Annotated in this window: 117 protein-coding genes, 2 tRNA genes, 1 pseudogene, 1 riboswitch and 1 other annotated feature (2 of these 122 running past the window's edge); of the genes and pseudogenes, 101 read left to right on the top strand and 19 right to left on the bottom strand. The window is 37.7% G+C overall.

Annotation, left to right across the window (positions count from 1 at the left end; all coding sequences use genetic code 11):
* The 4 genes from IGK91_RS09595 to IGK91_RS09580 all read left to right on the top strand — a co-directional run.
* On the top strand, window positions 1-761 hold the 3' portion of the coding sequence (locus tag IGK91_RS09595) for a PTS fructose transporter subunit IIC (protein WP_128479073.1). The gene continues 667 nt to the left of window position 1, outside the view; only the last 761 of its 1,428 coding nucleotides appear in the window; the start codon falls outside the window, past its left edge; the stop codon is at window positions 759-761.
* Window positions 761-1,624 (top strand): ketose-bisphosphate aldolase, encoded by an 864-nt coding sequence (locus IGK91_RS09590; RefSeq protein WP_010738048.1) that lies wholly within the window; start codon window positions 761-763, stop codon window positions 1,622-1,624. Before IGK91_RS09595 ends, IGK91_RS09590 begins: the two co-directional genes overlap by 1 nt.
* Window positions 1,625-1,894: 270 nt before the next feature.
* Window positions 1,895-2,665 carry a DeoR/GlpR family DNA-binding transcription regulator gene (locus IGK91_RS09585; protein WP_081123240.1) on the top strand — a complete coding sequence of 257 codons (771 nt, stop codon included), beginning with the start codon at window positions 1,895-1,897 and terminating at the stop codon, window positions 2,663-2,665.
* A gap of 206 nt (window positions 2,666-2,871) precedes the next feature.
* Entirely contained in the window at window positions 2,872-5,622 is a 2,751-nt protein-coding gene (locus tag IGK91_RS09580) for an endo-beta-N-acetylglucosaminidase (RefSeq protein ID WP_181934386.1), read from the top strand.
* Between the two features lie 177 nt (window positions 5,623-5,799).
* Here the strand turns inward: IGK91_RS09580 and IGK91_RS09575 are convergent, their stop codons facing one another.
* Both IGK91_RS09575 and IGK91_RS09570 read right to left on the bottom strand, forming a co-directional pair.
* Window positions 5,800-6,987 carry an MFS transporter gene (locus IGK91_RS09575; RefSeq protein WP_010738045.1) on the bottom strand — a complete coding sequence of 396 codons (1,188 nt, stop codon included), beginning with the start codon at window positions 6,985-6,987 and terminating at the stop codon, window positions 5,800-5,802.
* 18 nt (window positions 6,988-7,005) lie between these two features.
* Window positions 7,006-7,284, bottom strand: a complete 279-nt coding sequence (locus IGK91_RS09570; protein WP_010718697.1) for a hypothetical protein — start codon at window positions 7,282-7,284, stop codon at window positions 7,006-7,008.
* A gap of 194 nt (window positions 7,285-7,478) precedes the next feature.
* On the opposite strand from IGK91_RS09570, the gene IGK91_RS09565 reads away from it, so the two are divergent.
* Window positions 7,479-8,135, top strand: a complete 657-nt coding sequence (locus tag IGK91_RS09565) for a Crp/Fnr family transcriptional regulator (RefSeq protein ID WP_010738044.1) — start codon at window positions 7,479-7,481, stop codon at window positions 8,133-8,135.
* A 116-nt stretch (window positions 8,136-8,251) separates the two neighbouring features.
* On the opposite strand, the gene IGK91_RS09560 is transcribed toward IGK91_RS09565, so the two are convergent.
* Genes IGK91_RS09560 through IGK91_RS09550 form a run of 3 tightly spaced genes read right to left on the bottom strand, consistent with a single transcriptional unit; the run spans window position 8,252 to window position 11,527 of the window.
* Entirely contained in the window at window positions 8,252-9,049 is a 798-nt protein-coding gene (locus IGK91_RS09560; protein ID WP_010738043.1) for a TPM domain-containing protein, read from the bottom strand.
* Window positions 9,046-10,257, bottom strand: coding sequence for a hypothetical protein (locus IGK91_RS09555; protein WP_010718694.1), 1,212 nt, complete (start codon window positions 10,255-10,257; stop codon window positions 9,046-9,048). Before IGK91_RS09555 ends, IGK91_RS09560 begins: the two co-directional genes overlap by 4 nt.
* A gap of 22 nt (window positions 10,258-10,279) precedes the next feature.
* Window positions 10,280-11,527, bottom strand: coding sequence for an SPFH domain-containing protein (locus tag IGK91_RS09550; protein WP_010718693.1), 1,248 nt, complete (start codon window positions 11,525-11,527; stop codon window positions 10,280-10,282).
* Between the two features lie 297 nt (window positions 11,528-11,824).
* Here IGK91_RS09550 and dnaX point away from each other — a divergent pair, with 297 nt between their 5' ends.
* The 10 genes from dnaX to IGK91_RS09500 all read left to right on the top strand — a co-directional run bounded on the left by dnaX (window position 11,825) and on the right by IGK91_RS09500 (window position 19,423).
* Window positions 11,825-13,573, top strand: coding sequence for a DNA polymerase III subunit gamma/tau (gene dnaX / locus IGK91_RS09545; RefSeq protein WP_010738042.1), 1,749 nt, complete (start codon window positions 11,825-11,827; stop codon window positions 13,571-13,573).
* 24 nt (window positions 13,574-13,597) lie between these two features.
* Entirely contained in the window at window positions 13,598-13,909 is a 312-nt protein-coding gene (locus IGK91_RS09540) for a YbaB/EbfC family nucleoid-associated protein (RefSeq protein WP_010718691.1), read from the top strand.
* Window positions 13,910-13,932: 23 nt separating this feature from the next.
* The gene (gene recR / locus IGK91_RS09535; RefSeq protein WP_010718690.1) at window positions 13,933-14,529 is read left to right on the top strand and encodes a recombination mediator RecR; all 597 of its coding nucleotides are present in this window, start codon (window positions 13,933-13,935) and stop codon (window positions 14,527-14,529) included.
* Window positions 14,530-14,592: 63 nt separating this feature from the next.
* Window positions 14,593-15,237 (top strand): dTMP kinase, encoded by a 645-nt coding sequence (tmk, locus tag IGK91_RS09530; protein ID WP_081123239.1) that lies wholly within the window; start codon window positions 14,593-14,595, stop codon window positions 15,235-15,237.
* A gap of 14 nt (window positions 15,238-15,251) precedes the next feature.
* A complete protein-coding gene (locus tag IGK91_RS09525; RefSeq protein WP_010718688.1) occupies window positions 15,252-15,581 on the top strand; it encodes a cyclic-di-AMP receptor in 330 nt (109 codons plus the stop codon).
* Window positions 15,582-15,589: 8 nt separating this feature from the next.
* Window positions 15,590-16,531 (top strand): DNA polymerase III subunit delta', encoded by a 942-nt coding sequence (holB, locus tag IGK91_RS09520; RefSeq protein ID WP_010718687.1) that lies wholly within the window; start codon window positions 15,590-15,592, stop codon window positions 16,529-16,531.
* Window positions 16,532-16,566: 35 nt separating this feature from the next.
* The gene (locus tag IGK91_RS09515) at window positions 16,567-17,391 is read left to right on the top strand and encodes a PSP1 domain-containing protein (protein ID WP_010738041.1); all 825 of its coding nucleotides are present in this window, start codon (window positions 16,567-16,569) and stop codon (window positions 17,389-17,391) included.
* Complete coding sequence (locus IGK91_RS09510) at window positions 17,384-17,728, top strand: DNA replication initiation control protein YabA (protein WP_010718685.1); 345 nt, start codon at window positions 17,384-17,386, stop codon at window positions 17,726-17,728. Before IGK91_RS09515 ends, IGK91_RS09510 begins: the two co-directional genes overlap by 8 nt.
* Before the next feature lie 422 nt (window positions 17,729-18,150).
* Window positions 18,151-19,017, top strand: a complete 867-nt coding sequence (gene rsmI / locus IGK91_RS09505) for a 16S rRNA (cytidine(1402)-2'-O)-methyltransferase (protein ID WP_010718684.1) — start codon at window positions 18,151-18,153, stop codon at window positions 19,015-19,017.
* Between the two features lie 145 nt (window positions 19,018-19,162).
* Window positions 19,163-19,423, top strand: a complete 261-nt coding sequence (locus tag IGK91_RS09500; RefSeq protein ID WP_081123238.1) for a hypothetical protein — start codon at window positions 19,163-19,165, stop codon at window positions 19,421-19,423.
* A gap of 301 nt (window positions 19,424-19,724) precedes the next feature.
* Here IGK91_RS09500 and IGK91_RS09495 read toward each other — a convergent pair whose 3' ends face one another.
* Window positions 19,725-20,072: a thioredoxin family protein gene (locus IGK91_RS09495; RefSeq protein WP_181934385.1), complete on the bottom strand. Its 348-nt coding sequence runs from the start codon at window positions 20,070-20,072 to the stop codon at window positions 19,725-19,727.
* 221 nt (window positions 20,073-20,293) lie between these two features.
* On the opposite strand from IGK91_RS09495, the gene IGK91_RS09490 reads away from it, so the two are divergent.
* Entirely contained in the window at window positions 20,294-21,244 is a 951-nt protein-coding gene (locus IGK91_RS09490; RefSeq protein WP_010738040.1) for a permease, read from the top strand.
* 10 nt (window positions 21,245-21,254) lie between these two features.
* Window positions 21,255-22,118: a TIGR03943 family putative permease subunit gene (locus IGK91_RS09485; RefSeq protein ID WP_010718682.1), complete on the top strand. Its 864-nt coding sequence runs from the start codon at window positions 21,255-21,257 to the stop codon at window positions 22,116-22,118.
* 142 nt (window positions 22,119-22,260) lie between these two features.
* Here the strand turns inward: IGK91_RS09485 and IGK91_RS09480 are convergent, their stop codons facing one another.
* Both IGK91_RS09480 and IGK91_RS09475 read right to left on the bottom strand, forming a co-directional pair.
* The gene (locus IGK91_RS09480; RefSeq protein WP_010718681.1) at window positions 22,261-22,752 is read right to left on the bottom strand and encodes a threonine/serine exporter family protein; all 492 of its coding nucleotides are present in this window, start codon (window positions 22,750-22,752) and stop codon (window positions 22,261-22,263) included.
* A 15-nt stretch (window positions 22,753-22,767) separates the two neighbouring features.
* Window positions 22,768-23,520 (bottom strand): threonine/serine exporter family protein, encoded by a 753-nt coding sequence (locus IGK91_RS09475; protein ID WP_010738039.1) that lies wholly within the window; start codon window positions 23,518-23,520, stop codon window positions 22,768-22,770.
* A gap of 119 nt (window positions 23,521-23,639) precedes the next feature.
* On the opposite strand from IGK91_RS09475, the gene IGK91_RS09470 reads away from it, so the two are divergent.
* From IGK91_RS09470 to IGK91_RS09435, 8 genes are all read left to right on the top strand, one after another.
* A tRNA-Gly gene (locus tag IGK91_RS09470) sits at window positions 23,640-23,710 on the top strand.
* A gap of 285 nt (window positions 23,711-23,995) precedes the next feature.
* Entirely contained in the window at window positions 23,996-24,712 is a 717-nt protein-coding gene (locus tag IGK91_RS09465; protein WP_010718679.1) for a DNA/RNA non-specific endonuclease, read from the top strand.
* 268 nt (window positions 24,713-24,980) lie between these two features.
* On the top strand, window positions 24,981-25,247 hold the full coding sequence (locus tag IGK91_RS09460; protein WP_010718678.1) for an IreB family regulatory phosphoprotein: 267 nt from the start codon (window positions 24,981-24,983) through the stop codon (window positions 25,245-25,247).
* Window positions 25,244-25,675: a Holliday junction resolvase RuvX gene (ruvX, locus tag IGK91_RS09455; RefSeq protein WP_010718677.1), complete on the top strand. Its 432-nt coding sequence runs from the start codon at window positions 25,244-25,246 to the stop codon at window positions 25,673-25,675. The genes IGK91_RS09460 and ruvX overlap by 4 nt, the downstream gene beginning before the upstream one ends.
* A gap of 23 nt (window positions 25,676-25,698) precedes the next feature.
* On the top strand, window positions 25,699-26,010 hold the full coding sequence (locus tag IGK91_RS09450) for a DUF1292 domain-containing protein (protein ID WP_010718676.1): 312 nt from the start codon (window positions 25,699-25,701) through the stop codon (window positions 26,008-26,010).
* 394 nt (window positions 26,011-26,404) lie between these two features.
* Window positions 26,405-26,890, top strand: coding sequence for an RNA polymerase sigma factor (locus IGK91_RS09445; protein ID WP_225428968.1), 486 nt, complete (start codon window positions 26,405-26,407; stop codon window positions 26,888-26,890).
* Window positions 26,890-27,816: an anti sigma factor C-terminal domain-containing protein gene (locus tag IGK91_RS09440; RefSeq protein ID WP_010738037.1), complete on the top strand. Its 927-nt coding sequence runs from the start codon at window positions 26,890-26,892 to the stop codon at window positions 27,814-27,816. The genes IGK91_RS09445 and IGK91_RS09440 overlap by 1 nt, the downstream gene beginning before the upstream one ends.
* Window positions 27,817-28,546: 730 nt before the next feature.
* Window positions 28,547-28,723, top strand: coding sequence for an SEFIR domain-containing protein (locus IGK91_RS09435; protein ID WP_014834493.1), 177 nt, complete (start codon window positions 28,547-28,549; stop codon window positions 28,721-28,723).
* Window positions 28,724-28,795: 72 nt separating this feature from the next.
* Here the strand turns inward: IGK91_RS09435 and IGK91_RS09430 are convergent, their stop codons facing one another.
* Complete coding sequence (locus IGK91_RS09430; RefSeq protein ID WP_010738035.1) at window positions 28,796-29,629, bottom strand: GNAT family N-acetyltransferase; 834 nt, start codon at window positions 29,627-29,629, stop codon at window positions 28,796-28,798.
* A gap of 283 nt (window positions 29,630-29,912) precedes the next feature.
* On the opposite strand from IGK91_RS09430, the gene IGK91_RS09425 reads away from it, so the two are divergent.
* The 7 genes from IGK91_RS09425 (at window position 29,913) to IGK91_RS09395 (ending at window position 35,618) form a co-directional block, all read left to right on the top strand.
* The gene (locus IGK91_RS09425) at window positions 29,913-31,553 is read left to right on the top strand and encodes a malolactic enzyme (RefSeq protein ID WP_010718666.1); all 1,641 of its coding nucleotides are present in this window, start codon (window positions 29,913-29,915) and stop codon (window positions 31,551-31,553) included.
* A gap of 218 nt (window positions 31,554-31,771) precedes the next feature.
* Entirely contained in the window at window positions 31,772-33,094 is a 1,323-nt protein-coding gene (locus IGK91_RS09420) for a 2-hydroxycarboxylate transporter family protein (protein ID WP_010718665.1), read from the top strand.
* Between the two features lie 305 nt (window positions 33,095-33,399).
* Window positions 33,400-33,795, top strand: a complete 396-nt coding sequence (locus IGK91_RS09415; protein ID WP_010738034.1) for a DUF1310 family protein — start codon at window positions 33,400-33,402, stop codon at window positions 33,793-33,795.
* Window positions 33,796-33,821: 26 nt separating this feature from the next.
* Window positions 33,822-34,847, top strand: coding sequence for an Mbeg1-like protein (locus IGK91_RS09410; RefSeq protein WP_014834494.1), 1,026 nt, complete (start codon window positions 33,822-33,824; stop codon window positions 34,845-34,847).
* Window positions 34,848-35,012, top strand: a complete 165-nt coding sequence (locus tag IGK91_RS09405; protein WP_154650182.1) for a hypothetical protein — start codon at window positions 34,848-34,850, stop codon at window positions 35,010-35,012.
* A gap of 16 nt (window positions 35,013-35,028) precedes the next feature.
* On the top strand, window positions 35,029-35,346 hold the full coding sequence (locus IGK91_RS09400) for a hypothetical protein (protein WP_010738032.1): 318 nt from the start codon (window positions 35,029-35,031) through the stop codon (window positions 35,344-35,346).
* Between the two features lie 23 nt (window positions 35,347-35,369).
* Complete coding sequence (locus IGK91_RS09395) at window positions 35,370-35,618, top strand: hypothetical protein (RefSeq protein ID WP_010738031.1); 249 nt, start codon at window positions 35,370-35,372, stop codon at window positions 35,616-35,618.
* 184 nt (window positions 35,619-35,802) lie between these two features.
* Here IGK91_RS09395 and IGK91_RS09390 read toward each other — a convergent pair whose 3' ends face one another.
* On the bottom strand, window positions 35,803-37,197 hold the full coding sequence (locus IGK91_RS09390) for a PLP-dependent aminotransferase family protein (RefSeq protein WP_010738030.1): 1,395 nt from the start codon (window positions 37,195-37,197) through the stop codon (window positions 35,803-35,805).
* A gap of 91 nt (window positions 37,198-37,288) precedes the next feature.
* Here IGK91_RS09390 and IGK91_RS09385 point away from each other — a divergent pair, with 91 nt between their 5' ends.
* The 9 genes and pseudogenes from IGK91_RS09385 (at window position 37,289) to IGK91_RS09345 (ending at window position 48,766) form a co-directional block, all read left to right on the top strand.
* Window positions 37,289-38,254 carry an ornithine cyclodeaminase family protein gene (locus IGK91_RS09385; protein ID WP_081123235.1) on the top strand — a complete coding sequence of 322 codons (966 nt, stop codon included), beginning with the start codon at window positions 37,289-37,291 and terminating at the stop codon, window positions 38,252-38,254.
* A gap of 1 nt (window position 38,255) precedes the next feature.
* Window positions 38,256-39,047, top strand: a complete 792-nt coding sequence (locus IGK91_RS09380) for a PhzF family phenazine biosynthesis protein (RefSeq protein WP_010738028.1) — start codon at window positions 38,256-38,258, stop codon at window positions 39,045-39,047.
* Between the two features lie 308 nt (window positions 39,048-39,355).
* On the top strand, window positions 39,356-40,462 hold the full coding sequence (locus IGK91_RS09375; protein WP_010738027.1) for an alpha-hydroxy-acid oxidizing protein: 1,107 nt from the start codon (window positions 39,356-39,358) through the stop codon (window positions 40,460-40,462).
* 262 nt (window positions 40,463-40,724) lie between these two features.
* The gene (locus tag IGK91_RS09370; protein WP_081123234.1) at window positions 40,725-41,795 is read left to right on the top strand and encodes an ABC transporter permease; all 1,071 of its coding nucleotides are present in this window, start codon (window positions 40,725-40,727) and stop codon (window positions 41,793-41,795) included.
* A 12-nt stretch (window positions 41,796-41,807) separates the two neighbouring features.
* Window positions 41,808-42,479 carry an ABC transporter ATP-binding protein gene (locus IGK91_RS09365; protein ID WP_010718656.1) on the top strand — a complete coding sequence of 224 codons (672 nt, stop codon included), beginning with the start codon at window positions 41,808-41,810 and terminating at the stop codon, window positions 42,477-42,479.
* A gap of 21 nt (window positions 42,480-42,500) precedes the next feature.
* On the top strand, window positions 42,501-43,073 hold the full coding sequence (locus tag IGK91_RS09360) for a TetR/AcrR family transcriptional regulator (RefSeq protein WP_181934384.1): 573 nt from the start codon (window positions 42,501-42,503) through the stop codon (window positions 43,071-43,073).
* Between the two features lie 278 nt (window positions 43,074-43,351).
* Complete coding sequence (locus IGK91_RS09355) at window positions 43,352-43,726, top strand: hypothetical protein (protein WP_181934383.1); 375 nt, start codon at window positions 43,352-43,354, stop codon at window positions 43,724-43,726.
* A 45-nt stretch (window positions 43,727-43,771) separates the two neighbouring features.
* A complete protein-coding gene (locus IGK91_RS09350; protein WP_161440085.1) occupies window positions 43,772-45,997 on the top strand; it encodes a hypothetical protein in 2,226 nt (741 codons plus the stop codon).
* 456 nt (window positions 45,998-46,453) lie between these two features.
* Window positions 46,454-48,766 (top strand): annotated as a pseudogene (locus tag IGK91_RS09345) (glycosyl hydrolase family 18 protein).
* A 266-nt stretch (window positions 48,767-49,032) separates the two neighbouring features.
* Here IGK91_RS09345 and rnhC read toward each other — a convergent pair.
* A complete protein-coding gene (gene rnhC, locus IGK91_RS09340) occupies window positions 49,033-49,947 on the bottom strand; it encodes a ribonuclease HIII (RefSeq protein ID WP_010738021.1) in 915 nt (304 codons plus the stop codon).
* 221 nt (window positions 49,948-50,168) lie between these two features.
* Between rnhC and zapA the strand changes: the two genes are divergently transcribed.
* The 7 genes from zapA (at window position 50,169) to IGK91_RS09305 (ending at window position 58,531) form a co-directional block, all read left to right on the top strand.
* Window positions 50,169-50,606: a cell division protein ZapA gene (zapA, locus tag IGK91_RS09335; RefSeq protein WP_081123231.1), complete on the top strand. Its 438-nt coding sequence runs from the start codon at window positions 50,169-50,171 to the stop codon at window positions 50,604-50,606.
* A gap of 21 nt (window positions 50,607-50,627) precedes the next feature.
* Window positions 50,628-51,176, top strand: a complete 549-nt coding sequence (locus tag IGK91_RS09330; RefSeq protein WP_010718650.1) for a CvpA family protein — start codon at window positions 50,628-50,630, stop codon at window positions 51,174-51,176.
* Between the two features lie 129 nt (window positions 51,177-51,305).
* Window positions 51,306-53,666 carry an endonuclease MutS2 gene (locus IGK91_RS09325; RefSeq protein WP_081123230.1) on the top strand — a complete coding sequence of 787 codons (2,361 nt, stop codon included), beginning with the start codon at window positions 51,306-51,308 and terminating at the stop codon, window positions 53,664-53,666.
* An 85-nt stretch (window positions 53,667-53,751) separates the two neighbouring features.
* The gene (trxA, locus tag IGK91_RS09320) at window positions 53,752-54,066 is read left to right on the top strand and encodes a thioredoxin (RefSeq protein ID WP_010718648.1); all 315 of its coding nucleotides are present in this window, start codon (window positions 53,752-53,754) and stop codon (window positions 54,064-54,066) included.
* A 195-nt stretch (window positions 54,067-54,261) separates the two neighbouring features.
* Window positions 54,262-56,040: an excinuclease ABC subunit UvrC gene (gene uvrC, locus IGK91_RS09315; protein WP_010738020.1), complete on the top strand. Its 1,779-nt coding sequence runs from the start codon at window positions 54,262-54,264 to the stop codon at window positions 56,038-56,040.
* Window positions 56,041-56,376: 336 nt separating this feature from the next.
* Window positions 56,377-57,276, top strand: coding sequence for an ABC transporter ATP-binding protein (locus IGK91_RS09310; RefSeq protein WP_010718646.1), 900 nt, complete (start codon window positions 56,377-56,379; stop codon window positions 57,274-57,276).
* On the top strand, window positions 57,269-58,531 hold the full coding sequence (locus IGK91_RS09305) for an ABC transporter permease (RefSeq protein WP_010738019.1): 1,263 nt from the start codon (window positions 57,269-57,271) through the stop codon (window positions 58,529-58,531). The genes IGK91_RS09310 and IGK91_RS09305 overlap by 8 nt, the downstream gene beginning before the upstream one ends.
* 147 nt (window positions 58,532-58,678) lie before the next feature.
* Here the strand turns inward: IGK91_RS09305 and IGK91_RS09300 are convergent, their stop codons facing one another.
* Entirely contained in the window at window positions 58,679-59,398 is a 720-nt protein-coding gene (locus IGK91_RS09300) for a gamma-glutamyl-gamma-aminobutyrate hydrolase family protein (RefSeq protein WP_034867347.1), read from the bottom strand.
* A gap of 215 nt (window positions 59,399-59,613) precedes the next feature.
* Window positions 59,614-59,662, top strand: a sequence feature (sodium ion sensor (DUF1646 type); this cis-regulatory element may regulate processes involved in with the transportation of sodium ions).
* Window positions 59,663-59,769: 107 nt separating this feature from the next.
* Here IGK91_RS09300 and IGK91_RS09295 point away from each other — a divergent pair.
* The 10 genes from IGK91_RS09295 to IGK91_RS09250 all read left to right on the top strand — a co-directional run bounded on the left by IGK91_RS09295 (window position 59,770) and on the right by IGK91_RS09250 (window position 69,986).
* Complete coding sequence (locus IGK91_RS09295) at window positions 59,770-60,123, top strand: ATPase V (protein WP_205943385.1); 354 nt, start codon at window positions 59,770-59,772, stop codon at window positions 60,121-60,123.
* Window positions 60,110-62,104: a V-type ATP synthase subunit I gene (locus tag IGK91_RS09290; protein WP_034867349.1), complete on the top strand. Its 1,995-nt coding sequence runs from the start codon at window positions 60,110-60,112 to the stop codon at window positions 62,102-62,104. Before IGK91_RS09295 ends, IGK91_RS09290 begins: the two co-directional genes overlap by 14 nt.
* Before the next feature lie 23 nt (window positions 62,105-62,127).
* Window positions 62,128-62,598 carry a V-type ATP synthase subunit K gene (locus tag IGK91_RS09285; protein ID WP_010738015.1) on the top strand — a complete coding sequence of 157 codons (471 nt, stop codon included), beginning with the start codon at window positions 62,128-62,130 and terminating at the stop codon, window positions 62,596-62,598.
* Window positions 62,599-62,625: 27 nt separating this feature from the next.
* On the top strand, window positions 62,626-63,210 hold the full coding sequence (ntpE, locus tag IGK91_RS09280; RefSeq protein WP_010738014.1) for a V-type sodium ATPase subunit E: 585 nt from the start codon (window positions 62,626-62,628) through the stop codon (window positions 63,208-63,210).
* A gap of 14 nt (window positions 63,211-63,224) precedes the next feature.
* The gene (locus IGK91_RS09275; protein WP_010738013.1) at window positions 63,225-64,211 is read left to right on the top strand and encodes a V-type ATPase subunit; all 987 of its coding nucleotides are present in this window, start codon (window positions 63,225-63,227) and stop codon (window positions 64,209-64,211) included.
* Window positions 64,201-64,512: a V-type ATP synthase subunit F gene (locus tag IGK91_RS09270; RefSeq protein ID WP_010718638.1), complete on the top strand. Its 312-nt coding sequence runs from the start codon at window positions 64,201-64,203 to the stop codon at window positions 64,510-64,512. The genes IGK91_RS09275 and IGK91_RS09270 overlap by 11 nt, the downstream gene beginning before the upstream one ends.
* Window positions 64,513-64,532: 20 nt before the next feature.
* Window positions 64,533-66,314, top strand: coding sequence for a V-type ATP synthase subunit A (locus tag IGK91_RS09265; RefSeq protein ID WP_010718637.1), 1,782 nt, complete (start codon window positions 64,533-64,535; stop codon window positions 66,312-66,314).
* Complete coding sequence (locus IGK91_RS09260; RefSeq protein ID WP_010718636.1) at window positions 66,307-67,683, top strand: V-type ATP synthase subunit B; 1,377 nt, start codon at window positions 66,307-66,309, stop codon at window positions 67,681-67,683. The genes IGK91_RS09265 and IGK91_RS09260 overlap by 8 nt, the downstream gene beginning before the upstream one ends.
* A gap of 7 nt (window positions 67,684-67,690) precedes the next feature.
* A complete protein-coding gene (locus tag IGK91_RS09255; RefSeq protein WP_080292479.1) occupies window positions 67,691-68,323 on the top strand; it encodes a V-type ATP synthase subunit D in 633 nt (210 codons plus the stop codon).
* A gap of 316 nt (window positions 68,324-68,639) precedes the next feature.
* Window positions 68,640-69,986: a TrkH family potassium uptake protein gene (locus IGK91_RS09250; protein ID WP_010738011.1), complete on the top strand. Its 1,347-nt coding sequence runs from the start codon at window positions 68,640-68,642 to the stop codon at window positions 69,984-69,986.
* Window positions 69,987-70,072: 86 nt separating this feature from the next.
* On the opposite strand, the gene gloA is transcribed toward IGK91_RS09250, so the two are convergent.
* Window positions 70,073-70,444: a lactoylglutathione lyase gene (gene gloA, locus IGK91_RS09245; protein WP_010718633.1), complete on the bottom strand. Its 372-nt coding sequence runs from the start codon at window positions 70,442-70,444 to the stop codon at window positions 70,073-70,075.
* A 128-nt stretch (window positions 70,445-70,572) separates the two neighbouring features.
* On the opposite strand from gloA, the gene IGK91_RS09240 reads away from it, so the two are divergent.
* Window positions 70,573-71,010 (top strand): NUDIX hydrolase, encoded by a 438-nt coding sequence (locus IGK91_RS09240; RefSeq protein WP_034867355.1) that lies wholly within the window; start codon window positions 70,573-70,575, stop codon window positions 71,008-71,010.
* Between the two features lie 90 nt (window positions 71,011-71,100).
* Here the strand turns inward: IGK91_RS09240 and yidA are convergent, their stop codons facing one another.
* The 3 genes from yidA to IGK91_RS09225 are packed head-to-tail and all read right to left on the bottom strand — an operon-like array spanning window position 71,101 to window position 74,122.
* Window positions 71,101-71,913 (bottom strand): sugar-phosphatase, encoded by an 813-nt coding sequence (yidA, locus tag IGK91_RS09235; protein WP_010718630.1) that lies wholly within the window; start codon window positions 71,911-71,913, stop codon window positions 71,101-71,103.
* A 24-nt stretch (window positions 71,914-71,937) separates the two neighbouring features.
* Window positions 71,938-73,308 carry an HD domain-containing protein gene (locus tag IGK91_RS09230; protein ID WP_010738007.1) on the bottom strand — a complete coding sequence of 457 codons (1,371 nt, stop codon included), beginning with the start codon at window positions 73,306-73,308 and terminating at the stop codon, window positions 71,938-71,940.
* The gene (locus IGK91_RS09225) at window positions 73,292-74,122 is read right to left on the bottom strand and encodes a lipoate--protein ligase family protein (RefSeq protein ID WP_010738006.1); all 831 of its coding nucleotides are present in this window, start codon (window positions 74,120-74,122) and stop codon (window positions 73,292-73,294) included. The genes IGK91_RS09230 and IGK91_RS09225 overlap by 17 nt, the downstream gene beginning before the upstream one ends.
* A 370-nt stretch (window positions 74,123-74,492) precedes the next feature.
* On the opposite strand from IGK91_RS09225, the gene IGK91_RS09220 reads away from it, so the two are divergent.
* The 11 genes from IGK91_RS09220 to IGK91_RS09170 all read left to right on the top strand — a co-directional run bounded on the left by IGK91_RS09220 (window position 74,493) and on the right by IGK91_RS09170 (window position 84,211).
* Window positions 74,493-74,930 (top strand): DUF1934 domain-containing protein, encoded by a 438-nt coding sequence (locus IGK91_RS09220; protein ID WP_010718627.1) that lies wholly within the window; start codon window positions 74,493-74,495, stop codon window positions 74,928-74,930.
* A gap of 75 nt (window positions 74,931-75,005) precedes the next feature.
* On the top strand, window positions 75,006-75,617 hold the full coding sequence (rpoE, locus tag IGK91_RS09215) for a DNA-directed RNA polymerase subunit delta (RefSeq protein ID WP_010718626.1): 612 nt from the start codon (window positions 75,006-75,008) through the stop codon (window positions 75,615-75,617).
* 134 nt (window positions 75,618-75,751) lie between these two features.
* Window positions 75,752-76,264, top strand: a complete 513-nt coding sequence (locus tag IGK91_RS09210) for an RNA polymerase sigma factor (protein ID WP_010738005.1) — start codon at window positions 75,752-75,754, stop codon at window positions 76,262-76,264.
* 27 nt (window positions 76,265-76,291) lie between these two features.
* Window positions 76,292-77,185 carry an RsiV family protein gene (locus tag IGK91_RS09205; protein WP_010738004.1) on the top strand — a complete coding sequence of 298 codons (894 nt, stop codon included), beginning with the start codon at window positions 76,292-76,294 and terminating at the stop codon, window positions 77,183-77,185.
* A 585-nt stretch (window positions 77,186-77,770) separates the two neighbouring features.
* Window positions 77,771-78,496, top strand: coding sequence for a GntR family transcriptional regulator, LSA1692 subfamily (locus IGK91_RS09200; protein WP_010738003.1), 726 nt, complete (start codon window positions 77,771-77,773; stop codon window positions 78,494-78,496).
* Between the two features lie 19 nt (window positions 78,497-78,515).
* Entirely contained in the window at window positions 78,516-79,799 is a 1,284-nt protein-coding gene (locus tag IGK91_RS09195; RefSeq protein WP_164907393.1) for a Sapep family Mn(2+)-dependent dipeptidase, read from the top strand.
* A gap of 145 nt (window positions 79,800-79,944) precedes the next feature.
* Window positions 79,945-80,892, top strand: coding sequence for a N(4)-(beta-N-acetylglucosaminyl)-L-asparaginase (locus IGK91_RS09190; RefSeq protein WP_034699124.1), 948 nt, complete (start codon window positions 79,945-79,947; stop codon window positions 80,890-80,892).
* Between the two features lie 61 nt (window positions 80,893-80,953).
* Window positions 80,954-81,283 (top strand): PTS sugar transporter subunit IIB, encoded by a 330-nt coding sequence (locus IGK91_RS09185; protein WP_010718620.1) that lies wholly within the window; start codon window positions 80,954-80,956, stop codon window positions 81,281-81,283.
* A 52-nt stretch (window positions 81,284-81,335) separates the two neighbouring features.
* Window positions 81,336-82,691, top strand: a complete 1,356-nt coding sequence (celB, locus tag IGK91_RS09180) for a PTS cellobiose transporter subunit IIC (RefSeq protein ID WP_010738000.1) — start codon at window positions 81,336-81,338, stop codon at window positions 82,689-82,691.
* Between the two features lie 14 nt (window positions 82,692-82,705).
* Window positions 82,706-83,224 (top strand): GrdB-related putative oxidoreductase, encoded by a 519-nt coding sequence (locus tag IGK91_RS09175; protein ID WP_034867362.1) that lies wholly within the window; start codon window positions 82,706-82,708, stop codon window positions 83,222-83,224.
* Window positions 83,225-83,599: 375 nt separating this feature from the next.
* Complete coding sequence (locus IGK91_RS09170) at window positions 83,600-84,211, top strand: hypothetical protein (protein WP_081123229.1); 612 nt, start codon at window positions 83,600-83,602, stop codon at window positions 84,209-84,211.
* Between the two features lie 214 nt (window positions 84,212-84,425).
* On the opposite strand, the gene IGK91_RS09165 is transcribed toward IGK91_RS09170, so the two are convergent.
* Window positions 84,426-84,497 (bottom strand) — tRNA-Arg (locus IGK91_RS09165).
* 59 nt (window positions 84,498-84,556) lie between these two features.
* Between IGK91_RS09165 and rpoN the strand changes: the two genes are divergently transcribed.
* The 8 genes from rpoN to IGK91_RS09125 all read left to right on the top strand — a co-directional run bounded on the left by rpoN (window position 84,557) and on the right by IGK91_RS09125 (window position 94,396).
* Window positions 84,557-85,888 carry an RNA polymerase factor sigma-54 gene (gene rpoN / locus IGK91_RS09160; protein WP_010718616.1) on the top strand — a complete coding sequence of 444 codons (1,332 nt, stop codon included), beginning with the start codon at window positions 84,557-84,559 and terminating at the stop codon, window positions 85,886-85,888.
* Window positions 85,889-86,040: 152 nt separating this feature from the next.
* Complete coding sequence (locus IGK91_RS09155; RefSeq protein ID WP_172595671.1) at window positions 86,041-87,132, top strand: sugar-binding transcriptional regulator; 1,092 nt, start codon at window positions 86,041-86,043, stop codon at window positions 87,130-87,132.
* Window positions 87,133-87,172: 40 nt separating this feature from the next.
* Window positions 87,173-88,174 carry a type I glyceraldehyde-3-phosphate dehydrogenase gene (gap, locus tag IGK91_RS09150; RefSeq protein ID WP_010718614.1) on the top strand — a complete coding sequence of 334 codons (1,002 nt, stop codon included), beginning with the start codon at window positions 87,173-87,175 and terminating at the stop codon, window positions 88,172-88,174.
* Between the two features lie 110 nt (window positions 88,175-88,284).
* Complete coding sequence (locus tag IGK91_RS09145) at window positions 88,285-89,475, top strand: phosphoglycerate kinase (protein WP_010718613.1); 1,191 nt, start codon at window positions 88,285-88,287, stop codon at window positions 89,473-89,475.
* Between the two features lie 155 nt (window positions 89,476-89,630).
* Entirely contained in the window at window positions 89,631-90,386 is a 756-nt protein-coding gene (gene tpiA / locus IGK91_RS09140) for a triose-phosphate isomerase (protein WP_010718612.1), read from the top strand.
* Window positions 90,387-90,501: 115 nt separating this feature from the next.
* Window positions 90,502-91,800 carry a phosphopyruvate hydratase gene (gene eno / locus IGK91_RS09135; RefSeq protein ID WP_010718611.1) on the top strand — a complete coding sequence of 433 codons (1,299 nt, stop codon included), beginning with the start codon at window positions 90,502-90,504 and terminating at the stop codon, window positions 91,798-91,800.
* Between the two features lie 261 nt (window positions 91,801-92,061).
* Window positions 92,062-93,087, top strand: coding sequence for an alpha/beta hydrolase (locus tag IGK91_RS09130; RefSeq protein WP_181934380.1), 1,026 nt, complete (start codon window positions 92,062-92,064; stop codon window positions 93,085-93,087).
* Between the two features lie 172 nt (window positions 93,088-93,259).
* The gene (locus IGK91_RS09125; RefSeq protein ID WP_010737993.1) at window positions 93,260-94,396 is read left to right on the top strand and encodes an ArgE/DapE family deacylase; all 1,137 of its coding nucleotides are present in this window, start codon (window positions 93,260-93,262) and stop codon (window positions 94,394-94,396) included.
* Window positions 94,397-94,564: 168 nt separating this feature from the next.
* Here IGK91_RS09125 and IGK91_RS09120 read toward each other — a convergent pair whose 3' ends face one another.
* On the bottom strand, window positions 94,565-95,131 hold the full coding sequence (locus tag IGK91_RS09120) for an ECF transporter S component (RefSeq protein WP_010737992.1): 567 nt from the start codon (window positions 95,129-95,131) through the stop codon (window positions 94,565-94,567).
* Window positions 95,132-95,136: 5 nt separating this feature from the next.
* Window positions 95,137-96,111, bottom strand: a complete 975-nt coding sequence (locus IGK91_RS09115; protein WP_081129569.1) for a nucleoside hydrolase — start codon at window positions 96,109-96,111, stop codon at window positions 95,137-95,139.
* A gap of 23 nt (window positions 96,112-96,134) precedes the next feature.
* Window positions 96,135-96,179, bottom strand: a riboswitch (PreQ1 riboswitch).
* 222 nt (window positions 96,180-96,401) lie between these two features.
* Between IGK91_RS09115 and IGK91_RS09110 the strand changes: the two genes are divergently transcribed.
* From IGK91_RS09110 to IGK91_RS09000, 23 genes are all read left to right on the top strand, one after another.
* Window positions 96,402-97,388, top strand: coding sequence for an alpha/beta hydrolase (locus IGK91_RS09110; RefSeq protein ID WP_192924302.1), 987 nt, complete (start codon window positions 96,402-96,404; stop codon window positions 97,386-97,388).
* A gap of 71 nt (window positions 97,389-97,459) precedes the next feature.
* Window positions 97,460-97,735, top strand: coding sequence for a GNAT family N-acetyltransferase (locus IGK91_RS09105; protein WP_010718605.1), 276 nt, complete (start codon window positions 97,460-97,462; stop codon window positions 97,733-97,735).
* 279 nt (window positions 97,736-98,014) lie between these two features.
* Entirely contained in the window at window positions 98,015-98,251 is a 237-nt protein-coding gene (gene secG, locus IGK91_RS09100; protein ID WP_010718604.1) for a preprotein translocase subunit SecG, read from the top strand.
* A 219-nt stretch (window positions 98,252-98,470) separates the two neighbouring features.
* A complete protein-coding gene (locus tag IGK91_RS09095) occupies window positions 98,471-99,220 on the top strand; it encodes an alpha/beta hydrolase (protein WP_181934379.1) in 750 nt (249 codons plus the stop codon).
* 2 nt (window positions 99,221-99,222) lie between these two features.
* Entirely contained in the window at window positions 99,223-101,589 is a 2,367-nt protein-coding gene (gene rnr / locus IGK91_RS09090) for a ribonuclease R (RefSeq protein ID WP_034867370.1), read from the top strand.
* 39 nt (window positions 101,590-101,628) lie between these two features.
* Window positions 101,629-102,093 (top strand): SsrA-binding protein SmpB, encoded by a 465-nt coding sequence (gene smpB / locus IGK91_RS09085; protein ID WP_010718601.1) that lies wholly within the window; start codon window positions 101,629-101,631, stop codon window positions 102,091-102,093.
* A 300-nt stretch (window positions 102,094-102,393) separates the two neighbouring features.
* A complete protein-coding gene (gene atpB, locus IGK91_RS09080) occupies window positions 102,394-103,113 on the top strand; it encodes a F0F1 ATP synthase subunit A (protein ID WP_010718600.1) in 720 nt (239 codons plus the stop codon).
* 50 nt (window positions 103,114-103,163) lie between these two features.
* Window positions 103,164-103,379, top strand: a complete 216-nt coding sequence (gene atpE / locus IGK91_RS09075; protein ID WP_010718599.1) for an ATP synthase F0 subunit C — start codon at window positions 103,164-103,166, stop codon at window positions 103,377-103,379.
* Between the two features lie 209 nt (window positions 103,380-103,588).
* Window positions 103,589-104,113: a F0F1 ATP synthase subunit B gene (gene atpF, locus IGK91_RS09070; RefSeq protein ID WP_010718598.1), complete on the top strand. Its 525-nt coding sequence runs from the start codon at window positions 103,589-103,591 to the stop codon at window positions 104,111-104,113.
* Window positions 104,100-104,642: an ATP synthase F1 subunit delta gene (gene atpH, locus IGK91_RS09065; protein WP_010737988.1), complete on the top strand. Its 543-nt coding sequence runs from the start codon at window positions 104,100-104,102 to the stop codon at window positions 104,640-104,642. Before atpF ends, atpH begins: the two co-directional genes overlap by 14 nt.
* Window positions 104,643-104,664: 22 nt before the next feature.
* On the top strand, window positions 104,665-106,221 hold the full coding sequence (gene atpA, locus IGK91_RS09060) for a F0F1 ATP synthase subunit alpha (protein ID WP_010718596.1): 1,557 nt from the start codon (window positions 104,665-104,667) through the stop codon (window positions 106,219-106,221).
* A 13-nt stretch (window positions 106,222-106,234) separates the two neighbouring features.
* On the top strand, window positions 106,235-107,137 hold the full coding sequence (locus IGK91_RS09055; RefSeq protein WP_010737986.1) for a F0F1 ATP synthase subunit gamma: 903 nt from the start codon (window positions 106,235-106,237) through the stop codon (window positions 107,135-107,137).
* Window positions 107,138-107,159: 22 nt separating this feature from the next.
* Window positions 107,160-108,566, top strand: a complete 1,407-nt coding sequence (gene atpD, locus IGK91_RS09050) for a F0F1 ATP synthase subunit beta (protein WP_010718594.1) — start codon at window positions 107,160-107,162, stop codon at window positions 108,564-108,566.
* Between the two features lie 13 nt (window positions 108,567-108,579).
* Window positions 108,580-109,002 (top strand): F0F1 ATP synthase subunit epsilon, encoded by a 423-nt coding sequence (locus IGK91_RS09045; RefSeq protein WP_010737985.1) that lies wholly within the window; start codon window positions 108,580-108,582, stop codon window positions 109,000-109,002.
* A gap of 219 nt (window positions 109,003-109,221) precedes the next feature.
* The gene (locus IGK91_RS09040) at window positions 109,222-109,965 is read left to right on the top strand and encodes a hypothetical protein (RefSeq protein ID WP_081123225.1); all 744 of its coding nucleotides are present in this window, start codon (window positions 109,222-109,224) and stop codon (window positions 109,963-109,965) included.
* Window positions 109,956-110,732: a hypothetical protein gene (locus IGK91_RS09035; protein WP_225428961.1), complete on the top strand. Its 777-nt coding sequence runs from the start codon at window positions 109,956-109,958 to the stop codon at window positions 110,730-110,732. Before IGK91_RS09040 ends, IGK91_RS09035 begins: the two co-directional genes overlap by 10 nt.
* Window positions 110,733-110,876: 144 nt before the next feature.
* Window positions 110,877-111,614 (top strand): hypothetical protein, encoded by a 738-nt coding sequence (locus IGK91_RS09030; RefSeq protein ID WP_225428960.1) that lies wholly within the window; start codon window positions 110,877-110,879, stop codon window positions 111,612-111,614.
* Between the two features lie 449 nt (window positions 111,615-112,063).
* Window positions 112,064-112,297 carry a DUF1146 family protein gene (locus tag IGK91_RS09025; protein WP_010737981.1) on the top strand — a complete coding sequence of 78 codons (234 nt, stop codon included), beginning with the start codon at window positions 112,064-112,066 and terminating at the stop codon, window positions 112,295-112,297.
* 104 nt (window positions 112,298-112,401) lie between these two features.
* Window positions 112,402-113,703 (top strand): UDP-N-acetylglucosamine 1-carboxyvinyltransferase, encoded by a 1,302-nt coding sequence (gene murA, locus IGK91_RS09020; RefSeq protein ID WP_010718587.1) that lies wholly within the window; start codon window positions 112,402-112,404, stop codon window positions 113,701-113,703.
* A gap of 12 nt (window positions 113,704-113,715) precedes the next feature.
* Complete coding sequence (locus IGK91_RS09015) at window positions 113,716-113,892, top strand: DNA-directed RNA polymerase subunit beta (RefSeq protein ID WP_010718586.1); 177 nt, start codon at window positions 113,716-113,718, stop codon at window positions 113,890-113,892.
* Window positions 113,893-114,072: 180 nt separating this feature from the next.
* Window positions 114,073-114,342: a membrane protein insertion efficiency factor YidD gene (gene yidD, locus IGK91_RS09010; RefSeq protein ID WP_010718585.1), complete on the top strand. Its 270-nt coding sequence runs from the start codon at window positions 114,073-114,075 to the stop codon at window positions 114,340-114,342.
* Window positions 114,329-114,826, top strand: a complete 498-nt coding sequence (locus IGK91_RS09005; protein ID WP_010737979.1) for a GNAT family N-acetyltransferase — start codon at window positions 114,329-114,331, stop codon at window positions 114,824-114,826. Before yidD ends, IGK91_RS09005 begins: the two co-directional genes overlap by 14 nt.
* A gap of 80 nt (window positions 114,827-114,906) precedes the next feature.
* Window positions 114,907-115,343 carry the beginning of an ROK family protein gene (locus IGK91_RS09000; protein WP_025480524.1) on the top strand. It continues 451 nt past the right edge of the window, so only the first 437 of its 888 coding nucleotides appear in the window; it begins with the start codon at window positions 114,907-114,909; the stop codon falls past the right edge of the window.

The following is a 115,343-nucleotide window of genomic DNA, read 5'->3' as shown; positions in this document are numbered from 1 at the left end:
TAGCAGGGTATGTGACAGATTTTCTGGCAAATAAAATTCCTGTAAAAAAAGGTATCTTAGCGATGTATCAATTGATCGTCGTTCCGTTAATATCTATCTTGATCATTGGTTTAGCAATGGTTTTTGTAATCGAACAACCCATTTCGTGGTTATTAGAAGTATTAACCAATTGGTTGAATAGTTTAGGTAATACTTCCGGATTAATGTTTGGCTTGATCATCGGCGTGATGATGGCAGCTGATATGGGAGGGCCGATCAATAAATCGATCTCAACTTTTTCCATTGGTTTGATGTCGGCCGGAGTCAATGCACCGATCGCAGCATGTATGGCAGCTGGAATGACCCCACCGCTGGGGATCGCCTTAGCCACACTGTTGTTCAAGAAAAAATTTACGAAAGAAGAACGGACTTCTGGTCAATCCTGTTGGGTGCTTGGTGCTTCTTATATTACAGAAGGAGCGATTCCCTTCGCAGTTTCAGATCCGATTCGAGTCATTCCGAGCTTGATTCTTGGCTCTGCTACTGCAGCGGGTATCTCAATGGCTGCCGGTGTCACATCCATTGCTCCTCATGGTGGGATTTGGGTCATGCTGATACCTAACGTGATCAATCACCTACCCATGTATTTGCTAGCGATTGGTGCTGGGACAGTAGTTACGGCTCTTTCACTTGGATTATTAAAGAAATCAAGCGAAGAACAAGTCGGAAATGAAGAAAAAATAGTGAAGCAAGAAAAAATAATAAATGAGGTGGAAGTGTAATGTTATATACAATGAAAGAGCTATTGAAAGTAGCTAAAGACAATCAATTTGCGGTTCCTGCTTTTAATATTTGTAGTTATGATATGTTAAAGGCAATCATGGAAGAAGTAGAACGGTTAAATGCACCAGTGATTTTAGAGATCCATCCCGATGAGATTGCTTACTTGAATGATGAATTTGTTGCTGCTGTTCGAGCTTATGCGCATAAAAGTAAAGTACCTGTAGTGATCCATCTTGACCATGGCGGTAAAGTAAGTGATGTGTTACGGGCTATCCGCAATGGCTATACCTCGGTTATGATTGATGCCTCCTTGCAATCCTTTGACGATAATATAAAGATAACTAAAGAAGTGGTGGCTCTAGCTCACGAGGTAGATGTGTCAGTCGAAGCAGAAATTGGTACGATTGGGAATAATGGGTCAGCAGAAGGTGGGTCAGCTAATATTATTTACACAGATCCTGAACAAGCAAAACAGTTTGTTGCAGAAACGAATATTGATACATTAGCTATCGCTATTGGAACAGCACATGGCTTATATCCTAAAGATAAAACACCAAAATTGAATATCGAGTTATTGAAAGAATTGAATGAGACCATCGATTTGCCATTTGTTTTACATGGTGGTTCAGGAAATCCGGATAAAGAAGTAAGCGAAGCAGTTAAATATGGTGTAGCTAAGGTCAACCTTAGTTCGGATCTTAAAAGTGTCTTTTTCGATGCATTAAGAGAAATCTTAAATGAAAACCCGGAAATGTATGAACCGAATATGATCTACCCTTATGCGAATCAAAAAGTACAGGAAGTAGTGAAACATAAAATGACGATCTTAAACACGATCGATCAAGCCAAGTGTTATAAATAAGACGAATTTCTCACCGTTTATTCGTTTTAGAGATACTAGAAGAGACCGAGACAAGTTTTGACACAGTCTCCAATGAAATCGAAATCGAGTGGTCATGAAAAAATGCTCAGTATTTCTAGGAATAAGCCAATGAATCGCTAACTTTAGTTGTTTCGGCTGATGTCCTATAGCGAAGCATTTTCATTCTAACCACTCGATTCTGTTTTTGGATGTAGGTGGAGGCATCTTTGTTTATGGTAAAATAAAGCGAAAGAGAAAGGAGTGGGGAAGATGTTAAGTGACGTAGAAGAGCGACAACAAACGATTGTCAATCATTTGAAAATCAACCAATTTGCCAGGATTACTGAATTGATCGATTTAGTAAATTACAGTGAAGCGACAGTGAAACGAGATCTTGTTGTCTTAGAACAAAGTGGTCTGATCCGCAGAGTCCGTGGTGGGGCTATGTTAGTAGATAATCAGAAAATCGATGTACCATATATGATGAAAATCACCCATTTAGAGGAAGAAAGTGAAAAACGTTATATTGCGGATATTGCAGCTAATTTGATCAAAGATGATATGGTTTTATTTTTAGACTCTAGTACAACTAGTTTGCATTTAGTTCGAAATTTAGGTCGATTTGAGGGGCTGCAAATCATTACGAATGGGGTCATTACTGCTGCTATGTTAAGTGAATTTACTTCAGCAAAAGTATCGATCGTCGGTGGTAAAATCGTTCAAAAACGAGCAACGATCAACGGAGCAAAAGCGTATAATGATATTTTGACTTATGCTGCTGACCTTGCAATCATCAGCTGTCGAGGATTTGATTTTAATCAAGGCGTGACGGAAAAGCATGAAGGAGAAGCGTTAGTAAAAAGAGCGTTTCGTAAACAAGCCAATCATTTGATGGTGTTAGCTACACAAGATAAATTAGAACAACGCTTCATTCATCAAGCAATTGCTAGTCATGAAATCGATTATTTAGTGACCAGTCAGAAATTAACGAACGAACAATTGAAAAAAATCTATGAACACCACACAGAGTGTTTTTATTAATCAGAAAGACCAATAAAAGTGGATGTTCTCATAAAATTCATTCATTGATAACACCTATAATTTGTATCAAGAAAGCTATAGTTTGTTCATGTACACCCTTTTTAGTAAGCGCTATCATAAATTGTGGAAGATAATAATTGAGAAAGGAGTAACGAGTGAACAGTTGCAGCAAGCGATTAGATAAGAACAAATCATAGGAGGTAGCGATGAAGAAGTTAGAAGGTACTTTAGCTGGATTGTTGGTAACGGTGATGATGGGAATTGCTCTGAAAGAACCGGTCGTTTATGCACAAGTAGATGCCACAAATCCCGAGGTAAGGGTTTCGATGGATAATCAACCGGAGTCCTCTTACTGGTTCCCTGATGAATTGCTTAAATGGACGTTTGATCAGGATACAGATGCGAAATACAATGTTAGTGTTGAGCCTTTAGCCACACGAGTGGAGAAATCACACTTATTAAAATCGAATACTACCCAAAACGAAAAGATGAAGGTTGTCGCACTTTCGATCATGAATAATAGCACTAGTGGAAATGCACCAAGAGGGAGCAATCAGTTTGATGCAAATGTTTTTTCGAATTGGCAATATATTGATCAATTGGTTTATTGGGGAGGCTCAGCTGGCGAAGGTATCATTGTTCCGCCAAGCCCAGATGTTACCGATGCGGCGCATAAAAATGGTGTGCCTGTTTTAGGCACGATCTTTTTTCCACAAGGGGCCCATGGCGGAAAAATCGAATGGTTGAATACCTTTTTAGAAAAAGATGCTCAAGGTCATTTTCCAATCGTGGACAAGATGATCGAAGTCGCACAAAGATATGGGTTTGATGGATGGTTCATCAATCAAGAGACAGAAACCAATCTAACGAAAAAACACGCTGATTTAATGAAAGAACTGATTGTGGAATTTAAACAAAAATCAGCTGGAGCGTTAGAGGTTATGTGGTACGATTCCATGACGAATGACGGGAAAATGGATTGGCAGAATGCGTTAACTGATCAAAACCAAGATTATTTAGTGGATGCTAATTTGAATCCAGTAGCAGATAGCATGTTTTTGAATTTTTGGTGGAATACCTCTAGCTTAGCAGGCCAAGATCTATTGCGTAAATCAAAAGAAAAAGCAGAAAGTTTAGCCATTGATCCCTATGATTTATTTGCGGGAATCGATGTCCAAGAAAAAGGGTACGATACACCGGTCAGATGGGAGTTGTTTACGGATAAGAAGGGAATACCCTATACTTCACTAGGGCTTTACGTCCCAAGTTGGACCTATTCTTCTTCCAATGACCCAATGGACTACCAACAAAAAGAAGAAAAATTCTGGATCAATGAACAAGGGGATCCTACTAAAAGTACACTACCAACCGGCACAAGTTGGCCTGGAATCTCTACTTTTTCGGTTGAACAAACCGCTATTACGCAATGGCCTTTTATCACCAATTTCAATGTTGGAAATGGTTACAGCTATTTTAGCAATGGGCAACAAGTTTCAACAAATGAATGGAATAATCGAAGTCTCCAAGATATCATGCCGACTTACCGCTATATTATCGAAGAAGGAGCTGGCAATAAATTAGCTGGTAGCGTGGACTATACTACTGCTTTTAATGGTGGGAGTTCTTTGGCTTTTAAAGGTAAGATGGCAGAAAAAGTAACAAGTAAGATCAAACTGTATCAAACAAAAGTCAAAGTCGAAAAAAACATGTCATTTACGACGACAGCCAAAGCATCTGATCGAACCACGTTGAAACTAGTGTTAGGTTTTGCTGATGGTACATTTGAAACGTTTAATGGCAATAAAAAAATAGGGAATGACTGGACAACGGTTTCTTATCCTTTGAATAAAGCAACTGGAAAAGAAGTAACGTCGATTGCCTATGAGGTAGCCTCAGCAAAAGCAAATGAGAATTATGAGTTATTCTTAGGTCAAATTTCTGCGACACCTAAAAAGGTGCTGAGTCCAACAGCGGTCAATGATGTTACGTTCGATGATTTGTCATTTGACGAAGAAGCAATGTTTGCCGGGATCAGATTATCTTGGACTAGTCCACAAGCAGATCGCATCAAACACTATGAAATTTACCGCGTTCTAGACGATGGAACACGTGTCTTTATCGGAGCCACACCTGCTGAGAATTATTTTATCAATGGCTTAGAACGTCAAAATGCAACAGCTACAGCTATCGAAGTTGTGCCAGTTGATATCTATGGCAACAAGGGTGAACCTTCCAGACCAAACAGTTTTGACTGGCCACCTGTTCAGTTACCACGTGCTTCCTTTACTGTCTCAAAAACTTTGGTAGCGCCAGGAGAACCGATCACTTTTACGAACACCTCTTCACGAAATACCCAAAGTTTAAAGTGGACATTCAAAGGTGCTGATGTAGAGTCAAGTACGGAAGAACAGCCTCGTGTCACTTATTCAAAAGAAGGAAGCTACGATGTAGAATTGACAGCGATCAATGAAGCAGGAGAAACGACAACTGAAATGAAAGGGATCGTTACGGTTACCAAGAATGCCCAAGCTGGTCTGAGTTTATTATCTAAAGGTGCCAAAGCAGAAGCCTCTTCATATGTGAATGAATCAGAGGCACCAAAGTTTGCTGTCGATGGTGATCTTGGAACAAAATGGTGTGCTGTAGGGAGTGCGCCACATACCATCACGGTTGATTTAGGAACAGCTAAATTGATCAGTGAAGTGCGCATGGCCCACGCTTCTGCAGGAGGAGAAAGTGTAGGCATGAATACCAAAGCTTATACTATAGAAGTGAGTGCAGACGGAGAAAATTTCCAAGAAGTTTCGCGAACAACTAATAATACGCAAGGTTCAACGCTAAATACCTTTGCAGCAACGACTGCCCGATTTGTGAGAGTCATCATCGATCAACCAACTCAAGGCGCAGATACAGCTGTCCGTCTTTATGAACTAGAAGTTTATGGGTTAGCAGAATAAAAGTTGAGTGATTGTTTCTGAACAAAAAGGAGTTTTGACAGAAGTATCTAATCATGAAAATAAGCCGAAGAATCCAAAAATAGTTTCTTCTATCTTTGGATTCTTCGGCCAATGTTTTGCTAGAGGTGAATACTTCAACACCTTTTATTCGTTTCTTGAATCAGTTTCAGTTCATCACTAATTCCATTCAAGTTTTGCTGAGTGGCTCTTTTTTTTATTATAAACGATATAGAGAACTGTACAGATCAAAGGAATGATACCAGAAACAATGTATAATCCTCTAAATGACGTATAAGATTTCAATATTCCCATCAAGTAGGGGCCAACACCTAGACCTAGATCTAATCCGATGAAGTAAGTTGAAAGAGCGATACTGATACGGTGTTCTTTGACGATTTTCAAACAAACTGCTTGTCCGTTTGACATGAAAGTCCCGTAACCTAAACCAACGAGTGCGCCTGAAATAAGTAAGGTGATGCTGTTCGTTGTCGCACTTAGTAGAAACAAGCCAGCAGTCAAGAACAAATAGCTAGGATACATGACATACTGTTCGCCTTTAGCATCAAAAATACGTCCCGTCAATGGGCGAGTGAAGGTGATAACTAACGCATAGACCACAAAGAAAAAGGAGCCTGCAGCGACTAAATGAATGACTTTCGTATAAGAAGACAAGAAGGACAAAACACTTGAATAAGAAAGACCCATTAAAAAGGCGATTCCTGTAATGAACAATGCTTTTTTCTCAATGAATCCATGGATACTCCAAGATTGTAGTGATTTTCTTTGAGTATCAGATAAATCAATGTTTTTGACTGGGAACATCAGACAGGCAATCGTTACAAGAAAAACTAAAACGATAGAAAACCAAATAATAAAATGAAAATCAGTCAGATTAAGCAAGATCATTCCTAAAAAGGGTCCGATAGCAGCAGCTAAACTAGTACTTAAACCATAATAATTGATTCCTTCTCCTTTTTTTGATTCAGGAATATAGGCAGTGACGATCGCATTGGTTGCTGTCGAAACGGTCCCGTAGCCAAACCCATTTAAAAAACGTACCAGATATAATACGCCGATCGTTGGGGTGAAAAGATAGGCTAAAGTAGAGAGTAAATAAAAAATCGCTCCACCACGCAAAGTAAACTTGCGCCCAAATAATTCAAGTTGTTTACCCATAAATAAACGAGCCAAAAGTGTACCTATGATGTAGATACCAGAAGCAAAACCTGCTTGGCTCATACTAGCATGTAAATCATCTTGAGCAATAACGGCAATAATGACCATCAGTAAATAATAAATTAAATAGACAATGAAATTAATAAGAGTGATTCCGATAAAATGTTTATTGAATAATTTTTTTTCCATTTGCTTTGTGTTTACCCCTTAATCTGAATAAGCTTTTAATTTTTGGATTTGTACTTCAACATCGTGGTAATTTGATGGATAGCGATCGACCAATTGACGAATGAACAAGTCTCGAGTCGTCATAAATAATTCTAAAAATTCTTCTAATTCATTCGATGGTTTTTCATCGACTGCTTTGATCAATTCAATCGAATTTTGGTAAGCATCATTTAAGAAAACCAAAGAAGCTTTCATGTCAAATCTTGTTTGATAAGCTGTTTCAAGTCGATTAATAATTGTTTTCATCCAGTAGTTCATATTTTTTTCCTCAATTCTTTCATTTTTTTTTACATTCGCAGTATAACGAAACGAAAAGAAGAAAAAAATCACAGACATAATTTAAAATGGTACTTAACAAATGTTAATATCATTAGTAAAATACCTTTGGGCTTTAAAATACTTAGAAATCTTGTATTATTTTTTTAGATAAATGTTTGGATGGGGGAGCATGATTGGACAGCAGAGTGCTAAAGGAATATTTAGAGAAAAATCAATTTCCAATTGTACGAAAAAGATATCATAAGTATCTAACTTTTGAAGGAGTGGAGGATTGTTACACGTATATTTTAAAAGAAGGCACGGTCAAAGCAAGTGTCATCTCAAATGATGGTCGTGAGTTCAACTTGAGGTATATTAAAGATCTAGAGATTGTTTCACTTTTAAAAGATGAATATTCGCAGTTTATTGATTCGCCGTACAATATTCGGATTGAATCTGAATATGCAGAATTTTATCGAATCAATCGAGTGAAATTTTGGGAACATATCAATGAAGATCCAAAGATGCAACATTATGTAAAAGAGTATTATCGTTATCGTTTACTGTATTCCATGAAAAAAATGCAACAAATGCTTTTAAATGGGAAATTAGGTGCCGTATGTACGCAACTTTACGAGTTATATGATTTATTTGGGGTTCGGACCGAAGAAGGCATGATGATCGATTTTGTGATCACTAATGAAGAAATCGCCAAGTTTTGCGGAATCTCTACCGCTAGTAGTGTGAGTAGGATCTTAAAACAACTGAAGGAAAATGGGATAATCACCGTTAAAGATCATCGGATCATTATCACCAATATGGATTTATTAGAAGACAATATTATCTTTTAAACAGGATCAGTGGAAAACATAAGATGCTTCCTTCATGTAGTTGTATCAGCTTTAGCTGACGACAATGCATGAAGGAAGCATCTTAATTTACGGATGAACGTTTCTATTTTAGTGCTTTAAAAGCTTCGGCCTCCGCCACCGAAAGTCCCGCCACCGCTGGAATGTGTCGTACTTCCGCCACCACCGCTACCAGGAGGTGGACTTTTTGGAATCCTGCGTGTAGTGACAAAGGAGTTGGTTAAGCGATCTGTTTTATCCGTTAATTTTACGTTTGATTTTTCTCTAAATGGGTATTTATAAGTTCCTGATTTCAACTGATACCTCGAAACTGTTACAAAGTAGAATACGAGGCTCAATGCCAGGGCTAAGATGATAGAAATCACTATTTCAGTCGTCGTCAACACTTTATACCGCGTGATCTTACCAGTCTCTTCATCAATTTGATAATGTCCTCCAGGAACTCCAGCTTCTACATATTCTGAAGTTTTAGTCAAATAGGCTTGAGCTGCTGCAAAATAAGCCGAATTCGTCATTTGGTCGTAGACATCATCTAACGTGTCATTGATCCGAGCATCATCAAGATAATCGATCATATTACCAGAAGTTGAAATGTAAATCTCACGTTGTCCCATATCTAACAACAGAACAGCCCCATTTTGATCATTACCGATCGCATTTCTTAAGTAATCATCTGCAAACGTTCGAGGTTCTTCTGAGTTGGAAGTCGTCGTTACGATAAAGATTTGTCCTTTGATCTTCTCATTGATAGGCTGGATTTGTTGCTCTAAAGATTGGATCTGCTCTTGCGTGAACAAACCAGCTTCATCGTTCACTGCGGGTGTAGCAGCGTCAACGGAAGAACTCCAAAAGAAACCGAATAGGACTAGAAAGAAAAGCAAAATTCTTTTTTTCATATCAAGTATCCTCCAATCATAAAGAGGATCGCCAATACAGCAAAGATTCCAAAAGCCGTCAAGCCCAGTTTTTTATGACTGATGGGTAAAACACCGCTGACTTTACCTGTTTGACCATTCATGGCGTAATAATAGACTTTCTTATTGGCATCACTACTGCGATAAGTGACTAACCATACCGGTAAAAGAACATATTCATTATTCTCACTAGTGATATCTGTCGAAGTCCGAACATTGGTCAATGTGGTATAACCATTTGCGGTGTCACGTAACAATTTCTCGGAGTAATCTTGCAGTTCATCTTGCACTTGTGATTTGATTGCTTCATATTCGATATCTCGTTTTTCTGCTTGAAACCCTGCCAGATACTGACTTTTGAAGTCAATTGCCTTGTTCAAAGGAAACGGTTGGACTGCTTCCACCATTTTTTGTTGGGTATTCTTGGACAATGCATTTTTTACTAGTTCTTTAAAGGAAAGTGAGCCTTCTCGATGAACAGCAAACTGTTTGGTTTCTGTATACTCGATGTCACCCACTCGCCAAATACGAATCACTGTTCCGGTCGCTTGCATAGAGCCGTCAACGGTTGCATCCGTTGTCCAATAAGGAAAATAAACGCCAGTTAGTTTGTCGATTTGGTCTTTGTTGAAAAATTCTTTGGGTACAAACCATTTTTTCTTTGTCCAAGCTAAGAATTTTTCGACCGCCTCTTCTTTTTCGACTGCAAACGGTAAGACTTTATTTGGCAGTAATTTTCCACTTAACCGTCCGGATAAAACAACTGGATTGTGACAATAGTAGCAGTAAGTAGCAGCCGTTGTTGCATCGGTCACGATCTCTGCTCCACAGCTTGGGCAAAGAAATAGTTCCATCGTTGCTTCTGTTTCTTCTTCCACTGATTCAGCTGGTGTTGCTTGATCGCTAGGATCAGAAAAACCACCAGCTTCTTCAAACGCTTTTCGTTCTGCTTCATCCATCTGCTCCAACTGTTCATCTGCAGTAAAAGTAAAATCTTTTTCAGAATCTTGTTGGGAAGGCGGTTGATCTTCTGAGTGAATCCCTCGGGCTGCTTTTTGTTCTTGTTCGTACTGACTGACTTCTTCCTCAGTGTAAACATTTAAACAATAGTCACAGTGGAATTTTTGATCTTTTGGATCAAACGTGAGAGGACCCCCACAGTTTGGGCATTTATGTGTAAGAACGTCCATTCTATCCACACCTTTCTAAAACTTAGTCGAGTGGGATTCCTTTGAATGGTTTTCCACAATTTGGACAAAACTTAGGGATACCATTTGAAAGATCGACCACTTCGTTACATTCACTACATTTCATTTGTAACTTTGGTTGGACATTTGCAACTGGCTTGGCTGCCCCACAGTTAGAACAGAATTTTCCCGTATTTTCAGTTCCGCAGACTGGACATGTCCAAGTATCATTGCTCCCTTGAGCGGTTTGTTGGTTTTGTTTTTCAGCTTGTTGTTTGATTTGTTCCTGGTTATTTTGTGCTGCTTGTGAAAGGTAAGAACCATTAGCATTCATTCCCATTCCCATGCCCATAAAGCCAGTCATCGCCCCGGCATCATTTTTACCAGCTGCTTCCATCCCACGAGCAATCGAACCTTGAACATAGCCTTCACGGACACTTGGATCTCCCAACATCGCACCTTCATTACGCATATTGATCAATTTCACTGAATCATCTGTGTAAGAAATACTTGCTACTGCGACAGAAACGATTTCCATACCACGTAATTCATTCCAAGATTCATCTAAAACATTGCCCATGTATTTACTTAATTCTAAGCTTTTTGATGGAACATAAGAAATGCGCTGACCATCAGCAGACATTTGGTTGATTGCAGCTTGAAGAGCTGTTAAAAATTCTGCCAGATACTGCTCATTAATATCTGAGATTTCTACTTGCGTTTTGTTTTTAGGAATAGCGTTGGTATAAAACAAAATTGGATCAGTAATATGGATCGAATAAGTACCATGAGCTCGTAAGAACAATTCAGCATTGTAAAAATTGTCAAAATAGTTCAGCGGCGCACTGGTACCAAACTTGATTCCTTTGATTTCTTGAAGATTGATATAAAAGACTTGTTGCTTTTGAGGTGTCACGCCACCGAATTTAAAACGTTCAAAAGTTTCTGCGATCGCACCTTTCAATGAACCATTGAACATGGAAGGAGCAGAGTCATTTTTGATCGTGTAGTAGCCTTCTTCAGCAGTATAATCAATGATTTTACCACCATCTACAAGGAGCATCATCATATTCGGATAGACATGGACAACGGTTCCGTCAGTTAGAACATCCTCTGTTCCTTTACGATTGGAGCCACGTTTATCATCTTTACGTACTTTCACACCTTTTGTCATAACTGTTGTATCGCTCATATCCGCTGGTTCGATTACTTCGATCCATTGATCTGCTAATCCACCGCCGATCATGCTTGTTGCTGCTTTGATAAGACCCATAAAAAATTCCTCCCTTTATGAATGTTGATTGTTAAATGAATGACTCTATTATACCATAGGAGCAATAAAAAACTCTCAGACGGAAGATGGATATTAGCTGTTTAGCTGATTTTCTTTCAGTTGAAAAAAACAAGGAAGATCGAGAAAGCTGTTTGTGAGTATTTATTTGAAAGAATCGGGGAATACACAAGTAACTACAAACGACAAATCATGATTCTTCTCATAACTATAGTAGTTTTTTTTAGCAAAATCACGTATAATAAAAGATAGTGAATTTTTCAAAAAAGGGGGATCTTCATGGCATATCAAGCACTCTATCGTGTCTGGCGTTCACAGCGTTTCGAAGACATCGTCGGGCAAAAAGCGGTGACACAGACGTTGAAAAATGCTATCGTTTCCCATAAAACTTCTCATGCTTATCTATTTACAGGACCACGAGGAACTGGTAAAACGAGTGCAGCTAAAATTTTTGCAAAAGCTATCAACTGTCCGAATAGTCAAGATGGAGAACCTTGTAATCATTGTGAAATGTGTCAGTCGATTACAGCGGGAACACAAGAAGACGTGATTGAAATCGACGCAGCAAGTAATAACGGAGTCGAAGAAATACGTTTTATTCGAGATCGAGCGAACTACGCACCGACAAAAGCAACTTATAAAATCTATATCATAGATGAAGTGCATATGCTTTCTACCGGAGCGTTCAATGCATTGTTGAAAACTTTAGAAGAACCTAAAGAAAATGTTATTTTTATTTTAGCAACAACCGAGCCACATAAGATACCAGCAACGATCATTTCCAGAACACAACGCTTTGATTTCAAACGAATCAATGCAGCAGATATCGTTGAGCATTTGGCATACATTTTAAAGCAATCAGACGTACAATATGAAGAACCAGCACTAGGGGTTATTGCTCGAGCAGCAGAAGGCGGGATGCGTGATGCGCTAAGTATCATGGACCAAGCGATTTCTTTTAGTAATGGGATCGTAACTGTGGATGATGCGATGCAAGTTACCGGTAGTCTAACCAACGAGATGATGGATGAATTTTTAGGCGCTTGTGTGAATAATGAAGTGCCCAAAGCGTTAGAATCATTAACAGATATCTTAGCTGCTGGTAAGGAAGCACGGCGCTTTTTAGAAGATCTTTTACAGTATTGTCGTGACTTACTGATGTACCAACAAGCACCAAACCTCGTAGCAGAACGAACAACTTCACTTCGAGAACCATTTGTCGAACTAGCAAAAGAAGTACCTGCACCTCGACTTTTTCAGATGATCCATATTTTGAGTGAAACACAAAATGAGATTCGTTTTACTAATAGTGCTACGATCTATCTGGAAGTAGCAACCGTCAAGCTAGCTCAAGCTTCTGGTTCAGCTGCTCCTTCAAGTAGTAACCAAGCAAGTGAAGTAGACAGTCAGTTAATTAATCAGCTACAAGCAGAGATCAAAGAGCTGAAAAAAGCGATCAATGAGATCAAAACGAATGGGGGAACCCCTTCAACTACTGCCAAGCAAACACAAGCTCCTGTTCAAAAGAAACAAGCAAGTACGTATCGGATACCAACTGAACGAGTGTATCAGGTTCTAAGAGAAGCGACCAGAAAGCATTTGAATGAAGTCAAAGAAGTCTGGGACGATTTGTTGATGAGTTTGTCTGTGACACAACGAGCGATGCTTAAAGCAAGTGAACCAGTTGCGGCTAGTCCTAATGGGTTAGTCATTGCGTTTGATTACGAGATCGTTTGTCAACGAGCTGCTAACGACGAAGAATTACAGTTGGCGATCCATAATAATTTAAGTCGAATGATCAAAGACTATGCACCAGATTCAGTCTATATCACGAGAGAAAGCTGGCCAACGATCCGCAAAGACTATTTAGTCCAAGCAAAAGACGGGAGTAATGATGATTCTTTTGCTCCGGAAGATTCAGATGAAGAGATCGAACTGATCCCTCAACAAGCACCAAGTGAAGAAACGATCGTCACGAAAGCCGAAGAAATCTTTGGCACAGATGTTGTGACAATCATTGATGATTAAATAAAAAAAGGAGAATGATCAATTATGATGCGCGGAATGGGAAACATGCAAGGGATGATGAAACAAGTCCAAAAAATGCAAAAAGAGATGGTTCAAGCACAAGAACAATTGAACGAAACAGAATTTACTGGTGTAGCAACCAATGAGTTAGTGAAAGTTATTTTTACAGGTGATCGTCGGATGAAAGACATCCAAATCAGTGAAGGTGTCGTGGATCCTGAAGATACAGAAATGTTGCAAGACCTGTTGATGATGGCTGTCAATGATGCTTTGACAAAAATCGATGCAGAATCTGAAAAAACAATGGGAAAATATACTAAGGGGTTACCCTTCTAATTTTTCCTAAAGGGGTAATGAAAATGCAATATCCAGAACCAATTGCTAAATTGATCGATAGTTACATGAGACTGCCAGGGATCGGTCAGAAAACAGCCACAAGATTAGCTTTCTACACGATCGATATGAAAGATGAAATCGTGAATGAATTTGCTAAATCGTTGTTAAGTGTCAAACGAGATCTTCATTTTTGTAGTGTTTGCGGCAACATCACAGAAGAAGACCCATGTGAGATTTGTAAAGATCCTTCAAGAGACCGGGGGGTTATCTTAGTTGTCGAAGAACCAAAAGACGTGATGGCGTTAGAAAAAATGCGGGAATATCGTGGGCTTTATCATGTTCTACATGGGGTTCTTTCTCCAATGGAAGGGACTGGACCTGAAGATATCAACATTTCTTCGTTACTTGAACGCCTACATGATGATCAAGTGAAAGAAGTGATCATTGCAACAAATGCAACCACTGAAGGAGAAGCTACTGCCATGTATCTTTCACGATTGATCAAACCGGCTGGTATCAAAGTCACTCGATTGGCCCACGGCTTATCCGTTGGTTCGGATATCGAATATGCTGATGAAGTGACCCTGTTAAAAGCGGTAGAAGGCAGACGCGAGTTATAAATTTTCTATAAAAAAGAATTTCGGCTACAATAAAGAAGTAACGCAAGAGATGGGGGCAAAAATGTGAACGGACTATTTATTACGATCGAGGGACCAGATGGAGCTGGGAAAACCAGTATTCTAAATGAGTTATTACCTCTTTTGAAAAAAGTAGCAAAAACAAAGATCATTCAAACAAGAGAACCAGGTGGGATCCCGATTGCCGAAGAGATTCGGGCAGTTATCCTTGATCCTAAAAATGATCGGATGGATGAACGGACAGAAGCTTTGCTATATGCTGCGGCTAGAAGACAGCATTTGGTCGAGAAAGTCCTACCTGCTTTATCAGAAGGAAGCATTGTTTTATGTGATCGATTTGTAGACAGCTCATTGGCTTATCAAGGGGCGGGACGTAGAATCGGTGTTTCTGAGATTGCCCGCTTGAATGAATTTGCTACAGAAGGTACGACACCTGACTTTACCCTTTATCTCGATATTGATTCAGATACTGGATTGCATCGCATTAAAGAGAACCGAAGAGGTCAAATCGATCGATTAGATTCAGAAGGATTGGAATTTCATCAACGAGTACGTCATGCGTATTTAAAAATAGCTGAAGAGAATCCTGAACGTATTTATAAAATTGATGCAAGAAAGAGCTTTGAAGAGGTACTTCAAACAAGTTACAGAGCCATTGTTGAACAATATCCACAATTTTTTGAAAACTAGGAAGGTGACTGTATATGAAAATTATTTTAGCAATTATTCAAGACAAAGACAGTAATCGTTTATCCAATGAATTGATTGATGCCAATATCCGTGCAACAAAATTATCTTCAACTGGTGGCTTTTTGAAAGCTGGCAACAGTACATTTATTGTTGGGATTGAAGACGAACGTGTAGAAGAAGCATTAGAAATCATCAAAAAAACTTGTGAATCAAGAAAACAATTTGTTTCAACACCTGTCACGTTGGATATCTCTATGGACGGTGGAGTTCCTTATCCAGTAGAAGTTGAAGTCGGTGGAGCAACCGTCTTTGTGTTACCAGTTGAAGGATTTCATCAATTTTAGGAGGCGCCATGGATCAAGAATTTACGCTGGATCAAATGCAACCTATCGTGTATCAACAGCTTCAACGAAGTTTTGAGCATGGGCGCCTCGCTCATGCTTATCTTTTTGAAGGCGAAAAAGGAACGGGAAAACACGAAATGGGGATTTGGTTAGCACAACACCTGTTTTGTACGAATCTGCAGGAACAACTTCCTTGTGGAGTATGCAATAATTGTCAACGAATCCAAAACCAAGAACATCCAGACGTTTTAACGATCGTACCAGAAGGGCAAACGATCAAAGTCGATCAAATTAGACGTTTACAAACCGAATTTAGTCGTAGTGGTTATGAATCTCGGAAGAAAGTTTTCCTTATTCAAGAAGCAGAAAAGATGAATGCAAGTGCAGCAAATAGTTTGCTTAAGTTTTTAGAAGAACCACCAGGCGATTTTCTAGCGATCTTAGAAACAGATTCGATTGGGCGAATCCTACCAACGATTCAATCACGCTGCCAAATCTTGCATTTTCAGGAGCTGGCTAAAGATGCGTTGATTTATAAATTACAACAAGCACAGATTCCTTTAGAAAAAGCGAAACTTTTGACTTTCTTGACGAACAGTTTCACAAAAGCAGTTGAAATATCGCAAAATGAATGGTTTAATGATGCTAAGGATTCGATTCAACAGTGGTTTGTGTATTTGCAAAAAAATGATACACAAGCATTCATTTATGTTCAAAAAAAGTTAATAAAGACTTTTAAAGAAAAATCGCAACAATTTACTGGTTTATCGATCTTAATGTTTTATTATCAAGAAGCTTTACAACAAGCTTTAATAGCAGAAAATCTTAGAAAAGTAACACGTATTAATCAGACGATTGAGCGTATTTTATTAGCGGAACAGAAATTAAGAAGCAATGTCAGCTTCCAAGCAGTAGCGGAACAGTTTGTTTTACAAACAATTACTGGCTGAGACAGCAGGAAAAATGAGGGTCAAGGGGGATGGAAATGGTCGAAGTAGTAGGTGTCCGTTATAAAGAAGCAGGTCCTATCTATTATTTTAAACCTGGTCAATTAACGTATGAATACAACGAGAAAGTAATCGTTGAAACTCAAAAAAACTTACATATTGCAACTGTCGCCATTCCTAAAGCAGAACTTGATCCGGAAGAATTGCCTGAGCAAATCAGTTCAATTTTGCATAAAGCGACACAAGCAGAACTCGAAAAAGAACAAAAAAATAAAGAAGATGCAGAACAAGCCAGGCTGATTGCGAAAGAAAAAGTCAAAAAACATGGGTTAGAAATGAAGATCATTCATGTAGAATATACGTTAGATCGTAGTAAACTCATTTTTTCATTCACAGCAGATGGACGAATTGATTTTCGGGAATTAGTCAAAGACTTAGCTGCCGTGTTTCGCACTAGGATTGAACTTCAACAAATCGGAGTACGAGATGAAGCAAAATTGCTAGGTGGAATTGGCCCATGTGGACGGCCTTTATGCTGTGCTTCTTTTTTAGGAGATTTTGTCCCAGTTTCAATCAAAATGGCAAAAAATCAAAATTTGTCCTTAAACCCGACTAAGATATCTGGGTTGTGTGGACGTTTGATGTGTTGCTTGCAATATGAAAATGAAGAATATGAATTAGCAAAAAAAGCACTTCCAGATTTTGGAACAGTGGTTAACACTCCTGATGGTAAAGGGAAAGTTGTCGGCTTGAACTTACTTAATCGACTAGTAAATGTTCGATTAACAGGTCGGGAAAATCCAATCGAATATGAATGGGATGAATTGAAAAACTTCATCCAGGTAGGTGAGATAAATGGATAAGAGATCATTATATGATGGCTTGAACCAATTAGAATCAGAGCTAAGAAATACATTAACTGAATTGGTGGAAATGAAGCAAGCATTACATGAGATCGTTGAAAAAAATACAACGTTGGAAATGGAAAATCAACGTTTAAGAGAGCATTTACGGGAATTAAATCAAGTACAAACACCAGCAGATAATGTGAAACAAGAACTTTCAAAATCTCGTATGAACTTAGAAAAGATTTATGAAGAAGGCTTTCATGTTTGTTATGATCTCTATGGCTCAAGACGTGAGAATGACGAACCTTGTGCCTTTTGTTTAGAAGTCATCTATCGAGAAAGCGGACGGTAAACAAAGAGATTTGAAACAAGCCTGATATTGCTTATTTTTAGCGATCAATAAACGGCACTCACAGTATCACTTCTACGGAATTAAGTCCGAAAATAAAAAATAAGAAATGCTATTTTTCAATGTTTCGCCCTTAATTCTTAAAGGAGGCCGTGTTGTTCACGACCTCTTATATGGCGTTCAAAGCATTGCTTCTGCGGAATTAAGCTCAAAAAATTAAAAATATGAAAAGCTATTTTCAATTTTTCGTTCTTAATTCTTGAAGCAGCCCATGCTTTTCACGACCTTTACACGGCGTTCAAACATCAGCTCCTTGAAATAAGCCTGAATTTTTCAAAACATGAGAAGCTGTTTCAAAAAATTCTTTCTTATTGTCATCGGAGCTACCCGATGTTTTCACGACCTCTTACACAGGAGAATAAATCATGCTTAATCAAAAAAGTTTTAAAGGACATCATGAAACTGGCTCGCTTTATTTAGTACCGACTCCGATTGGCAATTTAGAAGATATGACTTATCGTAGTGTACGGATATTACAAGAAGTAGACTTGATTGCCAGTGAGGATACACGAAATACCCAAAAATTACTGAATCATTTTGAGATTCAGACACCGCAAAAAAGTTTACATGAACACAACTATAAGGAACGAATTCCGCAATTGATCGCTGAGTTGATGTCTGGTCGCTCGATTGCACAGGTAAGTGATGCTGGGATGCCTTCTATTAGCGATCCAGGACATGAGCTGGTACTTGCTTGCATCCAAGCGGGGATTCCAGTAGTCGCTATTCCAGGACCAACTGCTGGGATGACTGCGTTGATTGCTTCAGGCTTGTTACCTCAGCCATTTTTATTTTATGGTTTTTTAGGAAGAAAGAAAAAAGAACAACAAACAACGTTAGAAACATTGAAAGAATACACAGCTACATTGATTTTTTACGAATCTCCTTATCGGATCAGTGCAACTTTAACGAATATGTTGACTGTTTTTGGTAACCGTCAAGTTGTTTTGTGTCGAGAATTAACAAAAATCCATGAAGAATATTTACGTGGAAGTATTGAAGAGTTATTAGACTACATTGAAGAACACCCTGTAAAGGGAGAATGCTGTTTATTGGTTGAAGGAAATACTGGAAGTGAAGAGCCACAAACACAAATTGAAGGATCATTGAAAGAACAAGTCGAACAGTTGATTGCTCTTGGGGAAAAAACAAATGCAGCTATTAAAGCTGTTGCTGTAAAAAACGGACTCAAAAAGCAAGAAGTATATCGACAATTTCACGACTTGGACTAGTTGTATCGAAAAAGATATTTTTTGAAGGAAAGTTATGTCCGAATTGCATAGGAAAGAACGTTTCTTTCTTGGTAATGACCATTTGATTTCAATGAAAAATTGAACTGATTTGAGACTTTTTCTAACGATTATCGAGGTGATCAATGTGAAAACACATGTAGGTTTACTTGATAAGATCAGAGTGATAAAGACGCAACCATTGCTTGTTCGGTTTACATTGGAAACCATTCATCAGCCACTTAATTGTATTGTTGCAAATGTCGAGATTGCGGATAAGTTGATGATGATGGAAGAAAGAAAATATAACATTGCTGTTACAGGACACTTGAATCGACGTAATCAGCTAGTTGTTGAGAGTTTGCAAGTGAGAAATCCAGATCAATATACACGAAATCTCAAAATCTAGAGCGAGTGCGAGAAGTACTATGAAATTAGTGCGGTGCAATGTTACCCGCAGATTTCAAATATTAAAACACCATGGAGATTGAATGAAGTTCAACCTCTATGGTGTTTTTACGTAATGTCAACTACATAGCTAAATAAACCATAGTGAAAAAAATACTAGAACGAATTTCCAAAATTTCGCCCATAGTAAGATGAAGGGAACTTAAGCAAATCTAAGTAAACCTAAGAGGTATTTTATCCTATCTAAAGGTTAGCGCGCATTAATTATCTTCATATGGCTATAGTATAGGTTAAGACAACGATTACTGAAACAATTCTTCATAGCTGATCGTTTCATCAGAGTTATTTAACTGATCCAGCAACGTTTCTAGTTTCGCAAAATTGATAAAGCGTGCTTGTCGTTCGACTTCTTTATTTTTATGGTAGATCAAAATAACAGGAGTAGTCAATATTTGAAAGGCGCTAGCTACTTCAGGTGTTTCCACAGCATCTAAATGAAAACTAGGAAAATCATACTGATCCAATAATTTCTTCAAACGAGGAAGAACAGCATGACATACGCTGCAATTTGGCATAGATAAGTAAAGAACTACCGTTTCATCTTGTGCTAATGACTGATGTACTTCTGATAGATTCGTGGTTTTTTTCATATAAAAAACGTCCTTCCTAATCAAAACAGCCTTTCACAATAAACGTTGTGAAAGATTTCGTGAACCCATTTAATCACAATAAGAAAAAAAGTCAATTAACTTGTCTTATTTTTATCAAATAAAAGATAAGAGTTAGGTAAGAAATAGAAGTAATCTTGTTTTTTTTTAGCGAAAAGCGTATATTATTCTGGCAAATGATGTTTATAGTAAGGAGCGAAAAAATGTTTTCTTTTATACCAAATTCGGTATTGCAGATGAGTACGATTTTTCTATCAATCGTTATTGAAGCTTTACCATTTGTTCTATTAGGCTGTCTCATCTCTGGGGCACTACAAGTCTTTTTAACACCTGAGCGAGTCAAACGCTGGTTACCAGACAATCGCTTTTTATCCATTTTGACTGGTTCTGTTTTAGGATTTTTCTTTCCATCCTGTGAATGTGGGATCGTACCGATCGTTCATCAGTTTGTCAAAAAAGGAGTTCCTGTGCATACCGCTTTTGCATTTATGTTAACAGCACCTATTATCAATCCAATCGTCATTTTTTCTACTTTTATTGCATTTGGGAACTCTTGGGAAATGGCCGGTTGGCGAATGGTTGGAAGCTTTGTGGTAGCGTTGATCATTGGTATCTGGCTCGCTTATTTTCAAAAAGAAAGTGTATTGAAAACGAAGATCCAACAAACAATCGATCATAACCATCATCACAACCATCATCATGACCACACCCATGGTACCAATAAACACGAGGAGGTCAAAATTGGGAGAATCAAGCAACTTAGTCAGCAAACAGGTCATGTCCTCACACATTCGATCGATGAATTTTTTGATACGGGTCGGTATCTGATTGTCGGTGGTCTGATTGCCGCTAGTATGCAAACTTACTTGCCAACTCGTGTCATGTTGACACTGGGCTCAACCAAACTACTAGCAATTATTATTATGCTTCTTCTAGCTTTTACGATGTCCCTATGCTCGGAAGCAGATGCGTTCATCGGGTCCTCCTTACTCAGCCTTTTTGGTACAGCTCCTGTGGTGGCATTCTTAGTATTTGGACCAATGGTGGATATCAAAAACCTTTTGATGATGAAACGCTATTTTAATGGTCGCTTTATTTTGATGCTCATTGGTTTGATAGCCGTTAGTGTGATTGGTTTTACATTATTTATCTAGGAGGAGCAGTATGATACGATTTTTGATATTATCTGGTTATTTTGAGCTAATGATGTATTTACAAGTATCTGGGAAATTAGATCAGTACATCAATGTTCATTATCGTTATTTGGCTATTTTATCGATGATTTTATCTGCTTTACTTGCATTGGTCCAATTGTATATTTGGGTCAAGAGTGATTCAGTAAAAGGGAAAAAACAGGTAGATGAAGAAGTACACCATCACCACGATCATGATCACGATCACGGGTTAACCAAACCCTCACAACGAGTGATCGCTTATGTTCTGTTGGCTTTACCTGTTATTGTCGGTACTTTATTTCCAACAGTCAGTTTAGATACGACGATTGTGGAAGCAAAAGGATTCAATTTTCCAATAAGTAAGGAGTCGGTTGGAGACCCTGAAATGCAGACACAATATTTAAAGCCTGATACGAGCATTTATTTTAACAAGTCTGACTATTTGGATCAGATGAAAAAATTAAAAGAAAAATATGATGACAAACAGCTTATTAAGATCACTGATGAGAATTACTTGGAAGTCATGGAATTGATTTATAATTACCCAAGTGAATTTATTGGGAAAAAAATCTCTTATGAAGGCTTTGTGTATAAAACGCCAGATGGGGAAAAAGAAGATAATTTCTTATTCCGTTTTGGAATCATCCATTGCGTTGCTGACTCAGGTGTATTCGGTCTATTGACACATATGCCGGAAGGAACGAATGTCAAAAACGATGAGTGGTATAAAGTAGAAGGCACCATCCAATCTGACTATTATGAACCCTTCAAACGGGACATTCCAGTTGTAGAGGTCAATACTCTAACCAAAATCGAGGCGCCCAAAAATCAATATGTGTATCGGTCATTTTAAAGCAAAGACTAAAATTATTAGTGACAAAAACAACTGATGTGACAATAAAAAACCAAAGTACTTGAAAATAGCTTGTAGCTTGCCTATTTTCTAGATACTTTGGTTTTTTATTCATGGCATGATTATTTTTGCCGTTACTTTTTCATTTATGAACGTTTTTAGTTGTTCTTTTTTTTCGTTTCAAAAAAATGGCTTCTCGTTTTAATTTGAAGTTTCGGATATTGTGGTTGAAGACCTCTGATAAAACGAGTCCTAAAGCAATAGCACCAGCAATCATGATCGCTTGAACTGTATAACTTGCAGCTGCCTGATACGAGCCAGTTACTAGATTTCTCACTGCTTGATAAGCCAGACCTCCAGGAACTAGTGGTACCATGCCAGGGATATTAAAGATGGTTACAGGCATTTTTAATCGTTTAGAAAAAAGATCACTGATAAATGCAACACCTAAAGAACCCAGTAACGAACCAAAAGCCGGCGTACCACCTAAGTCCACACATACCCAATAGATCATCCAGCCAAAGGCACCAGAGAGCCCACAACAAATCAAGGCACGTCTAGGAACGTTGGTGATGATCGCAAAAGCTGCTGTGGCTAAAAAGCTAAAAGAAAATTGAATAAATAGATTCCACATCATCATGTTCCTTTCTCAATAAAAAAGTTGGAAGATAAAGGCAATCGCAAATCCGATCATTGTGGCAGTCATCATGGCCTCTGTACCACGAGAAACTCCAGAAACATAGTGTCCAGCTAGTAAATCCCGAATAGCATTTGTAATCTGTACTCCAGGAACAAGGGGCATGACACAACCGATGATGATCAAATCCTGATTGGCACCTAATCCGACACGAATGCTGAGAATAGCTGTAAGACCAATTAACAAGGAAGATAAGAACTCTGACAAAAATTTGATCCGAAAAAATTTTAAACTATATAAGTAAATCGCATAGCCGATACCGCCGATCATCAAAGTGATTGGTAGATCACTCATTTCTCCACCAAATAATACCATGATCGTTCCGCTAATCACCGCAGCACTTAAAATTTGAAGCCATACTGGGAAAAATGATCGGTCTTTTTCAATGGCTTGTAAGGCAACGTAGAGATCATTCAAAGTTAACTCACCAGCAACATATTTTCTAGAAAGATTATTGACATTGACAACTTTTTCCAGATTAATGGAGCGATTGGTGATTTGTTCCATTCTAATGGTTGACGTACGGTCAAGACCAATAAACAAACCCGTTTGAGTAACATAGCTGACCAGTCGATAATTGCCAGAAGCAAGAGCGATTCGGCTCATTGTGTCTTCTACTCGGTACATCTCAGCGTTGCTTTCCATCATGATTTTGCCAGCTAATAAACAAGTATCAAGTAATAAATCCAACTCTTTTTCTGTCATAATATTTTCTCCAATAGTTCATTTGTTGCTTTTATTTTACTACAAATGACTAAATAAAAGAGAAATAAATAAATACTTGAGTATGAAAAGAAAGAGGCGTATACTGATTTTTGTAAGATGCGGGTGTAGTTTAGTGGTAAAATCCCAGCTTCCCAAGCTGATGTCGCGGGTTCGATTCCCGTCACCCGCTTAAACGAACGATAAGAATGAAGAGAAACAGTATTGATCACATGTTGTTTGATCAATACTGTTTTTTGTTTTTGAGTCACAAGGTATTTTTTGCTTGATTAAGTGAAAGCATACTGTTTTAAGATCAATGATTTTTTATGACGTATTCTTTTTAAGAAGAGATCAATTTTTAATTAGTATAGAGAATTAAAGGTAGAAATAAATGGAATAAAATAAGTTTAAATATTTTAAAAAAGGGGAACGTATGTTAAAGTTTAGAATAGTTGTTTAGAAAAGGAGTAAAGAAATGCAGAAAAAATCAACAAAAGCCATTATGGGTGTGGTTGTTGCTGTTTTAGCAGGGGCACTAGGACTATCAACACAAAAAAATTCAGATATCGTTCAACAAATTACTGGGTTATTTGACTCAACCCCACAAGCGTCAAAAGTAGCAGACGTACCAGAATATGATGGGAAGCATCAAGAAATTGAGATCAATCAGAATCGCCCGGATTTCACTGAAGAAGATTTGAGCTTAGCTAAAGGAACATGGCAAAGCTATTCAAATATTGATCGATTGAACCGTGTAGGTGCGGCCAATGCGTTATTGGGAAAAGACCTTTTTCCCAAAGAAAAACGCGAGCCGTTGTATATTGATCCAACTGGTTGGAAACAAAAAAAATTAAGCGATGGCCAATGGCTTTATAATCGTAGCCATTTGATTGGTTATCAATTGACTGGACAAAACAACAACATCAAAAATTTGATGACAGGTACTCGTTCATTAAATGCGCCGTATATGCTAGTCCATGAAAATGATATTGCCGCTTATATCAAAGAAACCAATCATCACGTTCGTTATCGTGTCACTCCACATTTTAAGGGGAATGAATTAGTTGCCAGAGGAGTGCAATTAGAAGCAGAAAGTATTGAAGATAAAAAAATAAAATTTAATGTGTTTATTTATAACGTTCAAGAGGGTTATGAAATCAACTATGATACCGGACAGGCGAGAAAAAAATAGCTAATGACATTCGATAGTATACGAAAAAAGTATGAACTTTTTGAAGAATTATCGAAAAAGCTTATATTTATTTAAATATAGCGTATACTTTGGTTAAGATACGATCAAGTAACTGAACATTTGATCACAAATATGTTAAAGTAATGAGAAGTATGTTTATTAATTTAACCGGAAGTTTTTTAAGATTTATTTGTAGTTTTAAGGTAATTCGAGTAAAATAAAAGTGTAGAAGGTAAATGAATACCTTGCGGGAAAGAGGTGTAGAATCATGGGTTTTACAGATGAAACCGTACGTTTTGGTTTTGACGATAGTCGTAAAAAAGAAGTAAGTGAGACATTAGCGATCGTTTATCGGGCTTTAGAAGAAAAAGGCTACAATCCAATTAATCAGATTGTTGGCTACTTGCTTTCTGGAGACCCGGCCTACATTCCTCGTTATCGTGATGCAAGAAACTTGATACGTCGTCACGAACGCGATGAAATCATGGAAGTAATTGTTAAAGATTATCTAACAAACCATGGGGTAAGTATATGAGAGTAATGGGCTTAGATGTGGGCTCAAAAACAGTTGGTATTGCTGTTAGCGATCCATTTGGTTGGACCGCTCAAGGAGTAGAGATCATTCGTATTGATGAAGAGGCGGAAGAGTTTGGCTTTGACCGTTTGAAAGAACTAGTCGATCAATACGAAGTAGACCGATTTGTCGTAGGCTTACCTAAAAATATGAATAATACAATTGGACCAAGAGCAGAAAGCTCAATGGCTTATGGAGAAAAAATTAAAGAATTATTCTCGTTACCAGTTGAATATCAAGATGAACGACTAACCACAGTTCAAGCTGAACGAATGTTAGTTGAGCAAGCCAATACATCAAGAGCTAAAAGAAAAAAAGTGATTGATAAATTAGCTGCTGTCATGATTTTACAAAATTATTTAGACGGTTCAGGAAAAAAATTATTTTAATTTCAATGAAAAGAGGGAGACTTATGACAGAACATAACCACACACATGACCACGATCACGAAGGGCACGAGCATATCACCTTAGTAGATGATCAAGGAAACGAAACGTTATATGAAATTTTATTAACAGTTGATGGACAAGAAGAATTTGGCCGTAACTACGTATTGCTTTATCCAGCTGGTGTACCAGAAGATGAAGATGTTGAGTTACAAGCCTATGCTTATGTCGAAAATGAAGACGGCACAGAAGGCGAACTAGAACAAATCGAAACTGATGCAGAATGGGACATGATTGAAGAAGTATTCAACACGTTCATGGCTGAAGAAGAAGAATAGTCTTAAAATGACGGCTGAACCCTTGATGGATAAGGGTTCAGTTTTTTTTTGTTTTGCTTTGACCAAGGTTATTAAAAATCGGCTCTTTGTCAAGAAGGACTGATGAGTGGAGTAAAATCAAATCTGAGTCTGAACAATCAACTCGGTTTCATCAGCCACATAAATAATAGAGTCAAAATAGTTAAGTGTATTTTGTTTTAAGGAATGATCAAGAATAAAGTATGCAGAAAATATCTGATTTCTAGATAGGAATATAAAACCCTTCGTAGGGTACGATATAATAATAAGAGGTTCTTTGTGATGAAGTATGTGACTTGTCATTGTTTCTAAGAATGAAATGACAGATAAAGTGAATATTCTTGTCCACTTTTTCAGATGTTCAAGCGTTGTATAGATGAAAGGAGAAAATGAAATGAAACAGGAGGGAACATTTGAAGAAGTATTACTTTTATTAGGGCAAGAAGTAATCAGAGTGCTAATAGAAAAGGGGAGTACGTTGGAAGACGCAGAAGATGCTGTTTCTAAAACCTATGATACTATATTTTCTTCTCTTATCTATATGACACAGGATAATTTACGTCCTTGGTTTTTTAGAGTTTCTTTCAATAACTATATTGATTTATTCAGGAAAAAGAAGCGTGAAAAAGAGCTTATTTTTCGCTATGTTGACTCTCAGTCGAATGGAACTAATGAATCAGAAAATTTATGGATGATTATCGACTCGCTAAAAAGGCAAGAACAAGAATTACTGATTTTTAAGTATTATTATCGACTATCGTATGAGGACATCGCGAGTATGTTAAATCAAAAAGTAGAAACCGTGAAAAAACAATTATACAGAGCACGAAAAAAATTAAAGGCAAACTGGGAGGATGAGTGATGGATTTGAATAGGAGTATCAAAAAAGCCAAAAGAAAGCAGATAATAATGGTCAGTTGTGTTTCAATCATAATTTTTCTTACGATGTCGGGTATCTTGGTTTTTATATTAGATAAAGTCGCTACGAAAAATTATCATGAGCTAGATCAGTCGTTATTTGCTTACCAAACAATTGCCTCACCAAATACACAAATTGACTCACAAGTGATTGCTAACAGCTCAATTTTGGGCGGGGAGGTCGTAACTAACCAATCGAAAAACATTGATGGCTACATTGTACCCTGGAGTAGTTTACATAGTAAGTACAATGTTTTTGGCAACGAAGTGGACAATAATGAACGGATGACATCTTGGTATCATTCCCTTAAAAATTCATATGAATATAATCGTCAAACCAAACAAAAAGTCGCCACATTCTACAATCCGACGATTGAAAACTATTATGGTGGGGTGAAAAATGAATTAGCGGATTTAAAAAACACGGATGATTTACTTGCAGAAGTAGCTATTTCCTTTGATCGGCCCTATCGCTATAGTGAAGTGAAAAAAATGTTTCCGGAAAATGTCAATGTTGTCTGGTTGTATTTGTTTTCTGAAGAGAGAGACGAAAGCAAAGGACGTTCGGGTATGCCAACGTATGGTTTTCAGCTAAGTTTTGATGAAAAGAATCAGCTGATTGATGCAGAAGCAGATAAAGATTATTTTTTCAGCTCATTTGAATCACACGTTTCTTCTGTGAATAATAAAGCAATGGTAAATTTTCTAAAGGAAAACGAAAATAAGAAAGTAGATGACCTAGAAGTCTTAGGAGTAATGATTACAGGACAAGCAAAGAATTTAGCAGAACTAAAAGACAAACCCTTTGTTAGAGGCAGTTCTGTTGGTGTAACAGTACCGATTGTTCCATACATTGTACCAGAAAAATAGTAAGCTATCCTAAACAAGGAAATTGAATGAGTTCGTTTTAAAATAAGAGCTAAGAAAATCCCCAATTATTTTAAATACAAATTCAAGGAGACCAGTTATGAAAACTAGAGTGCTTATAAAAACCTGTGAATTTCTGCTCTTAATATTAAGTCTATTTTTAGCTGTAAAACATTACATTTTGCTGTTTCCAAAAAAAGTAAAAATTCTTTTATGTCTCATCAAAAAGGACTATTACTTCCCTTATGGATGGAAAACACTATCGATTTAGTAGTAACAGTGATCGTGTTACTCTTGATAATCGTACTTTCATGATATAGATAAGTACTTACCTTAATTTATAAAACATGCTGACTGATAAAATAGGATCAGCAGACGGGGGCAAAAATCTTGAATTTTTGTCCCTTTTTGTCTTTCCTTTTTAGTGGGTGCCACATTTGTAATGTTGACACGTGGCTCTATGGGAATCATTTCTCTATATAACATTGCGCTACAAAATTTTATTCAAAATTTGGTGTGACAAATACTAAGAAAAATTTTTGCCATGTATAAAGAAAAGTTACAACTAGATTTTTCAGTGATTATATAGTGTCTATTTAGGGCACGCTTTAAATAGACGTTTTATTTTATAGATGATTCGGGGGACAACTATAGATAATCTACATTAGGTATAGAAAGAGTAAGTTGTGCTACATATATAGTATTAATTACATATTCATAAGGGAAAATACTATTGGAAAATATTAAAACAAAAAAGGTGTATATTTCGTATAGTTGGTCAAATAAAGAACACAAGGAAAGGGTAATACGATTAGCAGAAGAGTTGGTGAATCTTGGTTCCTTGTCAGATATTATTGAGGGAGAGCCTATAAAAAATGTTGGTGAACTTCACCAACATCAAAACGTATAAAGCCATTCTATATAGAGCATTTCTTAACTGAAAAACTGTTTTATTTCTAGTGATACTTTGGAGTGACAGCTTTCAATATTTAGTCAGTTGGCAAACATAGTAATCAAATGTACTTTTCTTTTCAAAGCCCATGTTTACATATAAATCATATGCAATTTGATTGGTTGCATCGACTTCTAAATAAATTTCTTTTTCTTCTTTGATTAATAATTCTTGGATCAAACGGTTCAAGCAAAGTTTACCTAACCCTTGACCACGAAAAGCCGGTGCTACGACTAAGCCGTAGATACCATAGGAAGATAGATCCTCTTCGATTCGGGCACAAGCAATCAGTTGATTTTCTTTATGAAAAACAACTGTTTTCTCTAAATCTTCAGATGACAATGGAGGAACCGTTGCCCCAATTTCTCCTAATTGGAGTTGGGCAATTAGGGAAGATTCCTTTAGAGTAGCTTTTTGTGGTCGATAAGGAGAATCTAGCTGTTTAAATTTGTTTGGCTGAAGAATCAACCGATACTCAGTAAACTGTTTGTTCAATTCTTTTTTCGACTCAATGTAATTTTTCAAAAAAAGGTCATGTGGATCAGTGATGTAAAGAATCGTTGTTCGGCCGATGGTTTGAGCAAATCCCATCATTTCGTCAAGTAGTTGTTGTAAACAAGCCAAATTTTCATGCACGATCATTGTCACTTCTAGTTCACTCTCATCATAAAAACTTAAAAAAGCATAGGCAATAAGTGTCTCTTCTTTAAAACAAAGGACATGGCGGATCTGGTCGTTCGTTTGTTCAGCAAAATCAGGAGCTAGTTTAAACTGGCAGTGACGCTGCTGTTCGATCTGTTCTTTCAATTCACGGATCGTTTGCTTGGTATCAGGTTGTAGCTGTCTTGTGATAAATACTTTCATTTATTTTCCCCAATCAAAAGATTTTTCTCATCTTATCTTATTTTTTTAACCAACACAATAAGAAAGTGAATCGCGGTAGTTGGTCGTTCCTTCATTTGGTCATGGAGCCAGAAAGCGAGTCATTGTATTCAACGAGAGTGTCATACAAATGCAATGCTCATAAAAATATAGTTTATAAGGAAAAGTGACATATAAATAAAATTTATGGTAGGTATTAGTTTTGACTATATTCTTTTCTCACGCCTATACTTCCCTTGTTACTAAAACCTAGGAGGAATTAGCTATGTTGACAGGATTAAACTTATTAAATAATCCATTTTTAAATAAAGGAACAGCTTTTACGAAAGAAGAACGTGCGAAATATGGGATTACAGGTATGTTGCCAAGCACAGTCCAAACGTTAGAGGAACAATCGATTCAAGCATACGGACAATATTTGAGTAAACAAAGTGATCTTGAAAAACGAATCTTCTTAATGAATTTATTCAATACAAACCGGACACTCTTCTATAAATTAATGGGACAACATTTAGTTGAGTTTATGCCAGTTGTTTATGATCCAGTCGTTGCGGATTCAATCGAACAATACAATGAAATTTTCTTAAAACCGCAAGATGCTGCGTTTCTTTCAATTGATGAACCAGAAAATATCAAAGCAAGTTTACAAAATGCTGCGGACGGTCGAGACATTCGCTTGATCGTGGTGACTGATGCAGAAGGAATCTTAGGCATGGGTGACTGGGGAGTCAATGGTGTAGATATTGCGATCGGTAAATTGATGGTTTATACAGCAGCTGCTGGAATCAACCCTGCCCAAGTATTACCTGTATCGATTGATGCAGGAACAAATAATGAAGAATTACTAAATAATCCATTGTATTTAGGAAATCGCCATCGTCGTGTGACAGGACAAAAATATTATGAATTTATCGATCAATTCGTTGATGCAGCAACGGATCTTTTCCCAGAACTATTACTACATTGGGAAGATTTTGGACGAGGAAATGCTGCAACGATCTTAGAAAAATATGAAGATAAAATCACTACTTTCAATGATGATATCCAAGGAACAGGGATTGTTGTTCTTGCTGGTGTACTAGGTGGACTGAATATTTCTGGAGAATCATTGAAAGATCAAACGATTTTGACTTTTGGAGCCGGTACTGCGGGCGTAGGTATTGCCAATATTCTATTAGACGAAATGATTCGTCAAGGTGTATCAGAAGAAGAAGCTCGAAAACACTTTTATCAAGTAGACAAACAAGGGTTATTATTTGAAGATACAGAAGGTTTGACTCCAGGACAAATTCCTTTTGCTCGAAAACGATCTGAATTTACTAATTCTGCTGAACTAACAACTTTAGAAGCGGTCGTAAAAGAAATTCATCCAACAATCATGATTGGGACATCGACTCAACCAGGTGCGTTTACGGAAGAAATCGTTAAGGAAATGGCAAGCCATACACCACGTCCAATCATCATGCCATTGTCTAATCCAACGAAATTAGCGGAAGCGAAAGCCAAAGATTTAATTGAATGGACTGATGGGAAAGCATTAGTAGGAACTGGGATTCCGGCAGCAGACGTGGAATACCAAGGAGTAACTTATCAAATCGGACAAGCAAACAATGCGTTGATGTATCCAGGGTTAGGACTTGGTTTGATTGCTTCAACGGCTACACGTGTGAATGCTGAGATCATTTCTCAAGCAAGTCGTGCATTAGGTGGAATCGTTGATGTTACACAACCAGGCGCAGCAATTTTACCTCCAGTTGCGAAGATCACTGAATTTTCTCAAACAATTGCAGAAACAGTAGCGAAATCTGTTGTTTCTCAAAAATTGAATCGTGAAGAAATCACTGATATCAAAGCAGCAGTGGAATCTGCTAAATGGGTACCAGAATACCAAGAGTTAGACAAATAAGCTTGACCAAATTTCTAAAACAAAGTGAATGAAGGATTAGTTGAGCACAATCATACACAGAGTACGTTAATCGGTGAAAGGAAAGCAGCTGATTAGGTGCAACGAGGTGAAAAATGGGAATCACCTGATGAAGAAGCTATAAAAATCAGATATTGAACTATTTTTCAACGTACCTCAGCCTTTCACCGTGCTTTTTTATTCAGAAAGGATCTGTATGAATGACACAAAGAGAAGAATCAACTACAAAAGTTGAAGAAAAAACAAAAGAAGGATTTTGGACAACTAAGATTACTGGAGTAAGTCTTCCTATCTATTTTGTTATGGTATTAGTCCTGATCGTTGCAATGGCACTTGGAAAATTACCAACGAATATGATTGGTCCGATCGCTGTTCTAGTGATATTCGGGAATTTATTTCATTTTATTGGTACAAAAATCCCAATCGTTAGAAGTTATCTAGGTGGAGGTTCCGTATTTGCGATCTTTGCCTCAGCTGCAATTGCGACTTTTGGTATATTACCAGAATACGTGGTGAAAGCTACTGAAAATTTTGTAAGTAACATGGGTTTCTTAGATTTTTATATCGCAGCTTTAATCACTGGGAGTATTTTAGGGATGAATCGTAATTTACTAATGAAAGCATCGGTACGTTTCATTCCAGTAGCACTTATTTCAATGATTGTCTCGTTTTTTGCTGTTGGTCTAGTTGGAATGTTAATTGGTAATGGGTTTGGACGTTCCGTACTGTATATCTCTTTACCAGCAATGGCTGGAGGAGTTGGAGCTGGCGCAGTTCCATTATCTACGATTTATGCGAACGTCTTAGGAACAAATGCTTCCTCTATTATTTCTCAATTACTCCCAGCTACAGCAATGACTAATGTCTTAGCCATCATTGGAGCAGCTTTGGTTGCTCGTGCAGGAAAATCAATGCCTAAATTGAATGGTGAAGGCAAACTTATGGCAAAAGGCGATCTTGGTGACGGTAAACCACGGAATGTGAAACCATCGATCCCTCAATTAGGTGTAGGTCTAATGGTGTCATTGACATTCTTTATTTTAGGACAAATCGGCAACTACTTTGTGCCAAAAATCCATGCGTATGCGTTCATGATCATCATTGTCGTGATTTGTAAAATTACAAATCTCTTACCTGATTATTATGAGGATGCAGCAATTATGTTCAATAATCTGATCGTTAAGAATTTAACAGCAGCTGTCCTTGCAGGAATAGGGATTGCGCTATTGAATCTAAATGTCTTAGCTTCAGCGTTAACTTGGCAATTCGTTGTTTTATGTTTGACAAGTGTTGTAGCAATCTCGCTCACTTCAGGATTCGTGGGACGTTTGTTCGGTTTGTACCCAGTTGAATCAACCATTACAGCTGGATTGTGTAACAATTCAATGGGTGGTACAGGGAACGTAGCAGTATTATCTGCGGCTAATCGAATGGAACTAATTGCTTTTGCGCAAATGGGAAATCGTTTAGGCGGTGCAATCGTCTTGATCATTTCAGGATTTTTGATGCAACTATTTTCTTAAGGAACGAAGACAATAATTTTTTCCTTACTTTAATCGATAAGAAAAACATAGATCTGGAACAACGTTTGTTCCAAATCTATGTTTTTTTGTTTACATTCTTCTAATTGAGCAGGAACTACCCATGATGAAAGTCACGAGTGTACTCGGCTAATTCATCAAACCAAAAGCATGAATCGTAAAAGAAACCAGATCAACAAAAAAATTGGGTTTATCTGACAAAAATCTTCAAGTACTTGCGTATCTCTATTATGAAAAGAGAATGACGAACGTGTTGGTCAAATAGATAGAAAACAGGAAGAGGATTTATGAAAAAACAAAACATGTTGTATCGTTTAATGAAAATTTTAGGGATAGCAGTAATCATAATCGGAGGGATTGTGTACATGAAACAAAAGCAGCTTAATGAAGAAATGGTCAATATGATTAAGAGTGACCGAGTAGCGCAACTGATCGAATCTGAGTTAAAACGGTTAGATCCCAAAGCATTAGCAGCTGAAGGAATCGTCCATTCGTATGAAATTGATTACGAAAGTATTGAACCTAATCGTTTAGGAGGAATCAACGTTGAATTGATCATTAATCAAGATGAAGAGTTAACATTAGGATTGGTAGTCAATGAGCGCAGGAACCAATTAGTGAATGATGGATTAGTTCTCTCAGAAAAACTAGATAGGCTGATTGAGAGAGCGGATCAGTTATGAGTATGACTGATGAAGAGAGAATAAAAATGATAAGCCAAAGCTATATGAATCTCGAAGTGAACAAAAAAATTTCAGTGAATCGTCAAACATATGGTTATGTATCAAAGATAATAGATAACAAAAAAAGTGGAGAAAAAAGTTTTATCATTACCGACGGAAATCCAAAAGTGCAAAAGCCAAAAGAAGTGAAACAGATAACTATCCTTTATCAAGGCTCGATAGGGATCAATAAAATACTGGTAAATCCTGGAGATGTATGGCGAGATTGGGGAGTAAATAATCTTCCTACGGCTGTCCAAGTGATCAATGCAGGAGGAGCAACTGCGATGCCGCAATTAAAGTCTGCTGCTCATACATTACAAGAAACCATGCAAATGTATCCCAATGCCAAAGTTTCAGTATACGGCCATTCTTTAGGTTCAATGAATGGACAATATGCTATTTCAGATTTGCCGACTGCTTTTCATGATCGGCTAGAGGGAGTATATCTCTACCAAGGCCCCAACATTTACAGTATTTTAAATCCCAGACAACAAGCAGCGGCAGATAAATTAACGAATGAAGGAAAGATTTTCAATTTTATTGACACAAGAGATTTAGTACCAATCGGGTATTCACTGACAAAAAAACAAGTGGGCACAGTAATTGAAGTGACATCTAAAAAAGTGAAGTTGGGCAAACAGCATATGTTGGGCGGTTATTTATTTGATCAAGATGGGAATCTAGTGACACAATCTAAAGGGATTATCCAATTAGCAAAACATCAAACAAGCAAAGAGTTGGATCGGCTCGCTGAGATTCATCATCAATTTAGTCACAGCGGTAAAGGAATTTCTTCTTCACAAGAGATTTTTTTAGATGCGATGCAAGCGAAAACGATTACCTTGGGATACAAACAAGCGATTCAATCTGAGATAGACACAGTGGTCAAGTGGCTAAACAATGAGATTGAACAGGCTAATCTTCTTTGGAGCCAAACGAAACGGGATACGAACCGCTGGGGTGAACATTTGAATGATACCGAAAAAATGGCTATTCTGGCAGAAAATTAGGTGACAGAGTACACACTAGTCCGTCAGCCAGTGGCTACCTATGAACAACAACTAACCCTATTGCAAAAGGTCCAACATGAATTAGATGCGCTACTGAAACAGATAGTTACCACCATTGAAGAACAGGTGAGGACAGATAAAACATTGTCCCAATATCTTTCATAAAATGGAGGGGTTATGGATGAAAAAAGGTGAAGGACAGTCTCAACCTATGGAAAAACAGTTATATTCAGAAAAAAAACAATTAGAAAATCAACTCGACCAACTAAAGAAAGAAAAAAGTAAATTTGATCATTACTTAGATCACTTAGCAGACCAGTTCCATGATTTTTTGTTTTTTGATGTTTCCCCCCACAGAAAACAGTTCTATCATCTGTTAAATGATAGTAAAGAAGAGGCGGAAAGGATTTTTCGCAGAGAGAAAAGAATGATCGAATGTCGCATTGAATGTCCATTAGTAGAGAAGTATTCTGCTTTAGAGAAAGAATCTAACAACTAATAAAAACGAAACGGGAGAAAAACATGTTTGAAGAATTACAAAGAACATTGGAGAAACAACTCATACGGCTTATTGTTGCAACACCAAGTCATGCCACATCGCAAAATAGAAAAAAGTTAACTAAGCTAACGCTTCAACAGAAGAAACAAACGTTGAAACAGCTGACTACAAGTTATGCAAATCATTTAAGTCACGTTTCTAAAGGAACATGGGTCAAGACAGCTATCCAAGTGATCGAAAGAACGGCGAATCAATTCGAATGGCTTACTTAAGGAAGTAAAAAAGTTGAGCATGAAGTTGTGCTAAACTTTTTTACTACGAGTAAATGATCGATTCAATGATGAACCGCAATAACAAGAGAAGACGTTCTAAATCAAAGGAGTGATGGATCTTCTCTTGTTTGCCAGTGATTGAATGATTTTTTGAGTATACCTAAGAATAGAAACTAAAAAAAAATCATAAATAAGCATCGATTTCTTCTTTAATGATCCGTAATCCTTTTTTTAAAATCTCCAAATGATTGGATGATAGGGCGATTCGGATAAAAGGATCAGCTTGTTGTTGACTAGTGAAGCGATTCGAGTGATAGATTCTTATCCCTTTGTTCAAAAAATGTTGTTCTACATCTAAGGGAGAAATATCGGCTCGGATCGGAATATTTCGATAATAAGGATAAGGATTCGAAGGACGAGGTAAATCAAAATACGCATCAAAGCAGTCATTTGCTTCGGCTGTTCGCTTTAATTTTGTTGTTAAGATTTTCTGGACTGTTTCTGGTGAGTGCAAGATTTGAGTGATGATTTCTGCATCTAAACCAGATGTTTTGACGTTTATATTAAAGATTGCTCGTTCAATTCGTTCTCTTAAACGTTCTGGGAATACAAGATAGGCTACACGAAGACCTGAACAAATGAATTTGGTCATTCCTGACAAGTAAATGGTTTGGTCAGGTAGCAGCTGTTGAAACGGTGGCAAAACTTGTTGTTGAAAATGGGTCGTTAAAAAAGAATGAATATCGTCTTCAATAACTAATAACTTTTCTTTGGAAATAATAGCTTTCAATTCATTACGCCGTTGGAGAGACAGTTGAAAACCGATGGGGTTATTACAAGAAGGCATCAGATAAATCCCTTTTATTTTCTTTTTATGACACTCTTGTAGCAATAATTCAGGTTTCATTCCTTCTTGGTCGAAATCGATCGGAACTACTTCTAAGTGATACAAATGCGCTAACTCAATAAAATTGGAATAGGTATATCGGTCAATAGCGATTCGATCTCCAGGAGAAAAAAAGGCGGCAAGTGTCACAGCAAGACCATTTTGAACACCAGAAACGATTGCGGTATGATGAATCGTTGTTTGAACACCTTGAGTCTGTAACCACTCGACTGCCGTCTTTAATTGAAAATTGGTTCCCATAGGGTCACGATAATTCAATAAACCCACGATATTGGGGTTGAGACTGACTGAATGGATAAAAGGCAGTACAAGATGGTTGCAGTCTTCAAAAGAACTAACTAATCCAAAATCAATCACATGCTCAGCTACTTGATTAGTTGAAATCGTGATTGAAGTAAAAGCATTAGGGGAAACGAACGTACCACTTCCAATATTCGTGTACAAGAGACCTTTCTCAATACCATATTTATAGGCCTGACCGACAGTTGTAAAATTGATATCTAAATAGTCGGCTAATTCTCTCTGAGAAGGAAGTTGGGTATTTTTTTGTAACTTACTTGTAAGAATATCTTCTTCTAGCTGTTGGATCAGAGATTTATAGATGGGGCGTGTTAATTTTGTTTTATCAGGTCGCCAAGTGATCGGATAATCTTCATAAGAATTTATGGGCATTTTATTCACCTCTAAAATTGTATTCCATACAATTATACTATTGAATGTATATAATTCAATGATAATATATGGACGTGAGGGGGAGATTTTTATGAGAAAAATCGATTTTGAAGAAGCAGTATCACGATTAGATTTTCAAGAGGCAATTGAAGTAATGCGTCAGTGTTTTAGCGATTATGGCGAAGGAAAAATTAGTCAAAATACACGTATGGTAGAGATTTTGCCAGATGGTAAAAACAAAAATGTTTTTGCGATGATGCCTGCTTATCTTGGTAAAGATCGTTATTTTGGTGCAAAAATCATTACTGCATTTCCTGATAATCATTTACAAGGACTATCTTCACATTTGGGGGAAATTCTATTATTTGATTCTAAAAACGGTGTACCTGTAGCGCTAATCAACGCGAATGCAGTCACTTGGATTCGTACCGCTGCAGTTTCCGCTTTAGCCACTGATATATTGGCGAAAAAAGAAGCGGCATCATTAGCTTTAATCGGGGCTGGACAACAAGCAAGCTCGCATTTGAATGCGATCTGTGCTATACGTTCAATCAATAAAGTATCTGTCTATGACTTGAGTAAAGAAAGAAGTCAACAATTTATTGAGGAAATGCAAACAGCATACCCGGAAATTGAATTTTCAAGTGGAGAAACACTCGCAGAAACAGTGCAACAAGCTGAGATCATTTGTACACTAACACCTAGTAAAGAGGCGTTTTTGAAAAAAGAATGGCTTACTCCTGGTGCGCATATCAATGCTATTGGTACGTTTACACCAGATACACGTGAAATCACTAGTGAGTTGATGAAAAGCAGTGCCATCTATGTCGATGATTATGAAGCTGCAATGAAAGAAAGTGGGGATCTACTGATTCCGATTGCTGAAGGAGAATTATCAGAATCAGCGATCTCAGGCTCGTTAAGTGAATTGGTTTCAGGAAAAAGATTATTAAAAGACCAACAAGAAACAATCACGATTTTTGATGCCGTTGGCTTAGCGATTGAAGATCTATGTTGTGCAGAATATATTTATCAAAAAGTTAAGGAGTCTGAATAAAATGAAGTTAAGTTATTATGTTGTTGATGCATTCACACAAGAAGTGTTTAAAGGGAATCCAGCAGCAGTCTACGTTTTAGAGAAGTGGTTACCAGATACGGTGATGCAAAAAATTGCTATTGAGAATAACTTATCTGAAACAGCATTTACTGTCAAAAAGGAGGAACACTATGAGTTACGTTGGTTTACTCCGGATCGTGAAATCGACTTATGTGGACATGCTACTTTAGCAACAGCGTTTGTTTTGTTCAATTATTATGGGGTAGAGGAAGAAACAATCAAATTTACTAGTCAAAGTGGCGAACTTCTTGTGACAAAACAACAAGAAACTTACTATATGGATTTTCCAAGTATCATGCCTAAAAAAGTAGCAATTTTACCTGAATACGAAAAAGCGATCGGTGCAAAAATCAAAGCTGCTTATTTAGCGCGAGATTTATTTTTTGAACTGACAGATGAAGAAACCGTAAAACAGTTGCAACCAAACTTTTCAGCTATTAAAAATTTTGATTTGGGCGTTGGCGTGATCGTAACCGCACGTGGTCAGAAGGAAGATTTTGTTTCTCGTACATTTTTCCCGAAATTAACGATCAATGAAGATCCCGTTTGCGGTTCTGCTCATTCCAATCTTATTCCTTATTGGGCAAATAAATTAAGTAAGAAAAAAATGATTGCCCATCAGCTTTCACCAAGAGGTGGCTACCTTGATTGTGAGTTACGAGGGGAGCGGATCATGATTGGTGGAGAAGCAGTGCTATTCGCTCAAGGAGAAGCTTATATTCCAGAAAAATAAGCATCGCAAATGAAGCAGGAGTTCCCTCTGACAATCTATACCTTTTTCTTCTAGGGCGATTTCCAGAGGATAGAAGTAAGCCTGTTTTTAGAGATACTAGAAGAGGCTGAGGCAGGTTTTGGCTTAGTCTCTTCTTTTCAACCATAATATTGAAGCTTTCCTAGAAACTCTCTCTATTATTTTACTACTACTTTACTGCTAGAGTTCAAACAGATTATTTGCCTGTATCATTTTTGAGAGGTACGATAATAATGCAAACGCTATCATAAAATTTATGGTTCTTAATTCGAGAGAAAGAAGGCTTTATTATGGAAAAAGTTTATCAAGCTGGTACACATGAAGGGATGATTGATTTCATCAATATGGAAGATCTGGAATTAGCAGCTACTCAAGTAATCCCTAGTGGTGGATATGGCTATATCAGTAGTGGTGCAGGGGATTTGTTTACTTATCGAGAAAATCAAAAAGCCTTTAATCATCAATTGGTTATCCCTCATGTTTTGAAAGATGTGGAATTACCTGATACAACGACCTATTTTTCTGATGAAACATTAGCCGCACCAATCATTATGGCACCAGTAGCAGCGCATGGATTAGCCCATGAACAAGCTGAAAAAGCTTCGGCTAAAGGAGTATCAGAATTTGGAACGATCTATACAGCTAGTTCTTACGCTTCTTGTACCTTGGAAGAAATTAGAGCAGCTGGTGGTCCTGAAGCTCCTCAGTGGTTTCAGTTTTATATGAGTAAGGACGATGGGATCAACTTGGATATCTTGGAAATGGCAAAAAGAAACGGAGCAAAGGCGGTTGTTTTAACAGCTGATGCAACAGTTGGCGGAAATCGTGAAACAGATCGGCGAAATGGTTTTACTTTTCCGTTGCCCATGCCAATCGTTCAAGCTTACCAATCGGGAGTCGGTCAAACGATGGATGCAGTCTATAAATCGTCTAAACAAAAATTAAGTCCAAAAGATATCGAATTTATTACGACCCATTCAGAGTTGCCAGTTTATGTCAAAGGGGTACAATCAGAAGATGATGTGTATCGTTCTCTTGATGCTGGTGCACAAGGGATTTGGGTCTCCAATCATGGTGGTAGACAGTTAGATGGTGGTCCAGCTTCTTTTGATTCATTACGCTATGTAGCTGAAGCTGTGGATAAACGTGTACCGATCGTATTTGATAGCGGTGTTAGACGAGGGCAACATATCTTTAAAGCGATTGCTTCAGGAGCTGATTTAGTTGCCATTGGTAGACCAGCCATTTATGGACTTTCTTTAGGAGGAAGTACAGGAATCAAACAAGTATTTGATTTTTTCAAAACAGAACTTGAAATGGTCATGCAATTAGCTGGAACTCAAACTGTTGAAGACATCAAAAACGCAAAATTGAGAGAAAATCGTTTCATGTGTTAAGACAAAAAATCGGTTTATCAATAGGGATTAAGTAGCAAAATAGCTTGAACAGATAGTGACTTTGGATAGCATTTTTGAATGATCGTGCTTGTTTTAGGAAAGAAAATTTCAACAAGTTATTAACCAGTTTTATAGCGATAATCAAACGGTAAGGCAAACTTATTTAGCCTTACCGTTTTTTTGTGAGCAGATTATTCCTCTAAAAATTTATCAAGTGATAAACTTGTATTATTGTTTAATAAACTTTTAAAGGAGGAGTTAGATGTTTTTAGCATTAAATGAAATCATACATTCAAAATTACGCTATGCGTTGGTTGCTGGGGTGATGTTTTTAATTGCATATTTGGTCTTTTTTTTAACCGGTTTAGCGTATGGACTGGCACAAGATAACCGAACGGCTGTCGATAAGTGGGAGGCAGACTATATTGTACTGTCAAAAGATGCCAATACGAACCTAGGGATGTCAATGATCACGAAAAAGACAGCGCAAGAAGTAAAAGGGGATAAGGTGGCTTACTTAGCACAAACACCAGGGGTCGTAACCAGTAAAGACAACGATGAGGCAGGAAAAATCAATGTGAGTTTTTTTGGTATTGATCCAGATCAATTTATCATGCCTAATATTGTTGAAGGTAAGGCCTTTGTTGGGAACGATGAAGCAGTGGGTGATATTAGCTTAAAAGAAGAGTATGGTCTAGGAATTGGCGATACAGTTAAACTTTCTGGTAGTGACAAAACCTTTCGATTAACTGGATTTACCGAAAATGCGAAGTTCAATGTATCGCCAGTTTTATATACAACACTTGATGCTTACCAAGAAATTCGTTTTGAAAAAACAGATACAAGTAAGAATGCTCGAATCAACGCGGTGGTTGTTAGAGGACAGATAGATGATTTACCAAATGATCTTGAAAAAATCAGCATTTCTAAATTTATCAATGAATTACCTGGCTATAGTGCGCAAGTACTCACTTTTGGTTTTATGATCGGCTTTTTGATCGTGATTGCAGCGATTGTAATCGGAATTTTCATTTATGTGTTGACCATGCAAAAAATCAATATTTTTGGTGTTTTGAAGGCGCAAGGAATGACAGGAGGGTTTATCGCTCGCTCAGTAGTGGCCCAAACTTTCTTACTCTCATTCTTTGGGATCGGTCTTGGTTTGTTGGGAACAGTGGGGACCTCGTTCCTTTTACCAGATACCGTACCTTTTCAAAGTAATTGGTTATTTTTCGGAGTTATCAGTGTTTTGATGTTAGTGGTCGCCATTTTAGGTGCGCTGTTTTCGGTACGAGCAATTGTAAAAATCGATCCGTTGAAGGCAATTGGTTAGGAGATGAAAAAAATGAAAGCAATCGAATTTAAAGATGTCGAAAAGAATTTCAAAGATGGTGATCAAATCGTCCACGCACTGAAAAAAACCAATGTCAGTGTAGATAAAGGCGAATTTGTTGCGATCATCGGTCCTTCTGGTTCAGGAAAAAGTACTTTCTTGACCATTGCAGGTGGCTTACAAACACCTAGTAAAGGGTCTGTTTTGATCAATGGGCAAGAGTTTAGTGCTCAACCTGAGAATCAGCGGGTAAAATTACGTTTTAAGGAAATCGGATTTATTTTACAAGCGTCTAATTTGGTTCCATTTTTATCGGTTAAAAAGCAATTGATATTAGTGGATAAAGTCAAACATGAGAATCGTCAGAAAGAAGCGAATGAACTATTTGAACAGTTAGGTGTTGCCGAATTGGTCAATAAATATCCAGAAGAATTATCAGGAGGAGAACGGCAAAGAGTCGCCATTGCTAGAGCGCTTTACAACGATCCGTCCATTATTTTAGCAGATGAACCAACAGCCAGTTTAGATTCAGAAAAAGCAAGAGAAGTCGTAGATATTTTAGCGAAAGAATCGAAAGAAAAAAATAAAGCCATCATTATGGTCACCCATGATACACGCCTGATTGACAAATGTGATAAAGTGTTTATGATGGAAGACGGTGTTTTTCAAGAAAAAACAGAATAAGCATAAAAAGAAGGTGTGTATGTGGTTCATCGCTATAACAAAGACACGCAAAAAAAGATTTTACATGAAGCCAATCATTTGTTTATGTCAAAAGGCTATCTCGGCACGTCTACTCGTGAAATTGCTAAGAACGCTGGGATTACCCAACCCAATCTTTATCATTACTTTAGTGACAAAGAAAAACTTTACCAGGCAGTTCTGGAACAACATTTGAAAACAGTAGGGGACGATTTGAGGGAAATCGCCGCAACGGGTGCCGATGATTTTCAACAAACGTTAACTAAGATGGCTGAATATCTTATCGAAACCCATCTCATTGATTTGTTTATGATGCTGCATGATTTGAAGCTCAATCTTTCAGCTGAAACAAGAAATCATTTGTTTTGTTTATGGAAAAAGAATTATCGGGAACCTTTTGAAAAGATTTTTGCCAATCATCAACAACTATTACGAAAAAACGTCACACAGGAACTGGCAGCTAAACATTTTTTCCTTTTGCTAGCCCCTTATATTACTGAATCTGGTCATTCAGAGGAACAGCCTTTTGATGTGGCGACTTTGATCGATCTATACTTAAATGGGGTTATTGTTTAGCTTGTGACAATAACGGTAGTGTAAGCTCTGTTCGATTGGATGGATCTGATGCTTTTGAGACACCATTTGTCTCCAAAACATCAGATCTATTTCAAAGAACGAACACTTGCACACCGTTTTTTTGTGTTAATGTTGCGGATGGGATTCATTCGTTAGTTGAAGCGGCTTTTCTATTAGGGAATTTCAATAAATTTTTTTTTTTTGAAAAAAAAGGAACGTTTCTTCCTATTTTCCACTTTATACTTAAGCTCAATGAATAAACGAGAAGGGAAAGAGAAATGAAAAGAACTTTGTTCTATTTAGATAGGGATAGTTATGTTTGCTATTTATTAGAGAAAATCAAAGAGATAGATGAAAAACGAAGTATCGAACACCATTTATTAGTGGAAGGGGCAAATCGAAAGTCTATAGAGACAGTCAGTCAAATCAAGAAGATGGATTTCTTACCAATATTTAAGGATAAAACCCAGCAAGAGATAGTTAACGAAGCCACTCAATACTGTCAATCACTGCTAAATGTTTTTAATAGTGCGATAGGAAAAAAAACTATTACAAATTATCTTGTGCTACATGACCTGAGTCCAGAATTGACTAAAGAAATTGTTGAAGGACTAGTTTTTAAGGGAACTGTGAACAAACATGGATTTTTTTAAAAGATAGAAAAGAAAAAACAATTACATAAAAAGTACAATGAAACATTGGTCAAATATGGCACAAATGAAGGGATAAAAGCAATTGAAAATCAACTCATTTTAAATGAACTTCCTCGATCTGAATACAACAAAATAAGTGCAACAATTGGAGAATTTTTGTTTCCTACATGGGAGAATTCCAGATACTCTAAACAAATTACTTTGACGGCCAAAAGATGTAATGTATTTTTAGAGGATTTCGGTGAGACAGAAGGATTACTAGCTGTTCAATATTATTTATTGTTGCAAAATACATCAGCAGACAGAGCGAAGGATATACTTAATGAAGTTCAATTACCCAAGACAATCAATCAAAAAGAGTATAAAGACCTTCTCGTTGCAACGCTCTATTATAATAATATGGGGGCAACAGAAGTAGAAAATCGGCTAGTTCTACAAGGAGTAGATCGTAAATTTTTTAATCAGATAGGAGAAATTTTAAACATCAGTTTATTGCCTTCCTTGAAAGATGAACCTTTATCAAAGGAGGACAAAATAACTAAAGCAGTCAAATATTGCCAAAGTTTTTTAAATTACTGGTATCCAAACAAAGTAAATGGAGTTAAATCAGTCAATAATTACCTTATGTTGGAAGATTTCCCTCCTGCAATCAATATCGAAGTCATAGAGCGAATAAAAGATTCTATGAATGATGAGGATCGAAAAAATTTCCATTTTTGTTTAACTAGATATAGAAAATATAGCCAATTTGTTCGAGAATTAGGATCAGAAATGGGCAGAAAAAAATTCGAGAATTATTTTATTTTAACTTATCCTAGTTTACAACAGCTTCATCAAATAAATGAATACATCGATCAATCAATATTCCCAATGATAGATATGACTAAAAGAGGGGCAATTAGCACATTAGTTAATCGGTGCAATTCTTTTTTAGAAGACTTAGGACCAAAAAGAGGCTTTGTAGCGATTCAAAAATACTTATTGTTACAAAATACAGCGCCCAAGTATGTTGATAAAATTTTTAGAGATCTAAGGTTTCCTAAAACTATCAATAAATTTTATTTACAGAAACAATTCGAGGAAGTGTACAAGTGCCAATCGATGTTGATAGGATCTCAAGGAACTTTTGGAAAGAAACAATGTGAGGAATATCTTATCTCACAAGGAATGAATCGAACGCAGATCGATCAATTGAGTAAGATACTAAATGTCACCTTGCTTCCTTCTTTGAAGATGAAGTCGTCTCAAAAACTCATTGACGAAGTAGTCCAACGTTGTGAACGTTTTGAGCCATTGGCAACACGGAATTATCTCGTGCTTCAAGAGCTGCCTCCAGATATTCTTGAGGAAATTTTTACAAAAATCCCTTCAAAAGTAAATGTTGTTCTTGACAATAGTTATTTGACTATCAAAGAAGAAGTAAGACTTGTTAAGGAGTGCCAAGCATCTTTTAATAAGTTAGGGCTCATTGAGTGGAAAAAATCAAGTGAAAATGACCTTGCCTTAAGGGGGGCGAATCAAGAATTAGTCACATTGATCAATAACCATGTAAATGAAGAGTTATTCCCCAAAACTGGACGTTTATCTGGACAGTTGAATCGTTGTCACTCGTTTTTAAAGGATTTAGGTAATGAAAAAGGAATGAAGGCTATTGTTCATTTTCTATTATTTACAGAGAGACCACTAAAGGAAACACTTCATGTGATTGATGCGTTTGATTTTTCTTTGCCGGTTTCTTCAGATGCATTAAAGGTGAGCATCATTGAGAAGTATTGTGATCATATCGTACAAAAAAAGGATGATTGGCTCTGGCAAAGGAAAGAAATAGAAAATACATTGATTTCCATAGGTGCAAGTAGAAGAATCAGTAATCGATTAAGTGATCGTTATGAGATTCCATTATTTCCACCGATTTTTGATGGTAAACTCTCAGCAGATGAGATCAACAAAGGGAAAAGGGACATAAGGAAACGTTGTGATGAGTTAATCAAAGAGAACCGATCCAAGGGGGGACATATACATGCGCTGGTCAATTACTTTTTCTTACAAAAAATGCCAGTCAAAATTGCAAAAGAAACCATCAAAAAGCTAAAATTAGAGACCATCACTAAAGACGAGGTAAAAAGAGTCGTGTTAGCTAATTATTATACTTATCTTGGAGAAAAAAAACCACTAGCTGAACATTTAAAATCGGCTAAACGATACTTACGTACATTAAATTGTTTTAGAGAGCAGGAATCGCAGATTAAATATGATCGTCAATTTCGTTGAAAAAGTTTTCAGTTAAATGTTAATGATGAAACGAAAAGAATCAGGAAGATCCAACTCTAAGAGGATGCATTCAAAAATGAAAAAATCATACATAAAAAGATTCGCAGCATTTTGTCCAATTTATTTTGGTTAAATGCTTTTTTTGTTCTTTTATAAATATAAAAATAAAAAATAATAGTTATTTTAAATAAAGCAGTAAAAAAAGATGGAAAAGAGAAAAGAGAATAGGGATATTTATTAGTTATTTTAGATAACTATAAATATATAAATGTTAATATGCAACACAAAAATATCAAATCATTTGATGCTTTGATAAGATAATGTTAACCTTGTTTTGTAAGAGTTATCATTTTTTTGTTTTTTAGGAGGTTGGTTTATTAAAAATAACTGATTTATTTTATGGGTAATAAGTTTCATTAGGGGAGTTCGTATAGAAAAAGAGGGGAAGGGTTAAAAATGAAAAAGTTGAAAAAAATTAGTTTGGCAGCGATGTTATTTTCTTCTGTTATTTCTCTGACAACGCCATTATTCAGCCACAAAGAACATGTGCATGCTGAAGAAGCTCAGGAAATTACAAAAAAAGCGTCTTATCGTAATGTGATGTATTATGGTGATTGGTCGATTTGGGGAGGAGAACAAGAATTTTATCCTAAAGATATTGCCGCAGACCAATTGACGCATTTAAATTATGCCTTTTTAGATTTTGATAGTAATGGTGAGTTGAAATTTACAGATAAAGAAGCCGCTGTAGGCGTGCCAGCAGGTGAAGCAGAAGTCGGATGGGGAAATGCTGCTTCTGGATTGTTGAATGCGCTTCAAAATTTGCGTGGACAAAATAAAAACTTAAAAATTGGCGTGTCATTAGGTGGTTGGTCAAAATCGGGTGATTTTTCTGAAGTTGCAGCTAGTCCTGCGAAACGAAAAAAATTAGTGGAAAACATTACTAAATTCTTAAAATATACCAACATGGATTTCGTTGATATTGATTGGGAATATCCAGCAGATGTTCGTGAGCCTGATCGTGTCGACAACAAAAATGATGAAGGAACACCTAACGCAAAACCAGAGGATAAAGAAAATTATATTTTACTATTAAAAGATATTCGAGCGGCGATCGATAAACAAGGAGTGGAATTAGGTAAGACTTATGAACTTTCCGTAGCATTACCTGCGTCCCAAGGAATGTTGGACAAGGGAATTGACATCAAACAACTATTTGAAGTAGTTGACTTTGCGAATATGATGACTTATGACATGAATGGTGCTTGGAGTGCAACAAGTGGTCATCATACTGCACTTTATGGTAATCCTAACGACCCGAACTATGCAAATGGGTTGTCCGTTGATCAGACCGTTCGCTTTTTGAAAGAACATGGGGCTCCTTCAGAAAAAATCGTTATCGGCGCAGCTTTCTATACTCGTGGGTGGAATGAAGTAGCTAAAGGGACAGACCCAAATACTCCTGGATTATTCCAACCTGCTGAAAAAAGCAATAAAGATGCAGACCAAACGCCGACATATGGTGCGGACAATGAACATTCTCTGGCACTTGGGGATGGTGGCCGAGCAGGTGGAGTTTGGTCCTACCGAAACATTGATGAATTAAAAACTAAAATCCCGACTCTAAAAGAATATTGGGATGATACAGCCAAAGCACCATTTTTATACAGCGAAGTTTCAAAAGAGTTCTTTACCTATGACAATGTAAAATCAATTAATTACAAAACGCAATATGTGAAAGAGCATGAATTAGGCGGTGTAATCTCTTGGATGCAGTCGCAAGATAAGCCAACAACGAGTACGAAAAGAGATGAACTGACCAAAGCAATCAAAAATGGGTTGTTTGGTACAGAAAAACTTCCAGAGCATAAAATTGTATCAAGTGATCTAAATGTCGAGGTAGGAATTTCTACTTATTCTGAAAATAGTTCAAAAGGGTATGAATTAGTCATCAAAAATAAAGAAACACTAAATGAAAATTCGGACGTTTTATCAGCTATTGAATCTTCTCACAAGACAATTAAATTACCACGATACACTTTAGCGTTGAATTCAAATGAGATTCTTAGTAGTGGTGATTACAAAGCAGGCGAGGTTTCAACCTCAAATGGAACGGTGACGATCGATTTAAGTGGGGTTTATGAAGGAAAAGAGCTTAAACCAGGGGAGACATATACGTTTAGATTAAAATCAAATGCAACTGATGTATCCGTTGATCATATTGCTTCTATAAATCTAGCACAAAGAATTACAAAAGCCGGTATAGATATCTCGCAACAAACGATTTATGGAGAGGATTCAACTAATCCAACACCAACGCCAACACCAGATCCAGAAGATAAAGAAGCACCATCTATTCCGACTGATCTGACAGCTTAAAATGTGACAGAGACAAGCGTGACGTTGAACTGGATCGCTTCGACGGATAATAAAGGAGTAGCAGGTTATTATGTTTATCGTGACGGACAACAAGTTAGTCAAACAGCTACTACCAATTATATTGACAAATATTTAATGGCTGGTTCAACGTACATTTATACTGTAAAAGCGTTTGATCATTCTGGTAATGTTTCAGAACACAGTCAACCTTTGAGTGTGACAACACTAGATAGCACATCTTCATCAAAATATGAAGCATGGAGTGCTACAAATGTTTACAAAGCTGGTGATAAGGTGTCTCATAAAGGGCAAAACTATCAAGCTAAATGGTGGACAAGCGGGGAAGAACCAGGTACTGAACAATGGGGACCTTGGGAGTTGATTGATTAAATTGCTGGTTATTAATGGGTAAAACATACTAAGTTTTAACGTTTGGGACTAATTAATTGGCTCCCATCGCAGTGGAAAAAAGTTCTATTCTACTGTGATGGGAGTTTTTATGCTATCTAAAAGATCAGGCTATGCTCTTAAGGTCAAATGACCAATTGGATAGCCTGTTTTAAGAGGTCTTATGACCGTTGCTTCAACGCTTCATTCCTATAGAATGATTTCTGAAACAACGTTTATTATTTTTAGAATAAAGCGTTAAAGGGATATCATAAACTCATTTTTTTTGCTTTTTCAGTATTCGCAAAATGTAATTTTGCATAATTTGCTAACAAATCAACGCCACCTTGTTCAATGATTTTTGCAGCTATTCGATCCGACTTTGTTCCAGCGCCAGAAGGTAACTCTAAACCGACCTCTGCTGATTCTTTGGCTAATTCTTCTAGAAAACTTGCTCGGCTGATGATCGATGCCGCAGCTACCGCTAAGTGGTATTGTTCTCCTTTAGTCACAAAATAGAGTTTTTCTTGCACTTGATTTTTTTCCAAACGGACATACTTTTTATAATTGCTTTCTGGTGTAAACTGATCGATCAAGATTGCCTCTGGTTTGACAGGAGCAATTTTTTTCAGCAGTAGATGGATCGCTTGATTATGCAAAGCAACTTTCATACGCACAGCATTGTATTTCGGTTGGATCTCGTTATATTTTTTAGGCTCGAGTACTAAAAGTTGATAAGGGATCGTCTTCTTCAAGATACTAGCCAATTGAATGATTTGAGGATCTTTTAATTCTTTTGAATCACGAACGCCTAGTTTTTTTAGTTGTGTTAGTTGCTCCTTGGCCACGTAAGCAGCACAAACTGTCAATGGACCGAAGTAACTCCCATTTCCCACTTCATCACTTCCTAATACAGATAAAGATTCGATGTTCTTAGGCAAAGATGCAGCTGTTTTTCCAGCTTTGGGTTTTGCTGAAGCTGCCTTTCCCCATTGACTTGCTTCTTTTTCGGCATTTGCACCTTGGAACATGACTTTTCCTGAGGTGTATGCAGTGATGGTCGTGCCATTTTTTTTAGCAGCAAATACGGTATAAGGAATTTTTTTAGGTAAAAGATAAGAAAGATAAGCTTGTTTCATTTTTTCCATTTGGGCAGTCGTTACTTTGATGATAATATTACTCATTATGTACCTCCATTTTAGTTAAATTAATAAATTTAGATGCTTGTTAGATGAAAGATCCCTCAATAGTTCCTTGTCGTTCAGTTGGGGACGAGACATAGCATTTTTTCAAAGTTTATCATATAATGATAAGGTAAATATAAGAAAATTTGTGTACAACTGTTAAATCATTAATTTCATGGTACACTAGATAATAATTTTATCAATAGGGGGAAATGATTCGGATGGCGCACGAAAAAACACGCTATAAAGCAGTGATTGCCGACCAAAATTACACGATTATTGGACGTGAAACAAAGCACCATATGGATATCGTGACAAATTTGATCAATGAACAACTAAAAGAATTGAAGGATTTGTCTCCGCAAATCGATAATGAACAAGCAGCGATCTTAATGGCTGTCAATGCGCTCTCGGATCAATTAAAGAAGCAAGAAAGAAATCTCGAACTTGAAAAAGAAGTAGCAGATTTAAAGAAAAAAATGATCAAATTTGTGGAAATGGAAAATCGAATCAAAAGAATTGAAGCGATTGAAAACGAAGCACGAGAAGTGTTGAAAGAAAACGGACAAGCAGATCGAGAAATCAAGAATCATGTGGAAGCCCAACAAATTTTAAATGAAAAAAGAAAAGGTCAAATCAAACAAAAATCTTCAAATTGATGAAAGAGAAAGGAACAAGACATGTTAAGTCTTTTGATTTTATTTATCTTGCTGCTTGCATTTTTTTCAGGTGCGAGACGAGGATTTTCTATGCAGGTCGTTTATACGATCGGTTATATCTTGTCATTTATGGCAGCACAGCACTTTTATAAGGATCTAGCAAGTCGTCTGGAATTATATATTCCTTATCCTGCGGTAACATCTAATTCCCAAATGGTCTTTTTTGATCAGACATTTTCTTTCAGATTAGATGAAGCTTTTTATGCAGGAGTCGCCTTTTTGCTGATTTTATTTATCGGAGGATTGCTTACTCGTTTTATCGGGATTTTTGTTCATAGCTTGACCTATATTCCGATCCTAAAACAAGTCGATTGGCTTGCGGGAGGCATCTTATCTTTAATCGTTGCCTATGTCACGATATTTTTGCTCTTGAGTTTATTGACTTTTGTGCCAGTAGATATCGTTCAAAAACAATTTAGTGGAAATAGTCTTGCCCGCTTTATCGTAGAGCAGACACCATTTCTAACGAATAAAATCCATGATTTATGGATAACGAATGTGATAAACTAATCAAAAATTTTTTGTAAAAGTGTAACAGTAAGTAGTGAAAGAAAAAAACGAAGTTGTGACAGGACAGCAAAGACCAATGAGTCAATGCGAAATGTGACAACTTCTTTTAGTGAAAGTTAGGGTGATAACGTGAATAATCGAATCCTAGAAACATTAGAATTTGAAAAAGTGAAACAGCTTGTTCGTCAGTTTGTGGTAACTGCGCAAGGAACAGAAGAACTCGCAAAGTTAGTGCCGATCAACCAACAAGAGAAATTAACAGATTGGTTAGCAGAAACAGAAGATGGCTTAAAAGTTCAAAGGTTACGTGGGGGAATCCCTATTCCTAAGTTAGAGAACATCCGACCTCATATGAAACGAATTGAGATCGGTGCTGATTTAAATGGACTCGAATTAGCGCAAGTTGCACGTGTTTTATCGACTACAAGTGAATTAAAACGATTCTTTGCTGATTTAGCAGATAGCGAAATTGAATTTTTACGTCTTTATTTCTGGGCAGAACAATTGGTGACGATCCCCGAATTGAATCGACGTTTAAAAGAGTCGATCGATGAAGATGGGCGAGTAACAGATGATGCTTCCCCTGAATTAAAAATCATTCGTCAAAATATTCGTCGAAGTGAACAAACGGTGAGAGAACAACTAGATGGCATTGTTAGGGGGAAAAACGCCAAATACTTAAGTGATACGATTATTACCATGCGAAATGATCGCTATGTGATTCCTGTCAAGCAAGAATACCGGGGTGTCTTTGGTGGGGTAGTCCATGATCAAAGTGCTTCTGGGCAAACATTATTCGTTGAACCAAAGCAAATCGTTGAATTAAATAATCGCTTGAGACAGTATCAAATTGCAGAGCGCAATGAGATCCAACGTATTTTAAGTGAACTTTCTGCTGAACTGGTTCCTCATCGACATGAAATCATTCATAACGCATACGTGATCGGTAAACTAGATTTGATGAACGCCAAAGCACGTTTTGGGAAAGAACTGAAAGCCATCGTTCCTGCAATCAGTGTAGAAAATCATGTCATTTTAAAACAAGCAAGACATCCGTTGATTGATCAAGAAAAAGTGGTGGCTAATGATATCAGTATTGGAAAAGAGTACCAAGCGATCGTGATTACTGGTCCAAATACTGGAGGAAAGACGATCACTTTAAAAACTTTAGGATTGTTACAATTGATGGGGCAATCGGGTTTACCGATCCCTGTAGATGAAGAAAGTCAAATCGGTATTTTTGAGGAAGTATTTGCTGACATCGGTGATGAACAATCCATCGAGCAAAGTCTCTCAACATTTTCTTCCCATATGACAAACACCGTCGATATCTTGGCGCATGTGAATGAAAAAAGTTTAGTCTTGTTTGATGAATTAGGCGCAGGAACAGATCCCCAAGAAGGGGCAGCTTTAGCGATTGCTATTTTAGACGATCTTGGGAAAAAATCGGCTTATGTGATGGCTACGACACACTATCCAGAACTAAAAGTTTATGGATACAATCGGGCGAATACAATCAATGCAAGTATGGAATTTGACGTTGATACACTTAGTCCAACGTATCGTCTGTTGATTGGTGTACCAGGGCGAAGTAACGCATTTGAAATCTCTAGCCGCTTAGGATTAGATCAATCAGTCATCAATGAAGCCAAACAATTAATGAATGACGAAAGCCAAGATTTAAATGAAATGATCGCTGATTTAGAAAATCGACGAAAAATGGCTGAAACGGAGTATTTAGAAATGCGCCACTACGTTGATGAAGCACAAGAGTTATATGAAAACTTAAAAGAGGCGTATCGTTATTTCTTTGAAGAACGAGAAAAAGAAATCGAAAAAGCTAAGAAAAAAGCCAATGAATTAGTTTCTGAAGCACAAGAAAATGCGGAAAAAATCATTGCAGATATTCGTAAAATGCAACAACAAGTAGGACAAGGAAATGTAAAAGAGCACCAATTGATTGATGCGAAAACCAAATTGGCAAACTTACATCAAGAAGAACAACTGAAAAAAAATAAAGTGTTGAAAAAAGCCAAAGAACAAAAAACATTGAAACCAGGCGACGAAGTTTTAGTGACAACTTATGGTCAAAGAGGAACCTTGTTACGTAAAAACGGGGAGCAATGGCAAGTGGAAATCGGGATTTTAAAAATGAATGTTTCTGAAAGTGAATTAACGCCCGTTGCTCCACAAAAGGAACCAAAACAGCGGATCATTCATGCTGTACGTTCTGAATCAGCTAGTCACGTGTCGAACCAACTAGATCTTCGTGGCAAACGCTATGAAGAAGCGTTGAGTGAGGTTGACCAATACCTTGATTCAGCGATCCTTGCTGGCTATCCCCAAGTAACGATCGTACATGGAAAAGGGACCGGAGCTTTGCGTCAAGGAATCACCGACTACTTGAAAAATCATCGAAGTGTCAAAAGTTTTGAATTTGCTCCTGCTAACCAAGGCGGTAATGGGGCGACGATCGTTAAATTTAAATAAAACTTACTAAATGTAAGCAGAAGGCTCGTCTCGAATCAAGAAAGGTGCTATAATGACTCTAGACTAAAAAATGGAGGTCTTTGATATGTCACAAGTAGTTACAGATACGACATTTAACGAAGAAACAGATAAAGGCTTAGTATTAATCGACTTTTGGGCAACTTGGTGTGGACCTTGTCGCATGCAAGCACCAATTTTAGATCAGCTGTCAGAAGAATACGATGAAGATGAATTCCGAATCGTAAAAATGGATGTAGATGAAAACCCACAAACACCTCAACAATTTGGGATTATGAGTATTCCAACATTATTGTTGAAAAAAGATGGGCAAGTCGTTGAAAAAGCGGTTGGTGTACACTCGAAAGAGCAATTACGTCAAATGATCGATCAATATTTATAAACATCTGGAATGTTACTGAGATATCAATCAATGGATTGATATCTCGGTTTTTTTGTCCTTAGCACAAATTTCAGTAAAACCTTTCTCTAGTTTATCTAAACCCTCAAACAAGTCTAGGAAACAAATGAGCCGATTACGATTCTTTTTGACAGACATGTTATAATTAATTCAATGAAATTTGAAAGGAAGTATTTCATGAACGAACGTATCAAAAATAAATTAGCCTTACTTCCTGATCAACCTGGCTGCTACTTGATGAAAGATAAAAATGGCACCATCATCTATGTTGGGAAAGCAAAGATTCTCAAAAATAGAGTCCGTTCCTACTTTACAGGTAGTCATAATACCAAAACCGAACGATTAGTTAGTGAGATCGAAGACTTTGAATATATTGTTACAGAATCCAATATCGAAGCTTTACTTTTAGAAATCAATTTGATCAAGAAAAATGATCCTAAATACAATATCATGTTGAAAGATGATAAAACGTATCCTTTTTTGAAAATCACAAACGAAAAGTACCCACGCTTAGTCATTACACGTAAAGTGTTAAAAGACAAAGCAGTTTATTTCGGACCATATCCAGATGTTGGCGCAGCCAACGAGACCAAAAAAATCCTTGATCGGTTGTTTCCGTTACGCAAGTGTAAACCTAGCCAAACGAAAGAACCGTGTTTGTATTATCACTTAGGCCAATGCCTTTGTCCTTATTATTTTGATGTTGATCCACAAGTTTACACGAAAATCGTTGATGAAGTTAAAAGCTTTTTAAATGGTGGCTATGAAAAAGTTGAATCAGAAATCCACCAAAAAATGGTTCAAGCTGCTGAAAAGATGGAATTTGAAAAAGCGGCAGAATACCGCGATCAGATACGAGCCATTGAAACGATTATGACTCGTCAAAAAATGACCAATACAGATCTGGTGGATCGAGATGTTTTTGGCTACGCCATTGATAAAGGCTGGATGTGCGTCCAAGTATTCTTTGTGAGACAAGGGAAATTGATTGAACGGGATGTTTCGATGTTTCCTTTTTATAATGAAGCAGAAGAGGACTTTTTGACTTATATCGGGCAGTTTTATCAAGAAAATGAACATTTTATTCCTAAAGAAGTCTTGATTCCTGACACGATCGATCAACCGAGTGTGGAGGCATTGTTGTCCACAAAAGTTTTACAACCTAAACGTGGTGAAAAGAAAAAATTAGTAGAACTTGCGAATAAAAATGCTACGGTTGCATTGAATGAACGATTTGATTTGATTGCTAGAAAGCAAGAACGAACGATTGGGGCAGTGGAACGTTTAGGGAATGCCATGAATATTCCTACACCTGTTCGGATTGAATCCTTCGATAATTCGAATATCATGGGAACCAATCCAGTAGCGGCAATGGTGGTATTCATCGATGGAAAGCCAGCAAAAAAAGAATACCGCAAATATAAAATCAAAACGGTCACAGGACCAGATGATTATGCTTCGATGCGAGAAGTGATCTATCGAAGATATTCTCGTGTCATTCGAGAAGGTCTCCCTTTGCCTGATTTGATTTTGATCGATGGTGGGAAAGGGCAAGTAGATGTCGCCAAAGATGTTTTAGAAAATCAACTTGGGATCGACATACCAGTGGCTGGTATGGCTAAAAATGATAAGCATAAAACGAATGAACTCCTTTTTGGAAATGAACTTTCGGTGGTTCCATTGGAAAGAAATTCGCCCGAGTTCTTTTTACTTCAACGGGTCCAAGATGAGGTCCATCGGTTTGCGATCACATTCCATAGACAACTACGAAGTAAAAATAGTTTTGCTTCTAAGCTGGATGAAATTGAAGGATTAGGACCGAAAAGAAAAAAATTACTTCTAAAAGAATTTAAATCGTTGAAAAATGTTACGGCAGCGACGATGGAAGAACTCCAACAAATTGGGCTACCAAAAAATGTTGCTCAAAATGTTTTTGATAAATTACATGAGAACTAGCATAGGACACTTTACAAACCACGTAAAGTGTCCTATGATTTTTTGTATAACAAATGATGTAGAATTCGTTTTAGTTCGACGAGGCGGGAAGCGCTATGATGACTATTGGAAATGATTATAGCCAACCTAGACTGAATAAATGTCAAAATGGTCGTTGTTTCAATGAAAAAGTGGGAAAGAATGGTTTTCTTTTTAAACTATTCATTTTTCAATAGACTTTGGACCTTTAATTGATAAAGAATCTCTGGACTATTTCATTTTTTGCATTTGTATGCGATTTAAGTTGTCTGAACTATCTGAATATGGTAGAAGAAATGGAGACGAAGGAGTGAGACGATGTTAGAAGTGAAAGATTTGGTTAAGACGTTTGGAGACTATACCGCTGTTGATCATGTGTCTTTTCAAATACCTGATGGAAAGATTATGGGGCTGATCGGACAAAACGGGGCAGGAAAAACCACAACTTTTCGATTGATCTTAGATTTTTTGACACAGGATCAAGGGGAAGTTTTATGGAATGGACAACCTTTGGGAGAAAAAGACTATGACATTATTGGCTATCTTCCTGAAGAACGTGGGTTGTATCCGAAAGTAACGATTCAAGAGCAATTGTTGTATTTTGCTGAATTGAGAGGCAAAAAAAGAAAAGAGATCGAACCAAAAATCGATTTTTGGATGGAAAAGTTCCAAGTAAAAGGAAAGAAAACCGATAAAGTAAAATCATTGTCTAAAGGAAATCAACAAAAAGTCCAATTGATTGCTACGTTGATCCATGAACCTAAATTAATCATATTGGACGAGCCGTTTAGTGGGCTTGACCCAGTCAATGCAGAATTGCTGAAAGATGGGATCATTGAGTTAAAAGAACATGGCTCATGTGTTATTTTCTCCAGTCACAATATGGATAATGTTGAAAAAATCTGTGATCATTTAATTATGTTGCGTAATGGAAAAATGGTGTTAAGCGGGAAAGTCCATGAAATCAGAAATTCTTTTGGACGTACAAAGTTATTCTTAGAATCTGGCTTGTCCCAGCAGGAAGTTGCAATGATCGAAGGAGTCGAAAAAGTCGTCACTCATGAAGATCAAACGCTTGAAATCACTTTAAACGATCCTGATGTAGGAAAAGAAATCTTTACCCGAGCAACACAATTTGGCTATATTCCAATGTTCAATCAACAACCGCCTACCTTAGAAGAGATATTCAAAATGAAAGCAGGTGAGATTGATGCGTAAATTTTGGATCATTACAAAAGATGTCTATTTAAAAAATGTCAAATCTATCTCTTTCTTAATTATGATCTTAGTGCCATTCATTATGATAGGAATCGTTTATTTAGCAGGCAATTTTGCTCAGCAAAACAGTGAGATTAATAAAATTGGTGTATTGTCCGAAAATCAACAAGTAACGCAACAGCTTGAACAAGTAAAAACCGATGAGTTCAGCTTTCAAGCGGTTGATTCGCAAACACAAGCTCAAAAAGAATTAGCCGATGAAAAAATTGATGCCTATTTAGTCGTCACGGTCGAAAACGATCAGCTAAAAGGTCAACTTTACAGTGAAAATTCGTTAGGACAAAGTACACAATTGTTGATCCAACAGCAATTAACTGGGTTGCAATCACTATTGCGAGCTAGCCAACTGGGACTTTCTCCTGAAGAAGTAGCTAGTCTTAGTCAACCAGCAAGTTTGACTAGACAAAAAGTAAGTTTTGATAGTAATAACAAAATGAAAGTTGGAGAAGATAATTCTGGCGTACAATATGCGATTAGTTATGCAGCAACCATTATCTTATTTATCATTATCCTGACTTATTCACAAATCATCGCGCAAGAAATTGCTTCTGAAAAGGGAACTCGAATCATGGAAGTCATTTTATCAAGTACGACAGCTCAAAAACATTTTTATGGTAAATTGACTGGTGTCTTGTTAGTTGCTTTAACGCAGATGGCTCTATACGGTGTGATTTTGACTGTGGGATTCCAACAATTTAAACATATGGATTTTGTAAAAAGTATCATAGAGAATATTTCACTAGATAAGATCATCGGACCATTTTTATGGTACGCATTGTTGTTTATGTTCTTTGGTATCTTGATCTTCTCCGTTTTAGCGGCTTTATGTGGATCATTAGTCAACAAAGCAGAAGATACAGCAAAAGCGATTTTACCAGTTACTTATCTTTCTTTAGGTGGCTATATGCTTGGGTTGATCTTAGGCGCATCTGATCCAAACAATATCGTGATTCGGATCACGTCCTATATTCCGTTCCTTTCTTCTTATATTATGCCGATTCGTTTGGCGAATGAGACAGTGGGAATGACTAGTGTATTGATTTCACTTGTAGTGTTAATCATTGTCACATTCCTGCTAATGTTCTTCTCAGCGAATATGTATAAATCAAATGTTCTTGTTTATAGTGAAGGTGGCTTATGGAGTTCATTGAAACAGTCACTTTCAATTATGAGAAATGAACGTAAGAAATCCTAACCGACTGACTATTAAAAGCAGTATCGGCACAACAAAATGGTAAATGAAAAACTAAATGCTGGCGTTATTTCGGTTGATCTACGAAATAACACCAGCATTTTTTAGGATATTCTAAAGGAAAAAAATCGTTGCCCAATCACTTCAGGACTAAAATTCTTGAACAAAAAAATCAAATAATCCTTGGTCAGTGGAATTGCTTGAATGTGTCAGCTCTGGATGCCATTGTACACCAAACAATCGAACATCCTTATCGAGACTTTCAATCCCTTCCACTAGACCATCAGGAGAAAAGGCTGTAGCTTTTAATGAAGGTGCCAGCTCTTTCAACGCCTGATGATGATAAGAGTTTACCAAATAAGTATCAGGTAGTAGCTGATGTAATAGAGTGTCGGGTAAAATCTCTACTTCATGAGTAGCAAATTGTGGGGCGGTTGGATGCTGTTCATGTTTGACCGACCACTTAGGGTAAGTGGTTAAATCTTGATACAAACTACCCCCAAGCACGACATTTAAGAGTTGCATTCCACGACAAACAGCAAAAATTGGTTTGTTTTGCTTCAGAGCCTCGCTGATAAGTGCCGCTTCAAAGAGATCTCTTTGAAGATTGGTTTCTAAAAGTTTTGGATGGGGAGGTTCATGATACAGTTGTGGGGAAATATCCTGTCCACCGGCTAAGATCAGTTTATCGATTTGGTCAATATAAGCAGAAGCAGTCTTAGGGGATGAGATCGGTAAAACGATCGGTAAACCATCCGCCTGCTGTACAGCATTGACAAAGCCTTGGGGAGTATAGGTTACTTGATTTCCTTGAAAAGTATCTGTCGCTCGGATCAACTGATTTCCAGCAATTCCAATAATGGGTAACATAAACATTCCTCCAAATCGTCTATTCGTTCTATTCTATCAAGAATAAAAAAAATTTAAAACTATTTGAAATAGATCTAGTTTGGGAATAAATATGAAGAAAAAATTTTTTTCATGAGAATTTCTTATAAAAAAACAGAGTTACCGAGGAAAAATATGGTGTTTTTATTGAATTTTTTCGTCATTTTGGTACAATAGAATTAAATCACGAATAAAATGGTTGGGCATAATGCTTCAAGGATCGCGTTCTTCAAGGGGTGAGAAGAACATATTGAAGGGCTCAGCATCATTAGTCAACTAAAGGGCACATACTTTCAATGTAACGAGAGCATGTGTCCTTTTTTAATCGAAAGGGGGAAGTGATTGTGACAGAAATGGCGCGAATTTTGACAAGAATCAAAGAAGCAGAAGAGAATAATCAGAAAAAAGAAGAGCAGGTCAAAGCTGAACTTGCTCAATATGAACAATTAAAAAATAACGAATTAATCGATTTGAATAAAGAATTCCAAGAACGATTAACCAAGCTGATGAAAGAAAAAAGAAAAAATGAAGAGGAAGTAACTGAAGACGAACAGCACAAACTGGAATTGATTTTAGAACAATTTCGTCAAAAAGTTCTTGAAATAGAAAAAACATATTTAGAAAAAGAAGAAGAGGAAATAGCGAAGAAAAAGAACTTAACAAATGAGATCATTGAAAGGATGAAACAAAACAATGGCTGTCACTAAAATGGAAAAAGTGACTCTCATTTCAGATAAGAAAAATCGTGAAATCTTGTTGCAAGCAGTTCAAGGACTCCATGCAGTAGAAATCCGTGATCTGTTCCAAGAATCTGAAAACAATCAATGGGTAGAGACGTTTTTTCCTGAACCAGAGATGATCGATAAGGACAAGGAACTTGCGAAATTATCCTATAAATTAACGGATATTCGTACAGCTATCCAATTTATCGAACATCATGGCGAAAAAAGTCAGAAAAAACAACACTTAAAAAGGCGTGAACTTTCGTTAGATACTTTGGAAAAAAATTATTCAGAAGAAGCTTTTTCGAAAAAGCTGGAAGAAGTCTTACTTTTGAAGGAACAATGGGAGCAACTGGTAGATGAACGCCAACAATTGGAAGACCAAGAGAATTGGTTGCTCAATTGGCAAAATCTGGATTTGGCGCCTAAAGCATTTGATAGTCAAATGACCAAGCTAGTCATTGGAACGGTCAATGCTAAAAATGCTGAATCTTTTAAAGCTGAAGTTGCTGAGATAAACGAAGCCTATTTAGAAGAAATCAACTCTTCACCAACAACGACTTACTTTGCCTACATTGTTTTACGAGCTGACGAGTCACGCATGGAAGAAATCGCCAGTCGTTATGGATTTGTTAAAGAAGACTATCTGTATGAGGGGACACCACAGCAACAGTTAGTTGCTGCAAAACAAAGTTTACAGGAAATCAAGGACCAACAAAAGAAACTGTCTTCAGCCATTGGAGCTTGTAGTGGGTATATCAAAGATTTCGAATGGACGGAAGAAATCTTCTTGGCTCGCTCTGAACGAGAAGCAATCAAGGACCGGATCATTCATACTCCTTATCTGATTCTGATTCAAGGCTGGGTGGATCATGAAGAAAAACAAGAATTGATCCACATGCTACAAAATGTCTTAGCAAGTGAAGAAGTCTATTTGACCTTTGACGAGCCAACGGACAATGAAATTGCTGAAGAAGTACCGACCAAACTAAAAAATCACCCGATCGTCGCTCCTTTTGAGATGTTAACGGAGATGTATAGTTTACCAAAGTATGAAGAAGTTGATCCAACGCCGTGGATGATGCCGTTTTACCTCGTCTTTTTTGGCATGATGGTGGCGGATATCGGGTATGGGTTACTGATGTTTTTAGGGGCATTTTTACTCCAAAAATTAGTGGTATTGCCACGGGGAATGCAACGTTTTGCAAAATTCTTTGAGATTCTAGCAATCCCTTCGATCATCTGGGGATTTATCTATAGCTCATTTTTTGGGGCGGCATTGCCTAAAGAAATTTTTGGTATTCATTTACCATTTCCGATTTTGTCTACTACAGATGATGTCAACACGATCTTGATTTTATCCGTAATTTTTGGGTTGATCCAAATTTTAGTCGGACTATTTATTGCTGCTAAGGAACATATCAAACGAAAAGCATATGTCGATGCCGTGAATGATGGGTTTGCTTGGCAAGGGATCTTGCTTGGTATCATTCTGATTTTATTGGGAACGATGATCCTTAAAAACAACGCCTTTGTTTATTTAGGCGGTGCATTAGCTGTTCTTTCAGCCGTATGTATTTTGATCATTCCTGTTTTCCAATCTTCTTCAAAAGCCAAGGGGATCGCCAAAGGTGCGTATAATTTATATGGTCTAACTGGCTATATCGGAGACTTAGTCAGCTATACACGACTAATGGCACTGGGAATCTCTGGAGGAAGTATTGCCGCAGCATTCAACATGTTAGTTGCTTTTATGCCTCCAGCTGCTCGTTTTAGTGTCGGAATTTTATTGATCATTGTCCTACAGGCTTTGAATATGTTCTTAACACTTTTGAGTGCCTATGTACATGGCGCACGATTACAATATGTAGAATTTTTTGGAAAGTTTTACACTGGAGGAGGGCGTTCCTTCAAACCACTAAAAACGGTGGAGAAATACGTCAACATCAATCATAAGAAAAAATAGAAATATTGGAGGAATTTGATACAATGATGGATTATTTGATTACTCAAAATGGTGGAATGGTATTTGCAGTATTAGCGATGGCAACAGCAACGATTTTTTCAGGAATCGGGTCTGCTAAAGGCGTTGGAATGACTGGGGAAGCGGCAGCAGCATTGACGACCAGTCAACCAGAAAAATTCGGACAAGCGTTAATTTTACAATTACTTCCAGGTACCCAAGGATTATACGGCTTCGTTATCGCCTTCTTGATTTTTATCAACTTAGGCAGCGATATGTCTGTCGTTCAAGGATTGAACTTCTTAGGAGCTTCCTTACCGATTGCCTTTACTGGTTTATTCTCAGGGATCGCTCAAGGGAAGGTTGCAGCTGCTGGTATTCAAATTCTAGCGAAAAAACCTGAGCATGCAACGAAAGGGATCATTTTTGCTGCGATGGTTGAAACATATGCCATCTTAGGTTTCGTTATTTCTTTCTTACTGGTCTTAAATGCGTAATAGCCTAGCTTATAAGGAGGAATGACGGTGGATGCGATTGATAAAATCATCACTCAAATAAATGAAACAGCACAACTCGAACGTGCATCATTCGAAGAAATGAAGCGCAAAGAAATCGATCAAAAATTCGAAGTGAAAAAGTGGCAGATCGAAGCAGATTTTCAGAAAGAAAAAGCAAGTAAACTGGAAGAAATTGAACGAAGTTATCGCCAGTTGAGAAACAAGCAAAAAATGCAAGTGAAACAAGAAATCTTAAATGCGAAACAAGAAGTTTTACAGCGTTTATTCACGGAAGCAACGCTTCAGTTAGAAAATGAACCAAAAGAAGAACAACTTGCGTTGATGAAGCAAATGATCCAAACATTACCGATCAATGGCACAGCTCGCTTGATCCCAGGAGAAAAATCAGCGGATATCTTAACACCTGCGGTCATCGCTGAATGGAATGAAGAACTTCCTTTTGAATTAATCCGGGAAGACTTTACTGAAAAAGCACAAGCTGGGTTGATCATTGATGATGCTGGTATCCAATATAACTTTTTGTTTAGTCACTTGATCAAGGAAATTCAAGAGACGATGAGTGCTGAAATTGCCAAAGAATTATTTGACTAAGGAGGGATTGTCAAATGGAGTATCATGAATTAAATCCCTTGATACGTGGTAGAGAATTAGAGTTGATTTCAAAAGACACGTTTGAGCAAATGATCCAAACCGATTCGATCGATTCACTTGGAGAAATCTTACAATCCACGATCTATCAGCCGTATATCTATGACGGCTTTGACAAGGATTTTGAAGCCAATCTCTCTCAGGAACGCAGCAAATTATTCCAGTGGTTGAAAGAATCTGCACCAGAACCAGAAATCGTTTGGATCTATACGATGCGTTACACTTTCCATAATTTGAAAGTATTGACAAAGGCTGAGATCACAGGGCAAAACCTTGATCACCTTTACATCCATGATGGATTTTATTCGCTGGAAGTGTTGAAAGATGCGATTCACACGCAAGTGTCGGTGGAATTGCCAGACAGTCTCATGGATTATATTCGAGAAGTTCATGAATACTGCGAAGAATCGACTATTTTACAAGGGATCGATGTGATTTATGACCGTTGTTTTCTAACCGAGCAACGTCGCTTAGGGGAACAGCTTGGTTACCCTGAACTATTAGAAGAGATCATTGCTTTTATCGATTTAACGAATATCACCACGACAGCAAGAGGGATCTTGCAGCATCGTTCTGCAGGTTTTATGACAACAGTTATTTCAAGTTCAGGAAGTATTCCGAAAGACACATTGCTTTCCTTTGTTCGTGGGGAAATGGCATCTTTTACTCAGTTTTTACTGACAACAGATTACAGTGAGCTATTAAAGCAAGTCATCCATGAAGAACAGATTGATTTAGTTAGCTTGGAACAATTGAAAGATGATTATTTAAGTTCTTTTTATCAAGTAGCACAGACACAAGCGTTTGGCCCGTTACCATTACTAGCTTTTTTGAACGCAAAAGAAGTCGAAAGTAAAAATCTGCGCCTTTTGATCATTGGCAAACGAAATCACTTTTCACTGGAACAACTAAAAGAAAGGATGAGACAGGTCTATGACTTATAAAATCGGAGTAGTAGGTGACAAGGATTCTGTCTCGCCTTTTCGATTATTTGGCTTTGATGTACAGCATGGTACGACAAAGACTGAAATAAGAAAAACAATCGATGAGATGGCTAAGAATGAATATGGTGTGATCTATATCACCGAACAATGTGCAAATCTGGTCCCTGAAACGATTGAGCGCTATAAAGGACAATTGACACCTGCGATCATTTTGATTCCTAGTCATCAAGGAACCCTTGGTATCGGTTTAGAAGAGATCCAAAATAGTGTGGAAAAAGCTGTTGGACAAAATATTTTATAATAGGAAAAGGAGATAGTCATTTGCAAATTGGAAAAATCATAAAAGTCTCCGGTCCTCTCGTTATGGCAGAAAATATGTCAGAAGCAAGTATTCAAGACATGTGTTTAGTGGGAGATTTAGGAGTCATCGGCGAAATCATTGAGATGCGTCAAGATGTGGCGTCTATTCAAGTATATGAAGAAACTTCAGGAATTGGTCCCGGAGAACCTGTTCGTTCCACTGGGGAAGCACTATCTGTTGAGCTAGGACCAGGAATCATTTCACAAATGTTTGACGGGATTCAAAGACCACTGGATACATTTATGGAAGTGACTCAAAGTAACTTCTTAGGACGTGGGGTCCAATTACCAGCTTTAGATCATGAGAAACAATGGTGGTTTGAAGCGACAATCGAAGAAGGAACAGAAGTAAGTGCTGGAGACATCATTGGGTACGTGGATGAAACGAAGATCATTCAGCACAAAATCATGGTCCCTAATGGTATCAAAGGAACTGTACAAAAAATTGAATCTGGATCATTTACGATCGATGATCCGATTTGTGTGATCGAAACGGAACAAGGCTTAAAAGAGCTAACGATGATGCAAAAATGGCCAGTACGTCGTGGTCGACCAATCAAACAAAAATTAAATCCAGATGTACCGATGATCACCGGTCAAAGGGTCATTGACACGTTTTTCCCAGTAACTAAAGGAGGAGCGGCAGCCGTTCCAGGTCCGTTTGGTGCAGGGAAGACAGTTGTGCAACACCAGATTGCTAAGTGGTCGGACGTAGATCTAGTGGTTTACGTTGGTTGTGGGGAACGAGGAAATGAAATGACGGATGTCGTCAATGAATTTCCTGAACTGATCGATCCAAATACAGGCGAGTCTTTGATGGAACGAACTGTGTTGATCGCTAATACATCGAACATGCCAGTAGCTGCTCGAGAAGCTTCTATTTATACGGGAATCACGATTGCCGAGTACTTCCGTGACATGGGGTATGATGTAGCAATCATGGCAGATTCCACTTCTCGTTGGGCAGAAGCACTGCGTGAAATGAGCGGACGTTTAGAAGAAATGCCTGGTGATGAAGGTTATCCCGCTTATCTGGGCTCTCGTCTAGCTGAATACTATGAACGTTCAGGACGTGTCATTGCTCTAGGCTCTGACCAACGTGAGGGCAGTATCACTGCCATCAGTGCGGTTTCTCCTTCTGGTGGAGATATCTCTGAACCAGTGACTCAAAATACCTTACGTGTGGTGAAGGTTTTCTGGGGATTAGATTCTAGTCTTGCTCAAAAAAGACATTTTCCATCGATTAACTGGATCCAAAGTTACTCATTATATTCAACAGAAGTTGGCAGATATATGGATCAAATCTTACAGCAGGATTGGTCTGATATGGTAACTGAAGGCATGCGGATCTTGCAAGAAGAAGAACAATTAAATGAAATCGTGCGCTTGGTAGGGATCGATTCGCTTTCTGATAACGATCGCTTGACCCTTGAAGTAGCAAAATCGATTCGAGAAGACTATTTACAACAAAATGCTTTTGATGATGTAGATACGTTTACTTCAAGAGAAAAACAATTCAACATGTTGAAAGTTATTTTGACTTTTGGGAAAGAAGCTCGAAAAGCCTTATCGTTGGGAGCGTACTTCAATGAAATCATGGAAGGTACAGTAGCGGTCAGAGAACGCATTAGTCGGAGCAAGTATATTCCAGAAGAAGAGTTAGCCAAAATTAGTAGTATAAATGAAGAAATCAAAGAAACGATCCAATTGATTGTTTCAGAAGGAGGGATGACCGATGATTAAAGAATATCGTACAATCAAAGAAGTGGTCGGCCCTTTGATGGCAGTCGAAAAAGTTTCGGGAGTCAAATATGAAGAATTGATTGAAGTTCGGATGCAAAACGGCGAGATTCGTCGTGGACAAGTACTAGAAGTCCAAGAAGACAAAGCGATGGTTCAGATCTTTGAAGGAACCAGTGGAATCAATCTAAAAAATTCTTCCGTACGCTTTTTAGGACACCCTTTACAATTAGGAGTATCAGAAGACATGATCGGTCGGGTTTTTGATGGTCTTGGTCGACCAAAGGACAATGGACCTGAAATCTTGCCAGAAAAATATTTAGATATCAATGGCGAAGTAATCAATCCAATTGCCAGAGATTATCCCGATGAATTTATCCAAACAGGGATTTCAGCAATCGATCATTTGAATACATTAGTCCGTGGGCAAAAATTGCCGGTTTTTTCTGGCTCAGGTTTACCACACAAAGAGTTGGCTGCCCAAATTGCTCGCCAAGCAACTGTTTTGGATTCTTCCGATGATTTTGCTGTGGTTTTTGCTGCCATCGGTATTACTTTTGAAGAAGCCGAATTTTTTATGGAAGACTTTAGACAAACAGGTGCGATTGATCGCTCCGTTATGTTTATGAATTTAGCTAATGATCCAGCAATCGAACGAATCGCCACACCAAGAATGGCATTGACGGCCGCTGAATATTTAGCTTATGAAAAAGGCATGCACGTCTTAGTCATCATGACCGATATGACCAACTATGCAGAAGCGCTCAGAGAAATTTCGGCCGCACGTCGAGAAGTTCCTGGCCGTCGTGGTTATCCAGGCTATCTTTACACAAACTTAGCCACCTTATTTGAACGGGCTGGACGGATTAGAGGATTGAAAGGTTCTGTAACTCAAATTCCGATTTTGACGATGCCAGAAGATGATAAGACTCATCCGATTCCCGATTTGACGGGTTATATCACAGAAGGTCAGATCATTTTAACGAGAGAGCTTTATAAGAGTGGGATTCAACCACCGATCGATGTCTTGCCTTCTCTTTCACGGTTGAAGGACAAAGGAACAGGTGCTGGTAAAACGAGAGAAGACCACGCAGCAACGATGAACCAATTGTTTGCCGCCTATGCGCAAGGAAAACAAGCGAAGGAATTAGCTGTCGTTTTAGGTGAATCTGCCTTGTCAGATATTGATAAAATCTATGCAAAATTTGCGGAACGATTTGAAAACGAATATGTCAACCAAGGATTTTACACCAATCGGACAATCACAGAAACGCTTGACTTAGGTTGGGAACTGTTGGCGATGCTTCCAAGAACCGAGTTAAAACGAATCAAGGATGATTTACTGGATAAGTATTTGCCAGAAGGGAAGTGAGTTCCTTATGCGATTAAACGTCAATCCTACGAGAATGGAGCTAACTCGTTTAAAGAAACAATTAACGACAGCGACAAGGGGACACAAACTTTTAAAGGACAAACAAGATGAATTGATGCGTCAATTTATTTTACTGATCCGTAAAAATAATGAGTTACGCCAAGCAATAGAAAAAGAAACCCAAACAGCAATGAAAGATTTTGTCTTAGCAAAGTCAACAGTCGAAGAAGCTTTTATTGACGAACTTTTGGCATTACCAGCGGAAAACGTCTCACTTTCTGTAGTTGAGAAAAATATTATGAGTGTCAAAGTTCCCCTCATGAATTTTCAATACGATGAAACATTGAATGAGACACCATTAGAGTATGGCTATCTTCATTCTAATGCAGAGTTGGATCGTTCGATCGATGGTTTTACGCAGCTCTTACCAAAGCTTTTGAAGCTGGCAGAAGTTGAAAAAACATGTCAACTTATGGCTGAAGAGATCGAGAAAACCAGAAGAAGGGTCAATGCGTTGGAATATATGACGATTCCTCAATTGGAAGAAACGATTTATTATATTAAAATGAAGCTGGAAGAAAACGAACGAGCAGAAGTAACTCGCCTGATCAAAGTGAAAAATATGGGAACAGAAGAGTAAGGCTGATCCAATTCAGCATTCTAATGGCTTTTTTCATGATCAGAACAAATCGAATTTAGCGTAAGAAGAAAAAGTAGTCATTTATTTTTCTTCTTGCGCTCGTTTGCTTATAATGGAAAGAGGTCGTGAAAGAAGCGGTCAGCTCCGAGCGAATAAGAGAGGATTTTTTAAAATAGCTTCTCCTATTTTAGAAAATCATCGCTTATTGCCGAGTAGTTGCTTCACGCCAATGATTCATTTTGTACCTATTTATGATTGCAGAACAAAATGTCGTTCTGAGATCTTAGATAAAAATTAAGCATAAGGAATGACTATCATGAAAAAAAGAGTAAGAAAACGATTATCACCTGTCCAGCTAATTGCTGCTGGTTTTTTTATCTTGATCCTGTTTGGAGGTAGCTTACTGACGTTACCATTTTTTAGCCGCAGCGGAGAAAGCACCCATTTTATTGATGCCTTATTCACTGCAACCTCAGCTGTTTGTGTGACTGGTTTGACGACACTGAATACTGCGGAGCATTGGAATAGTGCAGGACAGTTTTTGATCATGACCTTGATTGAAATCGGTGGGTTAGGCTTTATGATGATCCCGATCCTCTTTTTTGCTATTGCGAAGAAAAAAATCAGTTTTAGTATGCGGATTGTGCTAAAGGAAGCCTTAAACCTTGAAGAGATGTCGGGTGTAATTAAGTTAATGATCTATATCTTAAAATTTGCGGTGGTGATCCAAGTAATCGGGGCGGTTGCTTTGAGTGTAGTTTTTATTCCTGAATTTGGTTGGGCTAAAGGAATCTGGTTTAGTATCTTTCATGCCGTTTCTAGTTTTTGTAATGCAGGATTTGATTTATTAGGAGACAGTTTACTCGCGGATCAAACAAATGTTTACCTGATCATGGTCGTTTCAGCGTTGATCATTGCAGGTGGATTAGGTTTTATTGTCTGGCGTGATATTCTAAGTTATCATCGGGTCAAAAAAATCACACTACATTCAAAAGTCGCCTTATCTGTAACTGCACTCTTATTAATTGGTGGATTTATTTTATTTCTCATCACTGAAAGAAATGGACTGACTTTAGTTAAAGGTACGTTTACAGAAAGATTAGCGAATACATTTTTTATGAGTGTGACACCAAGAACAGCAGGCTATTACTCTATTGATTATTTACAGATGAGTCATGCAGGATTGATTTTAACGATGTTTTTGATGTACATCGGAGGAACTTCTGGTTCGACAGCTGGAGGACTGAAAACTACGACATTAGGAATTTTATTGATCCAAATGCATGCCATGTTTAAAGGAAAGACACGAGCAGAAGCCTTCGGTCGAACCATTCGCCAAGCAGCCGTGCTACGTGCATTGACTCTTTTCTTTGTAACTCTCTCTTTATGTGTTGTTGCGATCATGGTCCTATCTGTGACGGAGACGATTCCTAAAACGTCAGGAATCGAATATATTGCGTTTGAAGTCTTTTCCGCTTTTGGGACAGTTGGATTGACGATGGGGTTGACCCCGGATTTGACATTGATCGGAAAACTAGTCATTATTTCTTTGATGTATATCGGTCGAGTAGGAATCATGACAGTCGTTTTTTCACTACTAGTAAAAGCGAACAGGGCAGAAGCCAATTACAAATACCCAGAAGAAAGCATTATGCTTGGGTAGTTGTGAAGGTATCGGGGAGTTTCGATGATAATAAAAAAGAAACGCTCAAAACAAGAGAAGCTGTTTTGAGCGTTTTTTTCACAACCTTATCCCCGAATAACTTCGATTTTATATCCGTCAGGGTCAACAACGAAATAATAAGAAGGAGCTGTTCCTGGAAGTCCTTTTAGGTCTGTCACATTGAATCCTTCTGCTTGGTGTTTTTCGTGAAGTGCTTCTAAATCATCCGCAGCAATAGCAATGTGTCCATAGCCATTCCCTAGATCATAGCCTTCGTGATCATAGTTATAAGTTAATTCTAATTCGTAGTCATCTCCTGGTAAAGTTAAATAAACAAGGGTGAATTTGTTTTCTGGAAAATCACGGCGACGACTTTCTTCAAAGCCAAACGCTTTTTGGTAAAATTCTAATGAAGCGTCAAGATCTTTCACTCGAACGCAAGTATGAGCCATTTTCATAAATAACTACTTCCTTTCCTTTTTTTTCATCATAACAAAAAAAGAAAGAGCAATAGAAGATTTGCGCTTGTTTATGAGAAAACTCTCATGTAAAATAAAAAGTAAATAAGCTTAAGGTGGACAAAATGATGGATAAACCAGTATTTGGTGAAAAAGAAGCAGGGGTCCAGTATTCCCCCCGATATGCTGCCTATATCATCGTGGAAGAAAAGAACAAACTAGCTTTGATTGAAGCTCCAAATGGTGCTTATTTTTTACCTGGTGGAGAGATTGAAGCGATGGAAACAAAAGAAGCAGCTCTTAAGAGAGAACTCCTTGAGGAAATGGGGATCGTCGCAGAAATTGCGACTTATCTAGGGGAAGCGGATGAGTATTTTTATTCCAATTACCGTCAGACCTATTACTATAACCCTGGCTACTTTTACGTGGCAAACGGCTGGCAACAAATGGCAGAACCAACTGAAAAGACGAATACCATTTGGTGGGTCACGCCACAAGAAGCCATTGAAAAATTAAAACGAGGTAGCCACAAGTGGGCGGTTGAAAAATGGTTATTGAACAATTAAAACAATTAAATCAAGAAAAAATCCAAAACCAGCGTACAGTCAGTGACGAACTGGTTTTGGATTTTTATTTAGTAGCAAATGTTATTTTTATTATGATAAAACATACGTTTTGATTGCTTCTGCCACACCATGTTCTTCATTTGTTTTAGTGACCACGTTGGCAGCTTCTTTAACTAGCGGAACAGCATTACCCATCGCAACGCCTAAGCCAGCATATTCAATCATCGATAAGTCATTTTCGTTGTCACCAATCGCCATGATCTCATCCTGATCGATTCCAAGATGTTGCGCTAAGTTCGCAACGGCTGCGCCTTTACTTGCTTCTTTGTTTAATACTTCAAAGTAATAAGGCGCACTTTTCACTGTCGTGTATTTTTCACGGAATGTTTGGGGCAAACGAGCAATCGCAGCATCTAAGATATCAGGTTCGTCGATCATCATCATTTTAACCAAATTGATATCTGGTGTCATTTCTTCAGGTGTGCGATATTTCAACGGCATATGAACTAAGCTGGCTTCATGGATCGTATACGCACTGATATCACGATTAGAGGTGTAAATCGCCTGATCATCAATGGAGTGTAGATGACTGCCAACTCGACGAGCCATCACTTCGATTTCTAAATAATCTTCATGTGTCAAACCATGACGTGCGATGATTTTTCCTGATTTTGTTTGTTGGACAAGTGCGCCATTGTAGGTGATCACGTAGTCATTTTCTTGGAATAAATCGAGTTCATTCAACTGTTCCTGGACACCAGGCAACGGTCTGCCGGTACACAAGACGATAGCTACTCCTTTAGCGACAGCCTGAGCAATCGCTTCTTTGACGTCTGCTGTAATTTCTCTTTTCTCATTTAATAAGGTTCCATCGATGTCGATGGCGACTAACTTGATAGACATAATTTCCTCCAGTGATCGTGTGTTTTAGTTTGTTTGGGTAATCAGTGAACCATTGCGGATATGGCTTGCAAATTCTTGATAGGTTTCGTCAAATAGATCGTAGTGATTTCTTAAAGACGGATCAACCATTTCTTTTGGAAAGAAAAATCGTTCATCTCCTTGTTCTTGTCCAGCAAGAGCAGCCACAAGTTGGCTCACCTCTGATAATTCTACCAAAGTTCCATCATTTCGCAAGATTTCGATTTGTGTTCGATGGCGTCCTTCTTCGGGGCGATAAAAATCATAAGGCAAATCATAACTGGAATTGATGGCAGTATAGTAGACAGGATTGTAGCCAACTTTTTCCACAAGAGCAGTCATTTCCTTGATCAAGGAAGAAGAGCGATCCCCAGAAAAAGTTGCCGATTTTAACGGTTTACGGTATAAGAAACGTTTAGCTAAATCACTTAAGATTGGATCAGAAAATTCCGTCCATTGGGTAAAATAAGTTCCTAAAACGCCATCGTCTAATTTTAAATACTCTTCCAGTGTAAAGTTTTCGTCAAGAAACGGTAAGAGTAGTTGAGAATGGGATTCAAACACATTGGGATCTTCTCGATACAACTCATGCGCCCGATGTAACAAGTGTTCTAAAATTACTTCCATGCCACGAGACACAGGGTGGAAATAAACTTGAACGTACATTTGATAGCGACTCACAATATAATCTTCGACTGCGTGCATCCCATTCATCGAAAAGGCGATCCCGCCTTTATAGGGACGAATGACACGTAAAATTCGTGTTAAATCAAACGTACCGTATTCTGTCCCAGTGTAATAGGCATCTCGCAACAAGTAATCCATTCGATCAGCATCGATCTGACTCGAAATCATTTGGACGACTTGGGGATTAGGATACGTTTTTTGGATCACACTGGCAACTTTTTCTGGAAATCCTTCTTCCACACGATTCAAAATTTGATAAACTTCCGTTTCAGGAGAAGTAATGATTTCTACAGTGATCGCTTCATGATTCGTATGGAAAATATGTTCAAATGTATGAGAATAAGGACCGTGACCAACATCGTGAAGCAATGCTGCGCACAACGTAACCAAACGTTCTCGATCATCCCAGCCGTCAGCGCCAATTTTTTCTTGAGGGAAATTGCGGGAAAAGATATCACAGATCCGTCTTGAAATTTCATAGACCCCTAATGAATGAGTGAACCGACTATGTTCAGCGCCGTGAAAAGTAAAGGAAGAAGTGCCTAACTGTTTGATACGGCGCAATCGTTGGACTTCTTTTGAATTGATCAAGTCTAAAATGACTTGGTGTTGGACATGGATATAGTTATGGACCGGGTCACGAAAGACCTTTTCGATCGGTAATAATTGATATTTATAAGGAATAGTCATCAGCAAGCTCCTTTAATTTATTTCGTTCTTCCATTCGATTGATTTGATCCGTCCACTGTTCAGAAGTGACATGTGCCTCTTTCCAACATAGCGCATCAACTGAACGACTCTCTCCATAGAGTTGTGTGAGTGCCAATTGGAATTGTTGTTTTACATCCTCAATGGTTAAAGGCGTTTCAAGTAAATCAGCTAAGGTTGCCATACTTTCAGGAACGACCGCCGGGTAACCATTCGTGCCGAAATCCTCTTTCAGCGCTTCTTGATAGAATCGTTTCATCGCTTGACCTCTGGTTTGTTGTGCGCCATTGACACTAACATACATCATCACAGAAATCCCGTTTTTTATGCGACGTTGGGCGATCCCCGCAAACTTTTTACCGTTGATACTCAGGTCATACGTACCAGGACAATAAGAATGAGTCACTTCAAAAGCTTCGATTGATACGGTTGGAAAAGCCAGACGAGTCAATGTGAGCATTTTTTCATAGGCAGCATCAATCGATATCTTCTCCTGTTCGTTTTGAGGGAAAATCAATGAGATATTTAAAACCCCTTGATCAGAAATGATCCCTAATCCACCAGCGTTACGAACGATTGGCTGATAGCCTGCTTTTCTTAGCTCCTGAATGCCTTCATGGAAGTAGGGCGTTCGAGTATCTTTCATTCCTAAGATCACCGTTTGTTCATATTGCCAAAAATGGAGAAAGTTTTGGTTGTTTTTTTTTGAATACTCGGTTAAGATATCCGTCAGAGCAAAAGGGGTAAAATCATTTTTTTGATAAATTTTTTGATCCAAAATAATTGTTGGATTCATTACATTCGCTCCTTTATATAATTAATCATCGATTGACATTCCAATGATTCACGTTTGTCATCGTTTCATGGGAGTTTCTCTCATTATTATACTATACTCTAATATACTCTAAAAAAAGAATTTATTGAGTCTGGGACAAAACTTGGCTCAGTCTCTTCTGGTAGCTCTAAAAACGAATAAACGGTGTTCAAGCATCAGCTCCTTGAAATAAGCCTGAATTTTTCAAAATATGAGAAGCTATTTTAAAAAATTCTTTCTTATTGTCATCGGAGCTCCCCGATGCTTTCACAACCTCTTCGATGACGAGTTGTTTGACAAATAGACGAAAACTAGGAACAATGTACCTATATGAAGTAAAGGAGAAGGTAAAATGGCACAATCGCAAGGAACACCCATTTCAATCAAATTACGGACGAAAGTCATGCAAAATGGGGAACATCAAGACTTTTTCTTTGATCTGAAAGGTCAAATGGTCAAAATTGGGGATACGTTATACATACGATACCAGGAAATTCAGGAAAATACAGCAGAAGAAATCCCTGTAACGATCAAATTGATGCCCGATGGACAGGTTCAATTGATTCGTGCGGGAGAAACACGGATGCGACTAAAATTCGGGTATCGTGAACGTTTGGAAACAACGTATCGGACACCTTATGGCATGCTTCAAATTGAAACGTATACCAAAGAATTACATGTTAGTTTGAAAGACCGACCAACCGCTGGGAAAGTAATGATTGAATACGACTTGCTAATGGGACCAGAAAAATTAGGGGAATATTATTTAACTTTAGATTTTACTGCTTAAATCGCAAAGAAACGTTTGATTTTTTACGTATGATTTTGTATGATAAGGAGTAGACTGTGAAAGGACGTGTCCTGATTGGAAATTAGTGTATTTGAAGGTGCAAACAAAAACGAATTATCAATGATCGAAGTAGCACATGCGATCTTAGAACAACGTGGCGATGTGATGGATTTTTCTGATTTAGCCAACCAAATCCAAACCTATCTTGGAAAATCAGACAGTGAGATTCGTGATTCACTGGCACAATTTTATACTGACTTAAATATTGATGGTAGCTTTATTTCATTAGGTGACAATCGTTGGGGCTTGCGTTCATGGTATGCGATCGATTCGATCGATGAAGAAGTAAACCATGGAATTGACGAAGAAGATGAAGATACACCTCGTCGACGCAAACGTAAAAAAGTCAATGCCTTTATCAACGATGATGAAGATGCGATCGATTATAATGATGATGACCCAGAAGATACTGACTTGTCTGACGAAGATGACGATGATCTTTTTGAAGATGATGATGACGATGATGAAGAAATCGCTGCTTATAACTCTGACTTGCAAGAAATCGGTGCAGACGACACAAGTGACGATGAAGAAGAATTACCAGGCAACATCGAAGAAGATCTAAGCATCATTGAAGATGACGATGAAGACGAAGACTACGAGGACGAAGAGTTCACCGAAGAATAGACTTTCGGCTTCATAGCTGCAGATCCCCCAATAAGGGATCTGCAGTTTTTTTGTATTGATTTTTTACATAAATAAAAAAATAATTGAAACTTTTTGGTTTGTTTGATCGTCATAGTAAGTGAGAGGGAAAGGAGATGGGTCCGATTTTTAATCGTTACAAGAAAAAGAAGCAAATCGAAAAATCAAAGAATTTATTAAGTGAATTGATCCAAGAGGAATATGAGAAAATGTTTCGGATCACAATGAATTATGTTCATAACAAAGAAGAAGCATTGGACGTAATGCAAGACAGTTTTCATAAAGCGTTAGCTGCTATTGAACAAGGGAAAGAGATTGAACGATTTTCAGCTTGGTTTTATCGTATTTTGATACGAACAGCGATCGATGCTTGGCGTAAGCAAAAACGAAATCAATCGGAAACATTGGAAGAAGAAACGATTCAACTCGCTCACACAACGGACGATTCATTGACTGATTTACATGGAATCATTGAAGGAATTGATAGCCCCGAAAAGGAAATTTTGATTTTACATTTTTTTGAAGGCTTTCGTTTAAAAGAAATTGCAGAGATTCTTGATTTGAATGAAAACACCGTCAAAACCAAAATGTATCGTACGTTAAATCAGCTAAGAAAAATCTTACAGTAAAAATCACAATAAAGGAGAGAAAGACGGATGTATTCAGCTCAGAAGGAACTAGAACAACTGAAACAAGTCTATCAACAACAAGAAATCCCTCATGGTATCAAAAATGAGATGATCAAGCGCTACTCATTAGAAGAACAAAGGTTTAACCAGCGAGTGAAACGAAAAAAACAAGTGAAAGGACTTATTCTATCTTTTGCTATTATTGCGATGATGTTCAGCAGTATTTTTTTTAACAATCAAATTCGTAGTTTTGCTGAAGATTTACCCTTGATTGGCCCAGTCGTGAAATTAATTTTAGGGAAAACACTGTCTGATGAAACAATCGAGATCCGAGTGCCGCAAATCAGTACAAAAGATAAAGAAAATAGTCAGACGATTGCTGGACTGAACAAAAAGTACTTTCGTGAAGGACAAGAAAACTTTGAAAAAGCAAAAGTACAGTACCAAGACTTTAAAACAAATCATTTTCAAGTTACGGGAGATTATCAGAAACTGTTGGATGATCCGCGTTTTTTAGTGATTGAACGAAAGATGACACAAACTGCCGCAGACAGCTATACGGAAAAGCGTTATGATACGATTGATAAAAAAAGCGGAGTAGTCCTATCTTTACCACTTTTATTCAAAGATGATCAGTATCTTTCCGTTTTGACAAATGAAGTCAAAGAGCAAATGCAAAAAAATAGCAAAGAAAACCCTGATCAGTATTATTGGACAGATGATGATTTTAAAGATGGACTAATCAAAAAAACGCCATTAGTTACTAAAGACACATCTTTTTATATCAATAAAAATCACGAGCTAGTCTTAGTTTACGATCAATTTTCGATCGCACCTGGCTATATGGGCACACCAACCTTTGTGATACCTAAAGAAGTGACACGTTCACTTTTAGCTTCTCCAGATTACTTAAATGAGTAAGCTCAACCTAAAAAATAAATAACTGATCCTTTGCGCTATCATAAGAGTTGATTTGATTTTGGAAAAATACTTCAAATAGTTCAATTATACATGGTTATAATATATACAAAATGTCTAGGACAGCCATTGTTGGATAAATAGCTGTTTAAGAGAGATTGAGACAAAAGTATTTCGCATCAAGAAATAAGAAGGAATTTCCGAAAATTGACAAAAAACGCAAACACTGGTTTTTGCTGTTGATTGTTACCTACTTGGTGCTTCACAAATTTTTGGTCAATTTCGACAAATTTTTTGAAGATGCTACTTTTTTCTCACCGTGAACAAGAGGTCAGCTCTTTGAACATCATTTATTCGTTTTTAGAGATACTAGAAGAGACTGAAGCAAGTTTTGTTTCAGTCCCTTTTATTTTAGAGAACTATCCAAATTTCGTCCTAGAATTTTTTGTGCAAATATCGTAAATGATGTGAAAGTATATACTTTTTAGTATATACTTATTGTTGGATAAAAATATTTTCTCATTATTGTTGGTTCTGCTAATAAATAAAGCTAGCAGAAAGTTTGGAGAATATTTTAGGAGGAATCTCGTGAAAAAACAACCAAAATTTCAAGAAATTGCGAATGAAATTGAGAAGCGAATCATGGAAGGAATTTACGTTTCTAGTCAAAAATTACCTTCAGAATATGATTTAGCAGACGAGTTTCAATGTAGTCGTTTAACTGTTCGTAAAGCAATCGAATTATTGATCAGCCAAAATAAGTTGATCAAAGAAAAAAGTAAAGGCACGTATGTCATGAAACAACCTAAGATCCAAAGTGGCTCTGGAGGACTGCAAAGCTTTACCGAAACTGCTCGAATCCAAGGGAAAAAGACAAAAACGCAAGTCTTAGAATGCGAAGTTACTGAACAACTACCAACGAATGTTAAACAAGCTTTTGGTGAATCGATTTCTGAGCCAATCGTTCATTTGAGACGATTACGTTATTTTGATGACGAACCAATGACGGTTGAAAATCTTTATATTTTAAAACGTTATCTGGGAGAAGTCTCTCAAGAAGAATTAAGTGGGTCACTCTATCAAGTGATCGAAAAAAACGTTGAAATTGCTTATTCCCACCAAGAAATCGAAGCAGTGAAAGCGACGGCTGACGTGGCAAAACTCTTGCAAGTAGCTGTGGATGAACCGATGTTGTTTGTCCATTCAATGACATATTCGCCAGCAGCCAAACCAATCTTATATGACTGCTCGTATTATCGTGCAGATAAATATACATTTAAAAATACGTTGATTCGTCAAAAAAGGAGTGAATAAATTGAAAAAACGCAAGTCGATGATTGATGAACATTGGGAGGAATTTCTTGAATTTCTTCAAACAGTTATGAAAGTACCAAGTGTGAAAGGGGAGCCGGAAGATCATGCTCCGTTTGGGAAAGCACCTCGAGAAGTGTTGGACCTTGTACTTAAAAAAGGAAAAGAAGTAGGGTTTAAGACCAAAGTGATTGATGATGCGATCGGGTACGTCCAATGGGGAGAAGATGATGAGGACTATATTGGGATCATTGGTCATTTAGATGTGGTTCCAGCAGGATCGGGATGGGATTTTCCACCCTTTGATTTAAGCGAAAAAGATGGACGCTTTTATGGACGAGGGATTTTAGATAATAAAGGGCCGATCATTAGTTGTTTTTATGCTCTGATCCTGTTGAAAAAAATGGGAGCGGTTCCTAAAAAAACAATCCGCATTATTTTTGGGACTGACGAAGAAAGTGGGATGTCTGATGTGGCGCATTATTTACAGGCTGAAGTTCCGCCATCATTTGGTTTTACGCCAGATTGTAAATATCCAGTTGTTTACGGAGAAAGAGGAGTAGTCAACCTAACGATTCATTTCCCATTAGTTAAAGAAGAAGTTATTCAAATCAGTGATTTTGCAGGGGATCAATATCGAGATCATGTGCCAGACCAGCTGAGTGTGTCGATTAATGCGAAAAAATTTGATGTGGAAGGAAAACGTTCTCCAAGTAATGCCCCAGAATTAGGAGAGAATGCGATTACGCTGCTTGCCGAAAAAATCAAAGCAGATTCAGCTGTTCCAGAACAAATACGAGCTTATTTTGATTGGATTTGGCAAGCTTTCCACAATAAACATTATGGAGAAGGAATCGAGCTTGCTTTGTCTGATGAAGATTCAGGCAGGTTGATTCTTACACCTGTGAATTTGCAAAAAAACACTAACGGGTTAGATTTAGAAGTTGCTTTTCGTTACCCTGTTTCAGTCACAGAAGAGGAAGTCGTGAGTGGGTTGGCTAAACAGTTGCCCGAGAAAGCGACTTTTACAATCAATCGCAGTATTCCAGGGATCTGTCAGAAAAAAGATTCGCCTGAAATCAAAAAACTATCTCAAATTTATGGCGAGATTACTGGGAACGACCCTACACCAGTGACGACAACGGGTGCTACTTATGCCAGAAAGATTCCTAATGTATTAGCGTTTGGTCCCTCTTTTCCAGGGCAAAAAGGGATTGCGCATAACAAAAACGAGTATATGGAAGTAACAGATCTGCGTATGAATTTAGAGATATACCTGCGAAGCATTCAAGCATTGATCGAATAAACAGTTATATATTTTTTAAAAAAAAGATTATCAGAGACTTCTCTTATAAATCAATTAGATTTTAAGAAAAGTCTCTTTTTAGTATAGACATAATAGTATATACTAAATAAAATAGATGTAAGCGCTATATATAGGAGGAGTAAACATGTGGGGAATTATCGCAACGTGGCGTATGGCACATGATGGTGTGTTAGCTGCCAAAGAATTATTAGAACAGGAAGGAACATGCGGAGATGCTGTGGAAACGTCAATCAAATGTGTAGAAGACTATCCATTTTATAAATCAGTTGGCTATGGTGGCTTGCCAAACGAACGAGGCATTGTAGAAATGGATGCGGCTTTTATGGATGGGGATACGTTCAAAATTGGGGCAGTGGCTGGGATCGTAGATATTGCGAATCCAATATCAGTTGCCAGAAAATTAAGTAATGAAAAATTCAATAGTTTTCGCGTAGGACAAGGAGCCACTGAATATGCAATGCTAGCAGGATTCGAACGGAAAAACATGCTAACGCCAAGAGCTAAAAAAATTTGGCAAAAACGAGTGGCAGAAGTGGCGAAAACGAATCTAAGCCCCTATGACGGACATGATACGGTGGGCGTAGTTTCTTTGGATCAACACACTGGCATGGCTGCAGGAACGTCTAGTTCTGGATTATTTATGAAAAAGCAAGGTCGTGTGGGAGATTCCCCTTTATCAGGTTCTGGTTTTTACGTCGACAGTCAAATCGGTGGTGCGACAGCAACTGGTCTAGGAGAAGATCTAATGAAAGGCTGTCTAGCTTATGAAATTGTTCGCTTGATGGGAGAAGGAGTTACTCCACAAAAAGCCTGTGATCAAGCTGTGTATTCTTTTACTGATTTATTAAAAGAACGGTATGGCAAAGCAGGTGCTTTTTCATTAGTTGCTATGAATAAAGCAGGTGAATGGGGAGTTGCGACCAATGTCGAATTTACGTTTACTGTTGCAACTGAAAAGGAGCAACCAGCTATCTACTTAGCTAATCCAGGAGTTGATCAGACAACGATCATTGAACCAATCACCAAAGAATGGCTGGATGCTTATGAAAAACGCATCAAAGCCCCAGTTTGATCCCAGTATCGAAGTCATTTAGCTGATAATCAGCATATGTATATATAAGGAGGAGAAAAAAATGGCAACAAAAAAAATCTATTTATTCTGTGAAGCAGGTATGTCAACAAGTATTATGGTCAATAAAATGATGGAAGTAGTCACAAAACATCAGATGCCACTAGAAATCCATGCGTTCCCAGCAATCCATGCAGAGGAAAAAGTTGAACAAGAGAAACCGGTAGCTATCTTATTAGGACCACAAGTTCGTCATTTAAGTGACAAAATGAAAAAAACGTTTGAGCCGTTAGGCATTCCTGTAGGCACAATTGCCACAGAAGCATATGGCATGATGGATGGCGAACGTGCGATGAAAGATGTCCTGAAAATGATCAAAGAAAGTAGAAAATGAGTTTTTGTAAACGGAAACAGTCGGAGTCAACAAAAAGATCGGGGGAAAAAAGATGCAAAAATTTTTGAATTGGTTAGAAAAAGTTTTGACACCAATGGCAAAAACGGTTGGAGAAAATAAATATTTGATTGCTATACGAGATGGCTTTTTACTTTCTACACCGTTATTGATCGTGGGGTCATTGTTTCTAGTATTGACCAACTTTCCAATACCAAATTGGAATGAATGGATGGCTGGATTTTTAGGGGAAAATTGGGCAGTCATGTTGAATAAGCCTGCCACTGCCAGTTTTGATATTATGACGATTTTAGCAGTTGGGGGCATCGGTTATAGTTTAGCAAAGCAATTTAAAGTGGATGCGATGCAAGCAGCAATTATTTCTTTAGTTTCATTCTTTATCGTAACGCCTTTTACCACATTATTTACGCCAGAAGGTTCGACTGAAGTATTTGAAGTCGGAAGTCTTCCTTTACGTTGGATGGGATCAAGTGGTTTATTTTTAGGTATGGTAGTTGCTTTAGTAGCGACTCGTATGTTCGTTGCCTTGATTCGTACAGGGTGGACAATCAAAATGCCAGATGGCGTGCCGCCTACTGTTGTTAAATCGTTTGAAGCATTGATTCCAAGTTTCGTCATCTTAACGTTCTTTATGGTGGCGAATTGGGTAGCGAGTTTAACCACATATGGGAATTTACAAGAAATCCTGTTTAAATTCTTACAAACACCATTGTTAAGTTTAGGGAATACCTTAGGTGCTATGATCATTGCGTACTTATTTTTACATTTTTTCTGGTTTTTCGGAATCAACGGTTCAAGTGTCGTAGGTGCAGTTTTCAATCCAGTTCTTCGTGCTTTATCGATTGAAAATCTAAATGCGTTTAAAGACGGACATGAAATTCCTAATATCATTACAGGTCAATTTCAAGATATGTTTGCAACATTTGGTGGGGGCGGTTCTACCTTATCATTGATTTTGATTATGATTCTTGTATGTAAAAGTCAGCGAGTGAAAAAACTTTCACAATTATCGCTTGTACCAGGAATTTTCGGGATCAATGAACCGATCATCTTTGGTTTACCGATCGTATTAAATCCAATCATTTTGATCCCATTTGCTTTAGTACCGACGATCAATATCATTATTGCTTATTTTTGTATGGATCTAGGGTTAGTTGCTTACACCAATGGGATTCAACTTCCATGGACAACGCCACCGATCATTTCAGGCTTTTTAGTCAGCGGTTGGCAAGCTTCTGTCCTTCAGGGATTACTTATTTTATTAGGAATGGCAGTTTATTATCCATTCATCAAAGTGTTAGACAATCAATATCTGAAAGAAGAGCTTGAGGCAGAAGAATCAACAGCAGAAGAAATCAATTTTGATGACTTTGATTTTGATACCTTATAAAAAGGAGTAGGAGCATGAAAAAAATCATTTTGATCCTCAACCATGTGACCGCAGGTATGGGAAGTGACGAACAAGCACAATTACCTCCAGGTGGAAAAAAAACAGCTCTAGGACCGGGAGAAACATTAGCGCCATTGTTTAAAGAAAAAAAGGCAGAGATTATTGCTACTTTATACTGCGGTGATCGTTACTATTCAAGTCATCCAGAAGAAGTCAAACAAAAATTTATCGGATTCGCCAAAAAGTTTGGAGCAGATGCGATATTATGTGGACCAGCTATGCATTATCCTAATTTTGGAGAGATGGCAGGCGGGTTAGTCGAAGCTTTTAACAAAGAAGGCATTCCTGCTGTCGCTGCAATGTCTGTTGAAAATCCTGCTGTAGCAAAATATCAGCAAGTGATCCCCATCGTTAAAATGCCAAAAAAAGGTGGGATCGGACTAAATCAATCCTATAAAAATATGGCAACAATCGTGACACAGTTAGCGAAAGGAGAAGAACGAACTTCCTCAGAACAAGAAATGATCTTTTGAATCAAAAGTGAATAAACGGAGCATAATGACTTTTCTTAAGTTGAAAAGCTGTTTCGATAGATGACGGAAAAAAGCCAATCATTACGTATGTTTTGATTGGCTTTTTGTGTGAAGAAGGTTGCAAAGAATAGTTTGCCACAAGCAGGATCAGGGGAGATGAGCAACACGTAAGGCTTTGATCAATGTTTGGGTAGAAAGATTCAATCAATTAGCTAACTGAATTTCATCGTTTGCCAACTTGCTCCTTCTCTTTATTGATTTATTCCTTCTCTTTATTAAAAAGTAGAGTGAAAAATAGACTTGAATCTCAATGGATCGTCCAATAAACTATTTATTGTAAGCGATTTATTCTTAATTGAAGAAAAGTGGTGATGTATGAACAAAGTAAAGATACTCATGAGCTTGTTTGTTAGCTCTATACTTCTATTGTTGGTTTCTCATCCCCAAGAAATAGCGGCAACTACAAGCAAGTCTAATGTAGGAACACATGCAACATTTTCCAAAGTAATGACTTATGATCAAATGATTGAGCAACTCACAAATGATCTTCAGCTTTCATCAACAAAAGCAAGGCAAAAACTCGAATCTTCGGACAAGATTGTTCACACAGTTACTCGAAATAGAGCAACCTTTCGTGTACTGTCGCATACTGTGACGGTGAATAAGACGTACAAGCCAACGATGCGGTTTTATTGTGAAACGAGTGAAAGTGGTCATTTTAGAGCGATTAAACGAATAGTAGCAATAAATTTGGTTAGAGAAGACCAGAAAGTGGCAAAAGCCTTTTCCGGAACTGTCTATGTCAACTTAGAAGAAGCCAATCGTATCTATTATATCGTGAATGGTGACTTCTTTAATCAAGGCACGACTTCATGGAAAAACGGATCAACGAGTGGTGTAGACAGTGCGCTAGATCTAAGGTTTACTACAAAGGATGCCGGGAGCCATTACCAATACAGTTATAGTGAAAACCGAATCACTTTTTGATTTGCAGGCGGGTAAGGAAGTGGACAGCGATCGCTAACCATTGCTGAATAATAGTGAATGGTTAAAGAAAAGTGATGGGAGAGATATGGGTGGCTCGTAAAACTTAGTTTACACAAAAAATAACGAAAAAAGCTGATCCATACATGCGGATCAGCTTTTTATCTTTTAAATTTAGAAAGCAAAACATTCCCAAATATGCTAAGATAGCAATAGACGCGTCCTGAGGGAATCGAACCCCCGTCTCAAGAACCGGAATCTTACGTGATATCCACTACACTAAGGACGCAAGTACAGACACAATTGTAACGAAACTAAAAAAAAATTACAAGGGGAATGGACAAAAAAATGAAATTTCAACAAAACTTTTCACAAAAACAACAGCAAACACAAAAATTAGCCATGACACAACATCTGCAACAGTCCATCCAGGTATTGCAATATAACAGTGAAGAGCTCTTGGCATTTGTTGAAAATCAAGCATTAGAAAATCCATTGATAGAAGTAGTGGAACCAGAATGGCAATCTGACTATCAGAAGATCAGATCAGCCAATGATAATGAAGAAACCAACTACTTAAATCAAATTCCCGATACCAGTGTTTCCTTATTTGAATCATTGATCGAACAGATCCATTTGAACTATCGGCAGACCTTCTTACGTCAGTTAGTTCTTTATTTAGTCGAGTACATTGATTTAAATGGATTTTTGACGATTGATTTAAAAGAGGCACAAGAACAAACAAATGCAACTTCGATTGAGATCCTTGATGCACTGACGCTGGTCCAACAACTTGAACCAGCAGGTGTGGGGGCACGAAGTTTACAAGAGTGTTTGATGTTACAAACGGAAAGAGATGACTTTGCACCAGAGTTAGCGTATATCGTTTTGGAAGAGTGTTTTGAGTTGCTGGTTGATCGCAAATGGAAAGAGATCGCTCAACGCTTTTCAATCGAACTTAGTGAAGTACAACGAATCTTTGATTACATCCAAACACTTAGCCCAAGCCCTGGCCGAATTTTTGATCGAAGCAGTGAACTATATATCATTCCTGATGTCAAAGTGATGGTTGATAAGGACCAAAAAGTGTCTGTCCTCTCTAGACGAGGAAATCAACCAGACGTTCGTTTCCAAGAACATTATTTTAATCAGATGCTTAAAAGAGCAGACAAAGAAACGCAAGCGTACTTGAAAGAACGGAAACAAGAATTTGACTGGTTGAAAAAAACGATTCTACAACGAGGGGATACGATTTTACGGGTGGCTCAAATCATTGTTTCCCATCAACAAGCCTTTTTCACAAATAAAGAAAGACCAATTAAACCGCTGACATTAAAAGAAGTGGCAAAAGAGTTGGAAGTACATGAATCCACTGTCAGCCGTGCCGTCAATGGAAAATACCTGGAAACTGAATTTGGGGTTTTCGAGCTTAAGAAATTCTTTACAACTAGACTACAGCAAAGTGGGACAGATACTGAGACCGATCTCTCAGCTGATACTGCACAAAAGAAAATCCAAGAACTTGTGGATCAAGAAGACAAAATCAAACCACTTTCTGATCAAAAGATCGTAGAATTATTAAAAAAAGATGAAATATTGATTTCAAGAAGGACGGTTGCAAAATATCGTGACCTGCTGGGAATCCCAAGTTCATCGAAAAGAAAACGTTATGATAGATAATGTGAATCTCGACTAGAAAAAAATGAAAAGTTTTTTCTAGTCTTTTTTTATTGAAAAAAACGGGTAAAACTGTTAGACTTACATTCGTGAGGTTGAGATTTTCCTTTTAAATACTTAGTAGTAGGAAAGTCGCTTTTCTTTTTTTATCGTACATGGGTCGTTTTGAGTCTACATTGGACAAATATCGTCCAACTAAGGAGATCGCTATGCTTGATGAATTGAAAATGATTGAATCTGTTGCACCGGATATTATCGAGGTTTTACAGGAAAGATATAAAATTTTACGTAATATTTATTGGATGCAGCCAATAGGTCGTCGTAGTTTATCAGAGAGTATGGGCATCACAGAACGCGTATTACGAACAGAAACAGATCTATTGAAACAGTTAGATTTGATCAACACCTCTAAAAGCGGTATGACTTTGACCAAAAAAGGAGAAGAAGTTTATCAAAGCCTTGAGAACTTCATGGATCAACTTTTAGGAATGCATCAGACAGAAAAAAAACTGGCTGAGTATTTTGGGAATCAACGTTGTATCGTGGTATCAGGAAACAGTGAAGAACAGCCTAAAGTGGCGGATGCTTTTGGTGAAGCATTAAATGAAGCTTTAGATTTGTTACTACCGGAGGGCAATAATATCATTGCTGTAATGGGGGGAACAACGATGGCTGTAGTAGCTGAACAACTGACAAATTTGGAAAACAATCAGCGACATAATCTATTTGTGCCAGCTCGTGGTGGTATCGGAGAGGCTGTGACTGTACAAGCCAATTCCGTAAGTGCTAGAATGGCTACAAAAGCAAGTGGAAATCATCGTGCATTGTATGTTCCAGAACAATTAAGTTTAGCAACGTACAATTCCTTGCTCAATGAACCCTCTATTCAAGAAGTGTTAAACTTGATTAGTCAGGCAAATTGTGTTATTCATAGTATTGGACGCGCACTCCATATGGCAGCACGTCGAAAAATGACTGAAAAGGAATTAGTCATGCTGAAACAGGCGAATGCGGTGGCGGAATCTTTCGGCTATTTTTTTAATGAAAATGGCGAAGTCGTATATAAAGTTCCTCGCATCGGAATCGAATTGAAAGATTTGGCAAATGTACCCATCATTCTTGCGATTGCTGGGGGAAAGTCAAAAGCAAAAGCGATTCGCGCCTATATGAAAAATGCACCAAAACAAACGTGGCTCATCACTGATGAAGCTGCAGCAAAAGAGATTTTAAAAGGGGTATCCCTTTAAAATAAATATTTTTTTGATTTTCATAAGGAGGAAATCTTAAATGACAGTTAAAGTAGGTATTAATGGTTTTGGACGTATCGGACGTCTAGCATTCCGTCGTATCCAAGATGTAGATGGAATCGAAGTAGTAGCAATCAACGACTTAACAGATGCTAAAATGTTAGCACACTTGTTAAAATATGACACAACTCAAGGACGTTTCAACGGAACAGTTGAAGTTCACGAAGGTTCATTCAACGTTAACGGAAAAGAAGTTAAAGTTTTAGCTAACCGTAACCCTGAAGAATTACCTTGGGGCGAACTAGGTGTTGACATCGTTCTAGAATGTACTGGTTTCTTCACTTCAAAAGCAGCTGCTGAAAAACATTTAACAGCTGGTGCTAAACGTGTTGTTATCTCAGCTCCTGGTGGAAATGACGTTCCAACAATCGTTTATAACACAAACCACGAAACATTAACTGGTAAAGAAACAGTTATCTCAGGTGCTTCATGTACTACTAACTGTTTAGCTCCTATGGCTAAAACATTAAACGACAAATTTGGTGTTGTTGAAGGATTAATGACAACTATCCACGCTTACACAGGTGACCAAATGACTCTAGACGGACCTCATCCTAAAGGTGACTTCCGCCGTGCACGCGCTGCTGCTGCAAACATCGTTCCTAACTCAACAGGTGCTGCTAAAGCTATCGGTTTAGTAATCCCTGAATTGAACGGTAAATTAGACGGAGCTGCTCAACGTGTTCCTGTACCAACAGGTTCATTAACTGAATTAGTTACAGTTCTTGAAAAAGAAGTAACTGTTGACGAAATCAACGCAGCAATGAAAGAAGCTTCAAACGAATCTTACGGATACAACACAGACGAAATCGTTTCTTCTGATATCGTTGGTATGACTTTCGGTTCATTATTTGACGCTACACAAACTAAAGTAATGACTGTTGGCGACAAACAATTAGTTAAAACTGTTGCTTGGTATGACAACGAAATGTCTTACACTGCACAATTAGTACGTACTTTAGAATACTTCGCTAACTTATAAGATAGACCAAACGTACAAGTGTAATTTATAAGCATGTACACTTAAAAGCGGGGAAGCAATCGCGCTTCTTCCGCTTTTTTTGATAGTAAGTTTATTTAGGAGGAAATAAAATGGCTAAGAAAACAGTGAAAGATATTGATTTAAAAGATAAAAAAGTTCTTGTCCGTGTTGACTTTAATGTTCCTTTGAAAGATGGCGTGATCACAGATGACACACGTATCAAAGCAGCATTACCAACAATCAACTACGTATTAGAACAAGGCGGAAAAGCAATTCTTTTCTCTCACTTAGGACGTGTAAAAACGGAAGAAGATAAAGAAGGTAAATCTTTAGCTCCAGTTGCAAAACGTTTAGGCGAACTATTAGGAAAAGAAGTAACTTTCGTTCCTGAAACTCGTGGTGCAGAATTAGAAGCAGCAATCAATGGCATGAAAGATGGCGACGTGGTTGTTTTTGAAAACACTCGTTTTGAAGACATTGATGGCAAAAAAGAAAGCAAAAATGATGCAGACCTAGGTAAATACTGGGCTTCATTAGGTGATGTATTTGTCAATGATGCTTTCGGTACAGCTCACCGTGCGCATGCTTCAAACGTCGGAATTGCTTCAACTGGTATCCCAACAGTTGCTGGATTCTTGATGGAAAAAGAAATCAAATTTATCGGTGAAGCCGTTGAAGAACCAAAACGCCCTATGATCGCAATCTTAGGTGGCGCAAAAGTTTCTGATAAAATCGGTGTAATCGAAAACTTGATTCCTAAAGCAGACAAAATCTTGATCGGTGGCGGAATGACTTACACATTCTACGAAGCTAAAGGAATCAAAATCGGTAACTCTTTAGTAGAAGCTGATAAAGTTGAATTAGCAAAAGAATTGATCGAAAAAGCTGGCGACAAATTAGTCTTGCCAATCGATAACGTTTGTGCTCCAGAGTTCTCAAACGATGTTGAAACACAAGTAATCGAAGGCGATATCCCTGAAGGATTGATGGCTTTAGACATCGGCCCTGCGTCAGTGAAATTATTTGCTGATACATTACAAGGTGCAAAAACAGTTGTTTGGAACGGACCAATGGGTGTGTTCGAAATGAGTAACTTTGCTAAAGGTACAATCGGTGTTTGTGAAGCAATCGCTAACCTTGAAGATGCAACAACAATCATCGGTGGTGGTGACTCAGCAGCAGCTGCAGAACAATTAGGTTTTGCTGACAAATTCACACATATCTCAACAGGTGGCGGCGCAAGCTTAGAATTACTAGAAGGTAAAGAACTACCTGGTTTAGCTGCAATCAACGATAAATAAGCATCGTTCGTTGTATCTGATTTAGATGAAGACAGCTGCTTTTTGCAACGGTGAATTGATTCAAACTCAAATAAACTTAACCAAAAAGCAGCTTTTTCTTTTTATACGTGGAGGAGAGTTCCACGACTCATAATTTTAAAGGAGTGCATACTGTCATGCGTAAACCAATTATCGCTGGTAACTGGAAAATGAACAAAACTGCATCTGAAGCAAAAGAATTTGCTGAAGCAGTAAAAAACAACATCCCTTCAAATGAAAAAGTTGATTCTGTTATCGGATCACCTGCTTTGTTCTTACAAGAACTAATGGCTTCAGCTGAAGGAACAGAATTAAAAATCTCAGCACAAAACTGCTACTGGGAAAACTCAGGTGCATTCACAGGTGAAACTTCACCAGCTGCTTTAGCAGACTTAGGTGTGGACTATGTGATCATCGGACATTCAGAACGTCGTGAATACTTCCATGAAACAGATGAAGACATCAACAAAAAAGCGAAAGCTATCTTTGCAAACGGCATGATCCCAATTCTTTGCTGTGGTGAATCTTTAGAAACTTACGAAGCTGGAAAAACAGCTGAATGGATCGAAGGACAAATCACTGCTGGTCTTGAAGGATTGACAGATGGCCAAGTAAGCAACATGGTTATTGCTTACGAACCAATTTGGGCAATCGGTACTGGTAAATCAGCTGATGCACAAATTGCTGACGAAATCTGTGGCGTTGTACGTCAAACAGTTGAAAAATTATACGGCAAGGAAGTATCTGATGCAGTACGTATCCAATACGGTGGTTCTGTAAAACCAGAAAACATTGCTGAATATATGGCGAAAGAAAATGTTGACGGAGCATTAGTTGGTGGCGCAAGCTTACAAGCTGATTCATTCTTAGCATTATTAGACGCTGTAAAATAATTAGTGAAAATTTGCGAAAAATGCAAGAAATGTTTGCACTAACGCCTAAAATTAACTAAAATCGTATATGAGGGAAATCCCTTAGGAAAAAACAAACTCAAAGGAGAGACAAAACATGTCAATTATTACTGATGTTTACGCTCGCGAGATCTTAGACTCACGCGGTAACCCAACAATCGAAGTAGAAGTATACACAGAAAGCGGAGCTTTTGGCCGTGGAATGGTTCCTTCAGGTGCTTCAACTGGTGAATACGAAGCCGTTGAATTACGTGATGGAGACAAAGCTCGTTATGGCGGTAAAGGTGTAACTAAAGCTGTTGACAACGTAAACAACATCATTGCTGAAGCAATCATTGGCTACGATGTACGTGACCAAATGGCAATCGATAAAGCTATGATCGCTTTAGACGGAACTCCTAACAAAGGTAAATTAGGTGCGAACGCAATTTTAGGTGTATCTATCGCTGTTGCTCGTGCAGCTGCTGACTACCTAGAAGTACCTTTATACCACTACCTAGGCGGATTCAATACAAAAGTTTTACCAACTCCAATGATGAACATCATCAACGGTGGATCACATGCGGATAACTCAATCGACTTCCAAGAATTCATGATCATGCCTGTTGGCGCTCCAACATTCAAAGAAGCTCTACGTATGGGTGCTGAAGTATTCCACGCATTAGCAGCAATCTTGAAATCTCGTGGATTAGCTACTTCTGTTGGTGACGAAGGTGGATTCGCTCCTAACCTTGGTTCAAACGAAGAAGGTTTTGAAGTAATCATCGAAGCAATCGAAAAAGCTGGCTATGTACCTGGTAAAGACGTTGTTCTTGCTATGGATGCTGCTTCTTCAGAATTCTACGACAAAGAAAAAGGTGTTTACGTATTAGCTGATTCAGGCGAAGGCGAAAAAACAACTGACGAAATGATCAAATTCTACGAAGAATTAGTTTCTAAATATCCAATCATCTCAATCGAAGACGGATTAGACGAAAACGACTGGGACGGATTCAAGAAATTAACTGACGTATTAGGCGACAAAGTTCAATTAGTTGGTGACGACTTGTTCGTAACAAACACTCAAAAATTATCTGAAGGTATTGAAAAAGGAATCGCTAACTCAATCCTAATCAAAGTTAACCAAATCGGTACTTTGACAGAAACTTTTGAAGCAATCGAAATGGCTAAAGAAGCTGGCTACACAGCAGTTGTTTCTCACCGTTCAGGTGAAACAGAAGATTCAACAATCTCTGATATTGCTGTTGCAACAAACGCTGGTCAAATCAAAACTGGTTCTCTATCACGTACTGACCGTATTGCTAAATACAACCAATTACTACGTATCGAAGACCAATTAGGCGAAGTTGCTGAATACAAAGGTTTGAAATCTTTCTACAACTTAAAAAACAAATAATTTTAGGACGATCAAGTAAGTACGACGGATAGCGGAGCGTCGATTATGTAGCTGCGCTGGTCTACTTCATTCTTAAGTTATTAAAAAGTACCTTTCTCTTATCTTGAAGATAGGAGAAAGGTCTTTTTTTGCAGAAAAAAATTTAGAGATTATCCTAACAAAAACTGAATTACATAATCGTTTTTTGTCACGTTTACAAACGATTTAATTATTGCTAAAATATTACGATAAAAGCAAAAAACAGAATAATGGGGAAAGTGAATGAAAGAAAAAATCTTTAAGGGATTAAAATGGTTTGGTATTTTGATCCTAAGTATCATTTTACTGGTCGTGATCGCTTTTCAAGTTTCGCCAAGACCAGGTGCTTATGTGATCCGACATCTGTTTAGCGACGCTGTAACGATCACAGATAAAGAAACGTATGAACAAGCAAAAGCAACCACTAGTTTGCTCGCCGATCGTTCTTATCAGTCGCAATTCAAAAAAAACAACTATGATATCTATTCTCCTAAAGATAGTGAAGCACCATTGCCAACGTTGATCTGGGTTCACGGTGGAGGTTATGTGAGTGGAGATAAAGTAGGAGTAAAAGAATTTGCAACAAAATTAGCTTCAGATGCGCACATCGCAGTTGTTGCTATGAACTATGAGCCGGCACCTAGTTCTCAGTATCCCAATCAAGTAGTCCAAGTCAATGAATTAGTCCAACAATTAAAAAAAGAGAACAATCAGAAGTTGGATCTTTCGAAGCTGATTTTTGGTGGTGACAGTGCAGGCGCTCAGATTGCCTTACAGTATGTCACTATCCAAACAAATCAGCAGTATGCAAAAGAAATGAAGATGAACCAAATAATCGATCCATCGGCGATCAAAGGGGCCATTTCTTACTGTGGGCCAGTTGACTTGCAACAAACAGCAAAACAGCAATCGAGTGATCGATTGATGCATTTCTTCGTTAAAACGGTAGCTTGGTCTTTGATTGGAACGAAAGATTGGCAAACAGACGAACGCTTATATCAAGCCAGTTTAGTTGATCAAGTTTCAAAAGACTTTCCGCCTACGTATATCACAGATGGAAATACGTATTCATTTCAAGATCAAGGGATTGCTTTCGCAAATAAATTAAAAGAGTTAGACGTTCCTGTAGACGAACTATTTTATAAAGACCAGAAAAAAGAAATCAGTCATGAATATCAATTTAATTATACATTGCCAGAATCAAAAACTTGTTATGAGAAAACGGAGCGGTTCATTGAAAACTGTTTTCGATCTACAACAGCTCAATAACGAATTGCCGAAGCATCCCGAAATAGCTCCTTCTATTTTGGGGTGCTTCGATGTCTTTAGACATAGGAGTGTCAATGGCTGCTGCTAGCTAATCGACTGAGAATGGATGAATGATTGAAAATGACACACTGTTTCAGTAAAATAGAAAGAAACAGTAGGAGTGTGGGACACGATGGGAAATGAAGAAAAAATAGCTATTTTACAAGAACTGATCCGAATCAAGTCAGTGAATGGGAACGAAGGGGAAGTAGCCGCCTACTTAAATCAATTATTGAATCAACATGGAATCCAAGGAGAAATCATTTCTCACACTGAGGGGCGTGATAACTTGGTGGCGACGTATCACAATGGTCAAGGAAGAGTATTAGGTTTGTCTGGTCACATGGATGTTGTGTCTGCAGGAGACGAATCGAATTGGACCTATCCGCCTTTTGCAGCAGAAATAAAAGGCAATCGTTTGTATGGTCGTGGTGCTACCGATATGAAAAGCGGGCTAGCCGCTATGGTGATTGCGATGATTGAATTGAAAGAGTCTGGCAAACCGTTTAATGGGACAATCAAATTATTAGCGACAGTAGGGGAAGAAGTCGGAGAATTAGGTAGTGAACAACTGACAAAAGCAGGTTATGTCGACGATTTAGACGGACTGATCATTGGGGAACCTACCAATTACCATTTGATGTATACTCACATGGGTTCAATTAACTATACCGTTGTTTCTCATGGTAAAGAAGCTCACAGCTCAATGCCTCAAGAAGGCTACAATGCGATCAACCATTTAAATGAATTTATTACGCGTGCAAACGAGCAAATGGATGCTTTAGCGAATGATTTCCAAAATTCAGCGTTAGGAAAAACGATTCATAACGTTACAGTGATCAACGGAGGAAATCAAGTCAACAGTATTCCAAGTCAGGCGCAATTACAAGGAAATATCCGCTCAATCCCTGAATTTCCAAACGATCAAATCATTGATTTATTGCAAAAGATCGTGGATGAATTGAATGAAGGAACGAACTATCACTTAGAATTGACGATCGACTACAATAAGATTCCTGTGAAAGCAAATCCTGATTCTTCGTTGATCCACCATATTCAAAAACAGTTCAAGCAACCATTGCCCCTAGTAGGTGCAGCAGCAACGACAGATGCAGCTGAATTTACTAAATCCGCTCACTCCTTCGATTTTGTGGTATTCGGTCCCGGAGTCGTAAACTTGCCTCATCAAATAGACGAATATGTAGAAATCGATAATTACTTGGATATGATTGACACATATCAAGCAATCATCTTGTCTTATTTAGCATAACAGCCTATTTTGGTTCAAAGTACAAAAAAGTACAAAGTAGATCCTTCAATTAAATCAAAAAAAAGCAAAACAAATTTTCATGTTTTGCGTTTTTTTTTGATTTACTAATTGAAGTAACCGACTTCTATTCGCACGTGTATTTACTCCAGCTCATCACAACTACGCAGCTCAAATCGCTCTGTTCACAACCCTTTTCGGCAATGCCAAGACGACAAGGGTGACGACGACTACTGAGAGCAGGCGGTCGAGGTAATCGGTACCCGCTTGAACGAGAATCACGCTCATTGTTTGATTGAACCCAATTCCATGGAGGAACTGAACGATCATGCTTGAACCAGAAGAAGTGACTCCCCCAAAGAGTTTTACAGTGATTAGGGAAGAAAGGATGGTTCCAGGCAGTGATAAGACAAGCGCCCAGAAAACTAAGGTCCAGCGGTTCTTACTTCGAGTGAATCGTTGATGGAAAATCACTCCAGCAAGTAAACCTGTTACCATTTGAACAGGTGAATAATACAACGAGAAGATATCGGTGGTAACACCACTTAATACCCCGCTGGCTAAGCCAGTGAGTAACCCAAATACCGGACCTAACAAAGTCCCAGCGAATATGGTACCGATCGAATCAAGATAGATCGGTAATCGTAGCCATAATGCAATGGTTCCGCCGATATAATTGATTCCGATACATAAAGCGACGATCGTAATCGTCTGTGTGGTGATTCTTTTTTTGCGCATGTTTTTCATCCCATCTTTAATTTTTCCAGATCTTTTTTAATCGTTTCTTCTTGTGCATTTAAAAGAACGGTCAAAAACTTCCGAAAAAATAGATGAGTATCAACTTCTGTCATAATGGTGCTGTTTGGTGCTTTTTGCCAAAAATCAAAGCGATCGACTAGTGTTTGCCCACGGCTGATTCCTTGCGTTTCAACAGCGGTATAACTAGTAAATCCCTGACAAATGCTTTCGTCGATAAAGTAGGCAACGGCCAGAGGATCATTGATGACGCACCCTGGGATTCTTTCTTGTTGCCAGTGAAAATCGAAATAAAAACGAGTGATCGCTTTTAGAAATTCTCCTTCTTCAGGATTGAGCTGACAACAATATTCTAATAAGGTAGGTGTCAAAACGATTTCTCTCGTAACATCTAAACCGACCATTTCAATCGTGTTCCCTAAATTTTCAAACACAAAGGCAGCTGCATCAGGATCGCACCAATAATTGTACTCAGCAACTGGTGAACAGTTTCCGTGGCTTTTGTAGGTGCCACCCATTGAAATAAATCGCTCGAAATGTTTCCCTAAATGTGGATTTTTCATCAAAGCACGAGCAATATTGGTCAAAGGGCCAAGTGCAATGATCGAGGTGTTTGTTTCTTTAGAAAAGTATTCCGCCAAAAAATCGACTGCTGATTTTTCTTCTATTTGTTTTTCTTGTACTTGAGCAAAGTTTGTCTCGCCTAATCCGTCCATCCCATGAGTGTCTTGTGCGCTAATAAACGGCTGTTTCAACGGTTGTGTTTGCCCTTGATAGACGGGGATGTCTAAGCGTCCGCAACGTTTCAAACATTTGAAAACATTTTGGCTACCGATCGTCACAGGTACATTACCGCAGACCGTCGTGATCGCAACCACCTCGATTTCGGGGGACTTGATGGCTAACATCAATGCTAAAGTGTCATCGATTCCAGGATCGCAGTCAATAATTACTTTTCGCATTATTTCCAATCTCCTTTCTGTAGAGATACTTAGTTTTTTATTCTGGGAAGTTTCCGAACCAGTCCAAGGATACTCCTTGATTAAAATGCACGGAAACAGTATACTGGCTTTTAAATAAAATGTAAATGTTATCTTATTTTTTATTCCTATTTGATCGGTTTTAAATTTCAATGAAGCCTAGGGTGAAAACTTGAGCAGTTTTTTTAGAAAATGGTACAATGGAATAGAAGGCTATACGGATTGATAATAGAAAAAATATTTATGGAAAGCGGGGAAGATAAGTGATTGTCATGTATCTTATTCTTATAGTTCTCATTTTAGGCGCAGTCATTTATCGTGGACTTTCTTCTTACTATGCGCAAAAATTAATTCAATCGGGTTTACAAAGAGGATATGATTGGTATGAGAAAACTGGTCATCAGTTGATGGACCCATCGGCTTTTACGATCGTGGAAAAGCAACGGCAACTTGCGGAAACAGAAGCTGAGGGCTTTTGGAATAAAGGCAAAGAAATCGAAGTCAAAAGTCATGATGGGTTAAAACTATTAGGACGAATCTTTCAAAGTTCCTCTCCCAACAAAAAATGGGTTGTTTGTGTCCATGACTATCGAAGTGATGGGAAAACAGATATGTCTTATATTGGAAAGAAATATGCAGAAGCAGGGTTTAACGTCTTGATTCCTGATTTGCGTGCTCACGGCAAGAGTGAAGGAGAAATTATCGGGATGGGGTGGTTGGATCGTTTAGACTTGATTATCTGGATCAACTATATTTTACAGATGCAGCCAGATGCTAACATTATTTTACATGGGAGTTCAATGGGTGCCTCTGCTATCATGATGGCTAGTGGGGAAAAACTACCTCCTGCAGTTCGAGGGTTTATCCTGGATAGCGGGTTTGTTTCCGTCTATGCGGAGTTTCGCTACATGTTGAGCAAACTAACCTTTCTTCCTAAAAAGATGATCATGCGCCATGCAAATCGCTATGCAAAGAAATATGCTGGTTATTCTTTGAAACAGGCGTCAGCAACCCGTCAGTTGGGCAGTAACCATCTGCCAGTATTGATCATTCATGGGGAAGAGGATCAGTTCGTTCCAGTCAGTGCCGCTTATACGATCCAAAATGCGACAGCTGGTGAAAATGATCTTTTTCTGATCCCAGAAGCTCAACATTTAGAAGCAGCCGTGAAAGATCCCACCAAATATTGGACGGTTGTTTTCTCATTTATCGAACAGCGAATCGATTGGAGAGAATCAGGTTATTCCGAGTATAAATAATTGTTTGCTGAGAACTAGACTGTTAGAATCAAGGAGAACAAATTATTTGGTCAATACGGGGAGTGGCGAAAATGGAAATTAAAGAAGAAAAAAATCGTTTCGTATTATTGAATGATGAAGCAAAAGAAATCGGGGAAATGACTTGGTCGGATGCAGGACCAGACATCATGATCATTGATCATACATTTGTAGAACCAGAGTATCGTGGACAAAAATTAGCAGAAAAATTAGTGCTTAATGGCGTAGAACTAGCTCGAAGAGAAGGTAAAAAAATTATTCCATTGTGTCCATATGCGAAGAAAGAATTTGAAAGAAAACCTGAATATCAAGATGTGCTTCGTAAATAATCGACTCGTTTTCGTATGATCGTCAATGAATGAAATGACAAAAAGTGGATCTATCCGCTAAATGAACTTTTTTTAAATTAGAGAAACCGAAATTGTAGCAACCGGCTATCAGCGGTGTTATTCTTTCGGTTTTTTCGTCTTTTCAGTCTTTGCCCATGAATAAGTACTAATACTAAATGTTATCTAAAATTGGAGCCCCATTCGCAAGAGAAGGTTGTCAGAGTTTTTTTTATATGATAAAGTAAAATAGATGATATTTTACGGAAAGGAGGCTGCTTAATGTATAATGTAATTTTAGGAATCGTGATCGTGTTATCGATTGTAATGGTCATTGCAATCATGATGCAACCAAGTAAACAAAACAGTGCAGCAAGTGCATTTACTGGCGGAGCGGATCAATTATTCGGTAAACAAAAAGCACGTGGTTTTGAAGCAGTCATGCAACGTTCGACAGCGGTAATGGGTGCCATTTGGATGATTTTATTATTTGTACTAGCCTTTTTATCTTCTAAATAAAAAGTTGATTTAACGATTAGTCGAAATAATTATGAATCGTTTTTTCGTTCAAAAAATTTCGGCTTAATTTTTTAAGTAGTTGATTTGAATGAGCGAAAAAAGAATTCCTTTCATGCAGAGCAGTGATTGACGTCGCGGCTCTTTTTATTTGCCAAAAGAGCGGTTTTGTCCTAAGGGATCGCCAATCTATGTTAAAATGAGAAGAACGAGGTGAACCTAATGAAAAGTCTACCAAAACCCCTTTATGCAAAACATAGTAAGAGAGCTGTGCTACTTTTACATGCCTATTCTGGAAGTCCGAATGATGTGCGCATGCTGGCTCGATATTTGGAAAAGTCAGAATATACTGTCTATGCTCCATTATTTACTGGACATGGAACGCTAGCTCCACAAGACATTTTAGCGCAAAAAACGGAAACATGGTGGGAAGATACGAAACAAGCCATCCACTTTTTAAAAGCAGAAGGTTTTTCCCAAGTTGCCGTTTTTGGATTATCAATGGGAGGAATCTTCGCTGTTCGAGCATTAGCAGAACAGTCAGAGATCATTGGTGGCGGATGTTTCTGCTCACCGATTTCACCAGTTGAAATTCATGTACCAGAAAATTTTGAGCGATATGAACGTTATGTGCTAAAACTTGCAGGGGAATCTGAACAGGAAATCGAAGAAACTGTCGCTGCGCTTCGACCAAATGTTTATCAGCAATTAGCAGAGATACAAAACCAAGCAGCAATTACAGAAGGAAAACTTAGTGACATCCAAGCACCTGTTTTTTTAGCCCAAGCCGGTCAAGATGAAATGATTGATCCAGCTGGAGTCTACGAAACAGCAAAAAAATTAGCCGATAAAAGAGTGACCCTTCAATGGTATCCCAACAGCAAACATGTGATCACCGTTGGAGAGTCTAGAAAATTACTGGAAAAAGATGTGTTGGAGTTTCTAGAGAATTTACCTTGGAATGAGGAATGAAAATGACAAAAGAAACATTGAAAGAAAAAATTATTTTTTTTATTGAGAGCGAGCGCAAAAAAAGCTTTTCAATGGAAGAAATCGCCCAAGGATTGGGCTTGCAAAAAAGTGAAGATTTCAAGCTACTCGTTCAGACGATCGCTCAAATGGAACGAGAACAAAGTGTGGTCTTTACCAAAAAAGGAAAAGTGAAGCTGCCATTAAAACCAGTATTGATCGAAGGAACGTTTCGGGCCAATGAAAGAGGCTTCGGCTTTGTGACGATTGATCCAGAAGAAGATGATATCTATATTCCTAAAGAAGCAACTGGGTATGCCATGGATGGCGATACGGTAGCGATCGATATCATAAAAACGGCCGATACTGCGATGGATCGTGGAGCAGAAGGTAAAGTAGTTGAGATCCGCAAACGAGCAACTACGCAATTAGCTGGGGAATTTGTAGCTTACACAGAGGAAGAGATAAGTGAAACGGATCTTTATGGGGTGGTTATCCCAAAAGACAAAAAATTGAATCAGTTTAAAGTTTATGCAGCAGCTGAAGGGATTCGACCAGTTGATGGGAGTATCGTAATGGTTGAGCTGACCCATTATCCTGAGAAAAACTACGCGACCAGTTTAGAAGGTATTGTCAAACAAGTCATCGGCCATAAAAATGATCCTGGAATGGATATCCTATCGATTGTTGTCTCAAACGGGATTCCGACAAAATTTCCAGATGATGTCTTGGCAGAAGCTGATCAAGTGCCAGATACGATTAATGAAAAAGACCTAGTTGGCCGGAGAGACTTACGGGAACAATTGATCGTGACGATTGACGGAGAAGATGCCAAAGATTTGGATGATGCCGTTACTGTGAAAAAATTAGCCAACGGTAATTATTTCTTAGGTGTACACATTGCAGATGTTTCCAATTATGTGACCGAAGGAAGCCAGTTAGATCGTGAAGCTTACGAACGAGGAACGAGTGTGTATTTAACCGACCGTGTCATTCCAATGATCCCACAAAGATTATCAAACGGGATTTGTTCATTGAATCCTCACGTACCAAGACTAACAATGAGTTGTGAGATGGAGATTGATCCAAATGGTCAGGTGGTATCTCATGATATTTTCCCAAGTGTCATCCAAACGACGGAACGAATGACCTATACAGCGGTCAATCAGATTTTAGAAGAACAAGATGAGCAGGTAATGGAACGTTATCAGCAATTAGTGCCGATGTTTCAAGAGATGCAAGAGCTACATCAGATTTTAGAAGAAATGCGGATTCGTCGAGGAGCGATTTCTTTTGAAGACCGTGAAGCAAAAATACTCGTAGAACCAGATGGACAACCAACTGATATCTTATTGCGAAGCCGTGGCGTAGGCGAACGGTTGATCGAATCTTTCATGTTGGCGGCAAATGAAACGGTGGCGGAACATTTTAATAAACGCAACTTTCCATTCATTTATCGGATTCACGAGCAACCTAAAGAAGAAAAGATGCAACGTTTCTTTGATTTTGCTTCCGCACTAGGAATCGTCGTTCGTGGAACAAAAGGAACGATCACACCTAAAGATCTTCAAAAAGTCATTGAAAACGTTGAAGACAAGCCGGAATCAGCTGTTATCAATACGATGCTGTTGAGAAGTATGCAACAAGCACGTTATTCAGAAGATAATTTTGGGCACTATGGATTAGCTGCGGAATATTATACGCATTTCACTTCGCCTATCAGACGTTATCCAGATTTGATCGTCCATCGCTTAATTCGCTCGTATGGACAAGACCCAAGTGAAGCAAATCAAACTTATTGGGAAAATGAGCTACCCGAAATTGCGGAACATAGTTCGAAGATGGAACGTCGTGCGGTCGAGGCAGAGCGTGAAGTAGATGCAATGAAGAAAGCTGAATACATGATGGATAAAGTAGGAGAGGAATTTGAAGGGATCATCAGTTCAGTTGTTAAATTTGGGTTGTTTATCGAATTACCCAATACGATTGAAGGTTTGATCCATATCAATGAGTTGAAACAAGACTATTTCCACTTTATTGAGAATCATTTAGCATTAGTAGGCGAACGAACAGGGTTAACTTTTAAAATCGGTCAAAAAGTGCGGGTAAAAGTCATCAAAGCAGACCCGGAAGAACGTGCAATCGACTTTGAATTGATTGATGCAGAAGAAATCGTTCCATTAGAACGTCCAAAAACGTCAAACAAAAATCGTCCTTCTAATCGTCATCAAAAACGTTCATCAAAATCTCATACTGAACGGAATGGAAAGAAAAATTCCTATTCAAATGAGCGGAAAAAAGGAAAAGGACCATCTAATAAAAAAGGGAAAAAACCTTTTTATAAGGGAATTAAGAAGAAAAAGAAAAAATAACCAATAACCACTATGAATACCAGTTTGGAGGAATGTCATATGCCAAAAGGCGACGGAAAGTTAATCGCCCAAAATAAAAAGGCTCGCCATGATTATTCGATTATCGATACGATGGAAGCAGGAATGGTGCTGCAAGGAACAGAAATCAAATCGATCCGAAACAGCCGAATCAATTTGAAAGATGGATTTGTCCGTATTCGAAACGGTGAAGCATTTTTGCATAATGTTCATATCAGTCCCTATGAACAAGGCAATATTTTTAACCATGATCCGTTACGAACAAGAAAGTTACTATTACACAAAAAACAGATTTCACGGCTAGAGACTGAAACAAAAAATACCGGGGTCACGATCGTACCCTTAAAAGTATATATTCGTGATGGGTATGCCAAAGTTTTGATTGGTCTTGCGAAAGGGAAGAAATCTTATGACAAGCGAGAAGATCTAAAACGAAAAGATGTGGATCGTCAAATTGATCGAACATTAAAAAATTTCTCTAGATAATTTCATTATCCTTTTTCGCATATTCGGTGCTTTTAGGTTTACTTAATGATAAAATTTGTTAGCATTTAATCTGATAAAGCATGATATCACAGGTTTTTTCTTGTAAAACGCCACGATGATTTTTAGGAAAAAGCAAACTTTTTTGACTGAAATAAAAAATTGTCTGATTTTCATGAAAATGTTTTGAATTTTCTGTTTCATGGTGGTATGATACCGTTTGGTTAGAAAACGATTTAGAAAAACCAGATGTACACATGAATTTGATTTTATGTGAAATTCAGGGAAAAGAGGTGAAATGGATTGGATGAACGCTCGCTAACGTTCCATATTGGACCGGTTTGGTTTGATGGTACTGTTTGTATGATGGTGTTATTGACCTGTTTGATTGTCTTCTTCTTAGTTTACTTCTTTACAAGAAATCTTAAGATGAAACCAACGGGGAAACAAAATGCGCTGGAATGGGTCATTGACTTTACCCGAGGGATCGTAACAGATAATCTGCCTAGAAAAGAATTGAATAATTTTCATTTGTTGGCTTTTACATTGTTCTTGTTTGTCTTCGTGGCAAATAATATAGGTTTAATAACGAAAATCGTCTTACCTAGCGAAACAACACTTTGGAAAAGTCCGACAGCAGACCCGTTTGTTACTTTAACTTTGGCATTTATAATGATCACACTTACTCATTTATTCGGGGTGAAAAAGCTTGGATTTAAAGGGTATTTTGTAAATTCGTTCTTGAAACCATATAGTTTCATGTTTCCAATGAAGCTGATCGAAGAATTTACGAACCTATTAACACTTGCTTTGCGTCTTTACGGGAATATCTACGCGGGGGAAGTTTTACTTACCTTGATTGCCAATATGATGAATAATTTAGGTTGGTTTTCATTACCGTTAGCAATTCCTTTAGAGATGGTCTGGATCGCATTCTCATTGTTTATCGGAAGCATCCAAGCATTTGTCTTTGTCACTTTATCGATGGTATATATGAGCCATAAGATTGAAGTAGAAGAGTAACATCGTTTTTAACAAACTACTATTTATCTATATTTAGGAGGAAATAAATTATGAATTATATCGCAGCAGCAATCGCAATCATGGGAGCAGCTATCGGAGCTGGTTATGGTAATGGTCAAGTAATCTCTAAAACAATCGAATCAATGGCACGCCAACCTGAAATGTCTGGTCAATTACGTACAACAATGTTCATCGGGGTAGCCTTAGTTGAAGCTGTTCCTATTCTAGGTGTGGTTATTGCCTTGATTCTAGTCTTTGCTGTTTAATCAATTAACTGTTTGAGGATAGGACTACTGTCACTAATCCTCTTTTAATTGTCAAAAACTGAAAAAAAACAACCTGATTATTTTCAAAATAATTGAGTTGTTTCATCATAATACTAGAACAAAAGGCGTTGAGGAGGCTGTTTCAATCATTGAAGTCAGGATTCCTTCATCATCCATGAGATACACCTTAAAGAAAGGAAGGCTAGCCTATGCTGAATCAATTGGCAATTGCAGAAGTTGGTAATCCGATGTTAGGTAATATCATCGTTGTCAGCGGCTCATTTTTGATACTAATGTTTCTATTGAAACATTTTGCTTGGGGACCAATCAGCGATATTTTGAAAAAACGTGAAGATAAGATCGCCAATGATTTAGATTCTGCCGAAAAATCTCGCATCAATTCAGCAAAAATGGAACAAGAACGCGAACAACAATTGTTAGCGTCTCGCTCTGATGCAGCTGATATCATTAAAAATGCGAAAGAAAGTGGAGAATTAAGCCGTCAAAATATTTTGAAGGAAACGCAAGAAGAAGTTGCACGTCTAAAAAGCAAAGCGCAAACTGATATCATGTTAGAACGTGATACAGCTTTAAACTCTGTAAAAGATGATGTAGCAGATCTTTCTCTTCAAATCGCGGCTAAAATCTTGAACAAAGAATTGTCTCCAGAAATGCATGAATCTTTAATCAATCAATATATCGAAGGTCTAGGTTCTTCAAATGAAACTAGATAAATATACTGTCGGCAGACGCTACGGTAAAGCACTATTTGAACTGGCGATCGATTCAAATAGCGCAGAAGAAATTTACCAAGAATTACTAAGCTTACGCCAAATCTATAGTGAAATACCTGGATTAGGCAACGTACTTAGTGACGTCCGCTTAGAACCTCACGAAAAACGAATCATTATGGATAAACTTGTCAGTGGGTTTGACGGTATCGTGAAAAACTTTTTAGAAGTGGTCTATAGTTATAATCGGATGTCTGAATTATCGTTTATGATCGATGAATACGAACACCGTTACAACGATTACAAAGGACTACTTTTAGGTAGTGTAAAAACAGCAGTACCACTTTCTGATGAACAATTACAAAAACTAGAAATGAATGTTGCAAAAACAATGGACTATCAAACAGTTGAATTGAAGCAAATCGTTGATTCTTCTATTATTGGTGGGGCAATTGTTGAAGCCAACCATCGAGTGATCGACGGAAGCATTCGCACGCAATTAGAAAAAATGCGTAATCAATTAAATAGATAGTACAAAGAGGTAGGTGAATCGAATGGCTATCAAAGCAGAAGAAATTAGTGCCTTGATCAAAGAACAAATTGAAAATTATCAAAACGTGCTTTCAGTCGAAGAAATCGGTACCGTGACTTATGTCGGTGACGGGATTGCTCGTGCACACGGTTTAGAAAATGCGATGAGTGGTGAGTTGCTTGAATTTTCAAACGGCTCATACGGAATGGCGCAAAACTTAGAATCAAATGATGTAGGTATCATTATCCTTGGTGATTTCGAATCCATTCGTGAAGGAGACAAAGTAAAACGAACAGGTAAAATCATGGAAGTTCCAGTTGGGGACGCCTTGATCGGACGTGTCGTTAATCCGCTAGGTCAACCAATCGATGGGTTAGGAGAAATCGTTACAGATAAAGCTCGACCAGTCGAAGCTATGGCACCAGGCGTTATGCAACGTAAATCTGTCAATGAACCAATGCAAACAGGTCTAAAAGCCATCGATGCTTTAGTTCCAATCGGACGCGGTCAACGTGAATTAGTTATTGGTGACCGTAAAACGGGTAAAACATCTATCGCAATCGATACGATCCTTAACCAAAAAGGTCAAGATATGATCTGTATCTATGTGGCGATCGGTCAAAAGGATTCTACTGTGCGTACACAAGTAGAAACTTTGAAAAAATATGGAGCAATGGATTACACGATCGTAGTCAATGCGGGTGCATCACAACCTGCGCCATTACTTTATATTGCGCCTTATGCAGGAACTGCAATGGGTGAAGAATTCATGTACAACGGCAAACATGTATTGATTATCTTTGATGACTTATCAAAACAAGCTGTTGCTTATCGTGAACTTTCATTGCTATTACGCCGTCCTCCAGGTCGTGAAGCTTATCCAGGGGATGTTTTCTACTTGCACTCACGTTTACTAGAACGTGCGGCAAAACTGAGTGATGATTTAGGTGGCGGTTCAATGACTGCTTTACCATTTGTTGAAACACAAGCTGGAGATATCTCTGCTTATATTCCAACAAACGTTATTTCAATCACTGACGGACAAATCTTCTTAGAAAGTGACTTGTTCTACGCCGGAACTCGTCCAGCCGTTGATGCTGGTTTATCCGTTTCCCGTGTAGGTGGTTCTGCTCAAATCAAAGCAATGAAAAAAGTGGCAGGAACATTACGTCTTGACTTAGCAAGTTACCGTGAATTAGAAGCATTTACCCAATTTGGTTCTGATTTAGATGCTGCGACTCAAGCGAAATTGAATCGTGGACGTCGTACAGTTGAGATCTTGAAACAAAAACTTCATGCACCACTAGCTGTTGAAAAACAAGTAGTTATCTTATATGCTTTGACACATGGATTCTTAGATAGTATTCCAGTTGACAGCATCTTAGATTTTGAACATGAATTATTTGAATATCTAGATACGAATCATGCAGATATCTTTGAAACGATCCGTACAACGAAAGATCTTCCAGAAGAAGAACGATTGAATCAAGCGATCCAAGAATACAAAGATATTTTCTTAGCGACAAAAGGAAACACTTCTTCAACAGAAGACAAATTGAAATCCATTCAAAATGCATAGTGAGGTGAGATGAATGGGCGCTTCATTAAATGAAATCAAGACTCGGATTGCTTCAACGAAGAAAACGAGTCAAATCACTCGAGCAATGCAAATGGTGTCCGCTTCTAAACTGACAAAATCTGAAGCTTCTTCTCAGAAGTTTCAGATTTATGCAAATAAAGTCAGAGAAATCGTCACTCATTTGACAGCTACTCAACTAAATGATATTGCTTCTGATAATCCTCGTGGAGATATCAATTACAATAGTATGTTAATCAGCCGTCCGGTAAAGAAAACGGGGTACATCGTGATTACCGCTGATGGTGGTTTAGTTGGTGGCTATAACAGTTCGATTTTAAAGCAAACAATGTCTATTTTAGAAGAAGACCATAAATCTCCTGACGATTATGTGATGATCGCAATCGGAGGTACAGGTGCAGATTTCTTCAAAGCTAGAGGAATTAATTTGGCTTACGAATTACGTAATTTATCGGACCAACCAAGTTTTGATGAAGTGCGTAAAATCGTAGGTATGGCAACAACGATGTATCAAAATGAAGTATTTGATGAATTGTACGTATGCTACAATCATCATATCAATTCACTAACTAGCCAATTTCGTGTAGAAAAAATGCTGCCAATTTCAGATTTAGATCCAGAAGAAGCAACTACTTTTGACCAAGAATACATTTTTGAACCTTCAAAAGAAGAAATCTTGGCGCAGTTATTGCCTCAATATGCGGAAAGCTTAATCTATGGTGCAATCGTTGATGCGAAGACAGCAGAACACGCTGCCGGCATGACTGCCATGAAGACAGCAACGGATAATGCTGCAACGATCATTGATGATTTGACGGTATCTTATAACCGTGCAAGACAAGGGGCTATTACCCAAGAAATTACCGAAATTGTTGCCGGAGCTTCGGCGCTAGAATAGTATTGAGATTGGAGGAAAAAAGATGAGTTCAGGCAAGATTGTTCAAGTAATCGGTCCCGTTGTCGACGTGGAATTTTCTTTAGACCAATCCTTACCAGATATCAACAACGCATTAGTTGTTTATAAAAATGATGAGAAAAAATCAAAAGTTGTTCTTGAAACAGCATTAGAATTAGGGGACGGAGTGATCCGTACCATTGCCATGGAATCAACAGATGGTTTACAACGTGGTATGGAAGTTATCGATACTGGTAAAGCCATTTCTGTTCCAGTAGGGAAAGATACACTAGGACGTGTATTCAACGTTTTAGGAGATACGATCGATTTAGGATCATCTTTCCCAGAAGATGCAGAACGTAGTGAGATTCATAAAAAAGCACCAAGCTTTGATGAATTAAGTACTAGTACGGAGATCCTTGAAACTGGGATCAAAGTTATCGATTTGTTAGCACCTTACTTAAAAGGTGGGAAAGTTGGATTATTCGGTGGTGCCGGTGTAGGTAAAACGGTATTGATCCAAGAATTGATCCATAATATTGCCCAAGAACATGGTGGTATTTCTGTATTTACCGGTGTTGGGGAACGTACTCGTGAAGGAAATGACCTTTACTATGAAATGAAAGATTCAGGCGTTATCGAAAAAACAGCGATGGTGTTCGGACAAATGAACGAACCACCAGGTGCTCGGATGCGGGTAGCTTTGACTGGTCTGACGATCGCTGAATACTTCCGTGATGTAGAAGGTCAAGACGTGCTATTGTTTATTGATAATATTTTCCGTTTCACTCAAGCTGGTTCAGAAGTATCTGCCCTTTTAGGTCGTATGCCTTCTGCCGTTGGTTACCAACCAACGTTAGCAACTGAAATGGGTCAATTACAAGAACGTATCACATCAACGAAAAAAGGTTCGATCACTTCGATCCAAGCAATCTATGTACCAGCCGATGACTATACTGACCCAGCGCCAGCAACAGCATTTGCCCACTTAGATGCTACAACAAACTTAGAGCGTAAATTGACAGAACAAGGGATCTATCCAGCCGTGGACCCATTGGCTTCATCTTCAAGTGCTTTGGCACCTGAAATCGTTGGTGAAGAACATTATAAAGTAGCGACTGAAGTCCAACATGTCTTACAACGTTACCGTGAATTACAAGATATCATTGCGATCTTAGGGATGGATGAATTATCTGATCAAGAAAAAGTTTTAGTTTCACGTGCACGTAGAGTTCAATTCTTCTTGTCACAAAACTTTAACGTAGCGGAACAATTTACAGGTCTTCCTGGTTCTTATGTACCAGTTGAAGAAACAGTCAAAGGTTTCCGTGAAATCTTAGAAGGTAAATACGATGATCTTCCTGAAGAAGCATTCCGAAGTGTTGGTAGAATAGAAGACGTCGTAGAAAAAGCGAAAAAACTAGGCTACTAGAAAGGGGTGCCCCATGGATCAATATTTAACTGTGAATGTGGTGACTCCTGACGGTTTGGTCTATGATCACCATGCAGCGATCGTAGTAGCACGTACTACAGCGGGGGAAATTGGTATTTTACCTAAACATGCGCCGATCATCGTTCCATTAACAATTGATGAAGTCCGTGTGAAGAGAACAGACTCTGATACCCACGTCGATTGGATTGCTGTCAATGGCGGAATCATGGAAGTTCGTGACAATGTTGTTTCAATCGTTGCCGATAGTGCAGAACGTGAAAGAGATATTGACGTTTCTCGGGCAGAAAGAGCCAAACAACGTGCTGAGCGACAAATCGCAGAAGCAAAAGAAAAAGAAGATACGAATGAATTGAAACGTGCGACAGTTGCTTTGCATCGTGCAATCAACCGAATCAAGGTTTCAAAACATTCTTAAAAGCAACGAATGAGGACCTAACAAGTAGGCCTTTAAAAATCCAAGATTCTTAAGGAGATTCCTTAGAATTTTGGATTTTTTTATCGTTTTTTTTTATTGGTAGTTATATTCTAAACATAAAAAGTAAAGAACAATTACTTCTTTATTACATAAAAATATGGAACTTTCATCATTATGATACTATGGTAAACTAATTGCAGTAAAAAAGGAGGTATTATAATGCCGAAAAAGGTTCAACGGTTTTCCACAGAAGACACAAAAGAAGAAACACATACGCAACAAAAATCGCTATCTTACTCAGAAATAGTAGGCAATCTTACGGATGATCAAACAGTTTCGTTACATAAACAATTACAAGAATTTAGGGACTATCTTTTAAAGAAGAGCCTTGAATCAGAAAAACAAGAAAAAGAGGAGTTTCCATCTAACAGACATCATTTTGGTCCACCTCTATCGGAAAATAATACAGATAATCTTGCTGAGCAACAACACTCGCGATCGGAAACAATTCAAAGAAAGAGAACGTTGCAAAACATTATTAACGAAAATGAACTGAAAATGATTCAAAACCAAGATAGTCATGCAGTGTCAGAACAGAATAACAAAGTACAAGTTCCCCCGTATAAGAAACAAAAAGTTGCTCCAGAGAACGAACTGGAAAATCATTTGGAGTACTCATTAGATGTCGAACGGTTACTAGAAATAGAAGAAATGTTGGGGATCAGAAACACTTCCCAATCAACAACGCTGTCTACCAAAGTCCAAGAGTCTTTATATGAAACTAAGGAATTTGTACAAGATACAAACGTGCCAATAGAAAGTAATAGCGAGTTCAGCTGTTCAACACAACAACCATTGGAGAATGGGCAGACAAGCACTCAAAGTAAGAAGGAACAAGCGCTTGTTGAATCAGTGAAGTGTTTGTTGGAGCAAAGACATAAACTATTTTTTTTTTGCGATTAGCTAAAAAACATGAGATGAGTTGTCAAACTGTAAAAAACATTTTAATTGAGAATAATATAGATGTAACTGCTGAGAATAATAAAATAAAAGTAGAGTCTGAAGAAAAAGCACGGCAATTATTAACGGAAGTATTTCACGGAAGGAAAAATTTATCATTTGAAAATATTAAACAAATGGTACGATTGAACAACAATGATATTACAATTTTAGCTAAGAATCACTTAAAAGTTCTCCTAGAACAAGCACACGCATCTCATCTGAATGGTTCTCAGAAGGAAACTTCAATAGATAGGATTCTTTTGACATATTCTGAATGGACTATACCAATGCAATATAAATTGTCAAGGCTGGATACTAAATTAAAAGAACAGATAGATAAATACGGCGTAATAAACATAAATGAAATATCAAAGAAAATACCATGTAGCCAAATTGATGTCATCAAGCGAACAGGGCAGTTAAATTATCAGCAATATCTCCCACCAATTTATATGTTTCACCCGCAACTAAATGAGAAAATCCAAAAGCCATTTTATGATGCAATAATACAAGATAAATCGATTCCTACTGATCAAACAAATCAATTTTTTAATCCTAGTACTGATCAAAACATTGCTTATTCGAAAGAACGAATAAAATTAAATCTCGCTAGAAAAGCTGAGTTTGAAACAGCAGAACAAAAAAACAAGACAATTATGGATCAGAGAACTCAGTTAAAAAAACAACCGATTAGAAACAATCAATCTCCCGCTATGGAAGAACGTTGAGTGTTTTAATTTTCGTAGTATGACTATTTTTTTTGTTAAATCGGAATAGGACAAAAGAAAAAAGTTCAAAGGAGGACGATTATTGCTGCTATTATTTACCTTGAAAACTAAAAATAAATAAACTTATGGGAAGGAAAATGAACGATGAAACAGGAAATAATTCTATTTTATGGCTTATCAACAAAAGCGGAAAACTTACAGAAACAGATTGAAAAAATTAGAAAAAAAGGATTCTATTCAAGTGTTACTGAAGGACAAGGTCCCTGTGATATCAGAGAGTACAATAATCATTTTTCATCGATTACATATGATCACCCAAAAAATCCGATGAATCTTGAATACTTAAAAGATTTTTCAATAAATTGGAAAAAATATATTTCACCATTTAAAGATTGGTGGCCTTTATGGTCTTACTATTTTCAACGCACACAAGATACTGAAAAAAATAAAGTAAACAATTTTAATCCTGGGCTACATAAAGCTACGAAAAAAAATATAGAACACCTATGTGAGAAAAATCGCAAATATACAGGACAGCTGATTGTTAGAGGTTGTAAAATTGGATTAGACAGTGCAAGAGATAATGAAAATGTAACCATTTATTATTGTATTGATGATTTAGATATGAAACGTATTATAGAAAAAAAAGATAAAAAGGCTTTCACTCCTAAAGAACTTCGCTATCTCTTTCGCAATTGGAAAGATTTTGAAGGAAAGGTACATTTTTTTGAAGATGGATATGAAGTGCCTGCACCTTGGAAAACATCTCCAAATGAATGGAAAAGTTATAAACCAAAAAGTTGGCAAACGTTGAATGAACAACCACCCTTTCAAAAGAATCAAGTGAAACCAGAAACAATCAACCAACGAATATGTAGATAAAAGAATTTAAATGAAACAATAACAAATAACTTAGCTGACCTTAAAGTACAAGCAAAGAAGATGGCAAAAAAAAGAAATAGACTTGATTGTACGATCATCAAGAAATTAAACAAAGGATTTTTTGTTCCTACACTATAAGAGAGGGCATATATTTATATTAAATAATCGTTTAATTATCAATGGTAAATTCTATTATAATGATATGAGTACATAAGCAAATAAGGAACAACTTTCATCAAAAAAGCATGTGAAATAGTAGTTAAAATAGTTTATAAAAATAAGGTATTGAAACAGAGTCATCATTTGAATGTAAAGTTCTTGAAAATTCTCGTCTCGTTTAGCCAACAAATTCCATCTTTTTACAACCAATAATTTCTCTATTTTTCCAATTTATGGTATCATCATTTTGTTAGTTATTAAAAAAAGTATAATTTTGAAGGGACGTCACTATGCAAGTATACGGAATTGATGCAATTATTCGAATCGTGAGTCATTTAGCTTTTATTTATCTGGCTTTCTGGTCGTTGCGGTCACTGCGAATTGAGATGTTTTTTAAAAAATTGCATGATACGCAAATTCGAATGGCGATTGTATTCTTCTCTATTTTTTTAGGATATACTGCCAGTAATTTCTTCTTAGAAATTATTGCATTGTGTCGAAATCTTTTCGTTAGCCTGCAGTAAAAAAAAGGTACTATAAAAAAAGGTACTATTTTAATAAAAGAAATGATATAATAGAAAAGATTTTGAGTCTTTATAGCTCATTGGAATTTTTTGGGGGGAACAACATGGAAGAGATCATCGTCAAAGGTGGCAAACAATTGAATGGAACAGTAAAAATCGAAGGAGCTAAAAATGCTGTTCTACCTATTTTAGCTGCTAGTTTGTTGGCTGAAGAAGGAACAACCGTTTTAGACAACGTTCCAATTCTTTCTGACGTCTTCACTATGAATCAAGTGATTCGTCATTTAAATGTAGATGTAGTGTTTGATGAAGACAATAATCAAGTAACGCTTGATGCGTCAAGACAATTAGAAATCGAAGCGCCATATGAATATGTGAGTCAAATGCGTGCTTCTATCGTTGTAATGGGACCATTACTTGCTAGAAATGGTCATGCAAAAGTTGCCATGCCAGGGGGATGTGCGATTGGGAAACGTCCAATTGATTTACATCTTAAAGGATTCCAAGCATTGGGTGCGAAAATCATTCAAAAAAATGGCTACATCGAAGCTATTGCGGATGAATTGATCGGTAACACGATCTATTTAGATTTTCCAAGTGTTGGAGCCACTCAAAATATCATGATGGCAGCAGTAAAAGCTAAAGGAACAACGATCATCGAAAACGTCGCTCGAGAACCTGAAATTGTAGATCTTGCAAATATTTTAAATAAAATGGGCGCAAATATCTATGGTGCTGGTACGGAAACGATGCGTATCGAAGGAGTCGATCATCTGCATGCAGTGAAACACGCAATTGTTCAAGACCGGATCGAAGCAGGTACCTTTATGGTAGCAGCAGCGATGACTGAAGGAAATGTCTTGATCGCAGATGCAATCTCAGAACATAATCGTCCGTTGATTTCTAAATTAATTGAAATGGGTGCAACGATCACTGAAGAAGAAGGCGGCATTCGAGTTGTTGGTCCAAAACATATTTTACCAACTGACGTCAAAACAATGCCTCATCCTGGTTTTCCGACAGACATGCAAGCCCAAATGACTGCTATTCAGTTAGTCGCTGAGGGAACGAGCATGGTGACTGAAACAGTTTTTGAGAATCGCTTCCAACATTTGGAAGAAATGCGCCGTATGAACGCCCATGTGAAGATTGATGGAAATGTAGCGATTATGGACGGGAATCATGAATTACAAGGTGCTGAAGTTTATGCAACAGATTTACGAGCTGCTGCAGCATTAGTACTTGCTGGTTTAAAAGCAAATGGCATAACACGCGTTCGCAATCTTAAATACTTAGATCGTGGTTATTATCAATTCCATATTAAATTGCAAAACTTAGGTGCAGATGTGGAACGTGTGGCAATCGATCAAACGCCCGCTGATAAAACAGCTCAAGTCACTGTTTAAGGACGTGATAAAATGAGTAGCCAACGGTATATTTTAATCACATTGGTGAAGATTTTAGTTGTCATACTACTACTAATTCTTTTATTTATAGCTGGAACAATGATTGGATACGGGGTTATCGGTGGTGGAAATCCGTTTAAGGTTTTTCAACCAAGTTTGTGGCTGCACATCCAGGATTTTTTCAGATAAAGAGTTTTGTGAAAATGATAGTGTAAGCAAACAAAGGATTTCTTAAAACGAATTTTCGCTTTTGAGAAGTCCTTTTTTATTGTGAGTCATTCCACTGTTTGGCAGATTATTGCTCCTTTGAACAGTCGTTTGTCATGAATAGAAGAATGAGGATCAAAGCTTTAATAATGAGGTGATGAGATGAAAAAAATCTTAGTGGCTATTGTCCGTTTTTATCAACGGTTTATTTCTCCTGCTTTCCCACCTAGCTGTCGGTACTATCCTACTTGTTCAAACTATATGATACGTGCGATTCAAGTACACGGTGCATTTAAAGGAACGCTGATGGGGACAGCACGCATTTTGCGTTGCCATCCATTCGTAAAGGGCGGAATCGATTACGTGCCTTTAAATTGCCAATTGACACGTAATAAAAAAGATAAAGAGATGCCTAATTATGATGAAAAATAAACAGTCAGGTAAGACCGAGCATTCTGAAGAAAAAAGAATTGTCAAACTAGAGCAATCAACTTTACCTTGGTCATTATTGTTGGATGCAGATCCTGAAGAGGAAAACGTCCAACGATACATTGATCAAGGGGCTGGTTTTATATGGAAAGCAGAAAACGACATTCAAGGAGTGATCGTTTTTATCACAAATAAATTAGTGTTTGAAATAATGAATTTAGCTGTAGCTCCAAAAGTTCAAGGTCAAGGAATCGGCTACGCGTTGCTTACCCATACACTAAAAGAAATGAAAAAGTTAAAAACCACCCAACAACAAGTCATTATTCGGACGGGGAGTACGTCATCAGCAGCTTTACAACTGTATAAAAAAATCGGCTTCCTGGAAATTTCTAGAGAAAAAGATTATTTTGTCAAAAATTATAAACAGCCAATCTATGAAAATGGCCAACGTTTACGAGATCAAGTAACTCTAGCAAAGAAAATTTGAACTCATCCATAAAAAGGCTTTCAAAATACTGTGGCTTGACTTAAAATAAAAACAGTATGAGAAAAGGAGACAAATAAATGATGGGTATTTTAGTTTTTGATTTTGGTGGTTCCGCAGTAAAATATGGCTATTGGAATGGACAAGCGCTTGAAGACACCAGCCAATTTCCGACTCCTAAGACATGGGAAGAAATGAAAGCGCATTTAAAACAGGTATTCCAAACGTTTGTAAAACAGAAGGCGATTGAAGGCGTAGCAATCAGCGCACCTGGAGTAGTGAATCAGGAGAAACAGCTGATTGAAGGGATTAGTGCCATTCCTTATATCCACGGATTCAATATTTTTCATGAACTGGAAGAACTCTTCCATTTACCAGTGACGATCGAAAATGATGCTAATTGTGCTGGAATGGCTGAGTATTATGAAGGCGCAGCGAAAGAATATCAACATGTAGCATTTGTTGTACTTGGGACTGGAGTAGGTGGGGCAATCTTTACCCAAGGACAACTAAATAAAGG

The organism is Enterococcus sp. DIV1208 (assembly GCF_050530455.1).
Lineage (GTDB): Bacteria > Bacillota > Bacilli > Lactobacillales > Enterococcaceae > Enterococcus_B > Enterococcus_B hirae.
This window is presented reverse-complemented; position numbering and strand designations above follow the sequence as displayed.

Coding starts and splice junctions, on each gene's coding strand:
- IGK91_RS09590 (WP_010738048.1), top strand. CDS start 761: ATGTTATATACAATGAAAGAGCTATTGAAAGTAGCTAAAGACAATCAA.
- IGK91_RS09585 (WP_081123240.1), top strand. CDS start 1,895: ATGTTAAGTGACGTAGAAGAGCGACAACAAACGATTGTCAATCATTTG.
- IGK91_RS09580 (WP_181934386.1), top strand. CDS start 2,872: ATGAAGAAGTTAGAAGGTACTTTAGCTGGATTGTTGGTAACGGTGATG.
- IGK91_RS09575 (WP_010738045.1), bottom strand. CDS start 6,987: ATGGAAAAAAAATTATTCAATAAACATTTTATCGGAATCACTCTTATT.
- IGK91_RS09570 (WP_010718697.1), bottom strand. CDS start 7,284: ATGAACTACTGGATGAAAACAATTATTAATCGACTTGAAACAGCTTAT.
- IGK91_RS09560 (WP_010738043.1), bottom strand. CDS start 9,049: ATGAAAAAAAGAATTTTGCTTTTCTTTCTAGTCCTATTCGGTTTCTTT.
- IGK91_RS09555 (WP_010718694.1), bottom strand. CDS start 10,257: ATGGACGTTCTTACACATAAATGCCCAAACTGTGGGGGTCCTCTCACG.
- IGK91_RS09550 (WP_010718693.1), bottom strand. CDS start 11,527: ATGGGTCTTATCAAAGCAGCAACAAGCATGATCGGCGGTGGATTAGCA.
- dnaX (WP_010738042.1), top strand. CDS start 11,825: ATGGCATATCAAGCACTCTATCGTGTCTGGCGTTCACAGCGTTTCGAA.
- IGK91_RS09540 (WP_010718691.1), top strand. CDS start 13,598: ATGATGCGCGGAATGGGAAACATGCAAGGGATGATGAAACAAGTCCAA.
- recR (WP_010718690.1), top strand. CDS start 13,933: ATGCAATATCCAGAACCAATTGCTAAATTGATCGATAGTTACATGAGA.
- IGK91_RS09525 (WP_010718688.1), top strand. CDS start 15,252: ATGAAAATTATTTTAGCAATTATTCAAGACAAAGACAGTAATCGTTTA.
- holB (WP_010718687.1), top strand. CDS start 15,590: ATGGATCAAGAATTTACGCTGGATCAAATGCAACCTATCGTGTATCAA.
- IGK91_RS09515 (WP_010738041.1), top strand. CDS start 16,567: ATGGTCGAAGTAGTAGGTGTCCGTTATAAAGAAGCAGGTCCTATCTAT.
- IGK91_RS09510 (WP_010718685.1), top strand. CDS start 17,384: ATGGATAAGAGATCATTATATGATGGCTTGAACCAATTAGAATCAGAG.
- rsmI (WP_010718684.1), top strand. CDS start 18,151: ATGCTTAATCAAAAAAGTTTTAAAGGACATCATGAAACTGGCTCGCTT.
- IGK91_RS09495 (WP_181934385.1), bottom strand. CDS start 20,072: ATGAAAAAAACCACGAATCTATCAGAAGTACATCAGTCATTAGCACAA.
- IGK91_RS09490 (WP_010738040.1), top strand. CDS start 20,294: ATGTTTTCTTTTATACCAAATTCGGTATTGCAGATGAGTACGATTTTT.
- IGK91_RS09485 (WP_010718682.1), top strand. CDS start 21,255: ATGATACGATTTTTGATATTATCTGGTTATTTTGAGCTAATGATGTAT.
- IGK91_RS09480 (WP_010718681.1), bottom strand. CDS start 22,752: ATGTGGAATCTATTTATTCAATTTTCTTTTAGCTTTTTAGCCACAGCA.
- IGK91_RS09475 (WP_010738039.1), bottom strand. CDS start 23,520: ATGACAGAAAAAGAGTTGGATTTATTACTTGATACTTGTTTATTAGCT.
- IGK91_RS09465 (WP_010718679.1), top strand. CDS start 23,996: ATGCAGAAAAAATCAACAAAAGCCATTATGGGTGTGGTTGTTGCTGTT.
- IGK91_RS09460 (WP_010718678.1), top strand. CDS start 24,981: ATGGGTTTTACAGATGAAACCGTACGTTTTGGTTTTGACGATAGTCGT.
- ruvX (WP_010718677.1), top strand. CDS start 25,244: ATGAGAGTAATGGGCTTAGATGTGGGCTCAAAAACAGTTGGTATTGCT.
- IGK91_RS09450 (WP_010718676.1), top strand. CDS start 25,699: ATGACAGAACATAACCACACACATGACCACGATCACGAAGGGCACGAG.
- IGK91_RS09445 (WP_225428968.1), top strand. CDS start 26,405: ATGAAAGGAGAAAATGAAATGAAACAGGAGGGAACATTTGAAGAAGTA.
- IGK91_RS09440 (WP_010738037.1), top strand. CDS start 26,890: ATGGATTTGAATAGGAGTATCAAAAAAGCCAAAAGAAAGCAGATAATA.
- IGK91_RS09430 (WP_010738035.1), bottom strand. CDS start 29,629: ATGAAAGTATTTATCACAAGACAGCTACAACCTGATACCAAGCAAACG.
- IGK91_RS09425 (WP_010718666.1), top strand. CDS start 29,913: ATGTTGACAGGATTAAACTTATTAAATAATCCATTTTTAAATAAAGGA.
- IGK91_RS09420 (WP_010718665.1), top strand. CDS start 31,772: ATGACACAAAGAGAAGAATCAACTACAAAAGTTGAAGAAAAAACAAAA.
- IGK91_RS09415 (WP_010738034.1), top strand. CDS start 33,400: ATGAAAAAACAAAACATGTTGTATCGTTTAATGAAAATTTTAGGGATA.
- IGK91_RS09410 (WP_014834494.1), top strand. CDS start 33,822: ATGATAAGCCAAAGCTATATGAATCTCGAAGTGAACAAAAAAATTTCA.
- IGK91_RS09400 (WP_010738032.1), top strand. CDS start 35,029: ATGAAAAAAGGTGAAGGACAGTCTCAACCTATGGAAAAACAGTTATAT.
- IGK91_RS09395 (WP_010738031.1), top strand. CDS start 35,370: ATGTTTGAAGAATTACAAAGAACATTGGAGAAACAACTCATACGGCTT.
- IGK91_RS09390 (WP_010738030.1), bottom strand. CDS start 37,197: ATGCCCATAAATTCTTATGAAGATTATCCGATCACTTGGCGACCTGAT.
- IGK91_RS09385 (WP_081123235.1), top strand. CDS start 37,289: ATGAGAAAAATCGATTTTGAAGAAGCAGTATCACGATTAGATTTTCAA.
- IGK91_RS09380 (WP_010738028.1), top strand. CDS start 38,256: ATGAAGTTAAGTTATTATGTTGTTGATGCATTCACACAAGAAGTGTTT.
- IGK91_RS09375 (WP_010738027.1), top strand. CDS start 39,356: ATGGAAAAAGTTTATCAAGCTGGTACACATGAAGGGATGATTGATTTC.
- IGK91_RS09370 (WP_081123234.1), top strand. CDS start 40,725: ATGTTTTTAGCATTAAATGAAATCATACATTCAAAATTACGCTATGCG.
- IGK91_RS09365 (WP_010718656.1), top strand. CDS start 41,808: ATGAAAGCAATCGAATTTAAAGATGTCGAAAAGAATTTCAAAGATGGT.
- IGK91_RS09355 (WP_181934383.1), top strand. CDS start 43,352: ATGAAAAGAACTTTGTTCTATTTAGATAGGGATAGTTATGTTTGCTAT.
- rnhC (WP_010738021.1), bottom strand. CDS start 49,947: ATGAGTAATATTATCATCAAAGTAACGACTGCCCAAATGGAAAAAATG.
- zapA (WP_081123231.1), top strand. CDS start 50,169: ATGGCGCACGAAAAAACACGCTATAAAGCAGTGATTGCCGACCAAAAT.
- IGK91_RS09330 (WP_010718650.1), top strand. CDS start 50,628: ATGTTAAGTCTTTTGATTTTATTTATCTTGCTGCTTGCATTTTTTTCA.
- trxA (WP_010718648.1), top strand. CDS start 53,752: ATGTCACAAGTAGTTACAGATACGACATTTAACGAAGAAACAGATAAA.
- uvrC (WP_010738020.1), top strand. CDS start 54,262: ATGAACGAACGTATCAAAAATAAATTAGCCTTACTTCCTGATCAACCT.
- IGK91_RS09310 (WP_010718646.1), top strand. CDS start 56,377: ATGTTAGAAGTGAAAGATTTGGTTAAGACGTTTGGAGACTATACCGCT.
- IGK91_RS09305 (WP_010738019.1), top strand. CDS start 57,269: ATGCGTAAATTTTGGATCATTACAAAAGATGTCTATTTAAAAAATGTC.
- IGK91_RS09300 (WP_034867347.1), bottom strand. CDS start 59,398: ATGTTACCCATTATTGGAATTGCTGGAAATCAGTTGATCCGAGCGACA.
- IGK91_RS09295 (WP_205943385.1), top strand. CDS start 59,770: ATGGCGCGAATTTTGACAAGAATCAAAGAAGCAGAAGAGAATAATCAG.
- IGK91_RS09290 (WP_034867349.1), top strand. CDS start 60,110: ATGGCTGTCACTAAAATGGAAAAAGTGACTCTCATTTCAGATAAGAAA.
- IGK91_RS09285 (WP_010738015.1), top strand. CDS start 62,128: ATGATGGATTATTTGATTACTCAAAATGGTGGAATGGTATTTGCAGTA.
- IGK91_RS09275 (WP_010738013.1), top strand. CDS start 63,225: ATGGAGTATCATGAATTAAATCCCTTGATACGTGGTAGAGAATTAGAG.
- IGK91_RS09270 (WP_010718638.1), top strand. CDS start 64,201: ATGACTTATAAAATCGGAGTAGTAGGTGACAAGGATTCTGTCTCGCCT.
- IGK91_RS09260 (WP_010718636.1), top strand. CDS start 66,307: ATGATTAAAGAATATCGTACAATCAAAGAAGTGGTCGGCCCTTTGATG.
- IGK91_RS09255 (WP_080292479.1), top strand. CDS start 67,691: ATGCGATTAAACGTCAATCCTACGAGAATGGAGCTAACTCGTTTAAAG.
- IGK91_RS09250 (WP_010738011.1), top strand. CDS start 68,640: ATGAAAAAAAGAGTAAGAAAACGATTATCACCTGTCCAGCTAATTGCT.
- gloA (WP_010718633.1), bottom strand. CDS start 70,444: ATGAAAATGGCTCATACTTGCGTTCGAGTGAAAGATCTTGACGCTTCA.
- IGK91_RS09240 (WP_034867355.1), top strand. CDS start 70,573: ATGGATAAACCAGTATTTGGTGAAAAAGAAGCAGGGGTCCAGTATTCC.
- yidA (WP_010718630.1), bottom strand. CDS start 71,913: ATGTCTATCAAGTTAGTCGCCATCGACATCGATGGAACCTTATTAAAT.
- IGK91_RS09230 (WP_010738007.1), bottom strand. CDS start 73,308: ATGACTATTCCTTATAAATATCAATTATTACCGATCGAAAAGGTCTTT.
- IGK91_RS09225 (WP_010738006.1), bottom strand. CDS start 74,122: ATGAATCCAACAATTATTTTGGATCAAAAAATTTATCAAAAAAATGAT.
- IGK91_RS09220 (WP_010718627.1), top strand. CDS start 74,493: ATGGCACAATCGCAAGGAACACCCATTTCAATCAAATTACGGACGAAA.
- IGK91_RS09210 (WP_010738005.1), top strand. CDS start 75,752: ATGGGTCCGATTTTTAATCGTTACAAGAAAAAGAAGCAAATCGAAAAA.
- IGK91_RS09205 (WP_010738004.1), top strand. CDS start 76,292: ATGTATTCAGCTCAGAAGGAACTAGAACAACTGAAACAAGTCTATCAA.
- IGK91_RS09195 (WP_164907393.1), top strand. CDS start 78,516: ATGATTGATGAACATTGGGAGGAATTTCTTGAATTTCTTCAAACAGTT.
- IGK91_RS09190 (WP_034699124.1), top strand. CDS start 79,945: ATGTGGGGAATTATCGCAACGTGGCGTATGGCACATGATGGTGTGTTA.
- IGK91_RS09185 (WP_010718620.1), top strand. CDS start 80,954: ATGGCAACAAAAAAAATCTATTTATTCTGTGAAGCAGGTATGTCAACA.
- celB (WP_010738000.1), top strand. CDS start 81,336: ATGCAAAAATTTTTGAATTGGTTAGAAAAAGTTTTGACACCAATGGCA.
- IGK91_RS09175 (WP_034867362.1), top strand. CDS start 82,706: ATGAAAAAAATCATTTTGATCCTCAACCATGTGACCGCAGGTATGGGA.
- IGK91_RS09170 (WP_081123229.1), top strand. CDS start 83,600: ATGAACAAAGTAAAGATACTCATGAGCTTGTTTGTTAGCTCTATACTT.
- rpoN (WP_010718616.1), top strand. CDS start 84,557: ATGAAATTTCAACAAAACTTTTCACAAAAACAACAGCAAACACAAAAA.
- IGK91_RS09155 (WP_172595671.1), top strand. CDS start 86,041: ATGGGTCGTTTTGAGTCTACATTGGACAAATATCGTCCAACTAAGGAG.
- gap (WP_010718614.1), top strand. CDS start 87,173: ATGACAGTTAAAGTAGGTATTAATGGTTTTGGACGTATCGGACGTCTA.
- IGK91_RS09145 (WP_010718613.1), top strand. CDS start 88,285: ATGGCTAAGAAAACAGTGAAAGATATTGATTTAAAAGATAAAAAAGTT.
- tpiA (WP_010718612.1), top strand. CDS start 89,631: ATGCGTAAACCAATTATCGCTGGTAACTGGAAAATGAACAAAACTGCA.
- eno (WP_010718611.1), top strand. CDS start 90,502: ATGTCAATTATTACTGATGTTTACGCTCGCGAGATCTTAGACTCACGC.
- IGK91_RS09130 (WP_181934380.1), top strand. CDS start 92,062: ATGAAAGAAAAAATCTTTAAGGGATTAAAATGGTTTGGTATTTTGATC.
- IGK91_RS09125 (WP_010737993.1), top strand. CDS start 93,260: ATGGGAAATGAAGAAAAAATAGCTATTTTACAAGAACTGATCCGAATC.
- IGK91_RS09120 (WP_010737992.1), bottom strand. CDS start 95,131: ATGCGCAAAAAAAGAATCACCACACAGACGATTACGATCGTCGCTTTA.
- IGK91_RS09115 (WP_081129569.1), bottom strand. CDS start 96,111: ATGCGAAAAGTAATTATTGACTGCGATCCTGGAATCGATGACACTTTA.
- IGK91_RS09110 (WP_192924302.1), top strand. CDS start 96,402: ATGTATCTTATTCTTATAGTTCTCATTTTAGGCGCAGTCATTTATCGT.
- IGK91_RS09105 (WP_010718605.1), top strand. CDS start 97,460: ATGGAAATTAAAGAAGAAAAAAATCGTTTCGTATTATTGAATGATGAA.
- secG (WP_010718604.1), top strand. CDS start 98,015: ATGTATAATGTAATTTTAGGAATCGTGATCGTGTTATCGATTGTAATG.
- IGK91_RS09095 (WP_181934379.1), top strand. CDS start 98,471: ATGAAAAGTCTACCAAAACCCCTTTATGCAAAACATAGTAAGAGAGCT.
- rnr (WP_034867370.1), top strand. CDS start 99,223: ATGACAAAAGAAACATTGAAAGAAAAAATTATTTTTTTTATTGAGAGC.
- smpB (WP_010718601.1), top strand. CDS start 101,629: ATGCCAAAAGGCGACGGAAAGTTAATCGCCCAAAATAAAAAGGCTCGC.
- atpE (WP_010718599.1), top strand. CDS start 103,164: ATGAATTATATCGCAGCAGCAATCGCAATCATGGGAGCAGCTATCGGA.
- atpF (WP_010718598.1), top strand. CDS start 103,589: ATGCTGAATCAATTGGCAATTGCAGAAGTTGGTAATCCGATGTTAGGT.
- atpH (WP_010737988.1), top strand. CDS start 104,100: ATGAAACTAGATAAATATACTGTCGGCAGACGCTACGGTAAAGCACTA.
- atpA (WP_010718596.1), top strand. CDS start 104,665: ATGGCTATCAAAGCAGAAGAAATTAGTGCCTTGATCAAAGAACAAATT.
- IGK91_RS09055 (WP_010737986.1), top strand. CDS start 106,235: ATGGGCGCTTCATTAAATGAAATCAAGACTCGGATTGCTTCAACGAAG.
- atpD (WP_010718594.1), top strand. CDS start 107,160: ATGAGTTCAGGCAAGATTGTTCAAGTAATCGGTCCCGTTGTCGACGTG.
- IGK91_RS09045 (WP_010737985.1), top strand. CDS start 108,580: ATGGATCAATATTTAACTGTGAATGTGGTGACTCCTGACGGTTTGGTC.
- IGK91_RS09040 (WP_081123225.1), top strand. CDS start 109,222: ATGCCGAAAAAGGTTCAACGGTTTTCCACAGAAGACACAAAAGAAGAA.
- IGK91_RS09030 (WP_225428960.1), top strand. CDS start 110,877: ATGAAACAGGAAATAATTCTATTTTATGGCTTATCAACAAAAGCGGAA.
- IGK91_RS09025 (WP_010737981.1), top strand. CDS start 112,064: ATGCAAGTATACGGAATTGATGCAATTATTCGAATCGTGAGTCATTTA.
- murA (WP_010718587.1), top strand. CDS start 112,402: ATGGAAGAGATCATCGTCAAAGGTGGCAAACAATTGAATGGAACAGTA.
- IGK91_RS09015 (WP_010718586.1), top strand. CDS start 113,716: ATGAGTAGCCAACGGTATATTTTAATCACATTGGTGAAGATTTTAGTT.
- yidD (WP_010718585.1), top strand. CDS start 114,073: ATGAAAAAAATCTTAGTGGCTATTGTCCGTTTTTATCAACGGTTTATT.
- IGK91_RS09005 (WP_010737979.1), top strand. CDS start 114,329: ATGATGAAAAATAAACAGTCAGGTAAGACCGAGCATTCTGAAGAAAAA.